This window comes from Blochmannia endosymbiont of Camponotus sp. C-046 (genome assembly GCF_023585865.1).
GTDB lineage: Bacteria > Pseudomonadota > Gammaproteobacteria > Enterobacterales > Enterobacteriaceae > Blochmanniella.
In genome coordinates this window covers 461,372-576,714 of record NZ_CP097752.1, presented here as the reverse complement: position 1 = coordinate 576,714, position 115,343 = coordinate 461,372, and the positions used below count along the sequence as shown (strand labels likewise).

Here is a 115,343-nt window from a genome sequence, read left to right as displayed (position 1 = left end):
AAAAATTATTAAATAATTGATCATGATGCAGATAAATTGGTGTATATGGTAATTTTATTCCATTATTTTGATAATATTCTATAATCAACATATGCATTTGATGACATAAAGGCATTCTTAGTTTTATATCTGATATATGTATTCGTATTTCGAACATAGGTAATCCTTGTTGTAAATCTACTAAATATACTTCTGGAGGTGGGGTATTTAAGGAAAAAGAAGAATTTTTTGCTATTTGTAATAAAAATTTAACTATTTCTTTCATATCTGTTTGTAAGGGAGCAGGTATACGTAATACTACTCGTGTTAAAGTGTCCGATAAAGACCAATTAATAAATTGTTTTGTGATAAATTCTTTATTTGGAATAATGATTTCTTTATGATTCCAATCAGTAATAATAGTTGCACGAGTGTTAATTCGAGTAATATTACCAGTAAGTTTGTTAATAGTTACAGTGTCGCCGATACGAATTGGTTTTTCAACAAGTATCATTAAACCAGAGATAAGATTAGCAAATATTTCTTGTAATCCAAAGCCTAATCCAACACCTAATGCTGCTATTAACCATTGTATCTTAGTCCATTCTATGCCTATTAAAGAACATCCTATTATTCCACCAAGAAACATCAATATATATTTAGTTAATGTGGTAATAGTATATCCTGTGCCTGGAGTGAGATCTAAATGTTGTAACACAATAAGCTCTAAAAATGCTGGTAAATTTTTCACTGTTTTTGTAGTGATAACAATTACTAAAACAGCAATAAGAAATGAATTTAATGTTATAGGTTGAATATTGTCTACTCCTTTTATAGTAGATGTGACGTCCCATAATGTAATATTTTCTAAAAAAGAAAATGCAGAACGCAATTCAGACCACAATACAGTCATCAATAATAGAGCAATTATAGTAATAATAGATCGTATTAGTTGTAATGATTGCGTGCTGATAGTGTCTAAATCTAAAATTTTTCTATTTTTTTCATCTTTAGATGTTAATTTGTTAATTTGTAGTAGTTGAGAAAAATTAGATTCATTATGTGTTCTTAGAGTTAATTGTAAAGTTCGTTTTTGTTTGGCGCGTTCGTAAGCAATATGACGTTGTTGGATCAACGTCCATCTACGAATGACATGGTATATGATTAATGATATAATCCAAATGAATAATGATTCTTCTAATCGTCCTAATAATTCCTGAGCAACAAATAAATAACCTAATATGCAAGAAACTGCTGCTATTAATGGTGCGCATATTATTATATTCCATAAACAATGATTTATGATATTGTCAGAAGAATCATATTTGTTTAAATATAAAGGCAATCCAGAGCGTTTTAATTTATTAGTAATAAAAGTTAAATAAACGCATAATAAAATAAAACATAAACGACCTAAAGTACTGGAAAATTCTCTGTTGTTATAATTATTAAATATAGTTATCATCATTATTAAAAAAACAATTGTTCCAACAGCCCAGGTATAATGATGTGAAAATACGTGTTGAACTCTTTTTTTAGACCAACCAAAATGAGCAATAAATAATCCCTTTGAAGATGCGAAATAAACACTTACTATAGATATCCATAATATGAAAGTTGTAGCATTAATTCCATCCTGAATTGCAACAGAAATAGGATATAACCAATTATGACTAAAACTATATCCTATGACTGCCCATAATGTCGGAACTGGTAAAGCAATTAACATTGAGTACCATATATTATAAAAAGTGAGCAAGAAATGATCTTGATTTACTTTTCCTATTTTTTTGCTAGATTGTTCTAAAAATGTTTGATAATGATGATGTACGGCGAAATACAATCCAATTGATATTGGCATACACAATATTATCAGTATTATTAATGGTTTTCGAGCAGTGAAGATTCTATTTAACGAAGATATTATTTGCTCATTAAATTCATCTGAAGTTAACAGTTTGCGCAAATCTTGATAAATGTTTAAAGGATAAGATATAGGAATTGGGTAAAAATCAGCGGTCCAGAATAAATAGCGATGCATAGCTTTTTGTATATCTTGTAGTGCTGCTTGAAGTTGTTGATATGCAGCTTTTAATTTTGTCAATTCCAAGATTTGTGTATCGAAACTATTTAACAATGAAGTGATAAGGTTGCATTGTATGGTGTATTGTGTTTCCAGAATATGTTTTTGAGGTATTGTTAGAGGTGTACCGTCATCTTGTTTGATTTGAGATGATAATGGTATTATTTTATTCAATTGATTTTCATATTGTAGACGTTTAATTCTTAGTTGCGCCACATTACGATCTAGTTGTCGAGATTTAGGTATCTCTGGAAATTTAGAGACCTGAGAGCGTAGTGTTTCTTTAATAACTGGAGATGTATCTAACCATTGTGTTTGTTCAATTAAGTTTTTGACAGTTTGGTGTGCTTGTAATATACATGCTGCAATTTCTTGATTTTTTGATTTAATGCTGTTTATGTGGTGTGTTTGTTGATTCAGGATAATTGAAAGATCATGATTGATTTGTGATTGTTTTTCGATAGATTTTGGTAATGTATTACAATTTTCTGGTAATATTTTTTTTGTATATTTAATGGGCTGTTTTTTTTCTTCTTGATATAAATAATTTAACTGATGTTTTGGTGTGTGTGTTTCATGGTTTATGTAATTGTATTTTTTTTTAAGTAATTCTATACGTAATTGGGATAATTCTTTGTGATTGTTGAGGTTTAATTTATTGAGCTCAAGTTCGTGTGTTTGTAATTGTTTAGCTGCTTGTTCTGATTGTAACGTAGTAAATTTAGCTTGTTTTACTAGAATATTTAGATTTGTTGTATATAATATTTTTTGTTGTTCTAAATTATTTAATATATTTTTAGTTGCGACTTCTTGTTGTGGTAATAATATTAATGAATTATTAATAGAATGTATAGAATTACATTCTTGTTTTAGTTGTTTTGATAGATTTGTTAATTGATTATTGATTCGAAATAATTTTTGTTTGAGATCATGTTCATAAAAATTTTCATCGAAATTAACGATGAGGTTGGGTGTATTATTGCATTCTTCATTTAATTGAAGAATGATATATGACAAGTCGTTTATGATTTTTTGGTATTCTTGAATTTTAATATTGGAATTATTTCGTTCAAAAATAAAACGCAATGTAGATTGTAGATTATTTATAATGGTTTGCTGATGAGCATTTATTATATGCTCTTTTTTTTGTACATATTGTAAGTATTTTTTTATTTCTTGTTTATTTGAAAAATTATAAGAAAAGGTTATTAATGGGAATAACCACGTTACTATATATGTCAATAAAAAGAAATATTTAAAAAATATAGTTTTCTTTTGAATAATGACCATATACATAATATTGCTGCATGAATCTGATAAAATATATAATATGAATTATGTATAATTGTTTTTTTGATTATATCCTTGTGCTAACGGCATTCCAATACGAGCAATATCATGTGGTCGTAGTAGATTATTAAAAATAACTTTTTTATTTCCAAACAAATTAATAACAGTAGATCCTAATTTGAATAAACCCATTTCATGTCCTTTTTTTATTATTATTGCATCATCAGTATTGTTTGTATGATTTGGTGGGTAACGCCAATGTCTCACAACGCCTTCGCGTGGCGGAGTAACTGTGCCTAACCATGTAGTTTCAATGCTTCCTACTATTATAGCGCCAATTAAAATTTGAGCCATGTAACCAAAATCTGTTTCGAATAAACAGATTACCCTTTCATTGCGAGAGAATATATTGGGTATATTTTTAGTAATTTTTGGATGTACTGAAAATAAATCACCGGGTATATACAGTACTTCACGAAGTGTGCCTGTACAAGGCATATAGATGCGATGGCAGTTTTGTGGAGGTATATAAATAATAATGAAACTTCCATCACTGAAATAGTCAATGATATTATCATGACCTGCTAGTAGTCCATCCAAATGATAAGAGGAGCCTTTTACTTGAAAAATATTTTTTTGGCTTATTTTTCCTATTTCAGTGATGATTCCATCAGCTGGGATGATTAATGTAGATGGATTGGTATCGATAGGCCGAGCATTTTTATGTAATTTTCGAGTAAAAAATGCATTAAATGTTGCATAATCGGTTAAATTGGGTTTGTCAGATTCTTTCATGTCTATTTTATAAATACGAATAAACAGAAGAATAGCGTAATGTGTTATCCATCCACCTTTCCATGAGGCTACAAGTCCTACCAAGTAAGTAATCCAGTACTTTGGCAGTAAATATTGCAGTAAAATTTGTATTTTTTTTGGCATAATATGTGTACCTAATTTGGATTATTCATTCTTAATTGAGAGATAGCGATTAGATGTACATTTCGCTGTTGGTTTGCGTTGGAAATACACATTCTCTTAAATATTACTATAACATATAATATATTATTAATCGCGCAAAAGTATGTAAAAGTTGTTTTAGTTTCATTGAAGAAATAAAGCTAATTCTATTATCGATAAAAATTCATTGAAGTAATAGTGATTACTAAATATATAGTCTTTTGATTTTTAGGATATATACAGTGATATATTTTATAAATGTAGTGATTTGCAATTTTTATAGATCATAAACTTTTTTGAATTTACAATAAGAAGTAATTATTAATTCTTGTAAGCATTACTAACATTTATAGTGAAAAATTGTTTGAGGGGATTTATTAGTAATTAATATTATTATTTCTGAAATATTGTAGAAAAATGAAATTTATAAGTAACAGATCTGTAATTTTATTTCAATAATACCATGATTTATTGTTTTTAATATTTGATGTATGCTTATACAGTATGTTAGTATCAGGTTTGTCATTTGAAATTATAAACTGATATTTGATGAATTTGTGTATAAACAATATTTGATGAGTTTGATAAATATTTAATATATTATGAGAATTGTGTGATGAATAATATGAATAGAAAATTCGATACTGTGGTAATGTCACTTATTGTAGTAAACGCTTAATATATAAGCATAAGTGGAATGATATGCGTGATAATAATTTGATATGGCTTGATCTGGAGATGACTGGATTGGATCCAGATCGAGATCGTATTTTGGAACTAGCCACTCTAGTTACTGATAGTAAATTGAATATTTTATCGGAAGGTCCGGTTGCAGTAATACATCAATCTGAATCTCAGTTGTTATCAATGGATGATTGGAACACGCGTGTACATAGCGCTACTGGATTAATAGAGAAGGTAAGATGTAGTACATTGGATGAGATTAGCGCATCTAATTTGACAATAAAGTTTTTGAGAAATTGGGTCAATTTTAAAAAATCACCGATATGCGGAAATAGTATAGCGCAAGATCGTCTATTTTTATTTCGATATATGCCGGAATTAGAATCGTATTTTAATCATCGTTATTTAGATGTGAGTACAATTAAAGAATTAATGATTCGATGGAGACCAGATTTGATATCTGGATTACAATTACAGCACACCCATTGCGCATTAGATGATATTCGTGAATCTGTTGCAGAATTGATGTATTATCGTAAGCATTTTATACGATTAAAAGGTGCGTAATAAAGTTGATAATGAATATAGTTTTATTTAAGAGTAGTAGGAATGAATGCTATTAACTTAATAAAATAATTAGTTGGTATGTATAAGTTAAGTGTATGGTTGTTGTTTGTATACGATCTAAATACATTGAATAATAATTATAATTTTTACTTCAAATAAAAGCGGGAATAGCTCAGTTTGGGAGAGCGCAACCTTGCCAAGGTTGAGGTCGCGAGTTCAAGTCTCGTTTCCCGCTCCATTTTAGTATTTACTTTATATCATTGATTGAATCATTATATATTAATTCCAAACTGCATTTGAAATAAGTGTATTATTTTTAATATATCTTAGAATCTTAAATTATGCATAAAACCATTGAATTATTTTTAGCTGACGGATAAATTAAACATATGTATTTATTAATATGGTAGTGAGCTCTATAAGTAGTAGAAGTTTAAATATAATAAAATATTTTCAGTTTTCTTTCATAAGTGTATGTAATATACAATTGCTTTTTCAATATATTGATTCGATGCTTATTACTCGTACTCTGTATATCAATATGTTTATATTGATATACAGAGTACATCATGCAAATCAATTTTTGAATATGTATATAGATTATAATTTTTTAATTTTAACTTGAAATTTTATTTAGTGTAGAGAAATGTAATGAGTGTTGGTATATTTTTTATATTTTTATATAAGTTTTATATATATTTAAATGTATCTAAATGTATCTACAAAATTGACTGCATAAGAAGTGATCATGCGAGGGATTGCTTATATTATTTTGTTTATAACAATATTGTGGCGTATAAGATATTAAATTTGTATTAATGATGAAAAAATATGTATTAGTATTATCTGATGAATTACAAACCTTGTCATTAGGTGCTACTTTAGCTTCTGTTTGCGTTCAAGGTTGTTTAATTTATTTAAATGGCTATATAGGGTCAGGAAAATCTGTTTTTTGTAAGGGATTTTTGCATGCATTAGGACATATTGGGCATATTAATAGTCCTACCTATACTTTAGTTGAATCTTATATGTTGACACATTGGCGTGTGTATCATTTTGATTTTTATAGGTTAATTTCTTCGGAAGAATTGGAGTGTATGGGAATTAGAGATTATTTTGATGATCATACTATATGTTTAGTAGAGTGGCCAAAACAAGGAATGGGAATTTTACCAAAAGAAGATATTTCGATAACAATAAATTATCATGATCGAAAAAATTTTAGGCAAGTCATTATAGAATCTTCTAGTAATGTGGGTCACAAAATGTGCGATGATTTGTTAGCATGTTGGAAACTAGATATATGAAGTTGAAATACGAAATAATTTTCGTAATGACAATATTTTCAAAATATTTATGTGTTGAATCAGTTATAGCATCAACCCTTAACTCAATCTCTGTTACCAATAATGTTGATCAAGCTACAGTAACATTAGAGAGCGCTGTTGTTCCCGTATATATGATATTTTCTTTGCATAACCCGGAAAGAATTGTAATAGATCTTTTAAAAACATCTAAAGTTCAAAAAAATATATTTCCAATAAATTTTAATGGCATTAATTTAGTTAAACGTGTTCGAACAAATACATCTCTTAGTTACCAAAGTATACGTATAGTATTAGATCTCACTTCTCCTTCAATTATAGGAACAATAACGCAACAACAAATCAAAGAAAATTATCGTATTATGTTAACAATTTTAAAAAAAACAGCATTTACTGTCCCTGATATAAGTACTCGAAAAACACCCCCTATTATAAATCGTAAAATTTATGTTAATTCAGGTCAATCGATAAATAATCAAAAGAAAATAATAGATACGCAATTTATAAAAAATCAAAATCACACCAATACATTTGCTCCTGTTGTTGTAGCTATTGATGCTGGACATGGAGGACAGGACCCAGGAGCTACAGGTCGCTGTGGAATATATGAAAAAAATATTACTATTAATATAGCTAAGAAACTAAAAAAATTATTGGATTTAGATCCTAATTTTAAAGCCGTTATGATTCGCGATGGAGACTATTTTCTATCGGTCATGGAACGCTCTAATTTGGCTCGGAAAAGAGAAGCCAATGTATTGGTGTCTATTCATGCAGATTCTGCCTTAAACACTAAAGTTAGAGGAGCGTCTGTTTGGGTTTTGTCTAATCGTCGAGCTAAAAGTGAAATGATACATTGGTTACAACGTAGTGAAAAACATTCAGAATTATTGGGAGGGTTGGGAGATATATTAACCAGTTATCATAATGATCCGTATTTTAATCATTTAGTTTTAGATTTACAATTTGGTTACGCCCAAAGAGCAGGGTATGATATTGCAGCACATGTGTTACATCAATTAAAAAATATTACTCCTTTGCATAAGGATATACCTGAGTACTCTAGTTTTGGGATATTACGATCCCCTGATATTCCATCGATTTTAGTAGAGACTGGATTTATTAGTAATGTAAAAGAAGAATGTCTTCTGGCTAGCAGTGGATATCAAGACAAAATAGCTAATGCTTTGCATAAAGGTTTACGTTCTTATTTCATAATGCCACAGCAAAAATTATTAGATCATTCATAAGCTCAAAAATATATATTTACTATAAATTAATAAATAAAAAAGCAACAATTATTATATTAAATAAGTTATTATAAATTTGGTCTGTTTTTCAGCAATAATTATTGATATTTATTGCATATACTTATACATATAAGAGTTAGTATGTGTCCCTAAATAATTGAATTTTTTTGATAAATTATAGAAATAATTTCAGGTAATTAACATTTTTGACTATATATGCATCAAAGGAGAATTTTATTAAACATAAACCGTTAGTCATATTTTTAATGGGTCCTACAGCTTCTGGGAAAACAAGTTTATCTATTGCTTTAAAAAAAAGAAAAGAAAAAATAGATATCATCAGTGTTGATTCAGCTTTGATATATCGCGATATGAATATCGGTACAGCTAAGCCTGTTGCTGAAGAATTAAAAATAGCCCCCCATAAATTGATAGATATCCGTGATCCAGTTGAATGCTATTCAGCAGGAGATTTTTGTCATGATGCAGATAATGAAATACAAAACATCATACGATCTGAATACACACCCTTTTTGGTTGGTGGAACGATGTTGTATTTTAAAACTCTGTTAGAGGGGTTGTTTTTTTTACCATCAAGTAATCAAAAAATTCGTGATGATCTGGAATATGAAGCGCAGAGAACAGGATGGATAAATATACACGATTTATTAAAACATATTGATCCGATTTCAGCTGCAAAAATTCATTTAAATGATCACAAGAGAATAATTCGAGCATTAGAAATCTTCTTTATTTCTGGTAAAACGTGGACAGAATTAAAATTGATGACCAATCAACGATTGAAATATCGATTTTACCAATTTGCCATTGTTCCATCAAGTCGTGATATATTATATAAACGAATTGAAGAACGGTTTCATAGAATGTTAGAGATCGGATTTGAAAATGAGGTTATCAGATTGTTTGATCGATCTGATTTGCATACAAAAGAAGTCAAGCCGTCCATTTCTTGTGTAGGTTATCGTCAAATGTGGGAATATTTATCTGGTGAAATTAATTATAGTCAGATGGTAGTCAAAGGAATTTGTGCTACTCGGCAACTTGCGAAACGACAATTAACCTGGCTACGTAGATGGCCGAATTTATGTTGGTTAAATAGTGATAATTTATCTGAAGCAACTGATAATATATCGAAGATATTAATCAAAAATTCATCTGACATATAAAAATTTTAAAAAATTAAAATTTGGAATTATTTTTTGATTTATTTAGACCGTTTAAAATAATATAAAATTAATTTTAAGGATATTGAAAATGCATAAAGTTCAATTATTACAAGATCCATTTTTAAACGTGTTGCGACGGGAACGCGTTCCGGTTTTTATTTATTTGGTAAACGGCATTAAATTGCAAGGAGAAATCGAGTCGTTTGATAAATTTGTGATTTTGTTAAGAAATACAGTGAATCAAATGATTTATAAGCATGCTATATCTACTATTGTTCCTTCCCGTTTTGTTTCATACTATGCTAGTCATGCTATCAATCAAACTGCATTCTGATCGTGTATTTAAGAGGCTGTGTGATCTTTTTTTAAGTATAATTATATATTAATATGTGGTATTACCAAATATTATTAAATATAGTATAATAAATATATTGATAACTTTCATTGTATACGATTGAATATATATAATTTATTTGTGGAGTAGATTTTATTGTATGATTTAGGTTATTTGAATAATCAATCTATTTTAGTTAATATTACTTTTTTTGATAAAAAAAAACAAAATAAAAGTTTCAATTTACAGGAATGTTTGTCTTTGGCATCCACAGCAGGCATGGAGATATTGGAAATTCTTACGAGTAATGGAAAAACTTGTAATGCTAAATATTTTATTGGAATCGGAAAAGTATTAGAGCTTGAACGCATGATTCAAAATAATTCTGTATCTATTGTGTTGTTTAATTGTATTTTATCTCCTCATCAAGAACGAAATCTTATGTGTCTATTAAAATGTAAGATAATTGACAGAAATCAACTCATTCTTAATATCTTTGCGCAACGCGCACGTACGTACGAAGGTAAGTTGCAAGTAAGATTAGCTCAACTGAAGCATTTGAACTCTCGTTTAGTGCATGAATGGAGTCATCTTGAGCGTCAAAAAGGAGGTATTGGTTTACGAGGAGGGTCAGGAGAAATGCAATTAGAAAGTGATCGTCGTTTATTGCGTAAGGAAATGACCCAGATTTTATTGCGTTTAAAAAAAATAGAAAATCAACGAGAACAGGGCAGACGACATCGTGTTAGAATTGGGGTACCTACTGTTTCTTTAGTAGGATATACAAATGCTGGAAAATCTACTTTATTTAACGTAATGACTGCATCACATGCATATACGTCATCAAAACTTTTTGCTACTCTTGATCCTACAAGTAGACGTATTGTATATAAGGGAATACATGACATTATATTAACAGATACGGTGGGTTTTATTCAGAATTTACCAAATGATTTAGTATCTTCTTTTAAAGCAACCTTACAAGAAACGGTAGAAGCAACGCTATTATTACATGTTGTAGATGTTTCTGACGAAAAGTTTGAACAAAATATTAACACGGTACATTGTATGTTGAGTAATTTGAACGTTCATAATATTCCAATGCTGTTAGTGATGAACAAGATAGATCGATTAAAAGAAATAGTGCCACATATTGACCGCGATAATCATGGTTATCCAAGTCAAGTTTGGATATCAGCTCAAAATAATTTAGGTATTTCTTTGGTGCTACAAGCTGTTAATGAGTTACTATCAAACAATATGATTTCTTATGAATTGAGAATACCTATGAATAATGATTTATGCGAGAAGTTGTATAGACTACAAGTTGTTAAACAATATTGGGTTGAAGATGATAATTATGTTAGGTTAAAAATATATTTATCTGCTGTAAATTGGGGTCGTTTGTTAAAAAATAATAAATTATTGATAAATTATATTGTTTAATATTTTTAAAACAATAGAAATAGTTAGATCACTCATATAGTGTGTGAGGAAAAATATGGTTTGTAATCATCTTAATAACTATAGGTATATTTATGATCCATGGATACATCATTCTAGAAATGATGTAGATCATGCTTTTCTTGAAGATAATAATAAATCTGAATTTAATATATTAGATACAGATAAGTATTTAGATAAAATAACCGATAAATTAAATATATTTAGCAATCACAATAAAGATTCAGAAAAATTTCCTAGAAATAAAAATTTTTTTATCATATTAATATTGATTATTGTTGCTTTTGTGTGGATTATGAGCGGTTTATATACGATTAAAGAAGCGGAACGTGGAGTAGTTTTAAGATTTGGAAAATATCATCATTTAGTACAACCAGGGCTAAATTGGAAACCTACTTTTTTTGATATTGTAATTCCAGTAAATGTAGAATCAGTACGTGAACTAGCAGCCTCTGGTATGATGTTAACTTCAGATGAAAATGTAGTTCGAGTAGAGATGAATGTACAGTATCGTGTAACTAATCCAAAAAACTATTTATTTAACGTTATTGATGCTGATGATAGCTTGCGTCAAGCCACTGATAGCGCTTTGCGTGGAGTTATTGGAAAATATAATATGGATCGTATTTTAACAGAAGGACGCACGGTAGTACGTAGTGATACGCGAAGAGTTTTAGAGCAAACAATACGTCCTTATAACATGGGTATTACTTTATTAGACGTAAACTTTCAAACAGCACGTCCTCCAGAAGAGGTAAAAGCAGCATTTGATGATGCTATTGCCGCTCGAGAAAATGAACAGCAATACATTCGTGAAGCTGAAGCTTATGCCAATGAAGTGCAGCCACGTGCTAATGGACACGCGCAACGTATTTTAGAAGAAGGTCGTGCATATAAAGCACGCACTATCTTGGAAGCACAAGGAGAAGTACAAAGATTTTCTAAAATTTTACCGGAGTATAGAGCAGCTCCTGAAATTACTCGTGAGCGATTATATATTAATTCCATGGAACGTGTGTTAAGCAATACTAGAAAAATATTTGTAAATTCAAAAAATACACAGAACGTATTATTACTACCTTCAGGTCAAGTAGATAAAATTAAAAATAATAATAAAATCGCGTATTCTGATAGTATTGATAACACTGATGATGCGCTTAATTTAAATCAAATATGCGCCACTAGTGATACTGACATGAATGATTCACAGTTAATATCAAAAAGTACTCAGCTGTCTCATCATACGAGTTCTATACCTAAAGAAAAAGTATTAGATCAAAGACAGGCTAATATACAACGTATTGATATTGCACGTAAAGGGAGAGAGTCGTAGATGATACGAAATTTTTTTTCATTTGTTATGTGTATAATAATAATATTATTTTTTTCTTTGTTTACAATAGAAGAGGGGCATAAAGGTATTATATTGCGTTTTGGTAAAGTATTACGTGATACAAATAATAATCCATTGATCTACAATCCTGGATTGCATATAAAAATTCCATTTATTGAGACAATTAAAATTTTAGATTCACGTATTCAAACCATGGATAACCAAGCAGATCGGTTTGTTACTATGGAAAAAAAGGATTTGATTATTGATTCTTATATAAAATGGCGTATTAGTGATTTGAGTCGATATTATTTAGCAACAGGAGGGGGTGATATTTCTCAAGCGGAAGTGTTAATAAAACGAAAATTTTCCGATCGTTTACGTTCAGAATTAGGGAGATTAAATGTTCAAGGCATTGTGACAGATTCTCGCAATAAATTAATGACAGATGTACGTGCGTCGTTAAATAATGGTACTTCAGGAGAAGAAGAGCCAGAGTTTCATTTTAATAATATTAAAAAATCTAATTTCTATTTGAAAAATTATGATATTTCAAAACAAGAACAATATCGTGTTTCTGATTTGGTTCATCCAAACAGTATGGCTGCATTGGGTATTGAGATTGTGGATGTACGAATTAAGCAAATAAATTTACCGACAGAGGTATCTGATGCAATTTATCAGCGTATGCGCGCAGAACGTGATGCTGTTGCTAGGCGGCATAGATCACAGGGACGAGAAGAAGCGGAAAAATTACGTGCTACAGCAGATTATGAAGTAACACGTACTTTAGCTGAGGCTAAACGTCAGTCGTTAATTATTCGGGGTGAAGCTGATGCAGAAACTGCTAAACTATATGCTACTACTTTCAATGAAGATCCTTCATTTTATGCGTTAGTACGCACTTTACGTGCGTATGAAAATAGTTTTAAGAAAAATAACAATGATCTTATGGTATTAAGCGCGGAAACTGATTTTTTACGTTTTATGAAATCACCAAAAAGTACTACTGGGCTTAATAATTAATTATATAATTCAAGATATTTGTAGATTCTTGGATAATCATTATTTATGCTGTTCGATTAAATAGATTATATATGACCTGATGGAATAGAAAGCATCATGTACCCACAATGTATTATTAATAAAATAGTTATTTGAATTAATAGGTGACTTTAAGAAATGGCTAGAAGCATTGTTGTAATAGGAGCTCAATGGGGTGATGAAGGTAAAGGCAAAATAGTTGATTGGTTAGCTTCACGAGCTCAATATGTAGTGCGTTATCAAGGAGGAGATAACGCTGGTCATACTATTGTGGTAGACCGTAAAAAAATAACTTTGCATTTAATTCCTTCTGGAATTTTACATAATCATGTTACTACCATTATTACTAATGGAGTTGTATTATCGCCAGTTTCTTTAATAAAAGAAATAAAAATCTTATTAAAATCAGGTCTTTCAACATGTAAACGCATATTTGTTTCTGCGTCTTGCCCTATGTTGCTGCCTTATCATGTAGCAATGGATTTGGCTAGAGAAAATGATCGCATCTCTAAAACCATTGGCACGACAGGGTGTGGTATTGGGCCAGCACACGAAGATAAAGTTGCGCGACGCGCTTTACGAATAAGCGATTTATATAACATAAAGAGTTTTAAAAAAAAATTGAAAAATGTGATAGATTATTATAATTTTCAATTAGTTAATTATTATAAAACACATCCTATTAATTATCAGATTGTTTTAGATGAAGTTATGTCAGTATCTGACATGTTGATAGATATGGTTGTTGATGTAACCGAGTTATTAGATGATGCTGCAAAACGAGGTGATTCAGTTATATTTGAAGGAGCTCAGGGTAGTTTATTAGATGTAGATCATGGAACATATCCTTATGTTACTTCTGCTCATACTATCTCTGGAAGTGTAAGCGTTGGTGCAGGAGTTGGGCTTAGTTATATTGATTATGTTTTAGGTATTGTAAAAGCGTATTCTACTCGTGTTGGATTTGGTCCTTTTCCTACGGAATTGTCAAATGATATAGGTAATTGGTTATGTATGAATGGGAATGAATTTGGTTCTACTACTGGACGCCGTCGTCGTACTGGTTGGTTTGATGCGGTATCAGTACGGTATTCCGTAAAAATTAATTCTTTTTCTTCGTGTTGTTTAACAAAACTGGATGTTTTGGATGGCTTAAAAGAGCTAAAAATTTGTATTGCATATCGCAATAAAAATGGACAAATAATACATAAATGTCCATCTTCTTTGGAAGAATGGGAAGCTTTAGAACCTATATATGAAACATTACCCGGGTGGATGACAAGCACTGTAGGCATCACGGTGTTCCATCATCTTCCTAAAGAGTCACAATTATATGTAAAACGCATAGAAAAACTTATCGGAGTTCCTATAAGTATTATTTCTACTGGTTTAGACCGTTCTGCAATAATAATATTGCGTAATCCGTTTGATTCTTAATGCAATATGAGGGAATTGATATCTTATTTTGAATAAAAGACTATTTATTTGGTCAATAAATATTAAATTTATTTTTATTTATATTAAATATACGGTTACGATAAATAAAATATCTCAACATATTATATATCACTATATTTAGAATTAATAAATTCATGATAATGGTATATATCTAAATACATTGTATACCATGTCATTAGTAATAACATGGTATACAATGTATTTTACAAAGTTTATTTCGAATATTATGTGGAACTAATTATTTTCATAAGTGAAATGAGCGAATTAGTATATGGTATACATTCTGTAAAATCGGTTTTAGACAATTATTCCCAGCGAATTTTGTCTGTGTGTATTATGCATAAATCTAAAGATTTGCGTTTGAAATTGTTAATTGATCAAATAAAACAATGTAAAATTAGTATTCAAGAATGTAGTCGCCGACAGTTAGATATTCAAGCGCGAGGTGCGTTGCATCAAGGTATCATTGCCAAAATAGTTACAAATTGTTGTATGCAAGAAAATGATTTGCCGAATTTTTTAATGAAATGTAAAACCACACCATTATTAGTGGTATTAGATGGAGTGACTGATCCACATAATTTGGGTGCATGTTTAAGATCCGCAGATGCAGCCGGGGCGCATATAGTTATTGCACCACGTAATCGTTCAGCGCGTTTAAATGGAACAGTTAGAAAAGTGGCTAGTGGATCTGTAGATAATGTACCTTTTATGCAAGTAACTAATTTAATTAGGACGTTACGATTACTTCAAAAATATAATATTTGGATTATTGGCACTGTAATAAAATCTCAACATCTAATTTTTAACAGTAAATTAATTAGGCCATTAGCTTTTGTAATGGGTTCCGAGGGCGATGGTATTCGTTACCTAACCCAAAAAAATTGCGATGAACTAATTACTATTCCAATGTTAGGGGTTGCAACATCTCTTAATGTTTCAGTAGCTACAGGAATATGTTTATTTGAAGCATTGAGACAACGTAATCAATATAAATAATGCTTCTTGTCATTATGTGGGTATAGTTTCTTCAAGAAAATAAAGTTTTAAAATTTATATAAACGATCGTTTAAGAATAAAATACGCAAGAAATATAAACATTTATATTTTTTTTTAAGAATGTTATTCTTTCAATAAAAGTGGAAAAATTATAATGAAGGGAAAATAATATATGCGTTATTATGAAATAGTTTTTATGATACATCCTGATTTTAAAGAAGAAATATCTAATATAATTGGTCACTACACCACCATTATTACTAATGGTCAAGGAAAAATTCATCGCATAGAAAATTGGGGACGTCGCCAATTAGCGTACCCAGTTAAAAAGTTGCATAAAGCTTATTATGTGTTATTAAACATAGAAGTATCTCAAGATATTGTTAAAGAATTAAATGATGATTGTCATTTTAACAAAAAAATCATACGTAGTATGATAATACGAACTAAATATGCGGTCGTTGAACCATCTCCTATGATGAAAAAAAGAGAAGAAAATCAAGAGTATTACATAAATAGTACATAGTACAATAAAATATATTATGCACATCAAGTACGAAGGAAGTTATTAGTTTTATTTAAATAAATATTTATTAGTATTGTGTTAGTTTTAATGAAATGTTTGTGGATTTTAACAATGAAAATGATAATTGAAAATCTAGAAATATTTCGATTACTTTTTATTTTAAAAAAGTAATAATTTTTAATTATAAAATAAGTTCATTAAATTTGTACGAATTTTATGATAGAGTATGGAGTTAATTAATTATGGCACGTTTTATACGTCATCGAAAATTTTGTAGGTTTACGGCAGAAAAATGTATTTATGTTGATTATAAAGATCTTATTACAATACAGCATTCTATTATAGACAGTGGAAAAATCATTCCAAGCAGAATTACTGGAACGCGAGCAAGATATCAACGACAGCTAGCACGTGCCATTAAAAGAGCACGTTATCTTTCTTTACTACCGTATACTGATCATCATCAGTAATTGTAGTTTCTTGAGAATTAGTATAATGTTTATATATTATAAACGGAAATAACAATGAAGATTATTTTATTAAGTAATATCGATAAACTTGGAAGTATAGGATCAGAAGTTATCGTACGTTCAGGTTATGCTCGTAATTTTTTAATACCCAAATCTAAAGCAATACCATCTACAAAAAAAAATATTGAAATATTTAAAGCACAACAACTTGAGTTACAATCTAAAACTATAGCAGCGCAAACTCAAGCTGAATTTTGCGCAGAAACTATCAACAAATTAGGTAGTATTACTATTAAAGCTAAATCAGGTGTTGAAGGGAAATTATTTGGTTCTATCGGTTCTCGTGATATAGCTACTGCGATCACAGCCGCTTCTGGTTTTAATATTTCTAAATCTCAGATTAGATTACCTAACCATGATGTATTAAAAACTATTGGTACATATAATATAAATATTCATATTTATAACGATATTTTTGCCAAAATAAACGTTATTATTCTTGGTTAAATAATGAAAATTAAATAATCCATAAATAATACAATAATTTTCATTATTATTATTTAAGTCGTATAAGAAAATTCTATAAACCCTTTTCAATTATTGCAAAATAGAAATGTAAGTAAGGGATACATCTTTTTTAAGAAAATATAAACATGAAGATGTATATCTTTTATTTCAACTAATAATCATTATTATATGATTACTTAAAGTTAAGTGTTGATTTTTATAAATACATGATTAATATGTTGTGTTTTGAGCTTATCTTATGCTCGCTCAAAAAGTTAATAAGGATATATGTTATGGTTTTTTATCATAAAATGGTGGAAAAAGTAAGTTATATTGCTCGTACAGCTGGAATAGAAATTATGAGGATTTATAACGGAGGTTTAAAATTAAATGCGTGCAAGAAGTTAGATACATCTCCTATCACTAATGCTGATTTATTTTCTCATAAGGTTATTGTGTATTATTTGAAAAATTTGACGCCTAAAATTCCAATTTTATCTGAAGAAGATATTACTAGATGGAGAGAATGTAGAGATAAAAATTGTTTTTGGTTAATAGATCCTTTAGATGGAACTCAAGAGTTTTTATTACGCAATGGTGAGTTCACTGTTAATATTGCTTTCATTGAGTATGGTCAACCTATTATGGGAGTAGTATATGTTCCAGTGTACAATGTATTATATGCTGCAGACAATGGACAAGTATGGAAGATTAATGATCGAGGAGAATATATAAACATTACAGTACGTATGGTTCGTGATCCAATTATAGTGATGAGTCGTCGTAGTAGTGATTTTTCTTGCGATCGATATAAATTATATAATTATTTAAAAAAATTGAAAAACTATAAAATTGTTAACATTGGATCTTCATTTAAATTTTGTTTAATAGCAGAAGGTAGCGCTCAATTTTATCCAAGATTTTCTTGTACTAAAATTTGGGATACAGCTGCTGGACATGTAATAGCTAGAACCGCTGGCGCTGCAGTTAATGATTGGAACGGCAAGCCTTTGCACTATAAAAATATTGATCGGTCTTTTTTAAATCCTGGTTTTCAAGTTTCATCGTATTAATTGGTTTGTTGATTGTATGTATATTAATTAAATAATTAATATCAATAACTATTGTCGGCATTTAAATTTTTCAATTTATAGTATTATTTTGTCAGCATTGTCAGTAAGATACTAGTAATATACATAAAAAAGACACAATCATATTATGATTGAGTTCATACATTAATATATATATATATATATAATATAACATTGAAGTTATTTCAATAAAAACTTCAATATAGTTAATGATTCGATATATTTTTCGGGATTTTAAAAAATATATGATAATAAGGTTGTATTTAATAATATATTTTTTTATACCACTAATATGTAATAGCAGTATCAGTTTAAGAGTAGAAGGATTAGATAGTGAATTAGATTATAATGTGCGTCAGAAATTATTGAGTATACATACTAATGTAAAATATGTAGATTTAGATTTAAAAAAAAAATAGATAATGCAATTAGAACTGGACTGCGCCCATTAGGCTATTATGCGCCCACATTGATTTTTTCCCCACTTAAGTCTTTGAATGAAAATTCTGGTTTATTAGTTATTAAAGTTGAGCCTGGGATTCCAGTTATAGTAACTGAAGTAAATGTCGTTATACAAGGAGATGGTGCACAGGATGTTGATTATCAAAAAATAATAAAAGATAGCAAATCTTTTATTGGAAAAAGATTAAGTCACAAAGATTATGAACAGTTTAAAAATAAACTGTATAATTTAGCTTTATTCAAAGGATATTTTGATGCTAAGTTCCAAAATAGTCAACTTATTGTTATACCTTCTCGTTATCAAAGTGTTTGGAATATAGATTTTTATAGTGGTCAGCGTTATGTTTTTGAAAGAATTAAATTCCATGGTAATCAAATTAAGGAGGATTATTTAAAAAACATATCTAATATACGCTTGGGAGAACATTACAGTGCTGCATCCGTTATGGAATTAAATCGTCGATTTTCTTACACTAATTGGTTTGAATCAGTATCAATTTCTTCAGATTATATGCATCTTCAACAAAAAAAAAAAATAATATTAGATATTTTTCTTGATCCTTGTGCAAAAAATAATTTTGCAATCGGGTCTGGTTATACTATTGACGTGGGTCCTAGAACTAAAATTATTTGGAAAAAACCATGGATTAATGCATATGGGCATAGTTTAGAAACTAATTTTAGTTTATCTACTCCAGAACAAGTTCTTGATTTAAGTTACAAAATTCCATTATTTTCCAATCCATTAGAACAATATTATTTATTACAAGGAGGTTTGATACACGAAGATACAGATAACATTCAATCCAGTGCTGTGACTGTAAATATGGCTCGTTATTGGAATTGTTCTCACAAATGGCAACGTTCAATTAATGTGCATTGGCACTTTAATTATTGTTCTAATCGTTATATCACTAAAAATATAATATTCATTTATCCAGGGATAAGCATATCCCGTGTTCGGAAGAGAGGTGAAATAATCCCATATTGGGGAGATAGCCAGCGTTACTCAATAAATATATCTAATAATTGTTGGAAATCAGATATTAATTTTGTTGCTGTGCAAGTTCAAAATATTTGGGTGCGGACATTTTTAAAAAAACATCGTATTTTGGCTCGTGGCAATTTAAGTTGGATAGATACCAACAATTTTTCATCTATTGGTTTAATGTTTCGATTTTTTTCTAACATAGACAATGGTATTCGTGGATATAAATATAAATCTTTATATCCTTATGATAATACTAAATGTTTTAAGAGTGTCGTTGCTAAGCTCATTACTACTACGTTTGAATATCAGTATAATGTGATTAATAAGTGGTGGGGAGCTATGTTTATAGATGCAGGGGAGATTACTAATAATATCAAATGGGATAATCTTAGATCTGGTATAGGTATCGGGGCGCGTTGGCAATTACCAATAGGTCCTGTAAAATTGGATGTCGCAACCCCATTAATGCATAAAGGTAAGATAAATCGTCAGTTTTTATATTTATATGTCGGTTTGGGGCCGGATTTATGATTTGTATAAAAAAAATCTGTGTTATTTTTTTAGCATGGATGTCAATAGTATGTGGGGTTTTTGTGTTTTTATTAGGTACTAATATAGGAACATATTTGACTCTTACAGGAATTACATATTGTATTCCTGGTCTAAAATTTGATTCTGTTTCTGGTGGCTGGGGTAAATTTAATGTTACTCATGTAGTATATGAAAACTCGATAGGTATAATCAAAGTTGATGCATGTGATGTTATTTTAAATCTAAAATATATATGGAATAAACAAATATACATTAATCATCTTTTTTTGGAAGATGTTTGCATAAAAATAAAAAAAAATGACACAACAAATAAATTATATAAAAAATATGAAAGTATAAAACTAGACAATATTCTTTCTATCCCGTTTCCCATAATACTGAAGAATATAGTATTGAATAATACTCGTGTTCATTTAAATAATATTACATTGGAGCTAATAAAATTAGATACTGGTGGACTAATATTTCAAAAGAATTTGTTGACAGTTTTACCTATCAATATTAAAGGAGCAGTTCTAAATATTTCTAATGTCAAGACATTCAACATAACAACCAATGCGATAGATATATACAAGTATAGCAATCAATGGAATATAAGGTATTTATTAAAATCATTGTCTAGTAAATTATTAATGAAATTACCTTCTTTTAATCTTCCTGTCAATATAATTGTGAAGGATATAACAGGAGAGAACTTTTACATTTTTAATAATCATAATTCCTATATTATTAATAATTTTTGTTTACAAACATATTTATGTAACCAAACTATAAATATAAAATTGAACATTGAATTGCCGCATGGATATATTAATGCAATAGGTAACATAATATTCAAAGATCATTACCCAATAAATATAACTGTCAATTATATGAGGTATGATTCTAAGATCAGTAATCAGTCTATGAATATGGCAAAAAAAGGGGTGAGCAAAATAAAATTAGTTATAGCAGGAGAATTATACAATGAAATATGTTTTTATTGCGATTTTTTAGGTTTTGTTTCTACAGCTCATGTTTTATTAAAAACTAAAATAATGCAATGTGGTACACCTATCAATGTATCTGTAGTAGGTAGGAAAATACCACTTTCTTTTTTAGGATTGAATGATTATTTAATAGAAGAGATTGATGTATCTGTAAGTGGTGAAATAAGAAATTATTGTATTCAAATAATATCGCAATTAAGTAATTCTAAATTTTCATCATTAGTGAATATGGTTGTGAATGCTCAAGGAGATGTTAATAGTTGTTCTATTTCTAAACTAAGAATAACTATATCAGAAGAATATCTGGATATACAAGGAGTCGTTAATTGGGACGATACGATTAGTTGGAATAGTGTATGTGTATTAAACAAAATAAATATTTCTCAAAAGTGGTTAAAATATCCTGTCAATTTGTCAGGTAATATCAGTATGCAAGGACATGTATGTCCTAATGCTTGGGATATAATGATATCTGATTTAAATATTAGTGGGAGCATGGAAAATAATAGTATTTCATGCGTAGGTGTATTATACAATAATTCAATTGGTGTATGGAAAATACCCACATTATTGATTAAATGGGGCCCTAACGTGTTAGAAATACAAGAAGACTTAAAAAAAGATTCTACTTTTAACATTGTGTTTTCAGCTCCAGATTGCAACGTGATTGTACCTGGTCTAAATGGCAGTGTATTTGGAAAATTTAAATTATATAGTCCTGTTAAATACTCCCCTAGATTATTGTTGAGCATTGATGCGTGTTCTTTGTATTGGAGCGATAAGAACCTTAATGTTGACAAAATAATGGTACATGGTGATATTTGTTGTGATACTGTCACACAAAGCAAAATTTTTTTTCAAGCAGATCAGATAAAATGTGGAATTTTATCGTTACATCAATTAATTATGCAAGGACAAGGTAATGTTAAAGAACATTATTTGAATTTAATTGCTCACGGAGACATGTTATCTGGTCAAGTAAAACTTTGTGGAAATTTAGATCTTTTTCATAAAATTTGGCGTAGTAAAATTAATAAAACAAGCATTGTTACTCCAACAGGAACATGGAAACTAATGCAAGACATGGTTCTTACTTATCAACATTTGACTCGAAAAGTTATCTTGAATTCGCATGACTGGGAAATTATTAATTGCACAATGCCTATTTCCAGTATTTTAAAAACGAAGATATTGAATAAGATGAATGATATATTTAAAGATTTTAATGCAGTTTCTTTAAAAATTTTATTACCAGAATTAATAAACGTGGACACCGTTCGTATATGTTGTACGTGTTGTGATTGGATATTAGGAACACCATTGCCTAATGGTATCATTTCATTGTCAGTAAAGAAATGTAACTTTAAGTGTACTATTGAAGACCCGTCAAATTTTCCGATTACAATAAACAACATAACCACGAAAATCGTGTTAACACAAACTACTTTGTATTGCAAGTGGTTCATGAATATTGGACACGATGATCAAAATCATGGGTCATTTAAAATAACTAAATCAGATACTACATCTAAAGTAGTAGGTAATATATATATGGAAAATACTTCGTTACTACCTTTCTGTAATTCATTGATTTCATTAAAAGAACCTATTAATGGTTTATTAAACTTAAATATTTATTTTTACGGATATCAAAATCACCTAAAAATTTATGGTACAGCTCAATTACACAATTTTAATATCAATAAACCTGATACACCATTTTTTGTAAAAAATAGTCAACTATTTATAAAATTTTTTGGAGATCATGCTCTATTAAATGGAATAATAGATACAGATTACGGATGTAGGTTGCATGTCAATGGGAACATTACTAATTTTGATTCTATTAGTAATATACGAGCATTTTTTAAAATACGAGGTCACCAAATTAATTTTTGTATTTCTTCAGAAATAAGAATGAAAATATCTCCTGATATTACTTGTATAATTACTTCAGAAAAAATTCATATAGCAGGAAATATCGAGATTCCTTGGGCGCATATTGCAGTAAAGGAATATTCAAAAAATATAATAAATATTTCTTCAGAAGAAATTTTGCTAGATGATAATTTCCAACCTATTTTAAATAATGATAAAAATTTATTTATTTCTTTTTCTTCTAATATTAATGTGTGTCTTGGTAACGATGTTAATTTTAACGGATTGGGTCTTCGTGCGAAATTAAGGGGTAATTTAGAAATTGAATATAATAATAATCACTTAGCATTAACAGGCCATATTGATATACCTTCTGGTTTCTTTCAAGCATATGGACAAAATTTAATGATACAAAAAGGACAGTTACTATTTTCTGGGGCGATAAATCAACCATATATTGATATTGAAGCGATTTGTGATCCTTCTAGTATTAAAGAAGGGAGTATAGTTGGTACACGGATCACCGGGACTTTTAGTCAACCAAAAATAGAAATTTTATCTAATTCGTTATCTCTTTCTTCGAAAGAGATAACATCTTATTTATTGGGCGACAGTAAAAATGCAATTATTTTTAATACGGATACGAATATAGTAACATCGTTATTAATTGGTGCAAGTGTCAGGAATAGTGAAAAGTTTATTAACAAAATAGGAAAGGTATTTGGTGTTCAAGGTTTAACATTAAATACTCAAGATATTGGTACTGCACCGTTGGTTGCGTTAAGTGGATATATTGCTCCTGGTTTTCAAATTAACTATGGAATTGGTATTTTTGATTTATTGACAACGATAACGGCGCGTTATCATCTATGTTCGCAACTGTATTTAGAAGTTACGTCTGGTAGTAATCAACAAGCGATCGACTTATTATATAAATTTGATTTTTAGTTTTTTATACTTTATATTTACATGCAACCAATATTTTATAAAATGTGCGAGATCCAATATAAAGTGTAATAGAATTACATATTTTTTTTAAAACGTTCAAAAGAGTTTAAAATTTCCGTTTTAGCAGTGTTAATATCGCTCCAACCTTTTATTTTTACCCACTTTTCAGAATCTAGTTCTTTGTAATTTTTGAAAAAATGACTGATTTGATTGCGTAATAACATTGAAAAATCACTTATATTTTTAACTAATGAATATCGTTTTGATATTTTATCATGAGGAACTGCAATGATTTTAGAATCTTCTCCAGATTCATCTATCATGTTAAGCATACCTATAGGACGGCAATGTATTACACAACCTGATCGTAAAGGATATGGAGTAGGTACTAATACATCTATTGGATCTCCGTCTAGCGATAAAGTTTTATTGATATAACCATAATTACAAGGATAAAACATAGGCGTTAGTAAGAAACGATCAACAAATATTATTCCTGTTTTTTTGTTAATTTCATATTTAATTGGATCAGAATTCGCTGGAATTTCAATAATTACATATATGTCTTCTGGAATATTCTTTCCTGCTGGTACTTGATTGAAATACATTTATATTTCCTATCTGTGTAAATAATAAGGTTAAAAGTAAATCATATGTCATATATATTGTATAATCAATATGTTTATTGACATGAAATTATTATATTTTATTATTAATAACAATAAAAATATTTACATGTTTTGTAAAAAATAAGTATTTATATATGTATAAACGTCGTGATTTATGCTTTTTATATTTTATGTAGAATTTGGGTATTGTATATATTTATGATTTTACAGATAAAAATCTAATATATTCTTTGGATTATATAAGCTGCTAAACTTGCTAATGCTTGTCGATAAGGGGAAGGAGGTAAAATATCAAGACAAGAAATAGCTTTATTAACCTCTGTTTCAGCGCATTGTCGAGTGTATTCTAATGATCCATGTTGATGCATTGTATCTAAAATTATATTTAATAAGTGACGTGTGTTACCTTGTTTAACAGCTTGAACTATAACTGATGCTTGTTTTGAGGTGCTATGATGAATAGCATGTAGAAGAGGAAGAGTCAGTTTTCCTTCATTTAAATCATTTCCGATATTTTTTCCAAATACTGTTTCTGATCCAGAATAATCTAATAAATCATCAACTAGTTGAAAAGCAATGCCCATATATCGTCCATAATTACGTAATGCTTCTTCTTGACAAGCATTAGCATCTGCTAAAATAGCAGATGACTGAGAAGCCACTTCAAATAAACGAGCAGTTTTACTATAAATAATTTTCATGTAACTATCGATGGTAATAGTTGGGTCATTGCAATGTGTTAATTGTAATATTTCACCTTCTGCAATTATATTAACAGCATTTGCCATCAAAGATAGTATCTTCAGAGATTCTAGTTCAATCATCATTTGAAAGGCTCGTGTATATATAAAATCCCCTACTAATACACTAGCAGCATTACCGAAAATTATATTAGTAGTTGTTCTGCCGCGCCTCATGTGTGATTTATCTACTACGTCATCATGCAGCAAAGTAGCAGTATGAATAAACTCTATTAATGTAGCAATAGTAATATGCTGTGTTTTTTTATAATGTAATGCCCTTGCAGTCAGCAAGGTGATCATAGGTCTAATTCGTTTTCCTCCGCTATTCATAATATATTGAACAAGTTTGTTAATTAAAGTAATTTCAGATGCTAATCGTGTGTGAATTTCTGAATTCACATCTTCCATATCTTGTTCAGTTAGCTTGGAAATTTGATCAATATTCATTAATATTATTATAACTATAAAATGTTGATGTATCTATATGTTACTTATGTATGCAAGTCGATTTGTATTAAGTTAAACTATATTTGTGAGTGTGCAGTAAATTTTATTATTGTGTTGAGAAACATTTTTTTTTAATGTATAAGAATACGTATGGGAATAATATCAGATTATAAACAAGAGATGGATTATTATTTATGTATGCAGTCTTCCAAACTGGCGGCAAACAGTATCGTGTTGTTGAAGGCCAATTAATTCATATAGAACAGATTGGTATTGACATTGGTAATCAAGTTGAATTTAATCAAATATTGCTTATTGAATGTGATGATTACCTGCAAATAGGGAGTCCTTTTGTAAAAAATGGACAAATTATAGCAGAAATTGTAGCTCACAGTCTTAATCAGAAGATAAAGATTATTAAATTTAGACGTCGTAAACATTTTCGTAAATTTCAAGGACATCGTCAATGTTTCACAACAATAAAAATAATAAGCATAAGCAATTGCAATCCAAATCATTAAGAAATAGGGAATAAAAATGGCACATAAAAAAGCTGGAGGTTCTACTCGTAATGGTCGAGATTCACGTAGTAAACGTTTAGGAGTTAAATGTTTTGGAGGTGAATCTGTATCGTCAGGTACTATTATTGTGCGCCAACGTGGTAATAGGTTTCATCCAGGAAAGTATGTAGGTTGCGGGAGAGATTATACTCTTTTTGCTTTAAAATCTGGGAAAGTTTTATTCGAGCAAAAAGGAGCATTGCGTCGAAAATTTATTAGTATCGTTCCTACATTATTAAAAACGTAATGTAGTTAATGTTACTTAACAATTAAATTCTTATTTTTAAAAATATAGGTAAGATCCTGATGAGACGGCACTGATATAATTACAGTAATGATCATACTAGTATCGTAAACATGAAGTATGTGCTGTTTAATGGGACATCAAATCATTTGAAAACATTTCATGTGTTTATACAGATTTACAGAGTAAAATAATTATACATTTTGATAGCGGTAAAAGTAAAAAATACTGAAAACGTTATTTTAATAACATTAATGGGTTCTATTATTGTGAATTTACATCACTTATTAAGTGATAAAATTTTTGTATACCACAAATATAGACGATATGTTAGGGATATATTGTATGAAGTTTGTCGATATGACAAATATTACGGTTATTGCTGGTAATGGAGGAAATGGGTGTATTAGTTTCCAAAAATCAGGAAGAAGAGCTTCGTTTTTGAAGAAACCTAATGGTAGTAATGGAGGAAGTGGCGGAGATGTTTGGTTATTAGCAGATCCTAATATTAATACTTTAAATTATTTTCATTATAATCGTGTTTTTAGAGCTGGACATGGACAAAGTGGCCGTAGTCGTGGTTGTACTGGTAAAAGAGGTAAAGATTTTATTGTAAAAGTCCCGTGGGGGACTAGAGTGAGTTGTAAAAAAACAAACAAATTGTTGGGATACATGGGTATTCACCAAAAACAGTTAATGGTGGCTAAAGGAGGGCTCCGTGGCGTGGGAAATGGACATATTAAATCTTCTGTGGTGAGTCATAAGAAAATTTGTAATACATATGGGTCAACAGGAGAATCCCAACATTTGCTATTAGAACTGCTTCTAATAGCAAATGTTGGGATGTTTGGATTACCCAATTCTGGAAAATCTAGTTTTATTCGTATAATATCATCAGCTAAACCAAAAGTGGCAAATTATCCATTTACTACATTAATACCTTATTTAGGTGTGGTACAAATTAATAACTACAATAGATTTGTTATTGCGGATATTCCTGGTATTATTAAAGGTGCTTCTCATGGATTAGGATTAGGAATGCGGTTTTTGAAGCATCTAGAACACTGTCAAATGTTATTACATTTTGTTGATATTGCACCTTCGGATGATTCCGATCCATTAGAAAATATTATTACTATTAAGAATGAGTTAAGCAATTACAATAAAAGTTTAATTAATAAACCTTGTTGGTTGATATTTAATAAAATAGATTTGTTGGAACGGTACGTGGCGGAAAGAAGGATTCATCATATTATTAGTTCCTTAAAATGGAAAGAGCGCTACTACTCCATATCTTCTATGTATAATACAAATGTATTATCGTTATGCAATAATATTATGAGGTTTATTGTCCATCATACTCAAAGTCAAGAATCAACTCTTATACGTACAGAAGACGATGAGTAGGAACTAAGATTAATTAATTTTATTTTAAAACAAAATACATAATGTACCACCTAAGTTTAAAAAAAATTTTAATATCATGCATGGTATCGTAATTTGTGATGTTTTATAGAACATATACCACCTCGAAAATAGTAGATGTATATTAAGAGAGATGTTGTTAATTAAATTTCAAAGAAATTAAGTACATAACAATTTTTATTTTTTAAAGATACAAATATATAATGTTTAAAATTGATCATGATTTTCTGTGTAACTTGGTTGTTTAAACATATGCAATATGGATAAAGGTGCAACATGAAGCGTATACCAATGACTTTACGTGGATCTGAAAAGTTGAGAGAAGAACTGGATTATTTAAAAAATGTTCGTCGCCCAGAAATTATACAAAATATTTCTCAAGCGCGGGAGCATGGAGACTTAAAAGAAAATGCTGAGTATCATGCTGCTAGAGAACAACAAGGATTTTGTGAGGGTCGTATTCAAGAAATAGAGTCTAAACTTGCTTCTGCGCATATCATAGATGTTGCTAAACTCTCTACTGGCGACAGAGTAGTTTTTGGAGCGACAGTTGGTGTTGAAAATTTAGAGACAACATATAGACAAACGTATAGTATTGTGGGGGATGATGAAGCGAATCTGAAAGAACGTATGATTTCTATCCATTCTCCCATTGCTAGAGGGTTAATTGGACATAAAGAAGGAGATATTGTTCGAATTAATACTCCACAAGGGCAAGTAAGATATAAAATATTTCAAGTTAAATATTGTTAAACATATTTTTTGTTTTAGTGTAATTAAATAAAATTTTATAAAATGATGATTTTGCAACCAAAAAATAAAATTTTATTTGCATCGTTATATTAATTAATATTTTAGAATAAATATGTGATGCCATTAATGTTATTAATAATGAATTTGTATTTGTATTTTCGTTTGTTTTAAATTTTTATTGTTTAAAATTGAATATGTTTTATGTATATATGCTATTTTTTGTATTGGAAAATATATAAAAATTGAATGCATACAAAAATTTATTTATTCATGTGTGATTTTTATTTTTTGTTTAAGTAGGATTGAAAGAAACATAAGTTATCGCCATTTCATCAATATTGTTTGTTGATTCAGAAAGTATTTGAGAAGTCGCCTGATATGGTAAATAGTAAACGTTGTATGCGTTCTTCAGGATGGTTAAAAAAACATTTCAAAGATCAGTATACGAAAGAAGCACAAAGACAAAAATTGAGATCACGGGCTTGGTTTAAGCTTGATGCAATAAATCGCATGGACGCATTGTTTGATGTTGGTATGACGGTAATAGATTTGGGATCAGCGCCTGGTGGTTGGGCGCTTTATGTAAAAAATAAAATAGGAAAGACGGGACGTATTGTAGCATGCGACAGATTGTCTATGCGTAATATTTCTGGAGTGGATTTTTTGAAAGGAGATTGTTCTGATCCTAATGTTTTCAAAATATTATGCACATGGGTAGGACAGAAAAAGGTTAATGTGGTTTTGTCTGATATGTCTCCTAATACCACTGGTATATCAACAATCGATGTAAGTCGGTCCATATATCTTGGGTATTTGGCATTAAATATATGTCGTAACACTTTAATGTATAAAGGAACTTTTTTAGTGAAAGTTTTTCAGGGAAAAGATTTAGATAAATACTTGTGTGATGTGCGTTCCTTATTTAACATAGTAAGGATTCGTAAACCAGATTCCTCTAGATCTCATTCTCGTGAGGTTTATATTGTAGCGAAAGAACGTAAGTAAACATAATTTATATGTAGATATATTAAAATTATTTAATTTTTGTTGTAATGCGAGGTTAATCTTTTGAGTGACATGGCGAAAAATCTGGGTATCTGGTTAGTCATTGCAGTAGTCTTGATGTCTTTATTCCAGAATTTTGGGCCTAGCGACTCCAGTAGTCGCAAATTAGATTATTCCACTTTTATGCATGATTTAAACCAAGATCAAGTGCAAGAAGCCCGCATTAATGGTCGTGAAATTGTAGTCATTAAAAAAGATAGTAATCGTTATACCACTTATATTCCAGTAAATGATCCGAAATTACTTGACATTCTTTTAACTAAAAAAGTTAAAGTTGTTGGCGAGCCTCCAGAGGAACCTAGTTTAATTACATCTATTTTTATATCCTGGTTTCCGATGCTATTATTAATTGGGGTTTGGGTTTTCTTTATGCGGCAAATGCAAGGAGGCGGAAAGGGAGCTATGTCTTTTGGTAAAAGTAAAGCACGTATGTTAACTGAAGATCAAATAAAAACTACTTTTGCAGATGTGGCGGGATGTGATGAAGCCAAAGAAGAAGTAAAGGAATTGGTAGATTATTTGCGTGAGCCTGAAAGATTTCAAAAACTAGGAGGAAAAATTCCAAAAGGAGTATTAATGGTAGGACCGCCTGGCACTGGGAAAACATTATTAGCTAAAGCTATTGCGGGAGAGGCAAAAGTTCCATTTTTTACTATTTCGGGTTCTGATTTTGTAGAGATGTTTGTTGGTGTTGGAGCGTCTCGCGTTCGGGATATGTTTGAACAAGCTAAGAAAGCTGCTCCATGTATTATTTTTATCGATGAAATTGATGCAGTAGGTCGTCAAAGGGGAGCGGGATTAGGAGGGGGGCATGATGAACGTGAACAAACTTTAAATCAGATGTTAGTAGAAATGGATGGATTTGAAGGAAAAGAAGGTATCATTGTCATAGCTGCTACTAATCGTCCAGATGTGTTGGATCCAGCTTTATTGAGACCAGGACGATTCGATCGTCAAGTAGTCGTAGGATTACCAGATATTAGGGGACGAGAGCAAATATTAAAAGTACACATCATTCATGTACCGTTATCGTCAGATGTAGATATATTAGTAATTGCTCGAGGTACACCAGGATTCTCAGGAGCGGATTTAGCTAATCTTGTGAATGAAGCGGCATTATTTGCTGCTCGTGATAATAAACATATGGTATCGATGGTGGAGTTTGAAAAAGCTAAAGATAAAATTGTGATGGGAGCGGAGCGTCGTTCCATGGTGATGACAGAAGCTCAAAAAGAATCTACAGCTTATCATGAAGCTGGTCATGCTATAATTGGTAGATTAGTTCCGGAACATGATCCAGTTCATAAAGTCACTATAATTCCTAGGGGCCGCGCTTTAGGCGTAACGTTTTTTTTACCAGAAGGCGATGCAATTAGTACAAGTCGACAGAAATTAGAAAGTCAAATTTCTACATTGTACGGGGGTAGACTTGCCGAAGAAATAATTTATGGTCCTCATAGAGTATCTACTGGCGCTTCTAATGACATTAAAGTAGCTACTTCTATCGCTCGGAATATGGTAACTCAATGGGGTTTCTCTGAAAAACTTGGTCCGTTATTATATGCGGAAGAAGAAGGAGAAATATTTCTTGGGCGTTCAGTGGCTAAAGCAAAGCATATGTCTGATGAAACTGCTCGTATTATTGATCAGGAAATTAAATTTCTGATTGAAAGAAATTATATACGTGCTCGTAAACTCTTAACAGAAAATGTGGATATTCTACATTCTATGAAAGATGCTTTAATAAAATACGAGACAATTAATGCATCTCAGATAAATGACTTGATGGATCGAAAATCAATTAAGCCTCCATCTGGATGGGAAAACAATGTATCTGATATTAGCGATAGCCAGAACACTTGTGTTTCTTCCATAAAAGATCCAAAATCAGTAGACAGCGAATCCTACAATGATAATCCTGATGCAGCATCACAATAATATGTGATAATTTCGTATAAAAATACAACATTAATTATCAGTTGTAAATAGTTTTATGTTTTTATATAAATCAAACAACCTAAATTCATTGTAGATAATGCTTGAAGATGTCCTGTAAATCTATGACTTCGATTACAAATAAACGTATTTTAGATTTTTCTAAAATTCAAATTATGGGGATTTTAAATGTTTCCCCTGATTCCTTCTTCGACGGAGGTGACTATTGTGTCCTTCCTAAAGCAATTGATCGTGTGTTTAATATGATTACTGATGGCGCCACCTGCATTGATGTTGGCGGAGAATCGACACGTCCTGGATCCGATGTTGTCAGTGATGAAGAAGAAGCAGATCGTGTTATACCTGTAGTACGTGCTATAGCAGAGCGTTTTGATACTTATATTTCAATAAATACATCATCAGCATTGATAATACGCGAGAGCGCGGCTATCGGTGCACATCTGATTAATGACGTACGTTCTCTTACTGCTGAAGGAGCGATGCAAGCTGCGTTATATTGTAAACTTCCAGTGTGTTTAGTGCATATGCAAGGAGAGCCTAAAACTATGCAAAATTCTCCCATATACTCTAACGTTACACGTGTAGTAAACGAGTATTTCGTTCAACAAATCACTCGTTTTGAATCGGAGGGTATCAGTAGAAATAAATTATTGCTTGATCCTGGTTTTGGTTTTGGAAAAAGTTTATTACATAATTATCAACTATTAGCTAATTTAAAATATTTTCACCATTTTGGTTTACCTTTGTTAGTAGGTATATCACGTAAATCGATGCTTAGTCTTAGTTCTAATTCATATCATCCTAAACAAAGATTAATAGGTAGCATTGCTTGCGCAGTGATTGCAGCTATACAAGGTGTACAAATTATTCGCGTGCATGATGTTAAGGAAACAGCAGAAGCATTAAAAGTGGTTCAAATGATGTTGCAAGAACAAAACAAGGACAAAAATTAATATGAATCGCCGCAAATATTTTGGTACTGATGGGATTAGAGGTAGAGTGGGGAGCATACCGATTACTCCAGATTTCATTCTGAAGCTTGGGTGGGCAGCAGGAAAAGTATTAAGCAGATGTAGTGGTGGTAAGTCTAATTATATTATTATTGGAAAAGATACTCGTATTTCTGGGTATATGTTAGAATCGGCATTAGAATCAGGATTGGCTGCTGCTGGTTTATCAGCGGCATTGACTGGCCCTATGCCTACTCCAGCTATTGCATATTTAACTCGTGCTTTTAGAGCTGAAGCTGGTATTGTAATTTCTGCTTCGCATAATCCTTTTTATGATAATGGTATTAAATTTTTTTCTATTAAGGGTACTAAATTAGATGATGAAGTAGAGCAATCTATAGAAATGGAATTAGATAAATGTTTAACGTGTGTTGATCCAAAAGATTTAGGAAAAGCTAGTCGCATTGTTGATGCAGCTGGTCGTTATATAGAATTTTGTAAAGGAACATTCCCTACTCATCTTAGTTTAAGAAAATTAAAAATAATTGTAGATTGTGCTAATGGAGCTACTTACCATATTGCTCCTAGTGTATTTCGTGAGTTAGGTGCTAATGTGGTTACTATTGCATGTCGTCCAAACGGAGTAAATATTAATAGAGAATGTGGCACTACAGATATTCGGCAATTACGCTCTCATGTTTTATCAAAAAAAGCAGATTTGGGCATTGCTTATGATGGAGATGGAGACAGGGTTATTATGGTTGATCATTTTGGAAATAAAGTAGACGGAGATCAAATGCTGTACATTATAGCTCGGGAAAAATTACATTGCAAGCAATTAACAGGTGGTATAGTGGGAACCCTTATGAGTAATATGGGGCTTGTATTGGCGTTAAAACAGTTAAATATTCCTTTTATACGTTCTAATGTTGGTGATCGCTGTGTACTTGCAATGTTAAAAAAAAAGGGTTGGAATATTGGCGGTGAAAATTCTGGACATATTGTACTTTTAGATAAAACTACCACGGGAGATGGTATTATTGTTGCTCTTCAAATATTATCTGCAATGGTAAATAATTGTGTCAGTTTACACGAGTTATGCAACGATGTGTCTTTATTGCCTCAAATTTTAGTTAATGTACATTGTTCTGGCATTAAAAGTCCTTTAGAATCTGATGTGGTTAAAAAAGAAACTAAAGCAGTGGAACAGGAATTATCTGAACATGGACGTGTGTTATTACGTCAGTCTGGTACCGAACCATATATTCGTATTATGGTGGAAGGAAAATGTTACAGTAAAATATTATATTTAGCCAATAGGATTGCTTCTGTAATCAGATCGGAAATAAAATTAATACAACAGTAATTTACTTCAAATATTATATATATTGCTTAATTATAATATGAGGGATATTATACGCTTTATTGTATATCAAAAGAAATATTGGACTACTATTAGTAGTCGTCGGTGGTACTATTTTTTAAATAATAAAATGTTTATATAAGGTGACATAATATTATGTATCAATCTTTTTTGGTCATATTTTTAATTATAGCAATTGCTTTAATCACATTGATTATGTTGCAGCAAAATAGAAGTAATGATTCAGGAGGAATGTTTAGTAGTCGTTCGTTAGGAAATATGTTAGGGTCAGGGGGTATTAACGATGGTATCACGTGTTTAATAGTAATTTTAGCTATATTATTTTTTTTACTTAGTTTATTGTTAGGAAATATGAATAGTAAACAGAATCAAAGATATATTCAAAACAATATACAAAATAATCAAATGAAAGACCGATAAGATTTTTGATTTTTAAAAAAATATTTAATAACAAATAAATTTAAATATATTTTGTATAATAAGAAACATAAAGATATATGTGATTAGTAATTCATATATAAATTTTAAGTATACTATGTAATAATGTACTTATTAAATAGTTATTAATAACCGAGGTGGTGGAATTGGTAGACACGCTGCTTTGAGGTGGTAGTTCTCTTATTTGAGATTACGGGTTCAAGTCCCGTCCTCGGTATTATTTCGGTGATATAAATGATTTGCTTTTTGGGAGTTATATAGTATACAATTCCTAATTGTCTTAATACAGGCGCGGGGTGGAGCAGTATGGTAGCTCGTCGGGCTCATAACCCGAAGGTCGTTGGTTCAAATCCGACCCCCGCAACCGCATCATTAATCAGATTAATTTATCTATATATAAATAAATTGCGAAAGAAATAATACAATAATGTTATATATGATAAAATGGACCCTGTGTTTTGATTTAAGAATAATAAAAAATAAATTGATATTAATTGTCATAAATAATATCAATTTATTAAGTTAGTTATAGTGAACATTAATATTTAGAGAATCTGGATTGATTTATTTTTATGTTGATGACATACTGATCAAATCAAGTATGATCGCTGGTGTTTTTTATGAACATTTCTTAAGATTTGTTAATTTCATAATATCAAATAGAATTCTGTTATATGTTACAAGGTTGGAGCGATATGAATGGGATAACTTAATTAATTTATGTTAATTAAGTCGTAGTTTTGTGATTGAAATTAATAAGTTATAACAATATCGTAACTTTCAATGAAAGGTAGGTGGGGGATTATTTTTTTTGGATGTACTTTATGTAATAAAGTACACATATTTATTTAAGAAAATAGTAGAATTTTGAGAAACTGGGATGAATAAAGAGATCTTGGCTGTTATAGAATCAGTTTCTAATGAAAAAGCTGTACCTCAAGAAAAAATTTTTGAAGCATTAGAAACAGCATTAGTTGCCGCTACAAAAAAAAAATATGAACAGGATATTGAAGTCCGTGTTGTAATTGATCGTAAATCAGGTCAGATTAATACATTTAGGAGATGGGTTGTGGTAGAACAAGTAACTCAACCTACCAAAGAAATTACATTAGATGCAGCTCGATTTGAGAACCCAGAAGTTCAAATTTGTGATTATATTGAAGATATAATTGAATCTATTAGTTTCGATCGTATTACAACTCAAACTGCAAAACAAGTGATTGTTCAAAAGGTACGTGAAGCTGAGCGTGCAATTATTATAGAACAGTTTTTAACTCGTCAGGGTGATATTGTTACAGGTATAGTAAAGAAAATTAATAGAGATAGCATAAATGTAGATTTAGGAAATAATGCCGAAGGAATTATTAATAGAGAAGAAATGCTACCTCGTGAAAATTTTAGATTGGGGGATAGAGTTCGTGGTATTCTTTATTTAGTGCGACCAGATTTTAAGGGTCCTCAATTACTGATAAGTCGTACTAGGACTGAAATGTTAATTGAATTGTTTCGTATTGAAGTACCTGAAATTGGAGAAGAATTAATCACAATTAAAGCCGCAGCTCGAGATCCTGGTTCACGGTCAAAAATTGCTGTTAAAACAAATGATAAGCGCATTGATCCAGTAGGAGCATGCGTAGGTATGAGAGGAGCACGTGTTCAAGCCGTATCTAGTGAGTTAGGAGGGGAACGTGTAGATGTAATATTATGGGATGACAATCCTGTTCAATTTGTTATTAACGCCATGTCTCCTGCTGATGTTGCATCTATTGTGATAGATGAAGATAAACATACAATGGATATTTCAGTAGAAGAATCTAATTTACCTCAAGCTATTGGAAGGAACGGACAAAATATTCGTTTAGTATCTCAATTAAGTGGTTGGGAACTTAATATTATGACTATAGATGAGTTGGAAAAAAAGCGTCAAGTTGAAATATGTGCTGTTACCAATGTTTTTGTTCATACTTTGAATATCAATGAGCAATTTGCTAAAATTTTGATCGATTCAGGGTTTTCTTCTCTTGAAGAATTGGCTTATGTACCTATGACAGAATTATTATCAATAAAAGAATTTGATAGAAAAACAGTAGAAATCATTAGGGATCGTGCCAAAAATGCTTTAAAGAATTTTTCTGCGACTCATAATGAAAAAGATATGAAAGAAAATAATCATGCTGCTGTTATTAATCCTGTGACAGGGTTATTGAGACTGCCTAATATTGAATACAAATTAGCATTAACATTGGTTGAACGTGGTATTTCTACATTAGAAAAGTTAGCTGAACAAGATATTTCGGATCTTTCCGGTATTGAGGGATTAACTATAGAAAAAATTGGAGAATTAATTATGGAAGCTCGCAATATTTGTTGGTTTAATGATGATAACAAGTATTAATATTATTGTAGTAATAATAATTAAAGAAAGCCATAATAGATACTACCATATCAGTGTTTTCTGTAGACATTAAAATTCCAGAAAATCAATTAATAAAATGGTTTTCATATATTAGTATTTTTAAAACAAAATGGGTGTTCTAACTCAAAAGAAAAAGAAATTTTATTGAAGCATATGAATGATAATAAAAGCGATGTGTCTAACAAATTGATACTACAACGAAAAACACGTAGTATTTTAAGTGTTTCTAGCGTTGGTGGTAAAAATAAACAAGTACAAATAGAGATACGAAAGAAACTAACATATGTACAATCTACTTTACAAGAGACAGAATGTATTGATGCAAAAGACAAAATGGTTTTGGATGTTAATCGTGAAGTATCTTGTTTAACTGTAAAGAATAAATTGGTAAACAAAAAAATAAGTAATACTCTTAGTTCATTGTCATTAACACAAACTTCTAAAAAAAATCATCGTTGTTCTGAATCAACAGCACACAAAGAAAAAGTTATAGGAAAAGTGTCTCGTAAAGTCATTAAAGAAAGGTCTTTACAATTATCAGATGAAACGCAGTCTTCTAAAAACAAAACCAAAAATTGTTGGGATATTGAATTAAATGCCAATGTAATTCGTTCTAACTTAGAAGGTAGTCATAATAATAGTAAATTATATTGTATGCCTGAAATGGTGGAAAAAAACAATAATGAAAAATTAGAAAATGAAAGAAGAAATCGTTCTCGAGTACGTACGCGATATCGGAGTGGGGGGAAGTTAATTAAGCAACATAAAAGGAGTAATAATTATCGTTTATATAAAGCAACATCCGATGCGTTAGGTATAGAAGAAGAATTATATATCCCCAATCGTGTCAGTAAAAGTAAAAGAAAGCAAAGCGCATTAGTACAAGTGTTCAATAAACCTGTTCAAACGATTACTCGTAATATTATTATTGGGAAAACTATAAGCGTAGCTGAATTGGCTAATAAGATGTCCATAAAAAGCTCACATGTTATTAGAGTGATGATGCAATTGGGTATTGTAGCAACTATCAATCAAATTATTGATCAAGATACTGCTCAACTGGTGGCGGAAGAAATGGGTCATAATGTTGTTCTACGTCGTGAAAACGAACTAGAAGAGTTGATCATGAATGATCGTGGTATTGATGATGTGACAGATTGTGGCACTACGATTGAAAATAGAGCACCAATAGTTACTATTATGGGGCATGTTGATCATGGAAAAACATCCCTTCTTGATAGAATTCGTTCTACTAAAATAGCGTCTTCTGAAGTAGGAGGTATTACTCAAAGTATAGGTGCATATCATGTTAAAACTGATAACGGTATGATTACTTTTCTTGATACTCCAGGACATGCAGCATTTACTGCTATGCGTGCTCGTGGAGTTCAGATGACGGATATTGTTGTGTTAGTAATAGCTGCTGATGATGGAGTGATGCCTCAAACTATTGAAGCAATACAGCATATTAAAGCTGCAAATATTCCTGTAGTAGTAGCAATAAATAAGATTGATAAATCAGAAGCCAACCCTGAACGGATAAAAAATGATCTTAATGGTCATGGTCTTATTCCAGAAGAATGGGGTGGTGATACACAGTTTATATATGTTTCTGCTGCTTCAGGAGATGGAATAGATAATTTATTAGATGCTATTTTATTGCAATCAGACATGTTGGAATTAAAAGTTTCACATCGCGGTATGGCAAGAGCCATAGTTATTGAATCTCTTTTGGATAAAGGACGTGGTCCAGTAGTCTCTGTTCTGGTTCGTGAAGGTACACTAAAATGTGGCGATATAATTTTGTGTGGAACAAAATATGGACGTGTTCGTGCTATGCGTAACGAATGTGGTCATGAGATTACTTCGGCTGGGCCATCAGTTCCGGTTGAATTACTGGGTTTGTCAGGATCACCTGCTTCTGGAGAGAATGTAATTGTTGTTCGTGACGAAAAAAAAGCTCGAGAGGTAGCTTTGTATCGTCAAGGAAAGTATCGTGAAATAAAATTAGCTCGTCAAAAAGAACTTAATATAGACAATATATTTGATAATCTCAAGAATACTAGTACGGCTTCTGAATTAAATTTAATCGTCAAATCTGACACGCGAGGTTCTTCTGAAGCTATTCGTGAATCTGTAGAAAATTTATCAACTAGTGATGTAACAGTAAAAATTTTGTATTCATCTATTGGTGGTATTACTGAAACTGATGTCGCATTAGCAGCAGCTTCTAATGCAGTTGTTTTAGGATTTAATGTTAGAGCAGATCCTGCTGCTCGGCGTATAATTGAATTAGATCGGTTAGATGTGCGTTATTATTCAGTAATTTATGATTTGATAAATGAAGTAAAAAAAGCGGTGAATGGTATGCTAATGCCACAATATAAAGATGAAATTATTGGTTTAGCAAAAGTACAAAATGTATTTTGTTCTCCAAAATATGGAAACGTTGCTGGTTGTATAGTTATTGAAGGCATGATAAAACGTCATAAAAAAATTAGAGTTATACGAGATAATATAGTAGTGTATGAAGGTGAATTGGAGTCGCTGCGTCGTTTTAAAGATGATGTTAATGAAGTACGTAGTGGAATAGAATGTGGTATTGGTTTAAAAAATTATAAGAATATTCATTCTGGAGATATGATTGAAGTATTTGATATGATAAAACTGTCTCATGTATAATCCGATGGTTAGTGTGTTTATTATTAAAGTATTCAATTGGGATGTTGTTTTATTTACACATAGATAATATATATGTTTATTTTATGAAGGTTAAGGGATACGAGAAATGTACTTTCAACACAACTATCGTGCTCAACGTATTGCCCAAGAAATACATAAAAAGATTTCTATTATTTTGCAGAATAGGATCGATGATATTAGAGTAGGTATACCTACTATTTCAGGAGTACAGGTATCTAAAGATTTAAAAAATGCTAACATTTTTGTGACTTTTATTGATAAAGAAGGTCTAGAAGAAATAGATACCGCTGTTATGGTATTACAACGCGCTTCACGATTTATTCGTTTTTTATTAGCCAATACTATGTGTTTGCGTGTAGTGCCTGTGCTGTTGTTTAGGTATGATCCTTCAATTTATGAAGGATCAAAAGTATATAGTTTAATTCCTGATACAGAAAAGTTATGATATTTAAAAAATTAAATCAATGCAACTAAGATTGATGGTGAAGCGATATAAAAATGCAGAAAGTCGAGATATCAATGGCATTTTATTATTAGATAAACCTAAAGGAATATCTTCTAGAGTATTCTTAAATAAAATTAAAAAATTATTTAATGCTAGTAAAATAGGACATACTGGAACTTTAGATCCGTTAGCAACAGGTATGCTACCTATTTGCTTTGGGAAAGCGACTAAGTTTGCTAAATACTTGTTACATTCTGATAAACGATATAAAGTCATCATTCAGTTGGGAGTAAATACTGATACTTTTGACTCAGATGGGACAGTTGTTAGCGTGATGCCTGTGAAGTTCAATAATAATACATTAGAGCAATGTTTGGCGTCGTTTAGAGGAATAAACAATCAGGTTCCTCCTATGTTTTCAGCATTAAAATATCGTGGATTGCCTTTGTACAAATATGCTAGAAAAGGAATATGTATTCCCAGAAAACCCAGGTTGATTCATATATACAGTTTGAATCTTATTAGAAGAACAGCAAATATTATTGAATTAGATGTCCATTGTTCTAAGGGGACTTATATTCGTAGTATGGTGCATGATATTGGAGAATATTTGGGTTGTGGGGCACATGTTATAGAATTGCGTCGTTTATCAGTAGGAGAGTATGTTACTTCTTCCATGATAAGTCTGAAAATTTTGGAAGCTATTTTTTATAATGATTCTTTGGATGATTTACAAGTGTTGTACAAATTAGATGCATTCTTAATACCAATGAGTGTGATTACACTTAAGTTTTCTAATATATCTAATGAAAAATGTTAATATTATCTATATATGTATGTTATTTGTGCATTAAAAAGAATATAAAAAGGGCGCATTTGATGTGGATAAAATTAATCACGTGAACGTAAAGTGTTATTATGTGTTGATCTTCTGTATTTGTAAGATTTGTAAAGTTCTATGACACCTTTCTAAATAGATGCAGATAATGTGCCACAACATATATTTTATATTGTTATCTAATTTATTTTTATTTAAATAGAGAAATAAAACAAAGAATTGAACATTAATTTCAATTTTATTTAATTTAAGTTTCAAATATAATTTATCTTTCAAATTAAACATAGTTCTCAAATAGAAAGGTGTTTTTTATGTCCTGGAGTGCTGAAAAAAAGATATCAATAATTTCTAAATTTGGTAGAGATATTAAAGATACTGGTTCTACTGAAGTTCAAGTTGCCCTATTAACTGAACGTATTGATCATTTGAAACATCATTTTTTAAAACATAAAAAAGATCATCACAGTCGCCGTGGATTACTTCAAATGGTCTCTCATCGGCGAAGATTGTTGAGATATTTAAAGGAAAATAACATGTTGCGTTATACTAATTTAATAAAGAATTTAGGATTACGTCATTAACTAACACAATCAGTTGGTGAAGAATACAAATGTTTTTATGATGTTGTGTTATTTATTAAGGAGTCTTTGAGAATAAGTTTAAAAATTAAATTTTGTTAATTATATACTTAATATATCGGTGTTCTTATGATCATTCAAACATATTAAAAAATTATATTTTAAATTATAAAAAGGTATTATTTTGTTAGATCCGATTATTCATACATTTAAATATGGACAGCATACTGTAATTTTAGATATTGGAAAAATAGCTCGTCAAACAAATGCGGCAGTTATGGCGAGTATGGGCGATACTACAGTACTGGTTACAGTAGTTAGTTCTAATCAAACAAGATCAACAGAACAGGATTTTTTTCCTCTTGTTGTAAATTATCAAGAACGTGCTTATGCTGTTGGAAAATTTCCAGGAGGTTTTTTTCGGAGGGAAGGTCGACCAAGCGAAAATGAAACGTTAACATCGCGCTTGATTGATCGTCCTATTCGGCCGTTATTTCCTAAGGGATTTGTTAATGATGTACAAGTAGTTGCTACAGTAGTGTCAGTAGATCCACAGATAAATCCAGATATTGTAGCAATGATAGGAGTATCTGCCGCATTAAGTTTATCTGATATTCCATTTTTGGGGCCCATTGGAGCAGCTAGAGTTGGTTATGTTAAAAATACATATGTATTAAATCCAACAACGACAGAGTTATCTAATAGTAAATTAGATTTAGTAATTTCAGGGACTGCATCTAATATCTTGATGGTGGAATCAGAATCGTGTTTAATCAGTGAAAAAGAAATTTTAGATGCTATTATATTTGGACATGAACAACAACAAACAGTGATTCATAATATTAACAAATTGGTTAAAAAAGTTGGAAAAACTAAATGTTCTTGGAATGAAAAAGAAGTTAATATATCGTTAAAAACATATTTATCTGAATTATATGAGTCTCGTGTACAAGATGTATATCTCTTTGTTGATAAAAAGGAGCGTCATGCTCAAATTGATAATATTAAGAAAGATATAGTAAAAACTGTTCTTAATAGCCACCAGAATATTGTTGTAGATGAAAATGAAATAATGTATCTTCTAAATTCTTTAGAAGATCAATTTATTCGTTCTCGTATTTTAACGAAAAAATTACGTGTTGACGGGCGTTTACAAGACACAATTCGGACAATAAATATAAAAACAGGCATATTACCACGTACTCATGGATCAGCATTATTTACTAGAGGTGATACCCAAGCTTTGGTTGCTGTTACGCTTGGTACAGAGCGTGATGCACAAAATATTGATGGATTAACTGGTGCTCGTGTTGATAGGTTTTTATTGCACTATAATTTTCCAGCATATTGTGTGGGTGAAATAGGTGTTATAGGAGCCCCAAAAAGAAGGGAAATAGGACATGGACGTTTAGCAAAACGTGGTATGTTAGCAGTGATGCCTAATGCTAATGAGTTTCCATATACAATACGTGTAGTGTCAGAAATTACTGAATCTAATGGATCGTCCTCCATGGCATCAATTTGTGGCACATCTTTAGCGTTGATGGATGCCGGAGTGCCAATTAAAGCAGCAGTTGCTGGTGTTGCTATGGGTTTGATCAAGGAAGGAAATGATTTTGTGGTATTATCTGATATTATTAGTGATGAAGATCATATCGGAGATATGGATTTTAAAATATCTGGTAGTCGTCAAGGTATAACAGCGTTGCAAATGGACATTAAAACAGATGGTATTACTTACGATATAATAAATATTGCGTTAAAAAAAGCAAAAAATGCTCGACTGAAAATATTAGATATTATGGAACAGATTATTAAGTTTCCTAAACAGGAAATTTCTAAATTTGCTCCAAGAATATATAGCATTAAAGTTAATCCAGATAAAATCAAAGATGTTATAGGAAAAGGGGGGTCAGTTATTCGTTCATTGACTGAAGAAACTAATACTATTATTGATATTGAAGATGATGGTATCATAAAAATAGTTGCCTTAGATCATGATAAAGCGAAACAAGCTATTCGTAAAATTCACGATATCACTGCAAACGTTGAAATAGGATCTATTTATACTGGAAAAGTTAGTCATATTGTTGAATTTGGAGCATTTGTTACTATCTTTTCTGGAAAAGAAGGATTGGTCCATATTTCCCAGATTTCTGAAAGAAGAATAAACAAAGTAACTGATTACTTGAGATTAGGACAGGAAGTATTAGTAAAAGTATTAGAAATAGATCGTCAGGGACGTATTCGTTTGAGTATGAAAGGAATAAATCAAGTAAACACATAAGTATATTTACTATGATTAGTATTATATACATTTATGTATGATTTTTAAAAAAATATGTGAAGTGCTCATGTAACGGTATAAAAATGTATTAGTATGTATAATCTAAAAAATAAATCGAATCAATTCGTTTGATACTTGATAGAATAAGTCATAATTACAGGATAAATACAAATACTAAAGAAACCAATCAATTTCATTAGTGAAACGCTAATTATATAACTTGAGTATAAAGTTATACATACATGGTTCTATTTAATAACACTGCGAGAATTAATATTTTTCTTCTTTATAAAATGGAATTTATATTCGTATTCGTGAAGTTACAATCAATATTGTTAATTTTATTTTAATCTTAGTTATTGCAGCACATGATATATATAACGAAAGTGTTGTTATTGAAATAATTTTAATCTGTCTACATGTGAACTTTTGTGTTCAGAAATACTATTTTTAAAAAAAGATTTTGATGTTGATTTTTACAGTTAATTGTTTATCAAGATGAGGTAGTTACAGATGTCGAAAACTGCAGATTCTTTTGTGGAGTTAGGATTAAATCGTTATATAGTTAATCTTTTGAATGATATTGGATATGAAAAACCTTTACCTATTCAAATTCAATGCATTCCATATTTATTAGCTGGACGTGATGTGTTAGGCATGGCGCATACAGGTAGCGGTAAAACTGCGGCATTTGTTTTACCACTATTACATAATATTGATATTGATAATTCTTATTCTCAAGGTTTAATTGTAACGCCTACTCGAGAGTTAGCGATCCAAATTGGTAGAGTGTGCTCTAACTTTTCTAGATATATGAAAAAAATAAATGTTGTTACTTTATATGGAGGTCAAAGCTATGGTATTCAATTGAATGCTTTGAATAAAAGACCTCATATTATAGTAAGTACTCCCGGTAGACTAATAGATCATTTAAATCGTGGTACTGCTAATTTGTCTCAATTAAAAACTTTAGTGATAGATGAAGCTGATGAAATGTTACGTATGGGATTTATTGAAGATATAGAACGTATCGTTAAAAATATTCCAGTTAAGCGTCAAACAGCATTATTTTCTGCTACTTTACCTATGGGTATTCGTCGTATAAGTTATCGATTTATGAAGAATCCAAAAGAAATATATATTCATTCTAATACTAGCATGTGTGCTGATATTCAACAAAGTTATTGGCTAGTGCATGGAGGAATAGCTAAACATGACGCTTTAATGCGTTTTTTAGAAACAGAAGATTTTGATGCAGCTATTGTTTTTGTTCGCACTAAACATGCAACGTTAGAAATTTTCGAAATATTAGAGAGATTTGGTTATAATAGTGCGGCTTTAAATGGAGACATGAATCAAATAGTACGACATCAGACATTAGATCGATTGAGAAATGGAAAGTTAGATATTCTCATAGCTACTGATGTTGCTGCACGTGGATTAGATGTGCATCGTATTAGTTTAGTAATAAATTATGATATACCAATTAGTTCTGATGCCTATATACATCGTATAGGTAGAACTGGCAGAGCAGGACGCGTTGGAAAATCTTTATTATTTGTAGAGCATAAAGAGTATCGTTTGTTACGTCATATTGAACGTAAAATAAACTTAAAAATTCCAGAGGTTAAGTATCCTACATCTAAAACTTTACTTGCTTGTCGGTTATCGAAATTTACGAATAAAGTAGAATATCAATTAAGTGTGGATAATGATGATTTGAGTATATATCGATCTCTATTGCCTCAAATAAAACCTAAACAAGATTTGACAACAGAAAATTTAGCGGCTATCTTATTGAAGATAGCACAAGGGAATCGTCCATTGGTGTTGCCTCCAGATCCGGTTATTAAAAATAAATCAGTTTTAAAGATGCGTATGAATAATAACCGTCAAAGTTGTTTTCATGCGGATAATAGAGTTATTAAAACTAGGCCACAATCTAAGATTTCTAACAATATGAGAGTGTATCACATATCAGTAGGGCGTAATGATGGAGTTAAAATACGTCATATTATTAGAGTACTTTCTAATAAAATTGATAATATTCGTTATCACGAAATAGGTAATATTAAATTGTTTTCTTTTCATGCTCTTATTGAGTTAGACAAAGCGCTATCTAGCAGCAAAATATTAATGCAGTTATCTCATGTACGAATTTTAAATAAACCAATAAATATGAAATTTTTAGGTAGTATATCTGTATGTAATGATGTTCATTAATAATGAACGTTTCATTGGAAATACATATTTGATGAATTAGATAAAAAATAATATCATGTTAAATTAATTATTTAATAATGCATATGTTAAATGTAATAAACATATTGAATGTGTATGGCTATACTTACTAATGACAGAAATAAACGACATATGTTCGTTTTTCAGGAATTAGGTATTATATTTTGGAAATTACGATATCCTATAGTTTCAGACAACATAAATCCAATTAAGTTATGGCCATGTCTTCGTTTATTATTGATATCATCAGATTTTCCGACATCATTAAATGATCCTTTTGTTAAAGATGTTATACGTGCTATGCAGATTAATCCTAAAGAAGTGTATGCGTTGACTATTGACCAGATTAAAATTTTAATTATCCCATCAGAATTTTCTTGCTATTGTTGGTGGATTGGCACTGAAGTACCAAATAATTTGAATAGCATATGTTTAACTAGTCCATCATTATCAATATTAAAATATGATATTCAAGCAAAGCGTGATTTATGGCGACAAATTAGTGATATTAGACTGCGTACTTAAATTATTTATTAATGCTTTGTTAGTAAAAAAATAAAAAGATAATAAAATATAACAATATTATTTTTGTTTCTAATTTTTTTAAAAATTAATAAGTAATATATTTTATATATCGAAATAAAATCACCCTACAAAATATCTATCATTCGATGTCATATCAATAAATATTTTTTATGTAAATAACATTTAATTTTTTTATTCTATTAAATCTATCAATTTTTGCATTAACAATAATTATTAATTTGATAGAGTGTTTATAATACAAGCTCAAATTTATATGTGTGTTGTTACTAAAAATCGTCTAAAATTATTTCTCCAGTAAAAATTAATATTGAAAAAAAATGTGATGTAATAAACCAATCAACGATGTTGAACCGCAAAATAATAAAATTATATTTATTTTTAATTACTCTACTTAGACCTACTAGTTTTTAATTTTTGATTGTATCAATATCTACATTTTTATATCAAAGAACGTAAGAATATTTTCGTATATGAATAATGTATTTCATTGAGCATGAATAATGTTATTTTTTTTCTGTTTTCATTACGATAGACTGATGTATTTCCTATCAAATATAAGAAATGTTTTTAGGTATATAGACACATTAAATATTACTGAAAATCGTTTTATTATGAATAGATGATCTTATTTTAATATATTTATTTTATAAAAAATATTTGAGTACGTGAAGTGAAATATACATTTTCTATTTCTTACAAACAAGATATCACTACATTAGTAATATTTTATCATATACTTAAATGATAATTGATTTTTAAAAAATTTTTAATTGTAGATAGTACTATATTTATTAATATAATGATATAATTAGATATAATGTGTGTTAGTTTTAATTTTTAACTATCTATTATAATTATCTACCCAATGAAATATAGTAGTACATGTAGATAAACATTAGCGATCTTTGCTGTCTATTTTTATTAATGCAGATTCAGGGATATTAGAGTCGTATTTAGGAGACAAAACATGCGAGTATTGAAATTTGGTGGAACTTCACTTTCTAATGCAAATCAGTTTATCCATGTTGCCAACATTCTTGAAAAAAACGCTCAAGAAGAAAAAATAGCAGCAGTATTATCGGCTCCTGCAATGATTACTAATAATCTAATATCAGTCATTAATCACACATTGAATGGTAGTTCTGTATTAGAACATATTCACAATATAGAAACTATTTTTAATACTTTACTGAAAGATATAGCTCATATTCAATCCGGATTTAATTATATAACTTTAAATCTTATACTAGAACAAGAATTTATTCATTTAAAAAATTTGTTACATGGAATTTCATTGTTAAAATTTTGTCCAGATAATGTAAATGCTAATATTATTTGCTTGGGAGAAAAGTTGTCCATTATTTTAATGGAAGAGCTTTTAAATGCTAGAAACCTTCAGATAACTGTTATTAATCCAGTAGATAATCTCGTAGCCCAAGGAAAAGAGTATCTTGCTTCTATGGTAAATATTGAAGAATCTGCACGGCGTATTAAAAATATACCTATTTCTCATTTAGATATTATGTTAATGGCTGGATTTACTGCAGGAAATGATCAGGGTGAATTGGTTGCTTTAGGGCGGAATGGTTCTGATTATTCAGCTGCAATTTTAGCGGCTTGTTTAGGGGCTAGTCGTTGTGAAATTTGGACAGATGTAGATGGTATTTATACGTGTGATCCGCATCAAGTACCTAATGCGAAATTATTAAATTCATTATCTTATCAAGAGGCTATGGAGCTTTCTTACTTTGGAGCTAAAATTTTACATCCTCGTACTATTTTACCGATTGCTCAATTTCATATACCTTGTTTAATAAAAAATGTTTTCAAACCTAATGCTCCTGGAACATTAATTGGCCCAATTAATAATGATACAACTAATATAGTGAAAGGAATTACATATTTAAATGATATGGTAATGTTAAATATTTCTGGACCAGGAATGAAAGGAATGATTGGTATGGCTGCTCGTGTATTTTCTGCAATGTCTAAGGCCATATGTTCAGTAGTATTAATTACTCAATCATCTTCTGAATATAGTATAAGCTTTTGCGTACCTTATCAAGAGTTATCAAAAGCTTGCGCTGCATTAAATGAAGAGTTTAATTTAGAATTAAAAAATGGACTTTTGGAACCAATAGATATCATACAAGATCTTGCAATTATTTCGGTTGTAGGTGATGGTATGCGTACTCAACTTGGTTTGTCCAATAAATTATTTGGAGCGTTAGCTCGTGCTAATATTAACATCATCGCAATTGCTCAAGGATCTTCAGAGCGTTCTATTTCGGTGGTGGTAAAAAACAATATTGCTGCTATGGGTATTAGAGTAGCTCATCAAATGTTATTTAGCACTGATCGACTAATAGAAGTATTTATTATTGGATCCGGAGGTGTTGGTACAGCTTTAATAGAACAAATTCGACGTCAAAGACATTGGTTAAAAAACAAACATATTGACTTAAGAGTATGTGGTATTATTAATTCTCGAATGATGTGTATAGACATAAATGGGATTGATTTAAATCGTTGGGAATCATCTCTAAATAAAAATTGTGAATCTTGCAATTTAAAAAAATTAATAGAAATTATAAAAGAAAATCATTTGTTAAATCCAGTTGTCGTTGATTGTACTAGTAGTATCGATGTAGTTAATTGTTATGTGGATTTTTTATTAAATGGTTGTCATGTGATTACACCAAATAAACAAGCTAACACCGGATCTATGGAACAATATAGAATGCTTAGGGATATTGTGATAAAATCACGCAAGAAATTTCTATACGATACTAATGTAGGAGCTGGATTACCAGTTATAGAAAATCTACAAAATTTATTAAATGCTGGAGATAAATTAATAAGTTTTTCAGGTATTTTATCTGGATCTTTATCGTTTATTTTTGGAAAATTAGATGAAGGTTTATCGTTATCTGCTGCAACTTTATTGGCTCAGAAGAAAGGTTATACTGAACCGGATCCCAGAGATGATCTCTCTGGTATAGACGTAGCTCGAAAATTATTAATTTTAGCACGAGAAGTCGGATATGAATTAGAATTAAATGATATTCAAGTGGATCCAGTAATACCTCATAATTTCATTAGCAAAAATGATACAGATAATTTTTTAAAAAAATTATCTCTACTAGATAATGTTATTTTTGATAAATATCAAAGGGCATATAAGTTAGGACATGTATTACGCTACGTGGGTAATATACAGGAAGGACGGTGCTGTGTGAAAATTGAATCTATAAATAATAATCACCCATTATTTAGAGTAAAAGATGGAGAAAATGCTCTTGCATTTTTTACACGATACTACCAACCAATACCATTGGTATTACGTGGTTATGGAGCAGGTAATAATGTTACAGCAGCAGGAGTATTTGCAGATTTGTTACGTACTTTATCATAATAAAAATAAGGATGTATCTGGGTATGACTAGAGTTTACGCACCAGCGTCTATTGGTAATATTGGAGTGGGGTTTGATACATTAGGAATGGCAATTTCTCCCATAAATGGTAGCTTACTCGGAGATTGTATTAGCATTGAAAATGCTAATACATTTAGCTTACAAAATACAGGATGTTTTCATCATCAATTACCGGCACAATTAGAAGAAAATATTGTATTCCAATGTTGGAAAAAGTTTTGTGAAATTTTAGGACAAACATATTGTTTAAATATCACACTAGAAAAAAATGTTCCTGTTTCTTCTGGTTTAGGTTCTAGTGCTTGTTCCATAGTAGCTGTATTAGTAGCAATGAATTATCATTGCGGATGTCCACTTAATACAGATCAACTGCTCGCGCTAATGGGAGAAATGGAAGGTAAAGTTTCTGGTTCAATGCATTTTGATAATGTATCGCCTTGTTTTTTAGGGAGTATGCGTTTGATTTTGAAAAATTGTAATGCTGTCAGCCAGAAAATTCCTATTTTTGATGATTGGTTATGGATTATAGCGTATCCAGGTATTAAAATATCTACAGCAACATCTCGATCAGTACTACCAAACAAATATGATCGTGAAGATTGTATCAATCATAGTCAATATTTATCCGGTTTCATACATGCTTGTCATACTAATCAAGAAGATTTAGCAATTAAATGTATGAAGGACATTATTGCAGAACCTTATCGTTCGCAATTATTTCCGATGGAATTATCTTATATGCGTCATAATGTTATGAAAAAAGGTGCTATATCTTGTGGTATTTCAGGGTCTGGTCCCACAGTTTTTGCATTATGCAATAATCATGATGTAATAGAAGATATTTCTGATTGGCTATCACGTTTTTATTTACAAAATAATTCAGGTTTTGTTCAAATTTGTTTTGTAGATAAGCTTGGAGCACGTATTATGGTGAATAATGAATGAAACTATATAATATTAAGCAACATAATGAACAAGTCACGTTTACTCAAGCTCTCTTGAAAGGATTAGGAAAAAAGCAGGGATTATTTTTTCCAAAAAATCTTCCAAAATTCTCTATATTTGAAATCAATTCTCTTTTAGAGATGAGTTTTATAGAACGTAGCACACATATTTTGTCTGCGTATATTGGTTCTGAATTATCAAAAAATAGTATATTAACTTGTGTTAGAAATGCTTTTAATTTTCCAGTACCACTAGTACATATAAATGATAATATTTCGGTTTTAGAGCTTTTTCATGGACCAACTTTAGCTTTTAAAGATTTTGGTAGTAGATTCATGGCGCAAATGTTAAATAATATTAATCATCGATTTGATAAACCGATGGTTATTCTTACCGCCACTTCTGGAGATACAGGTGCTGCAGTGGCTCATGCTTTTTTTAATTTAAGCAATATACATGTTATAATTCTTTATCCTAGAGGCAAGATTAGTAGATTACAAGAAAAATTATTTTGCACTTTAGGAGGTAATGTTTCTACAATATCAGTAAATGGAGATTTTGATTCATGTCAAAATTTAGTTAAGCAAGCTTTTGATGATAGTGTATTACAACAGGCATTAGATTTAAATTCTGCTAATTCTATTAACATTGGTCGATTGTTAGCTCAAATTTGTTATTATTTTGAAGGAGTATCACAATTACCGTATCAAGTGCGTAATAAATTGGTGATTGCGGTTCCTAGTGGTAATTTTGGAAATTTAACCGCAGGATTATTAGCTCAGTCTTGTGGATTACCAGTAAAAAAGTTCATTGCTGCTACTAATATTAATGACACTGTGCCTAGATTTTTACAATATGGTTATTGGGAACCTCGTCCTACTGTTTCAACGTTTTCTAATGCTATGGATGTAAGTTCTCCAAACAATTGGTCTAGAATAGAGGAATTGTTTCTTCGAGAAAATAAATCTATTAGAGAATTAGAATACGGTTGTGTTAGCGATTTTATCACTGAAAAAACAGTCCAAGAAATTGCAGATTTAGGATATCTTTCTGAACCGCATACTGCTGTAGCATATCGATTGCTACGTGATAAATTGCATTCTGATGAATTTGGTATATGTCTTGGCACTGCACATCCTGTTAAATTTAAAGAATTAGTGGAGCACTTTTTGAAAAAAAAGATACAAGTAATATTACCAGTTATACTAAAAGAACGTATGAAATTGCCTGTATTATCTCATGAAATATCTAAATGTTTTTCTTCGTTACGTAATCTAATTTTAAGAATAATGTCTTAAAATATTATACAAATACTACAAACATAGATGTTTTATATTAAATTCTAATATTTGTTACATTTGTGTATTTATTGATGTGTCTAATGGTATTTTAATAATCATGTATGATACATAATAAGGTGGTGTTTGTGAAGGGTAATGATGAAAAATTATATATTATATAAATAACAAGTTTTTTCTGTTATTTATATGGATATTGTATGATTTTATTTGTGATCTTAAAAAAACAATTGATTATATTAAATTCATATAACGTTTTTTTGAAAAGTTTTGAAAACAAACTTGTTTCAAGGTTGAAAAGTGCAGTTTTGACCGCATATCAGGTGCATGGTATGATTAAATCGATTTTTCAGTGGAGATGTGTAGATGGGAAAAATTATTGGCATAGATTTGGGAACTACCAATTCTTGTGTTGCAATTATTGAAGGTAATAAACCTCGTGTATTAGAAAATAGTGAAGGTGATCGTACAACTCCTTCTATTATTGCTTATACACAAGATGGAGAGATTTTGGTTGGTCAACCAGCCAAGCGGCAGTCTGTTACTAATCCTAAAAATACTTTGTTTGCTATTAAACGATTGATTGGTCGTCGGTTTCAAGACAGAGAAGTGCAGCGGGATGTGAATATCATGCCGTATAAAATAATTTCTGCTAATAACGGAGATGCTTGGTTAGATGTTAAAGGTCAAAAGATGGCGCCTCCTCAGGTTTCCGCTGAAATTTTAAAAAAAATGAAGAAAACCGCAGAAGATTATCTTGGAGAACAAATTTCTGAAGCAGTTATTACTGTCCCAGCTTATTTTAATGACGCTCAACGTCAAGCTACTAAAGATTCTGGACGTATTGCTGGTTTAGAGGTTAAAAGAATTATAAATGAACCGACTGCTGCAGCATTAGCTTATGGCCTAGATAAAGAAACTAAGGGGAATCGTACAATTGCAGTATATGATTTAGGAGGCGGAACTTTTGATATTTCTATTATTGAAATTGATGATGTTGACGGAGAAAAAACTTTTGAAGTACTGTCTACTAATGGAGATACTCATTTAGGAGGGGAAGATTTTGATAGTCTTTTGATAAATTATTTAGCAAATGAATTCAAAAAAGATCAACATATTAATTTATATAATGATCCGTTAGCAATGCAACGATTAAAAGAAGCAGCAGAAAAAGCAAAAATAGAATTATCTGCTTCACATCAAACTGATGTGAATTTACCGTATATTACAGCAGATAATACTGGGCCGAAACATATGAATATTAGAGTAACTCGTGCTAAATTAGAATCTCTAGTGGAAGATTTAGTTAATCGTACTATGGATCCACTGAAAGTAGCATTAAAAGATGCTAATTTATCTGTTTCCAATATACATGATGTTATTTTAGTAGGCGGTCAGACTCGTATGCCTCTTGTTCAAAAAAAAGTATCTGAATTTTTCCAAAAAGAGCCGCGAAGAGATGTCAATCCTGATGAAGCAGTTGCTATAGGAGCAGCTGTGCAAGGAGGGGTTTTATCGGGGGATGTAAAAGATGTATTGTTATTAGATGTGACTCCATTATCATTAGGAATTGAGACGATGGGAGGGGTTATGACATCATTAATTGCTAAAAATACTACTATTCCTACTAAACATAGTCAAATTTTTTCTACAGCTGAAGATAATCAATCCGCTGTCACTATTCATGTCTTACAAGGAGAAAGAAAAAGAGCAAGCGATAATAAATCATTAGGACAATTTAATTTAGATGGAATAGCAGCGGCAATGCGTGGTATACCTCAGATTGAAGTAACTTTTGATATTGATGCAGATGGTATTTTACATGTATCTGCTAAAGATAAAAATAGTGGACGTGAACAAAAAATTACTATTAAAGCTTCTTCTGGTTTAAATGAAGAAGAAATTAATAAAATGGTGCAAGAAGCAGAGGCTAATGCTGAATCAGATCGTAAATTTGAAGAATTAGTACAAATTCGTAATCAAGCTGATCATTTGTTACATAGTACTAGAAAACAATTAACGGAAGTTGGTGATAATTTATCGTTAGATGATAGATCTTCTATAGAAGACGCATTAAAAGAATTGGAGTTAGTTATCAAGAATGAAGATAAAAGTGAAATTGAATCTAAAATTCAGTCTTTAATTAAAGTTTCTGGAAAATTATTAGAAGCTAGTCAAAAGAACCAAGAGCAATCTAAATCTCAGGCTACTAACAGTACTTCTGATCCAAATGGAGAAGTAGTAGATGCAGAATTTGAAGAAGTAAAGAACAAAAAATAATATTCTTAAAAAAAATAAATGTAGAGTAGGAGAAAATTAATTATTAAAATTATCAATTAAAAAATATTGAATCTATAAGTGTATTGCTAAATTAATAAGTATATAAAGGGATATAAAGAAAACCATGGCTAAATCAGACTATTATGAGATTTTAGGCATTTCCAAAAATGCGGATGAGCGTGAAATCAAAAAGTCCTATAAACGCCTAGCAATGAAGTTTCATCCAGATCGTAATCCAGGAAATACTACAGCTGAGACGAAGTTTAAAGAAATTAAAGAAGCATATGAAATATTAAGTAATTCAGAAAAACGTGCAGCTTATGATCAGTATGGTCATGCAGCGTTTGAATCAGGCAATATGGGGTCATCAACAAATTCGGGAGGAGCAGATTTTAGCGATATTTTTGGTGATGTATTTGGAGATATATTTGGAGGAAATAGAAGAAATCGTGCAGGTAGAGGATCGGACTTACGTTATAATATAGAGTTGAGTTTAGAGGATGCAGTACGTGGAATTGTTAAAGAAATATGCATACCAACTTTATCAGCATGTGAGAAATGTCGTGGAAGTGGTGCGAGATCAAATTCAGATATCATTACTTGTATGACATGTCATGGTCAAGGGCAAGTTCAAATACGCCAAGGTTTTTTTTCTGTACAGCAATCATGCCCCACATGCCATGGGCACGGGAAAATTATTAAAGAAATTTGCAACAGATGTCGTGGAAATGGACGAGTAGAACGATCTAAGACTCTTTCTGTTAAAATTCCAGCAGGTGTAAACACAGGAGATCGAATACGTTTATCAGGAGAAGGTGAATCTGGAAAAAATGGTGCACCTGCAGGAGATCTATACGTCCAAGTTCAAATTAGAAAACATCCAATTTTCGACCGAGAAGAAAAAAATCTTTATTGTGAAGTACCAATTAGTTTTTCTATGGCAGCTTTGGGAGGAGAAATTGAAGTGCCAACCTTAGATGGCAGGGTAAAATTAAAAATTCCTCCTGAAACACAAACTGGAAAATTATTTCGTATGAGAGGAAAAGGAGTAAAATCAGTTCGAAGTGGTGGTAACGGGGATTTATTATGTAGAGTGGTAGTAGAAACTCCGGTGAAACTAAATGATATACAAAAACAACTGCTTCAAGATTTGTCAAATAGTTTCGGAGGACCTCATGGGAATAGAAACAGTCCTAGATCTAAAAGTTTTTTTGATGGCGTAAAAAAATTCTTCGATGATCTTACTCGTTGATTGAGTGACAACGATATTTCTAAAATATATGATTTAAATTTTGTTGTTATGATATGATCTCCTCTTTTACTTTATTTTTTCAATTAACAACCCATAGATTTAATACGTGCATATACTCTAGATTTACACCTAGCGGCTTTATTTTTATGAACTAATCCTTTGCAAGCCTGACGATCTATTATTTTCTGCATAGCAATAAATGCAGTCATTGCGGTTGTTTTATCTTGAGATGCAATTGCTATATATACCTTTTTTACAAAAGTACGCAACATAGATTTTCTGCTTATATTATACTTTCGTTGATTCCTTGATTTTATAAGAGATTTTTGAGCTGATTTAGTATTAGCCAATCTACAATACCCCCAAATATTAAAATTTTAATTGCACTTATGTATTATGTTATATTTTTAAATTGTATATTTCAATTGTTATTTATTATTTTAAATGCGATTATCTATACGTTAGATAATATCTTTTTTTATAAATCTATTTTTAAATTGTATTATTTTTAAATTAAATAAAATAAGGTCAGTATTTTAAAAATATATAAATAAATATAGATATTTTTTTAAAAATTTATTTGAATTTAACATGGAATTTGTTAGAGGATTACATAATATAAAACCCCATCATAAAGGTTGTATACTTACTATTGGTAATTTTGATGGATTTCATCGTGGGCATCAGGCATTGCTCGAAAAGTTACAAAAAAAAAGAAACACTTTGAAATTACCTGTTGTGGTCATGATCTTTGAACCACAACCTAACGAGTATCTCTCTAATATAATAGCAATGCGATTAACTAGATTAAGAGATAAAGTTAATTATTTATGTGTAGCAGGAGTAGATGTCATTTTGTGTATTACTTTTAATAAAAAATTTGCTGCTATTGAAGCATATAATTTTATTAAAAATATATTAATATCTAAATTAGACGTACGGTTTATTTATATCGGGGATGATTTTAGATTCGGTGCTTTTAGAAAAGGGGATTTTATTTTATTGCAAAAAATGGGTAAAAATGAAGGTTTTGAAGTAATACGTGTCGCCACTTATCTTGATGAAAACAATCAAAGAATAAGTAGTACTGCGATACGTGTCGCTTTAGTGGAAAATAGAATGTTGGATGCTGAATTATTACTGGGACATTCTTATTGTATTTCTGGTCGTGTAGTTCGCGGAAATGAATTAGGCCGTAGAATTGGGTTTCCTACGGCTAACATATCATTACAAGGTAAACGATTACCCGTACATGGTGTATATGCAGTAGAGGTATATGGTATTTCTAACGTACCATTACCGGGTATAGCTAATGTGGGAATTTGTCCGACAATTACTGGAAAAAATCAACAAAAATTAGAAGTACACTTATTAAATATATCTACAAATCTATATACTTATCATGTTAAAGTGGTTTTTTTGTCTAAAATACGCGATGAACAATATTTCAGTTCCGTGAAAACATTACAGCATCAAATTAAAAACGATATAATAAAAGTACGTAGTTACTTTAATAAAATTAATAATATAAATAAAGTTTATAAAACGGAATAATTTATAAATGATTAACTATAAAAATACTTTGAATTTACCACATACATTATTTCCAATGCGTGCTAATTTACCTGTATGTGAGCCTATTGTCTTAAAACGTTGGTATAAAGATAATTTATACGAAGCAATTCGTCTTAAAAAAATCAAAAAAAAATTATTTGTATTACATGATGGCCCACCTTATGTGAACGGTAGGATTCATTTAGGTCATGCAGTAAATAAAGTACTTAAAGATATTATTCTAAAATATAAAAACTTAATGGGGTATAATGCTCCCTATATACCCGGTTGGGATTGTCATGGATTACCTATCGAACTGCAAGTAGAACAGTTAATAGGGCAACCAAGAATTAGTGTTGATCCAAATGAATTTCGAAGTATCTGTCGTAATTATGTTTTAGATCAAATAGAAATACAAAAAAAAGATTTCGTAAGGTTAGGTGTCTTAGGAGATTGGTCACGACCTTATTTGACAATGGATTTTAAGACAGAAGCAAATATTATTCGTACTTTAAGTAAGGTTATATCTAAAGGTTACTTTTATAAAGGAACAAAACCTGTACATTGGTGTTTTCAATGTTGCTCTGTACTAGCCGAATCGGAAGTGGAATATAATAACCATTTTTCTCCTGCTGTTGATGTTGCTTTTGCTGCAGTCAATAGTATGCATATTTCTAAAATATTCAATGTTGAATTATGTCAACATAATGTTGAATTAGTGATTTGGACTACTACTCCTTGGACGTTACCTTCCAATCAAGCTATTTCGGTGCATCCAAATCACAATTACCAATTGATTGTAATGAATAATCATAAATATATAATTGTTGCAGCTAATTTAGTGGATGTTGTAATGCAACGCATACAATGTTTTTCTTGGGAGATTTTAGGAGAAACATCAGGTAATTCTTTAGAATCGTTAAAATTTCATCATCCGTTCATGCCGTTTGATATCCCTGTTGTTTTAAGTAATCATGTCACATTAGATTCTGGAACAGGAGTAGTACACATAGCTCCAAATCATGGTGTTGATGATTATATTGTGGCTCAAAAATATAATCTTAAAGTTATTAATATAATAAATGATACAGGTCGTTATGTATCTAATGTACACCCTATGTTAGATGGAGTACAAGTATTTCAAGCAAATGACATAATAATAAATTTATTAAGTCAATCAGGTTCTTTGTTACATGTGAATTACAATTATAAACATAGTTATCCATATTGTTGGCGGCATGCAATTCCTGTCATTTTTAAAGCTACTACGCAGTGGTTTTTAAGTATGGATAAATATAATTTAAGAAATAAATTATTGGAAACAATACATAAAGTACGTTGGATTCCAAATAAGGGAGAATCTAGCATTGAAACAATGATTGTTAATAGACCGGATTGGTGCCTTTCAAGGCAACGCGTTTGGGGTGTACCCATACCTCTTTTCATTCACAAAACAACCGATATCTTACATCCTCGTACGATTGAGTTAATGGAAGTAATCGCTCAACATGTAGAACAACGTGGAATACAGGCGTGGTGGGATTTAAAAACTGAAGATCTCATAGGAAATGAAGAAATAGATCAATATGAAAAAGTGTTAGATATACTTGATGTATGGTTTGATTCTGGTTCTACTCATTATTCGGTAATACCAGAGAGATTAGAATACCATAATAAGTCACCAGATTTATATTTAGAGGGTTCAGATCAATACAGAGGTTGGTTTATGTCATCATTGATTATATCAACTGCAATGACAGGTAAAGCACCATATAAAGAAGTATTGACTCATGGATTTACTGTAGATGCTCAGGGACGTAAGATGTCTAAATCTCTTGGTAATGTCATTAGCCCTCAGGAAATAATAAAAGATTTCGGAGCAGATATATTACGATTGTGGATAGCCTCTTCTGATTATTCTAAAGAAATGACAATTTCAAATTCTATTTTGAAACATACGACCGATGTGTATCGGCGTATTCGGAATACTGCCCGATTTTGTTTAGCTAATATTGGTGATTTTAATCCAGAACAAGATTGTGTACATCCAGAAAATATGATTGAATTAGATTGTTGGGTAGTAGATCGAGCATTATCTGTACAGTTAGAAGTAATATCGCATTATAACAAATATAATTTTCATAATGTAATACAACGAATTATGCAGTTTTGTTCAATAGAAATGGGTTCGTTTTATTTGTATGTTATTAAAGATCGACAATATACTATGAAAAAAAATAGTAAAGAACGTCGTAGCTGCCAAACTGCATTGTATCATATTATTGAATCTATGGTGCGTTGGATTGCTCTAATTTTATCTTTTACTGCTGATGAAATTTGGAGATATATTCCAGGAAATAGATAAAAATATGTATTTACTGAAGAATGGTACAATGGTTTATTTAGTATAAGTTCAAAACAAATTATGAATAGTGATAATTGGAATACTTTTTTAAATGTCAGAAGTGAAGTAAGTAAAATAGTTGAACAAATGCGTCTTACTGGTATTATCGGGGGATCTTTAGATGCCAGTGTAATTTTATATGCCACTCCAAAACTGGCAAATATATTGCGTATTTTAGGTCATGAGCTTTCTTTTGGATTAATAACGTCATCAGCTGTAGTTTTAGATTATTGCAATGAATTTAATGTAACTCAATGTGAACGAAAAGGAATACCTGGGTTGAAAATCCTTTTAGAAAAAGCTAAAGGTAGAAAGTGTCAGCGTTGCTGGCATTATAGATTAGATATCATTGATCAATATAAAAATTATTCAAATATTTGCTCTCGTTGTATTACTAACATAGTTGGCTCAGGAGAAAAGCGTAGGTTTTTTTAATGCAATGCATAAAAAATATAATTATAAGAATTTAAAATGGTTATGGTTATCTTTGTTGTTAATGTTTTTAGACATAGGAACAAAATATTGGGTAAAGACTCATTTGTATTGGGGAGGTGTTATCAGTATTGCCCGGCATTAATTGTTATTATATTTGTAATACAGGATTAGCTTTTGGATTATTTGCCGATTCTCATTTATATTATCATGGGATATTTGTTTGGATAACAATATTAGTGATCGTAGCGTTTATTGTGGCCTTGTATAAATTGATTGATCGTTCTAGGTGTTATAGGATATCTTACTCTATGATTATTGGAGGAGCTTTAGGAAATTTATTTGATCGAATACTATACGGAGCAGTAGTTGATTTTATTGATCTGCACATTAAAAGTTGGCATTGGCCAACTTTTAATGTTGCAGATATAGCAATTTGTGTAGGAATTACCATCTTAACAGGAAGATTCTATTATGATTTTTTAAAAAATAACTTAAATTAACATCATGATATGTACAAGGGATTGTTTTAAACATAACATATGTTGTTATTTTTTTAATATAATTATACAAATTGTTTAAAATTAATTGTCGTTTTATATGAGTATTAAATATTCTTACGAATATGAAGAGGTATAAATAATTAAAGTTGTATTAGCTAACCCGCGTGGGTTCTGCGCAGGGGTCAATCGAGCAATCAATATTGTAGATAAATCTATACAAACATATGGCACGCCAATTTATGTGCGACATGAGTTAGTGCATAACAGTTACGTAGTCGCTCAATTATCTAATAAAGGTGTTATTTTTGTTGAGCAACTAGATGAGGTGCCGAATGGATCGGTTTTAGTTTTTTCTGCTCATGGAGTATCAAAAAGGATACGAGAACAGGCAAAAATTAAAAATTTAATAGTAATTGATGCTACTTGTCCATTGGTAACTAAAGTACATAAAGAAGTTGCTCTAGCGAATCGTAATAATATGGAAGTAATATTAATAGGTCATTCTGGTCATCCAGAAGTAGAGGGACCTATGGGGCAATATGTTCCTATAAATTCTGAACAAAAAATATATTTGGTTGAATCTCAATCAGATGCCTGGTCAGTGCAAGTTAATCATCCAAATCATTTATTTTTCGTAACACAAACAACTTTGTCGATAGATGATGCCGCAGAAATTATAGCAATTTTGAATAGAAGATTTCCTAATATTCTAGGTCCTAGAAAAAATGATATTTGTTACGCTACATTTAATAGACAAAATGCTCTTAAAAATTTAGCTCTGGCGGTAGAGATGATATTTGTTGTGGGATCAATGGCATCATCTAATTCTGTAAGATTAATGGAGCTAGCACGTCGTATTGGAAAGAGTGCATATTTAATTGGTCATGCTAATGATATTCAAAGAAATTGGTTATATGGAATAAATAACATTGGTATTACTGCTGGGGCATCAGCTCCAGATATTTTAGTACTCCAAGTTATTGAAAAATTACGTCTGTTAAGTCCAGATCATGTTGTTGTTGAAAAAATGGTTGGCCAGGAAAAGAACATATTTTTTGATACACCTAAAATTTAGTATATTCATAATAATAGTGTATTTTTTAATTTTATCATGACAGTAAAATTAAGTATTGAACGTAAAAAATGATTATAACAAATTACAAATAACGTGAAATGTTGTTTAATTATGTTTTATTACATAGAATAATAATTACTAAAATTTATTAATAATTTTTATATTTTATTCTACTGTGCGCAATATATAAGAACCAATCAGAGTCATAAATTTTCTGTATCTAATAAATAAACATCATTAATAAGGTAATAGATTATGAGCGGTACATTTCTTCGTATTGCCGTGACAGGAGTAACTGGTCGAATGGGCAAAGAAATAGTAAAATGTATTGTTAAAGGAGAAAAACAATTTAGTCAAGAGATTGTTTTAGGAGCTGCCATAGCACGTTTAAATACTAATATTTGTGGAATGGATGTTGGAACATTAATAAACGCTGATACTTTAGGTGTGACAATTACTGATAATTTAGAATCAATTAAAGATAATTTTGATGTTTTAATTGATTTCACTGCCCCTGATGTATCTGTAGAATACTTAAAATTTTGCGTTAATAACAATAAAAATATAGTTATTGGAACTACTGGATTTAATAAGATACATAAGAATCTTATTTTAAATGCATCCCATAAAATAGGAATTGTTTTTTCCTCTAATTTTAGTATAGGTGTAGCGTTAATATTTAAACTGTTACATAGGATTACTCAAATCATAGGTAGTACTTCAGATATCAATATTATTGAAACTCATCATAATAAGAAACGTGACATACCATCTGGTACTGCTTTAACAATGCAGAACATTATTGTAAATACATTGCGATCCGTTCGTTCTAATAAAATTATGGATTCTAATCTTGATTCTACAACGTATGCACCAACATCCTCTTGCGATAATATACTAATTCATTCGATACGCGCCGGAAATGTCGTTGGAGAACATACTGTTTTATTTGCAGGACTAGGAGAACGTTTAGAAATCACACATAAAGCATCGGATCGTTTAATATTTGCTCATGGAGCATTACGCGCTGCTCTTTAGATAGGGCATGATAAAATCGGATTATTTGATATAAGCGATTTTTTAGAAATGAACACGTCATTATGATGAATAGATGAAAGTAAATAATATGTATTCATATATCATATATGAATACATATTTGATGCTACTAAAAATTTTTAAAATTTATAATAAATAAAACGTTGTAGATTTTATTTACACATGTTTTATTTTAATCTAGTATAATAGTAATATTAATTAAATATTTAACTATTAATTTCCTTTAATCAATAAAATATAAATTATACATTTAATGATTCAATTTACTTATTAAGATAGAGTTATCGTAATGAAATCAGCGTTGTTGGTACTAGAAGATGGTAATCGATTTTATGGTTAAATAATAGGATCAGAAGGAGAAACGATAGGGGAAATAGTGTTCTTCAACACACATCAATCAATAACTGGCTATCAATAAACAATTACTGATCCTTCTTATATATGCATACTAAATAGTAAGATTGACTTGTCCTCATATTGGGAATATTGGGACTAATAAATTTGATAATAAATCTTCTGTATCCAAGTAAGCGGGCTAATCATTCATGACCTAGCAATAATTGTTAGTAATTTTCATTATACATTAACTCTTTTAAATTGTTTAATACAATAAAATATTGTTGGAATTGCTAGAGAAGTAGATACTCGTCAATTGACTCATTTAATACGAAAAAAGGGCATATAACACGGCTATATTGTTACTCGTGATGAATATATTTGGCGCTATATTTATTAATTTAGCATTGCGTAGACTCATGATTTTCCTAGTTTATTAAATAGATTTGATCTTGATTGTTTTCATAAAGTAAGTATTTCTTAATGATATATTTGGAATCAGGGCACTTGGAATATTAAATATGGAGTTTATTATGTTATTACTATAATAAACGGAAGTTTTGCTACAGCTGTGTCATTAATTATTGATACTACAGAACATGTGGTATCAATTCAGGGTATGTATGTATGTATGTATGCCAAAATAATACATTAAAGCTGTCATTGATTCATTAATATTAATTACACAATTATACTCTGTGTATTTTAGTAATTATAGATTTTATTAAAAGTATTATTAATTTTAAATATAAACTTGAATGTTGTGCTTAATGATTATTAGTTTAATTGCTGCGTTGACTACCAATCATATAATTGGAAGAAAAAATATTATTCCTTGGTATTTACCTATGGATATTAAGTGGTTTAAGTATCATACTTCATATAAGCCAATTATTATGGGGCGTAAAACATTTGATTCTATAGGAAAAAGACCGTTATTAAATAGACTAAATATTGTTTTAAGTCGTAATCTATTAAATAATTATAATGGTGTTTTTGTAGCTGACAATATAAATTCAGCTTTATTATTAATACAAAATACACCTGAAGTCATGGTGATTGGAGGAAGTGAAATATATAATATTTTTTTACCTTACGCACAACGCTTGTATTTAACATATATTCATAATATCGTTGAAATTGATGGCGATGCTTGGTTTCCTGATTATGATATAAGAGAATGGAGATCTGTTTTTAATAAATTTTATGAAATTAGAGAAAACTGTTGTTATCTACAATTTTCTATTTTAGAACGTTACAAGTGACGACTAGACTATTATGGTTAATAATTAAGATATTCAGTTATATTAATTAATTCAGCTAATATTTGTAGATCAATCAATAAATTGTCTTTCAAGAGTAATGAAATCATATGATGCGAATTTATTAAAAATGGTAAGAATATGTAAAAATAATCTCTAAAGTTTGATTATTTTTTAAGTTAATCAGGTAGAGTACAAGGTATGCTTACAATTTTTTTATCTTCCCATCGCAATAAAGTCAGAGCCCCTCCCCAACAACAACCAGAATCTAATCCATAAATACCAGATGGAATTTTTGTGCCTTCTAAAGATGCCCAATGCCCAAAAATTATACTATATGTGGGATCAATTAATTTGTTTTTTAAAGAAAACCACGGATATATATATGCTGGGGCATCTTTAGGGATACCTTTATATTTCAAATCTAACTTTCCATTTAAATCAACATAACGCATGCGTGTGAATACATTAATGTTTTCTTGTATTTGTTTTAATTTATTATCATTAATGTGATACGTATCGGATATATTGTTATGTATATCTTTTTTAAAAAGTAAAAAATAATGGTCACTAACTAAAATTTTTTCTATTTCTTTAGCATATTTTTTAGCATCGTTAACGTTCCAACTAGGACTAATACCTGCATGGGTCATTAATATTTTATTGTTTTCATCTATAAATAACATAGGTTGATGACGTAACCAATTAATCAAATCTTCTATGTCTGAAGCATTGAATATAGCATCAAACTGATCTGTGCGTTTTTTATTACAGTCTATTATTCCAAAATATGTTTTTAATAGATGTAATTCATGATTCCCTAATACTAGATACGCACTGTCTTTCAATTCATAGGCTAAACGTAATACCTCTAATGAATTTGGTCCTCTGGCGATTAAATCTCCGGTAAAATGTAGGGTATCAACTTTAGGATTAAAGCATACATGGTTTAGTATTGTTTGTAAGTGTTTGTAACACCCGTGAACATCTCCAATAAAATAAGTAGACATTTGGCTATTATATATTTTTATAATAAAAATTGATCAAATACATATATATCATAATATTTTTAATATTTTGTATAAGTATAAAGTTTCTGTTTTAAAAAGCACCACTCATACAACAAAACATATATCTTATAAAATATGAAAATATGCTTTATTTAATACATAACTGCTCATTACAATAAAGATTGATTCATTTTAAACATTTTTGTATTTATTAATTAAGTTTTATATCATTATGACATTGACTTATGATTATTTACATAAATAAGTCATAAATCAATCATATACAATAACCTAATAAAGATGGAATGTATAGCCATTTTTCAGTTAAAATACAATTACAAAATAGTTGTATGTAGTACAATAATACATTATGTAAGTAAGTTTATTTTCTATTTATATTTAACATATTTGCTAGTATGCAGTATTGATCAATAGTGATATTTTCTGCTCGCAACTCTGGATTTATTCCTGTCTGTATAATTTCTTTTGTGTTAAAACATGTAGATAGACTATTTCGAAGAGTTTTTCGTCTTTGTCTAAAAGCTAATTTTGTCAGAAAAGATAGTTTTTCTATATTAACGATTGGATACGGAGTGTCTATGTGGGGGAGTAGACTTACAACCATAGATTCTACTTTTGGGATAGGAAAGAAAGAAGTTGATGGTATCGTTAACAATGGAATAACTTTGCAATGATATTGTGTTATTATACTTAATCTTCCATATTCTTTTCTATCGGGATTTGCGTAAAGGCGCATAGCTACTTCTTTCTGAAACATAAAATGCATATCATAGATTACATTAATATATTGAAATAAATATATAATTAATTCTGTGGCTATATTATAGGGTAAATTTCCTATTAATCGTAGTTTTTGTCCAACTTGATGTGATAAATCAAAAAAATTTGTTGTCATTATATCTTGATAAAGAATATTGATTTTTTTATCAAATATTTGAATTAGGCGATTGACCAAGTTTAAATCACGTTCTATCAATATTAAGGAATTGAGATCTGCAGTATTTAAAATTTGTTGAGTTAATGCACCTAAACCAGGTCCTATTTCTAGTATTTTTTGATGTTTTTTAGGATTAATAGTTTTAACAATGGTGTCAATAATATTTTGATCTGTAAGAAATACTTGACTCCATTTCTTCTTGATAAGATGATCTTTATAGTATTTTTTTTGCATAAAGATTATTTATCATTTCAATCGCAACTGTAATAGCCATAATCATACTATCGGGTAATGCTTGTCCTGTTCCAGATAGTTCAAGAGCAGTACCGTGATCTACAGAGGTTCTAATGAAAGGTAATCCTAACGTAACATTCACTGATTGACCAAATCCAGAATATTTTAAAACAGGTAAACCTTGGTCATGATACATAGTTAGTATTACATCTGCATGTTGCATATACTTTTTTTGGAATATTGTGTCAGCTGATAAAGGTCCTATTAGTTCGTAATTAATGTTTTTTTTTAAAATATTTAAAGCAGGTATAATAATTTTAATCTCTTCTTGTCCTATATAGCCGGATTCTCCAGAGTGTGGATTCAAGCCACATACATAAATTTTAGGGTATGCAATTCCAAAATATTTTTTTAATCCTTGAGCAAGAACGGGAATAGTATCGCAAAGAGATTGTTGAGTAATCATTTTTGGAACAGATAGTATAGGTATATGAGTAGTGGCTAAAGCAACACGTAATGTGCTATTGATTAACATCATTACAGTGGTTTTGCATTTGTTTATGTGAGATAAAAATTCAGTGTGCCCACTGAATGTTATATTTCCTTTATTAAGGATAGCTTTATGTACAGGGCCTGTCACTAATGCTGAAAATTCCCCATTTAAACATCCTTGCGATGCTCGTGTTAAAGTATCAATAACATAATTATTATTATTAACATTCAATTGGCCAGGTGTAACTTGTTGTGGCAGTAACATTTTTAATATAGATAATTCTCCGGACACACAAGGAGACGCTAATTTTTTAGAATGATAAGAACGGAGTCTTAAAGGTACATTGATTTGCTTCGCTCTATCTAATAACAAATTAGGATCTGCGCACACGACTAACTCTACAGGCCATTTTTTTTGCGCGCTCATAATGATTATGTCAGGACCGATCCCAGCTGGTTCCCCTGTAGTAATCACAATGCGTCGAAATCGTTTATTTTTTTTTTTCATTTTAGTTGATGATTTTAATATACGATTCGGATCGTAATTCTTGAATCCAATTTTTCATAATTTCATGAAATTTTTTATTTAATAAATATAAATAAGCACGTTCATATATTATTTCATTATAATCCAGTACAGATATATCTATTAATTGAATTAAACACCATCCGAAAGAAGTGTATACTGGTATGCTAATTTCATTTCTTTTTAAAGAACTTAAAACTTTTCGAGTTGATGGTTCTAAATCATCTAAATCTTTGTATACTATATTTTCTGTATAGTGATTACAATATATATCTTTTGATTTTTCTTTAACAATCATTCCAAATGTAATATTACTTTTCTCCATTCGTTCTTTGGTTTGTAACAATTCTTCCACTATATTTATATTTTTACACGAATTTTTAATACCAAATATTTTTGCTGTAACTTTAGTAACAGGTAGTATAATTTGTTTATGACGTATATCTTTTATTTCTATGATATGTATTCCATCATAAGATACAATTGGACCGACAACATCACCTTTTTTGGTAGTGTGTAAATGTTTTTCAAAAATGATTGGTATGTCTTTCCATGAAATCCATTCTGTTTCGTGCACTTTAATTATTTGAATAATATTTTTATTGGAATATGTTCGCATCAATTCTTTGATATTTTTGTTAAATTCTTTTTTTTCAATTAATAATCGTGCAAAATCTTCTATTTTGTCTATTTGGTATTGAGTGGGTTGTATTGGTAATGAAAATATAATGTGCTTCAATTTAAATTGTTTGTTAAAATCAATAATATTTGATGTTTTGGCAATTTCATTTATTTCATTTGTTAATACATGAGCACGATCATGCATAACATGATCACATATCATTGTTTTAATCATATTTTGGTATTGTTGGAAATAAAATTTTTCATAACTTAATCCAATATTATATAAATATGAATGAAACTGATCGAATGTCATATCATATAAATTTAAAATGCAATTAATCATTTGGTTAAGTTGATTATAATTAATCTTAATAATTTCTTGTTGATCAAAAATCTGTAAGACGAGGTTATCTATGATTAATTGATCTAATATTTGTTGATAATATGAAATATCTTGTAATATATTGTTGTGGGTATCAGAGATGTTATTTTGAATTGTATACACATTGTTTCTGACATCACTATCTAAAATAATATTATGATTTACTAATGCTACGATTTTATCGATTGTTTTTAATGCTCCAAGAACAATATTTGTTTTGAACGTAAACATTAGAACTAATATTTGCCAAAATTTCATACGATTAAACAATATTATAAGTATGAACCTGATTTAACGTCGTCATACAATGAATAAGGTTAAAATGTGTGTTGATATGGAAAAACCCCTATGTTTAACATCTTATATGGATTTGTTTTAAAATTTGACGTAGAGTTATATATTCTGATATCAAATCGTATTTTGTTATCATATATACTGCGGTTTAATTCTTTACTCCAATCAATCATTTTTCGCTCACAAGATATATTCACTCCCCAACATGGTGTATAATACTGTATTCCTATTGTTTGATCAATGAGTTGATTAGTTTTTATGTTATGGTAATGTGCCCAACTTACTTTCCAATTATCAATTAAAGGATAACAAGCAAGTATTCCTAATTGAGCAATTGTGTTGTGATATATTGATTCTTTAATGTTTGGTAGTATTTTTTCAAGATATTGTTCGTTGGTATGTCTGTAATGTGTTTGTAAAACTTGATTGTCTTTACCTAGGTATTCTAATATTATAGTCCCAAATGATAATGCACGATGTTGCATATCATATTGCATTTCAGTGTTTACATTCCAATAATCGTTAATATTCCAATGACTTATTCCTGAAAATAACATGATATTAGGAGTTTTTTGTGTACATTTAGATATTTTTATATGTTTGAAATTCAGTTGTCTCAAATCAAAAATTTGACCTATAGACGCGTAAAATAGTTCGTTTTTGTTCTTACAACATCGTATAGCTATATTTCCCGTAATTTGATTGACAGATAAAATACGATCCAATCCACTATATGTAGTGTCACGAAATAAATTATTATGATTTATATGAATCATATCAGTATCGTAGATACCGATATTTTCTTGAAAACGATATGGTACATATAAATATTGTAATTTTGGTTCTAAGAAATGTTTATATTTTTTTGAAATATGTGTTTTTTCTTTGAAAATCATCTTTCCGTTAATTTTAAATTGTGGGATGATGCGGTTAACTATATTGTTTAAATGATGATCTGGGTTTTGTATTCTGTTGTAATGATTTACATTTTTTTGTCGATAATGTGTTATTCTTAATTTGGCTTCGCTGTTAAAATAACTATAATGATTATTTATTGAGAAATCTAAAGTTGGTTCTGTATGTATTCTGATTGTTTTTGGGTAATGATAATTTGAAGGTATAAATTGCGTTAATTGACTGAATAATTTTAAATTAAATGGTTGATTATTGATGCAATCAATATATGAGTTCAATTCTAATTGCAATGCTTTGTTATAATTGGAATGATTTTTAATCATCGTGGTATTAGTATTTGTGATACCAAAATAAGCTAGATTAGCGCTCCAATTTTTATCACTATAATTGCATAGTATTTTTTGGTTGATGTGATTATTATTAGAATGTGTATATGTTGGTATATTAAAGTTTTCAATGTAATTATCGGAGCCTGTAGCCGAGGTATAATTAGAATGAAAATGCCATTTTTTGTTCATAATGCCGTTATGTTTCCAATATAGTTGCCAATATTTGTTATGGTAATTATTGGAAAAATTTTTATTATATATTTTATTATTTCCTATAAGATCTAAAATTAATAATCCAGTTCCTGGCTTAACTGAATAGTATATTTCTGTTGCTAATTTTGTTCCTAAGTGAGATGTATAACATGGGGAAATACTTCCCGAACAATGTTTTGAAAAAAAAATAGGACAAGGTATTTTTAAGATCAATCCATTTTTATTGCTATATTTAATGTTTGGTATGTAGTGTCCTAAGATATTGTTTTGATGCAAAGATAATGATAAATAGGGGCTGTAAAATATTGGTATTTTTTTTATTTTAAGACAAGCATTCCATATATCCATATTGTGTGTTTTATGATCATAAAGAATTTTTGATCCTGTTATGTTCCAATAATTTTTATTTGAAATACAAGAAGTACACTTTCCTTTCTTAACAATAGTATAGCGGCCTTCCCCCCTCTGCATTATAGAATTTGCTGTTCCATGAATAGGAGGCTTTAAGACATGATATGTGCCTTCATGAATATCTATATTTTTATTATAAAAATTAATCCAAGCACGAATTCCAGTTAATATAACATAGCTGTTTTTATACTCAATATGACCATATGCATATAATTTTGTATTGTACAATAATTCGTTTTTTTCTTGAAGTAATATTATTAGTTTGTCGGACATGAAGATGTTATGATCTTGTTTTATTCTAACATGTCCAGAAAACTTAATTTTATTAGGATAATAAATATTTAATTCGTCGGATAATACACAGATAGTTTGATCAATAGAAGAAAGACTGTTGATCATAGGAATTTGTGCGCAATTAGATGCATAAGCCAAAAAACAAAATTGAGTATAAAATATTAAAAAAATTAAATTAATAATAATGTTCTTAAAAAAAAATTAATAATCATTGATTAAACTATTTTAATTGCGTGTTGTGCAACAAAAATACGAGCTCTTTATGATTGGATAAACAAATATATTATATAGTATATTTATTGTTGAATATTATCTTGTTAATTAAATATCATAATTTTTTAAATATCTTATTAACAAATTGAATAAGTAGTGTGCTGTATATGAAAACTCAAAATTTAAAAAATATAAACATATACTGTAATTTTGAGGGTTCATGTATCCTATCTGTGCAGGTATCGATGTCATGTACATACGAACAAGCATTCTAATATATGTCTTTTAGAATAACATTAAAATATAATTATTTTTATAAATTTTTTATTTATTTGCATATATTGAATTTTTGAGTGTTAAATATTAGTGTCCAAATAATAGACATTATTTGTTAGGGGTATTTATATGAATTATTCTATATCCTGTTCGTTTGTTGTGCATGATATAAAGATATGGATATTTCGATTTATGTTATTTTATTACATATATTCCTGATAATTTTGATACAAATTCTTTGGTTGTTCTAATATGTACTATTGTTAAATTTTTACACATATACAGATGTACGGTCAATATATTTATTTTTTTTCATTATTAAAATTTATTTTAAATACGATGGCTGGTTACTCTCATATTTTTTAATTGCAGCATCATATTGTAGTGTTAAACTAATATTGTCTGTTTTGTTAAGTATACAATGTTTATGAAACTTATTTATTTCAAAATAGTACTTTTTATCGTATGTATAAATAATTTGTTCGTATAAATTTACAGTAAAGGATATACCTTTTTTTTGTGTTGCAATTTCTTTAAACAAATCATTTATTTTTAACTCTGACAAAGTTATAAGTAGTAAACGATTATTAAAACTATTTTTATGGAAAATATCCGCAAAACTTGGAGCTATGATCACTTTGAATCCATAATCTATAAGCGCCCATACTGCGTGTTCACGAGATGATCCACATCCAAAATTTCTTTGGGTTAGCAAAATGCTAGCGTGTTTGTAATGTGGGGCATTTAATATAAAATTTGGATTTAATATTTTCGGTGTATTTTCGATAAAACGCCAATTGAAAAACAAATATAATCCAAAATCAGATCGAGTAATGGTTTTTAAAAATTGTTTTGGGATTATGTTGTCAGTGTCAATATCAGAAATATCCAGTGGTAGAACTATACCAGTGTGCTGCGTAAATTGAATCATATGTATCATATGTCCTATATGTATATAATATATATATATATATTATTTTAATTTTCGGATATCTATAAAGCGCCCAGCAATGGCAGCGCCCGCTGCCATTGCTGGGCTTACTAAATGAGTACGGCTCCCACGACCTTGACGACCTTCAAAATTTCGATTGCTAGTAGAAGCGCAACGCTCACCTACTTCCAGTTTATCATTGTTCATAGCTAGGCACATAGAACAACCAGGTAAACGCCACTCGAATCCTGCTTGTATAAAAATCTTATCTAACCCTTCTTTTTCTGCTTGATTTTTTACTAATTTAGACCCCGGTACTACAATGGCTTGTGTATTTTTAGAAATATGATGACCCTTAATTGTTTGTGCTGCTATACGTAAATCTTCAATGCGTGAGTTGGTACATGACCCTATGAATACTTTATCAACAGAAATATCTGTTAAATAAGTATTAGGTTGAAGTTGCATATAAATTAAGGCGCGTTCAGCAGAGTTGCGTTCTATAAGATCTTTAAAAGATTCCAAAGATGGAATAGGTTGATCAATAGAGATGACCTGACTAGGATTAGTTCCCCAGGTTACTTGTGGATTAATATTAGATACATCAAAATCAAATCTTTTATCGAAGTGAGCATCGTGGTCAGAATATAAAGTTTTCCAATATAATAGCGCTTGTTCCCAATTTTTTCCGGTTGGAGAAAATTTACGGTTTTTTAAATAATCATAAGTAATGTTATCTGGAGCTATTAAAGCGGAAGTTGCTCCCATCTCAATAGCCATATTACACAGGGTCATACGTTCTTCCATGCTAAAGGAAGTAATAATAGACCCACAAAACTCTACTACATGACCAGATCCTCCTCCATGTCCAATTTTTCCAATAACTGCTAAAATTATATCTTTAGCTGTAATTTGGGGAGCAATAATGCCAAAAAGGTTAATTTGCATTGATTTATATCGAATTTGTTTTAAAGTTTGCGTTGCTAACACATGTTCTATTTCTGATGTTCCAATTCCAAAAGCCAAAGCACCGAAAGCTCCATGAGTAGCGGTATGAGAGTCTCCGCATACAATAGTCATACCGGGTAACGTGATCCCTTGCTCTGGAGCTAAAACATGAACTATTCCTTGATAAGGATGATTTAAATCAAATAACGTAATTCCAAAATCTTTACAATTTTTTGTTAATCTATTTAATTGTGCTTTGGCCATATCTCCAGAATCATTAATGTTTTTTGTTGTAGTGGGCACGTTATGATCCATAGTGGCAAATGTTTTATTTGGTTGCCTAACTCTACGTTTTTTTAAACGTAGTGCTTCAAAAGCTTGGGGTGATGTAACTTCATGCAATAAATGTCTATCAATGTATAATATTGGAATATCATCTTTATTTTCATAAACTATATGTGCATCGTATAACTTTTGGTATAAGGATTTTCCCATATTATTTTTCTCTTTTGTTTTTAATTAAATCAGCTATAACGTCACCCATTTCATTGGTTCCTATGCTTTTTTCATATTTTTTTGCTATATCAATTGTTCGATATCCTAATATTAACGCTTGATCAACCGCTTTTTCAATTTCAGTTGCAATATAACTTAAATTTAAACTATATCTAAATAACAATGCAACAGAGAGGATATGTGCGATAGGATTAGCAATATTTTTTCCTGCAATATCCGGAGCTGATCCTCCGGCAGGTTCATACAAACCAAAGTTGTGCTCATTGATGCTAGCAGAAGGTAACATACCAATGGATCCACTTATCATAGCACATTCATCAGATAAAATATCTCCAAATAAATTTGGACACAGAATAATATCAAATTTAGAAGGATTGTTTATCAATTGCATGCTGGCATTATCAATATATAAGTGTTCTAATTCAACATCTGGATAATTTTGAGAGATTTGTGATACTACTTCTCTCCATAACATAGAAGTATGTAGTACGTTAGCTTTGTCTACAGAAGACACACGTTTGCGTCTTTTTTGAGCTAATTTAAAAGCAATCTTGCTAATACGTTCTATTTCAAAACGATGATAAACCGTAGTATCAAAAGCATATTCATGTAAACCTGTACCTCCACGTCCTTTTGGTTTGCCAAAGTAAATACCTCCGGTTAACTCACGTACAAATATAACATCAATTCCATTTGTAATTCTATTCGTATTTAAAGGAGATAATTCTTTTAATGCATCAGAAAGATATATAGGTCTTAAATTAGCGAATAAATTAAAGTGTTTGCGTAAAGTTAATAAACCCCCTTGTTCTGGTTGTTCTGATCCTTTTAAGTGCGTCCATTGTGGCCCTCCCACCGCTCCAAACAATATAGCATCCGATTGTTCACAATATTTTAAAGTATTACTTGGAAGAGGTGTACCTTCGCTATTAATTGCATCTCCTCCTATTTTATGTTCTGTAGTAACAATATTGATTTGAAATTGTTTTTTTATTACATCTAAAATTTTATAAACTTGTCTTGTAGTTTCCGGTCCAATTCCATCTCCTGGTAATATTGCAATATAATAATTATTATTGTTCATAAGTATTTAGGTTTTCCAAATTACTGATTATTATTATTATTGTTTTTTATATATTTTCGTTGGATTATCACTTGTTTCGATCGCCAAATATTATTTAAAACATGAATCATGGCTTTCACTGAAGATTCTATTACATCTGTATCTAATCCAACTCCATGAAAATTGCGTCCTTTATATGATACAACAATATCTACTTGCCCTAACGCGTTACGACCATGTCCTTTTGCATTCAGTTGGTATCTCTCTAAATTTATAGTAGACAACTTAGCGATGCGAGTTAATGCTTTATAAATTGCATCTACTGGTCCATTACCATTCGTTGAATAAGAACATATGTTGTTTCCACAATATAATTTTACTGAAGCGTGAGCAATTCCAGAAGAGCTAGAATGTACATGAAAACATTTTAATCTGAAGAATTCCGATTGTTCTTGTTGATTATTAATAAATGCTAATGCCTCGAGATCGTAATCAAATACTTGTCCCTTTTTATCTGCTAATTCTAGAAAAACATCATATAATTTATCCATGTCGTAATCACTGTCTTGATAACCCATTGTTTTCATATGATATTTTACTGCTGCTCTTCCAGATCGAGATGTAAGGTTTAATTTAAAATCCTTTAGACCAATAGTTTCGGGAGTCATAATTTCATAGTTTTCCCTATTTTTTAGTATACCATCTTGATGAATACCTGCAGAATGAGAAAAAGCATTTGACCCAACTATTGCTTTATTAGCTGGAATAGGCATATTACATAATTGACTTACTACTTGACTAGTTCTATAAATTTCTTGATAATGAATATTAGTGCATACATTCAGTAAATCTTCTCGTACTTTGATGGCCATAATTACTTCCTCTAGAGCAGTATTTCCTGCTCGTTCACCAATACCATTTATGGTACCTTCAATTTGACGAGCTCCTGCTTGTATAGCTGAAATAGAATTGCCAACTGCCATCCCTAAATCATTGTGACAGTGAACAGAAATAATAGCTTTATCAATGACAGGGACACGATTATATAAAGAAGTGATAATTTGTCCAAACTGGTATGGAGTGGTATAGCCTACTGTATCGGGAATATTAATTGTACTAGCTCCGGATTGAATAGCAATTTCAACAATACGACATAAATTATCTATATTGGTACGTCCAGCGTCTTCGCAAGAAAACTCTATATTATCAGTGTATTTTCTTGCATACTGTATCGCATGAATGGTCATTTCTGTAATCTGATCAAAGTTTTTTTTCAGTTTAGATTGAATATGTACAGAGGAGGTGGGTAGGAATATATGAATGCGAAAATTTTTTGCAACTCTTAATGCCTCTGCTGCAATATCAATATCGTTATCGACACATCTGGCTAGGGCGCATACTAAACTATTTTTTATGTGTTTGGCTATCGTATGAACCGATTCAAAATCTCCTGGAGAAGATACTGGAAATCCAACTTCCATAATATCTACTCCCAATCGTTCTAAAGCAAAAGCAATTTGCAATTTTTCTTTTACGTTTAAACTCGCTTGTAGAGCTTGTTCGCCGTCTCGTAAAGTTGTATCAAAAATAATGACTTTTTGACTCATGATTATTTATCTCTCATGAATGTTTGAGATAGATATATAATATCTGAATTAATAATACACTGATTACGAACTAATAACATCAGATTTAAATAATAATTTATTACATTAAATTTATTTTAAATCTATTAAATATGGTTTGTCAACTACTAATACTATTGGCAGGGAAATGTTAATACAACAGTACTATAATATTTTTCAAGATTGTTTTTTATGTTATTATTATCGATAATAGTGTTTTTTGAATTTTTAGATCAAAAATGTGCAATTTTATGTTTTGAGCATAAGATATAAAATCTATTCTCATTGCAGTTTCTATAAACACTTAATACTGGGAAATATAAAATGTTATGTATCTGACAATTTTTATTGTTAGGTATTTCAGATTGTATTAAACACGCATATTGTTATCTATATTTTTTGGTTATTATATACATGTTCCATATTAACTACACTCATAAAAGTGTATTGCTACATGAAGCGATACAGTTATTGAATATTAATTCAACAGGAATATATATTGACGGAACGTTTGGTTCAGGAGGTCATGCTAAATTAATTTTGTCTCAATTAAATAAACAAGGTCGTTTGTTAGCAATAGATAAAGATTTATTAGCTATAAAAATTGGAAAGTGTATTGCTGAACAAGATGACAGATTTACTATAATACACAGTTCGTTTTCTAAAACGATTGAATATGTTAAAAATGTAGGACTAATTGGATTAGTGGATGGCATTTTACTGGATTTAGGGATAAGTACGTATCAAATAAATGATTGCAGCAGAGGATTTTCATTTATGCAAGATGGTTTACTGGATATGCGGATGGATATTAGCAATGGAATATCTGCGGCTGAATGGCTATCGAAGGCATCTCAAGAAAATATTGCTTGGGTTTTAAAAACTTTTGGAGAAGAAAGATTTTCAAAAAATATTGCTAAAGTTATAGTATCTAAAAGACAACATACACCTATTATACGTTCAATTGTTTTATCTAAATTAATTTGTGATGCTGTTCCTTTACGCAATATGCGTAAACATCCTGCAACTAAGAGTTTTCTCGCAATTAGAATGTATATTAATAATGAATTAGAAGAAATAAAACAAATATTAAAAGATGCATTGGTTATATTAGCTCCGAGAGGTAGATTGGTAGTAATTAGTTTTAATTCTCTAGAAGACCGGTTAGTAAAATATTTCGTTCGTGAACATAGTTGTGTTTGGTCTCTTCCTCCCAAGATCCCGTTAACAAACAATCAAATATTTAATCAATATAAAAGTAAGTGTCAATTAAAAAATATAGGAAAATTAACACCTTCAAAGCAAGAAATTAAAAGAAATATACGTGCTCGTAGTGCAATATTACGTTGCGCTGAAAAATTAGTGATGTGAATATGATGGAAAAGAAACAATATACTCTTGTTAATATTATTTATGATGATTTATATTTATATGGTAAGTGGCAATTACTTTTATTGTTGTTAGTATTAATATCAGCAATGTTGGTTGTTTTAGTAACTTATCAAACTAGATCTATGATTATAGATCGCGAGAATCTTGTATTAGAAAAAAATAATTTAGATGCTGAATGGAGAAGTTTAATTCTTGAAGAAAAAATATTATCTCACCATAATCGTATTGAACGCATCGCTATAGATAAATTACAAATGCGTTATGCAGAACTAACTCAAGATAATACATTGTATTGATTTATAAAAATTTGTTATGCAATAAATAAAAATATTAGTTACATAGGCTATAGTTCATCACGTGATGAACATCATTTATGTTATATGAAGTTTAAATCTTATAATTTTCAAACAATTTTAAATAGCAAACGTTTTAATGTATTATATAGCTGTATTTTTTTTGTATTAATTGTTTTGCTATTAAGATTAACTTTTTTACAAATTATCTATTCTGATCAGTTGATTAATGAAGGTAACATGCGTTCATTACGTGTACAAAGTACACTTTCTCCTCGTGGTAGTATTACCGATAGAATGGGTAAACTATTAGCAATTAGTATACCGGCTGATTCGGTTTGGATTGATCCTAAAGAAATTAATAAGAACGGCGGTATTGCTGCTGATATCCGTCGCTGGACGGAATTATCCGAAATATTATCTATATCATTAAATAAGCTATCATCTCTCATTAATAATCATACCACAGATCATTTTTTGTATTTAGCGCGACAAATTGACCCTACTATTTCCAAATACATCAGTCAACTTAAATTACCGGGAGTACATTTGCAATCAGGATCAAAAAGATATTACCCCTCTGGATGTACAACTGCTCATTTAATAGGAGTAACAGATGTAGATAATCAAGGAATTGAAGGTATAGAGAAAAGTTTTGATGCCTGGTTGACTGGGCAACCCAAAACAAGAGCAATGCGAAAAGATAGATTTGGGAGAACAATTGAAGAAATTATTTTAAATCATGGTCAAGCTTCTCAAAATGTCATTCTCAGCATTGACGAACGCCTTCAACATGTGGCATATCGGGAATTGAACAATGCTATACACATAAATAAAGCAGAATCCGGTAGTATAGTGTTGATAGATATTAATACTGGAGAAATTCTAGCTATGACGAATAGTCCATCATATAATCCAAATGATTTTTTATCTATTGTTAATAAATCTGCTATGCGTAACCGTGCTATTACTGATGCGTTTGAACCAGGTTCAACAGTAAAACCTATTGTGATTATGGCTGCATTACAACATAATCTAATTACAAAAGACACGATTATTAATACATCACCTTATATAATAAATGGGCATCGAATTAAAGATGTGTTATATCGTAGAAAATTAACTATTAGAGAGATACTACAAAAGTCTAGTAATGTTGGCGTTTCTAAATTAGCATTGGCTATGCCTGCAACAGTTTTGGTTAACACATATTCAAATTTTGGAATGGGTAAATCAACAAATATAGGCTTAGTGGGAGAAAGTAACGGAATATACCCATATAATAAATGTTGGTCAGACATAGAACGCGCCACCTTTTCTTATGGATATGGATTAATGATTACTCCGTTACAACTAGCTAAAGTGTATGCTACTATTGGTGGAATGGGAATATCTCGACCACTTTCCATTATACGGATTAATTCTTCTTCGGTACTAGGTAAGCAAGTTTTTCCCACATCTTTAGTACGAACTGTGTTGGACATGATGGAAAATGTGTCATTACCGAGTGGTGGTTGTCACGCTGCAATTAAAGGATATAGGGTTGCCGTAAAAACTGGTACTATCAAGGTAGTTGGATCACATGGGAAATATATTAATAAATATATTGCATGTACCGCTGGGGTGGCTCCTGCAAGTAATCCTAGATTTGCTTTGGCAGTAGTAATAAATGATCCTAAAAATGGTCATTATTACGGAAATATGGTATCTGCTCCAGTTTTTAGCGCAGTAATGGGTAATGCATTAAAAATAATGAATGTAAGACCAGATTTTTTACAATAATTTCATAATAAATCGATCGGGTCTTGTAAATACAATTATATGTGTGATTTACGAAATTTATACAAATTATTTGCGCCATATGTTTTTGACAATCCTACTAATCCCACATTAACAGGAATAGAATTGGATAGTCGTAACATTGTATTAGGAAATTTATTTGTAGCAATTAAAGGTTCTAAGACCGATGGAAGATCATATATTAACTATGCGATCAAAAAGGGAGCTGCGGCAGTTTTATTAGAATCTTGGAATGATACAGCAATATTTAATAAATATAGTTATCATTTAAATAAAATACCTGTAGTTTATGTTGATCGTTTACCGCGGTATTTATCTGATATAGCAGGTAGCTTGTATAATCATCCATCACGTTTTTTGGATTTAATCGGTGTTACTGGTACTAATGGAAAAACTACTATAACACATTTATTAGCTCGTTGGGTCCAATTGTTGGGGGAAAAAAGCGCTGTGATGGGCACAATAGGTAACGGGGCGTTAGATAATATGTGTATGTCTCATAACACAACATGCTCTGCTATTGATGCTCAAAAAATATTAGCTCAGTTTGTTAAAAACAAGGTTACATTTGTTGCTATGGAAGTATCATCACATGGATTAGATCAATATCGTGTGGATGCTTTGTATTTCAAAGTAGCTATATTTACTAATTTAAGCCATGATCACTTAGATTATCATAATAACATTATGCAATATTCTATATCTAAATGGAGGCTATTTAATGAATTATATGTAGAAAAATATGTAATCAATGCCGATGATCCCATTGGTTATCGATGGTTATATAATTGTCCTCAAGCAATTGCAGTAACAGCAACGAGTAATTTGCCATATTTTTGGAAAGGTAAATGGATACGTGGGGTTAAGGTAAATTATCATATTCATGGCACAGATATAATGTTTGATTCAAGTTGGGGCAACGGAGTAATTCGTAGTCAATTGATAGGGGAATTTAACGTTAGCAATGTATTATTAGCTTTAGGTACGTTGTTAGTATTAGGGTATCCTTTGTCATTATTGGTACATACATCATCACAACTACTACCGGTAGTTGGTAGAATGGAAGTATTTCGTTCTCATGGATATCCTACGGTTATAGTAGATTATGCGCATACTCCGGATGCATTAAAAAAAGCGCTAATTTCAATTAGACGATTTTGTTATGGTCAACTATGGTGTGTTTTTGGGTGCGGAGGTAACAGAGATTCAAGTAAACGTGCTTTAATGGGTTATATTGCGAATCAGTATGCTGATTGTATAATTATTACTAATGATAATCCGCGTATGGAAGAACCGCAATCGATTATAAATGATATTACTTGTGGCATACCATCATATCCAAAAAAAATCATCAAAATTATTAAAAATCGTTACTGTGCGATACAAACTGCTATTTTGAAAGCTTCTTTAGAAGACATAATTTTGATCGCTGGAAAAGGTCATGAAAAATACCAAATCATCGAAAATAATGTCATATATCACTCTGATCAATACATAGTAAAAAATTTTTTAAAGAGCAATACATCATGATTCCATTTAGTTTACATGAAATAGCGCCAGTTTTACATGCTAAATATATTGGTATGGATTTAATGATTCATGAGATCACTATTAATTCGAATATTATTTACAAAAAATGTATGTTCATAGCGTTAATAGGTAAACGTTTTGACGGTCATGATTTTACAAATCAAGCAATTGCTGCTGGTGCTCAAGCATTGTTAGTAAATCATCATGTATTATTAGATGTTCCGCAATTAATAGTTCCTGATACTCGTTGCGCTTTAATAACGTTGGCGCGTTGGGTGCGCCAACAAACATCAGCAAAAGTTATTGCTATAACTGGATCGAGTGGAAAAACATCAGTAAAAGAAATGACTGCGTCTATATTAAAAGGGTGTGGAAATATAATAGCAACACAAGGTAACTTAAATAACACAGTTGGGGTTCCAATTACTTTATTACGTTTAACAAAAAAAAATAATTTTGCGATTATCGAATTAGGATCCAGTTCTCCTGGAGAAATTGCTCAATTAAGTAAGATAGTTTCCGCTAATATAGCTTTAGTAAACAATGTTTATCCTGCACATTTATCAGGTTTCAAATCATTATCTGAAATAGGCAAAGAAAAAGGGAAAATTTTTGCTACATTAGATTCAAACGGAACAGGTATTATAAACGCTGACAGTCATGCTTTGTCCGTATGGCGTAAATCGTTGAAGGGGAAATTTATATGGTTTTTTTCTGTATGTACTAACGTAGGTATAGATTTTTTTGCAAGCAATATTGTTGTTAAAAAAAATGGAACACGATTTATGTTGCATACCCCATATGGAACTTCTCCGGTAGTTTTATCAATGTTAGGAATACATAATGTGGCTAATGCTTTAGCTGCTAGCGCTAGTGCATTTTCTGTAGGAGCAGGTTTATCAGAGGTAGTGTATGGATTAGAAAATATAAAAATGTTACCTGGAAGGTTATTTCCAATTATTTTAGGTCAAGGTAAATTATTATTAGATGATACTTATAATTCAAATGTTGGTTCTATGATATCTGCTATTCACGTGCTAACTACCATGCCAGGATATCGTATATTGGTAGTTAGTGACATGTTAGAATTAGGAAAATATAAATCAATTAAGTATCATTGCTATATTGGAAAATTAATCGCAACGACAAATATTAATAAAATTCTTACCATAGGCAGCGTCAGCTATTTTATATCTAAAATATGTGGAAAAGGAAAACATTTTCAAAATAAAAATAAATTAATTATTTATATCAAGCAAATGTTATCTAATCATCAATCAATTAGTGTGTTAATAAAAGGATCACGTGCTTTTAAAATGGAGCAAATAATAGATGCTATTCGGAATGGATCAAAATGTTATTTTGGCTGACAGAAAATGTATTAGTACTGTATTCATCCAAATTTAATATTTTTTATCATTTAACTTTCAGAGCTATTATTAGTTTTATATTAGCATTGTTTATTTCTTTAGGGATAGGTTACTATACAATTACACGGTGTCATAATTTGCGTTTTTTTCAAATAGTACGTTGTGATGGGCCACAATCACATACTCAAAAAAAAAGTACACCTACTATGGGTGGAATCGCGATGCTTCTATCTATTGCCATATCAGTAATGATGTGCGCTGATTTATCAAATATATATATATGGTATGTAGCATTTATACTAATAACATATGGAATATTGGGTTTAATTGATGACCTTTTAAAAATTAAAAAGAAAAGTTCTTCAGGTTTGAGTGCATTACATAAATATTTTTGGCAATCATTGGTCGCTTTAACTTTAGTCATAATTATCTTTGTGTCAGATCGTAGTCCTACATCTACACAATTGATAGTGCCATTTTTTAAAAATTTTATGCCAGAATTAGGTATTTGGTATATTTTTCTAGCATATTTTGTTGTTGTTGGAACAAGTAATTCCGTAAATCTATCTGATGGTTTAGATGGGTTGGCGATTATGCCTATAATATCCATTGCCGCTGGATTAGCTGTAGCTGCATGGATGAGCAACGATCTTCACTTTGCTAGTTATCTAAATCTTCCTTATATCTACTTTTCTGGAGAATTAGTAATCATATGTTCTGCTATCATTGGAGCTGGGCTTGGTTTTTTATGGTTTAACACTTATCCTGCTCAAATATTTATGGGTGATATAGGTTCCTTATCACTTGGGGGTGCGCTCGGAGTGATTGCAGTGTTGTTGCGTCAAGAATGTTTATTATTAATTATGGGCGGTATGTTTGTAATAGAAACTTTATCTGTGATCCTACAAATAAGTTATTTTAAATTATTTGGAAAACGAATATTTAAAATGGCACCCATTCATCATCATTTTGAACTAAAGGGTTACCCAGAACCTCGGATTATAGTTCGATTTTGGATAATATCTTTAGTGTTGGTTTTTTTTGGATTAATCACTTTGAAGATGCGTCAATAAAAATATGCGTAATTACCGAGGATCACAAGTTGTAATTATTGGTTTAGGGATAACGGGTTTATCTTGTGTCAATTTTTTTTTAGATCGTGGTGTGATACCGAAAGTAATAGATACCCGTATATGTCCTCCGGGGATAAAAAAATTACCACATGCTGTACAGTATCACTTAGGAGCATTTAATGATATGTGGTTGTTGAGTGCTACATTGATTGTAATTAGTCCTGGAGTACGATTAGATCATCCAATTTTAATTGAAGCTTTAAAATTAGGAATAGAAATTATTGGTGATATTGAATTATTTGCTCGTGAAGTAACTGCACCGATAATAGCTATTACTGGATCTAATGGAAAAAGCACAGTAACTCAATTGGTTGCTACAATGGTTAGAAGTATTGGATGGCGTGTTGGTGTAGCAGGGAATATAGGTGTGCCTGTGCTTTCTTTACTTAATAAATCATATCAATTATATATATTAGAGCTTTCGAGTTTTCAACTAGATACAACCTATAGTTTACATACGATAGCAGCTGTAATTTTAAATGTTAGCGAAGATCATATGGATCATTATCCTGGTGGATTAAAACAATATTGGTTGTCTAAGCAAAGAATTTATAAAAATACTAAAATTTGTGTGATGAATGCTTTAGATCCTTTAACAGCGCCTGTATATAATGATTACGATTATTGTGTAAGTTTTAGTGAAAACGAAGATTCTGTAGATTATTATCTGAAATATTATAAAGGACATATTTGGATAGTTGCATACAATAAATATGTACTGAATTGTTCTGAAATGAGAATGAATAATCGTGTTAATTATATAAATGCATTATCTGCTTTGGCATTATCGGATATTATCAATATTCCTCGCTCTATTTCTTTAAAAGTGTTGCGCCAGTTTTCTGGTTTAATGCATCGTTGTCAATTAATTTATAAAAATCATGGAGTGAGTTGGATTAATGACTCTAAATCTACTAATGTCAGTGCCACTAAAGAAGCGATCAACAATTTAATGTTATCTGGTACGTTACATTTACTATTAGGAGGTGATGGTAAATTAGCTGATTTTTCTTCTTTGAAACATTTGATTAAACAACATAAAATTAATCTTTATTGTTTTGGAAAAGATGGATCATTATTGACGGAATTAGGATTTAGTGATGTTATTTTTACAAATACAATGATTCAAGCAATGCGTATTGTTAGTCGTCGTGTAAAACCGAAGGATATAGTTTTGTTATCTCCGGCTTGTTCTAGTTTGGATCAATTTAAATCATTCGAAATGCGTGGACTTATATTTACTCATTTTGCTCGAGAATTTAGATAATGAGGTTCTTTAAAACAAAAATTATTAATCAACCATTAAAGTTGGATAAAAAAAAATCATTAAATATTAATGTATTATATGACCGTATATTTTTTTGGTTATTATTAGGATTAATTAGTATTGGTTTTGTTATTATTAGTTCAGGATCAATTCCCACTGGTCTGAGATTAGCGAATGATCCGTGTTATTTTATAAAACGTGTAATTATTTATTACAGTGTAACATTTTTATTATCGGTTCTTGTTTTAAGAACACCCATAATATTTTGGAAGAAATATAGCGTTATTATGTTGATATGCAGTTATATAATGTTGACAGCCGCATTAATTTTAAATAATTCTACTAATGGAGCATCACGTTGGATAATGTGGGGTTCATTGTGTATTCAGCCTGCGGAACTATCAAAATTATCCTTTATTTGCTATCTTTCTAACTATTTAGAACGTAAATCAAAAGAAGTACGCGCCAAATTTTGGAGCATATTGAAACCTATAATAATAATGATTATATTAGCTGTACTATTATTAGCACAACCTGATTTTGGTAGTATTATTATTCTTTTTATTACTACTTTGGCTATATTGTTTCTTTTTGGCGCTAAATTATGCCAGTTAATATGGGTTTTTATACTTAATATATTCTTAATTGTACCATTAATTGTGATTAAACCTTATCGCATACAACGTATATTTACTTTTTGGGACCCATGGAGAGATCCATTTGGAAATGGTTATCAATTAACTCAATCATTGATAGCTTTTGGTCGTGGAAAATGTTTTGGAGAGGGACTAGGAAATTCTGTTCTGAAATTAGAATATTTACCTGAAGCTCATACTGATTTTATTTTTTCCATTCTTTCGGAAGAATTAGGATATTTTGGAGCAATTTTAGTACTGTTTATGTTATTTGTAATTGTGTTTCGTGGAATGATTATTGGTTATTGCGCCTTAAATATTAATCACAGATTTTCCGGAATTTTAGCTTGTTCTATTAGCATTTGGTTTGGATTGCAAATTTTTATTAATATAGGCACTGTCAGTGGAATATTGCCCACAAAAGGATTAACATTACCATTTATTAGTTATGGAGGATCTAGCTTTCTGATTACAGTCATGGCAAGCATGCAGTTGTTAAGAATAGATTTCGAGACACGTTTATCTAAAAATCAAGCTTTTTTGAAGCGCATTAAAAAATGAATCAAAAAAAGAAAATTATGATCGTAGCAGGTGGCAGCGGAGGGCATGTATTTCCGGGATTGTCAGTGGCCCATTATCTAATTAATAATGGATATCAAGTTGTTTGGCTGGGCACTTCAGATCGTATTGAAGCTAAATTAGTGCCTCAATATGGTATTGATATTAAATTTATTTATATTAAAAAGTGGTGTGGAGAAAAATTGCACATTAAGTGTACTATGCTGTTTTTTATTTTTTTAGCAATATATCAAGCACGAAAAATTATAAAATATTGGCAACCTGATATAGTATTAGGAATGGGTGGATATGTTTCTGGGCCCGGTGGATTAGCAGCATGGACGTGTGGGATACCATTGATAATACACGAACAAAATAGAGTTATTGGGTTAACCAATCGGTATTTGTCAATTTTTTCTAAAAAAGTGTTGCAAGGATTTCCTGGTACTTTTCCTAATGCTAAAATAGTAGGTAATCCAATACGACATACGATATTAGCTGTTCCAAATCCATCTAAGCGATGGAAAGGTCGTGTTGGTCCTATTCGTGTTTTAGTGATTGGAGGCAGCCAAGGCGCACACATATTAAATAAAATTATTCCAAATATGGCTGAAAAATTATCTAATAAATTAATCATATGGCACCAAGTTGGAGAACAAGATTTTAAAAAAGTAACACGGGCTTATCGAAAAATAAAACAAAGCTATCATAGAATTGTAAAATTTATTGATGATATAGCTCAAGCATATGCGTGGGCAGATATATTGATATCTCGCTCTGGAGCATTAACAGTAAGTGAGGTATCTGTTGTAGGATTGCCAGCAATATTTGTGCCTTTTATACATCATAAAGATCGTCAGCAATATTGGAATGCGGTACCATTAGTACAGGTGGGGGCGGCAAAAATTATTGAACAACAAAATTTTACAAGTGATACTGTAAGTACAATGTTATCATCTTGGGATCGAAAAACATTATGTAGTATGGCGCAACGCGCTAGAAGTATAGGCATACCTAATGCAACTCAACAAGTTTCTCAGACAATAATTGAATACCTAAAAAAATAAATATATGAATTACATTCCATTTTGATAAATAGAAAAACATTAAAAGTATATTGAATAGATATGTCGAATATACTATGTTTCGGACCGAACAATGCCATGCCAATGATGAATCGCATTAAACAAATACATTTCGTTGGTATAGGTGGTGTGGGTATGGGTGGAATTGCAGAAATATTAGTACACGAAGGTTACTGTATCACCGGATCTGATATTATGCACAATAGTATAACACGTCGCTTATTTAGATTAGGAGTAACAATCTATATTGGTCATAAATATAGTAATATAAATAATGCTAACGTTGTGGTTATATCTGGTGCTATTTATCCAAATAATCCTGAAATTTTAGCTGCTCAACAAGCTCGTATTCCCATTATTCAACGGGCGGAAATGTTATCCGAATTAATGAGATTTAAGTATGGAATAGCTATTTCTGGAACGCATGGAAAGACCACTACTACAACAATGATAGCTAGTATTTACATTGCAGCAGGATTAGATCCGACGTTTATAAACGGAGGTATAATAAAATCGGAAAATGCACATGCTCGAATTGGATATGGTCGTTATTTAATCGTAGAAGCAGATGAAAGTGATAATTCATTTTTGCATTTGCATCCCATGGTGGAGGTGATTACCAATATTGATACTGATCATATACATCAGTATCAAGGAAATTTTAAATATCTTAAACAAGCATTTATTAATTTTTTACATAATCTACCATTCTATGGATATGCTATAGTATGTATTGATGATCCAGTAATTTGTGAGATTCTACCTAAAATTAACAGAAAAACAATCACTTATGGTTTTAATAAAAATGCTGATTTGCATATTTTTAATTACCATCAAAATATAGAAAAAAGTAGTTTTACTATATTACGTTCAAATCAAACAAAATTACAAGTTACTTTAAATTCTCCTGGTTATCATAATGCACTGAATGCTACAGCTGCTATTGCAGTAGCAACTGAAGAAGGGATTAGTGATAGAATTATTCTTAAAACTATGTTGGATTTTCAAGGAACACATCGACGTTTTGAAAATTTAGGTCATTATTCTTTAAATAAGATCAATGGTCAAACAGGAAAAATTCTGTTAATAGATGATTATGGACATCATCCGGCTGAGTTACATGCTACTATTGCAACGATTCGAACTGGATGGCCTGATAGACGATTGATTATGGTATTTCAGCCTCATCGATATACACGTATAAAAGAACTATATCATGAGTTTGTTGGTATACTTTCTAATGTGGATATTCTTTTAATATTAAATGTTTATTCTGCTGGAGAACCACCTATTTTAGGAGTGAATAGTCAATCTTTGTGTCGTGCGATTCGAGCATATGGTAAGGTTAATCCAATATTTATACCGAATACGCAAACATTATCAAGCGCATTAGTTCAATTCTTAAGAAATAACGATTTGCTCTTAATTCAAGGAGCTGGTACAGTAGGAGAGGTTGTGCGTAGATTAATCGTTAAAAATGATTAACATTAATCAATATGTGATAATAGATGATTCCTAATTGTATGAAATAATAAAATGTGAGAATAAATAGCACAATAGTAATTTTTTTATGAGAAAAATAATATATAAGAGTGGATTTATTAATACACCTCAATCAGGGTTGAACGTACATAAATTGAGTGATAATTAAATATGGTTCAAAACAGAAATATAGATATCAGCATCAATTATTAAGTTGGATACTAATCCCTATCGCTATAATTAGTATTGCTTGGAGTGCTTATAAAGTAAGAACATGGATTTATAATTCTTGTTGTGGCCCTGTATCTTACATTATTTTCACCGGAAAACGACATTATATTACTGATATTGATATTAATCAACTCATAGTAAAGCTAAGAGTATTAAATGCATTTATAACACAAGATGTTAATGTTATTCAAAAACAAATTGAAAGTTTGTCATGGATTCAGCAAGTTAGCGTCAGGAAACAATGGCCAGATACATTAAAAATTCATATAGTAGAATATATTCCTTTAGCATACTGGAACAATTTTCAAACAATTAGTACAACAGGAATTATATTTAGAGTACCTAAAGAATATCGAGATAATGACAAAACAACAATGCCATCTTTGTATGGGCCAGAAGGCAGTGAAAAAAATGTATTAGCTAATTATTATGTGTTCAATGAAATATTAAAATCTGTTAAATTTCAAGTAAAATCAGTACACATGGATACACGCTATTCATGGCAATTGATTTTACAAGATGATATTCATCTAAAATTAGGTAGAAATAATATGATCGAACGATTATATTATTTCATTAAAATTTATCCTATTCTTATTCAGAAAATTAATGACGATAAAAAGTATATTGATTATATAGATTTACGTTATCGTTCAGGATTTGCTGTAAGATGGGGATCGATCACCCCTGTACTTTGTAATAAATAGAAGAAAAAATAAATAAAGGCAATCACAAAATATGATCAAGGCTTCAGATAAAAAATTACTAGTAGGATTAGAAATTGGCACAGCTAAAGTTGCTACGATGATAGGTGAAATTTTGCCTGATGGAATAGTCAATATTATTGGATTAGGACATTGTCCGTCACGTGGTATGGACAAAGGAGGAGTGAACAATTTAGAATCAGTAATAAAATGCGTACAATATTCTATCAATCAATCAGAACTGATGGCAGGTTGTCAAATTTCGTCTGTTTATCTTTCTTTATCTGGAAAACATATTAGTTGTAAAAATGAAATAGGTATGGTACCTATTTCAGAAGAAGAAGTAACACAATCGGATGTGGATAATGTAGTGCACATAGCTAAATCAGTTAGAGTGCGTGATGAACATCGAATATTACATGTAATTCCACAAGATTACGCTATTGATTATCAAGAAGGCATTAAAAATCCAGTTGGGTTATCTGGAGTTAGAATGCAAGCTAAAGTCCATTTAATTACTTGTCATAATGATATGGCTAAAAATATCGTCAAAGCAGTAGAACGATGTGGATTACAGGTAGATCAATTGATATTTTCTGGATTAGCTTCAAGCCATGCTGTATTAACAGAAGATGAACGTGAGTTAGGTGTCTGTGTTGTAGATCTGGGTGGTGGCACCATGGACATAGCAATATATACTGCTGGAGCTTTACGCCATACTAAAGTCATCCCATATGCTGGAAATGTAGTTACTAGTGATATTGCCTATGCTTTCGGCACTCCATTATCGGACGCAGAAATACTTAAAGTTCGTTACGGCTGTGCTTTAGAATCCTTAATCAGCAAAGGAGAAAATATCGAAGTTCCAAGTGTCGGGGGCAGACCACCTCGTATTTTGCAACGTCATATGTTGGCAGAAATCATTGAACCTCGATACATTGAATTAATGATGTTGGTTAATAAAGAAATATTACAGTTACAATCACAACTGCGTCAACTTAATATTAAACATCATCTTGCAGCAGGAATTGTATTAACCGGAGGAGCATCTCTTATAGATGGATTGTCCGCTTGCGCTCAAAAAGTATTTCATACACAAGTTCGTATTGCATCTTCTATAAATACAAACGGAATAACAGATGATATAAAAAGACCTCAGTATTCTACTGTTATTGGATTATTACATTATGGAAAAGAATCTCATTTAAATAATGAGATAGACATAGAAAAAAGAATAACAATTAAAAGTTGGATAAGAAAAGTAAATAATTGGCTAAAAAAAGAATTTTAGTTTTTATGAGTATGAAATATATTGAATCCGTTAAAATTATTTTTAAAAATAACTGAAGTAATCTGGAGAAAACTATGTTTGAACCAATGGAATTAACTAGTGATGCAGTAATTAAAGTTGTTGGTATTGGCGGAGGCGGTAGTAATGCAGTCGATCATATGTTACGTGAACGTATTGAAGGTGTAGATTTTTTTGCTGTTAATACTGATGCCCAAGCTTTAAGAAAAATGACAGTAGGTCAAACTATCCAAATTGGTAGTTCTATCACTAAAGGACTAGGAGCAGGTGCCAATCCTGAAATTGGTCGTAATTCTGCAGAAGAAGATCGTGATGTATTGAAGGCTACTATAGAAGGTGCAGATATGGTATTTATTGCTGCAGGTATGGGTGGGGGTACTGGAACAGGTGCTGCCCCGATAATAGCGCAAGTGGCTAAAGACTTAGGTATTTTGACTGTAGCTGTAGTTACAAAACCTTTTAATTTTGAAGGAAAAAAACGTATGACATTTGCTGAACAAGGAATTTCTGAATTATCTAAATATGTAGATTCATTAATAACAATTCCAAATGATAAATTATTAAAAGTTTTAGGGCGTGGTGTATCATTACTAGATGCTTTTAGCGCTGCTAATGACGTATTAAAAGGCGCTGTTCAAGGTATTGCAGAATTAATTACTCGACCGGGTCTAATGAATGTAGATTTTGCAGATGTGCGTACAGTAATGTCGGAAATGGGATATGCTATGATGGGGGCTGGAGTAGGATGCGGCGATGATAGAGCGGAAGAAGCATCAGAGCTAGCTATTGCTAGCCCTTTGTTAGAAGATATTGATTTATCTGGAGCTCGCGGTGTTTTGGTAAATATCACTTCTGGTTTAGATCTACGATTAGATGAATTTGAAACTGTGGGTAATACTATACGTTCTTTTGCTTCTGACAACGCTACAGTAGTAATCGGAACTGCTCTAGATCCAGACATAAATAATGAACTACGTGTTACTGTAGTAGCAACAGGAATTGGTGTCGATAAACGTTCAGATATTATGTTATCCAACACTAAAGAAGAAAAAAAAGTAATAAAAGATAATCATTATAATAATCATGCTTCCCAAAGAGTGTCTACATTTTTTAAAGAATTAAGACATACGTCATCTAATACGGTGGATCATCGAAGTACAACGCTTGATAAAGATGGGGATTATTTAGATATCCCTGCTTTTCTAAGAAAACAAGCAGACTAAACTAAAAATAGTAGTATACATAGATATTTTATATAAAATGCAATCAATATACATATAGCAATCACTAATAAGGCAAATAATACAATAATTGCATGAGACGATATAATGATAAAACAACGAACATTGAAACGTGTTGTGCAAACTACTGGTGTAGGATTACACACTGGCAAGAAAGTTACATTAACTTTACACCCTACTTCAGCAAATACTGGGATCATTTATCGTCGTACTGACTTACATCCTCCTGTAGATTTGCAAGTTAATGTTAAATCAGTAGGAAACACTGTGTTATGTACATGCTTGATTAATGAATATGGTGTTCAGATTTTTACTGTTGAACATTTAAGTGCTGCTCAAGCAGGATTGGGTATTGATAATATTATTATAGAACTTAATGCTCCTGAAGTTCCAATAATGGATGGTAGCGCCAGTCCTTTTGTATGTTTATTAGATGCTGGTATAGAAGAACTTAATAGTGCAAAAAAATTTCTGCGGTTAAAACAAACAGTACGTGTGGAAGATGGAGAAAAATGGGCTGAGTTAAGACCATTTGATGGTTTTACAATCGATTTTACTATTGATTTTAATCATCCAGCTATTAATGTGAATAGACAACATTGTTTTTTTAATTTCTCTTCATCATCTTTTGTTGATAATATTAGTCGAGCACGTACTTTTGGTTTTACACGTGATATAAAAAATTTACAATCGCGTGGATTTGCTTTGGGAGGAAGTATTGATTCTGCTATAGTAATCGATGATTATCGTGTGCTTAATGAAGATGGTTTACGTTTTGATGATGAATTTGTTCGGCATAAAATGTTGGATGCTATTGGAGATTTGTTCATGTGTGGACATAATCTTATTGGTTCTTTTATTGTTTTTAAATCTGGACATACTCTAAATAATAAGTTATTAAAAACTGTTTTGTCATGCCAAGAAGCATGGGAATTTGCTACGTTTTCTAATGCATCTGATTTACCTTTAGTATTTTAAAATCCAAATTATATATTTAGATCAATGTATAAAAAGACAACAATAATCATTCTAAATTTAGTATATAAATTTAACCGAATTCATATGTAGATATCGATCTATCACAATCGAAATTCTTTTTTTTGGAGATTATACATACAACTATATGTTAATTTATATGTTTTCTATAGTTTTTGAATCTAAAATATTAAAATTACTTAGATGTATATACAATGAATATTGTAGTCAAGAATTTAGATTATACCATATTTTTAATCTTATTAAGTTTATTAATCATTGTGAATATATCCGTATTATTGCGATAATAATAAGTATTATATGCATGTAACGCTTATTATAAAATCAGAAAATTAATATTTTTGGTATTGTAATTTTCCCTCATTTGTATTTATAGAATTTGGAATTATTGTATTAAGATATTCTCTGAATATGTCAAGCGTATCTTTATACTTTTATATGAAGCATAATAATTTTATAATTAGTTAGTAATTACTTTTAAAATTTTTAAATTTATATAATATATTTTAGTCTTATAGTAGATATTTTAGTTAATAATTAATAATTGTATCGTATTTGTAATATGCTTACAGAAAGATATACATATGGATTATTACATAAATAATGACTATATTTAATCATGTATTTTATTCCAATCTATTAATGTCTATTTTGATAAATTGTAAATTAGTATTATTTTAGAATTTTTATTATAAATTTTATTATAGTCGCTGTATTATGAACGGAAATATGTAAAATTGTTGCATGTTTTCAATAATGTGCTTCTCATTGTAATGAGATATAAATCGTCATGATAACACCATTAAAATTATTTACTAAAATTTTTAGAAATAGAAATGATCGCGTGTTACTTCGTATGAAAAAATTGGTAGATGTGATAAATCATCTAGAGAAAGATATAGCAAAATTAAGTGATAGTCAACTTGCTTATAAAACTAATGAATTTCGTATATCTATTGAATCGGGCGTAAATCTTGAAAATCTATTACCGCAAGCATTTGCTGTAGTGCGCGAAGCTGTTAAAAGAATATTTAATATACGTCTTTTTGATGTTCAATTATTAGGAGGAATAGTTCTTAACGGTCGGTGTATTGCGGAAATGAAAACTGGAGAAGGAAAAACTTTAACTGCTACTTTACCTGCTTATTTAAATGCATTGAGCGGTCAAGGGGTACATATCGTTACAGTTAATAATTATTTAGCACATAGAGACGCAGTAAATAATAAAGCATTATTTGAATTTTTAGGGTTAACTGTTGGAATTAATTTGCCGGGGTTATCAGGATCAATGAAACGTGCTGCGTATGCAGCAGATATTACCTACGGAACAAACAATGAATATGGTTTTGATTATTTACGTGATAATATGGTGTTTTCCCCAGAAGAACGAGTACAACGGGGGTTACATTATGCATTAATAGATGAAGTAGATTCTATTTTGATTGATGAAGCTCGTACCCCATTAGTTATTTCTGGGCCATCAGATGATACTTCTTTATTATATTTAAAAATCAACGAATTAGTTTTTAGTATCATTCAAAAAAATAAAAAAGACATAGATAATTTAAAACAAGAAGAATATTTCACAGTTGATGAAAAATCTAAACAAGTTATTCTGACTGAGAATGGATTAGTATTAATAGAACAATTATTAATTCAATCTGGAATCATGAATCAAGGTGAATCGTTGTATTCATCGGATAATATCATATTAATGCATCATGTTAACGCAGCATTTCGTGCTCACATTTTATTTGCGTGTGAGGTGGATTATCTTGTTAAAAATGATGAAATACTTATCATTGACGAACATACAGGACGAGTTATGCCTGGTCGTCGATGGTCAGATGGACTGCATCAAGCAATAGAAGCTAAGGAACATGTAACGATTCAAAATGAAAATCAAACATTGGCTTCAATCACATTTCAAAATTATTTCCGTTTATATGAAAAATTATCTGGCATGACAGGCACTGCTAATACTGAAGCATTTGAATTTCAATCTATTTATAAATTAGACACTATAGTTATACCGACTAATCGTCCTATGATTCGTAATGATTTTCCAGATGTAATTTATATGACGGAACATGAAAAAATTGAAGCTATCGTTAATGATATTAAAGATTGTGTTAATCGGAACCAACCAGTACTAGTGGGAACCATATCAATTGATAAATCTGAAATTATTTCGCATGCTTTAAATCAAATTGGAGTTATTCATAAAGTTTTAAATGCTAAGTTTCACGCTGCAGAAGCAGATATTATAGCGCAAGCAGGATATCCTGGTGCGGTAACTATTGCTACAAATATGGCTGGACGCGGAACTGACATTATATTAGGGGGTAATTGGAGAGCAGAGATTGATGCGTTGCGCAAATCAGATGCATGTAAAATTTTACAAATTAAATCTGATTGGGAAAAACGTCATCACGCAGTATTAAAATCTGGAGGATTACATGTCATTGGGACAGAACGACATGAATCTCGTCGTATTGACAATCAATTGCGTGGACGATCTGGACGACAAGGAGATATAGGTTCGTCTAGATTTTATTTATCAATGGAGGATTCATTAATACGTATTTTTGCTTCTAATAAATTAATAAAAATGATGAAAAAACTAGGAATGAAATCAGGAGAATCAATTGAACATCCATGGATTACTAAAGCTATCGCTCATGCTCAAAAAAAAGTAGAAAGTCGTAATTTTGATATTAGAAAACAATTACTGGAATACGATGATGTAGCTAATGATCAGCGTCGTGTTATTTATGAACAACGTGATAAATTATTAAATATATCAGATATCAGTGATGTTATTAGAAATATTCGTTGCGATGTTGTTGATAAATTGTTTAGTATTTATTTTCCTCTAGAAATTATAGAAAATAAACAGGATCTAATAAAATTAGAAGAATGTTTGAAAAACGATTTTTGTTTAAAGTTACCTCTTATAAAATGGATAGAAGTAGAGCCTAAATTATATGAAGAAAAAGAAATATTGCGTAGACGTATACTAGAAAATATGACTCAACAGTATGAGCATACTAAGAAAATAATTGGAATAGATATTATGTGTTCTTTTGAAAAAGGCATTATGCTAAGAACATTTGATGTGCTATGGAAAGAACATTTGGCGTCAATGGATTATTTACGTCAAGGAATTCATTTAAGAGGGTACGCTCAAAAAGATCCGAAGCAGGAATACAAAAGAGAATCATTCTCTATGTTTACTAAAATGTTAGATCATTTAAAATATGAAGTGATAAGCGAATTGAGTAAGTTAGTAATAGAATTACTCAACAAAAAAGAATCTGTTGTAAATTCAACTAATAAATATAATAATTTTCAATTTATGAATACGAAAATAGTAAATAATCAATTAGAATCAGTAGATCATTTTTTAAATCAACACGTATTAATTCAGAATAAAATAGTAGGCCGCAATGATTCTTGTCCCTGTGGATCCAATAAGAAATTTAAAGAATGTCATGGTAAAATCACAAATAAACGTCATTAATATACATCAAATATTTTAATTTAATATTATTTTTAGTCATTTATACCGTATATTATATAATAAAGTTTACAGCATTTTTTTAAACTATCTAGTTTAACTGGCTAACTATAAGTTACTAGATGTTTTCAAAAACATAAATATATATAATATGTACTGTAGTTGTAGTATATGCATGATTTTAACGGTTATAAATATGAGCACTGTTTTGAAAGTTATAAAATGACAAAATTTTTTGTATATTGTTGGTTGTGATATAAATAAAGTACAATTTTTTATTTTATTTACTAAAATAGTGTTTTTTAGTAATTATTTTTGCTGCTTGAAGATAATATTGATGCAAATCATTGATATATCGTGTCATTCCATCAATATTTTTGTTATTTTTAATAACATTATCAGCATAACATAATCTATTTTGGCGAGATATTTGAGATGCTAAAATGTTTTTAGCATATTGTTTATTTATTTTATCCCTATTAATAATCCGATTTAATTGAACATCAACATCTACGTCTATCGTTAGTATGTGATCGGCATATTTTTGTAAATTATTTTCTATTAACAATGGAACAACCCATAAAATATAAGATGATCGATTAGATAATATATTTATTGTTTTTTGTATTTCTTGTCTGATAATTGGGTGTAACAATTTTTCAATCCATTCTTTGTCTTTAGGATTAAAGAAAATTATTTTTTTTAACATGGATCTATTCAATGAACCATTAGACAGCAGAATGTGAGGCCCAAAATATTTAGTTATCATATGTAAAGCAATGCTTCCAGGTTGAGTGACTTTTTTAGAAATCACATCAGCATCTACTACGGATACTTTTCTTGATAAATTAGAGAATTTTTGAGCAACAACACTTTTTCCAGAACAAATACCACCAGTAAGTGCAACAATATAAGACATAATTTTATGTGTATCATTAAATAATAAAAATGTTTTGTGAAATGTTTTTATAAAAATTAGAAAATTAATATTAAAAATGTTTTACAAACTATGTATAGTGTCTAAATAATATGGTTGTTGTTTTTAACATTTTAAAATATCAATTAAAACTAATGTGATAATTTATCATATAAATAAAAATATTTTTATCACTAGTAACTGATTTTTTAATCAAAACATTTATGACAATGTAAAAGTTATGCATAAATTTTTACGTATTTGTATACATGTATATAATTGCTATATATAAATAATTATACAAACTAATCAGAGTTGATTATAAGATCGTATATAATATAATGATCATTTTCAAAATATAATTATAATTCATCATTTATTTAATAACATTTATAAAATTATATGAGAAATAATTATTGTGAATAAAATATTGATATGAATTGCTTTTAATATTATATAAACAGGAGCAAATATATGTCAAAAAAATCACCAAGCAATCGTAGACATTCTTCTTTGAATGTATTAATAATTGCTGGAGTTACGCCATATCAACAAAAACCTAATGAAGAATATATGAGTTCTCATCAACTTTTACATTTTAAACGTATCCTTAAAACATGGAAAAATCAACTGAAAAAAGATTTAGGATATTCTGAATTATGCGCACAAGATCAGATATCAATTAATTTTCCAGATCCAGTAGATAGAGCGGTACAAGAAGAAGAATTTAATATTAAATTACGTAATCGAGATAGAGAGCATAAACTTATTGAAAAAATTGAAAAAACCTTAAAAAAAATAGATACAAATGAATTTGGATTTTGTGCTTCATGTGATGTAGAAATCGGTATCCGAAGATTAGAGGCTCGCCCAACAGCTGATTTATGTATTGATTGTAAAACTTTAGAAGAAATTAAAGAAAAACAAATGACTGGATAGATTTTTAGTGAAATTAAATGCATATATGTGTTATATGGAGTACGTAAAGATTAGTTGTGAATACTGTATATGATGTAGTAATATTAATTATAGTTGTCAATTTAAATTTTATTTTTTAATATATTTATGCATCATAAAAACTATTTATTCAAAACTTATGTAATTTTATAATTTCTATATTATTTAAATGTTTCATAAAAATAAAAGAACGACAATTTATAAAATAAAATTGATTGGAGATACATAATAGAATGGAACGGGTTTGGGTGGGAATTGGTAGTAATCTATTAAATCCAAAACAACAGGCAGATCGCGCCATATGGTCTCTTTCTAATCTTCCAATGACTAGGCTGATAACTTTTTCCTCCTATTATCGTAGTTTACCATTAGGAAATAAAAATCAGCCTGATTTTCTAAATGCAATAATAATATTGGATACTAATCTATCTCCAACAGCATTGTTAAGTCACATTCAATATATAGAACAACAACAAGGACGTATACGATCACATAATTCTCCTGTATGGCAACCACGCACTTTAGATTTAGATATTTTATTGTTTGGAAAATATATTACATATGGTTCTGAATTAACAATACCGCATCATGGAATGCTTCACCGAGAATTTATATTGTATCCATTGATGCAATTAGATAATAGTTTAGTTTTTCCCAACGGAAGAATTATAACAGATATCGTTAAAACTGTACCTACACATGGTTTAGATTTGTGGAAGGAATAATAAAATTTTAAAATACACATTAACTATACATATACAACATAAGCTTGTTTGATGTTGTTTTGTTTCAAAAAATAAATCGAATAGTCTATATATTCAATTAGGGTCGAATGAAATTGATAGTATCAATATATATTTGTTATTTATTGAATATGGGTAAAGATTTTGATATATCTGTTAAAAGATCAACTAAGTAATAAATTTTTATTAATTGTTTTTTATTACTGTAATTTACAGATTACATTAAAATATGCTGTTGCTGTTAATAAAAATTTAAGAATCATTTTAATTTTCAGAAAATTTATATATCTTTAGTATATTTTATTGTTATTGATCAAAGTAATTTGGTAAAAATTTTTACTAAATACTTAACACATTACGAAAAAATATTTGATGTTTGGTTATTATAGATTACAGATCATGCATTTTCTCAATTCTTAACATATCTAGGATTCGTTGTGTTATTGATGCATGTGAATAACTGTTTACATGAGTTATGTAATAATTACAAAAATATATTGATATAAGTAATTAGTAAAATAAATCATGCATTAAAATATGTATTCTAATGTCATGAATTGATAATCTAAAAACTGATACATTATATTAATTATCTATTTTTATAGACATGAACCTCATTCTGACACCTTATCAGTTGCGATGGATTATGTAACAACAACCAAGTATCATCTTTAATCTAATTGATTTATTTAAAATTTTCAAAAATCATATGGAATTTATTATATTAGTCTTTTTATATTAGGAAAATCAGTAACTGATCCATTATAAATAGATGCCGCTAATGATATTGATTCATATAAGGTTGGGTGAGCATGAATAGTTAAAGTAATATCTTCTACATCACATCCCATTTCAATAGCTAAAGTGATTTCTCCTAATATTTCACTAGCATGTGTTCCTAAAATTGAGCCTCCAATAATTCTGTTCGTTTTTTTATTGAAGATTAATTTGGTTACGCCTTCTTTACAATCTTCAGTAATTGCTCGACTTGAAGCCATCCAAGGGAAAACCGCAACTTCATAATCTATATTTTTTTCTTTAGCATCTTTTTCAGTATACCCAACCCATGCTATTTCTGGATCAGTATATACAATGGATGGGATTGTTATTGGATCAAAACAACGTGGTTTACCAGAAATAACTTCTGCAGCTACATGACCTTCATGAACACTTTTATGGGCTAGCATTGGGTACCCGACAATATCTCCAATAGCAAAAATGTGTTGTATATTAGTACGCATCTGACGATCTACAGAAATAAAACCATCTTTATCTACATTTACTCCCACACGTTCGATATTCAACATGTTACCATTTGGAGAGCGCCCAATTGCTACTAATAATGCATCATAACGTTGAGTATTTTTGAATAAAGTTTGTTGATTTTCCATAGTAACATAAATACCATCTTTCTTCGCTTCTACTATGTTAATTTTAGTGTTTAAAACTAAATTAATATTTTTACTAATTATTTTAGTAAAAATATTAGTAATATCTTCATCTAAAATTGGCATAACTTGATTACACATTTCTACTATATCAACTTCTGATCCAAAAGCATGATATATTGTTGCCATTTCTAATCCTATAGCTCCTGAGCCTATAATTAGAAGACGTTCAGGTATTGATTGTAAAGATAAAGCATCAGTTGAATTCCAAATACGTTGATCATTGGGAATGCATGGTAATGTCATAGCACGTGATCCCGCTGCTATAATAGCGTAATCAAATGCTATTTTTACAGTCATTTTATTATTTTCAACTTGAATAGTATGACTATCAAGAAATTTTCCAATCCCGTCAATTACTTTAACGTTCCGATTTTTTGCCATAGAACTCAAGCTATTAGACAATTGATCAATGATTTTATTCTTCCAAGAGCGTGTCTTATCAAGATCAATATGTGTTTCTCCTTCAAAAATACCATATTTATTTAATTTCTTTTTTATTTCAATGAGTTTAGCAATATATAACAATGTTTTAGAAGGGATACAACCAACATTCAGGCACACCCCACCTAAATTAGGATAACGTTCTACTATTGTAGTATCCATTCCTAAATCAGCGCAACGAAAAGCTGCAGAATAACCTCCTGGTCCTGCTCCTAAAATAAGAATTTGAGTTTTTATATTCATAATATATTGCCCTCAGATTTTGATCAAAAACTTTTGAGTATAATATTTAATTTGGTTAAATATGTATTTCTATAGTACAGAATTTAATATGTAATACGATGATATCATATTATAATCAATTTAAATGAGATTATCTTTCACTATACAAAACAGAAGATCAATTTAAAAAATGAAATTTTCAATTTCAAATTTATCCTTGTGTGATTAGTCAATTCACATAGACAATAATCGTGTATCAGAAATTATTCTATTAACAAGTGTCATAAATCGAGCACCATCAGCTCCATCAATAACACGATGATCATATGATAATGATAAAGGCAACATTAAACGTGGAGTAAAATCTTTTCCAGTCCACACTGGTTTTATAAAGGATTTAGACATTCCCAAAATAGCTACTTCTGGAACATTAATAATCGGAGTAAAAGCTGTACCTCCTATACCCCCCAAATTAGATATAGTAAAACTTCCTCCTTGCATATCAGTGGGAGTTAATTGATTTCCAGCACGAGCTTTCTTTGAGAGTTCTGACAATTCTTGTGATAATAAAATAATACCTTTCGTATTTACATCCTGGAGAACGGGCACTAATAAACCTTTAGGGGTATCAACTGCTATGCCGATATTAATATATTTTTTTAAAATTAGTGTTTGCCCGTCTTGAGATAAAGAACTATTGAATCGTGGTAACTCTTCTAATGCTTTTGCAACTGCTTTCATAACAAAAACTAAAAGCGTAATTTTACAATTTATTTGTTTCTTTTCAATATCAATATTTTGTTGTTTTCTAAAACTCTCTAAATCGGTAATATCAACTTCATCAAATTGTGTTACATGAGGAAGCATAATCCAATTTCTTTGTAAATTTAATCCGGAAGTTTGTTGTATTTTGCTTAATAGAACGGCTGTAGTATCACCAAATTTACTAAAATCTATCTTTGGCCAAGATAATATGGGTAATAATTGATTATATTGAATAGATGACATACGATTTGTGTAGTACATTGAAATATCGTTTATGTAATTTTGAATATCTTCTTTTAATATACGTCCCTTACGACCACTACCTTTTATTTTTGATAAATCTATTCCAAATGTACGAGCCATATGACGCACTAATGGCGTAGCATGAGCATATATCGCAGCATTATGATGAACATCGTTAGATGTCGTTCTATTTATTTTATCATCACTTGATATAGTACAGGAAGGAACAATATTTTTTTGATCGTTAATAGTAGGTATGTCATCAGTATGGTTTTGAGAATCAAGTAGTAAAATCAAAGATCCTGTGTGTACTTTATCTCCAACATGGACATAAATTTTAGTAACAATACCAGCAGAAGAAGATGGTATTTCCATAGATGATTTATCACCTTCAATCACAATAAGTGGCTGATTAGTATTAATATTATCTCCGATTTTTACCATTACTTCTGTAACTTCTAATTCATCCTCACCAATATTTGGTATATGAATTTTCATTGTCATCGTGTTACCTCTTATATTAGGCGCGGATTAATTTTGTTAGGGTCGATGTTAAATATTCTGATAGCGTTTAAAACAATATCGGCACTAATATGGCCTTTTTTTACCAATTGGGCTAATGCAGCAGTAACCACATAACCTGTATTTACTTCAAAATGATGTCGTAAATTTTTTCGACTATCGGAACGACCAAATCCATCTGTACCTAATACAAAAAAATGATGTCCTGGAATAAAACATCTGATTTGTTCTGCAAATAATTTCATATAATCAGTAGCAGCTACAGTGGGAAAATCATTTAATACAGTAGTAATGTATGGTATTTTGGGTATATCCATAGGATGTAACATATTCCATCGTTCGCAGTCTTGTCCATTCCGTGCTAATTCAGTAAAAGAAGTAACACTATATACATCAGAACTTACATTATATTCTTGAGACAAAATTTGAGCTGCTTCACGAACAAAACGTAAAATAGCGCCAGATCCCATTAATTGAATTTTTCCATTTTTTCCAGATAAAGATTCTAACTTATAAATTCCTTTTCGAATACCTTCTTCAACGCCTATTGGCATAGCTGGCATATGATATTTTTCATTTAATGTAGTGATATAATAATATATATTTTCTGGATTACTTCCATACATACGTATAAGACCATCTTGTATGATAACAGCGATTTCATATGCATATGCTGGATCATAAGAAATACAATTAGGAATTGTTAACGACTGAATGTGACTATGACCATCGGCATGTTGTAATCCTTCCCCATTTAAAGTAGTTCGACCAGATGTCCCTCCGATCAAGAATCCTCGAGCTTGTTGATCAGCAGCAGACCAAAAAAAGTCTCCGATTCTTTGAAAACCAAACATTGAATAATATATATAAAATGGTATCATAGGGAGATTGTTAGTACTGTATGAGGTAGCAGCTGCTAACCACGATGCTGCAGCGCCTAATTCGCTAATTCCTTCTTGTAAAATTTGACCTTGTTTATCTTCACGATAATATGCAAGTAAATCATGATCTTGAGGAGTATATTGTTGTCCCATGGAGTTATAAATACCAATTTGACGAAATAGTCCTTCCATCCCAAAGGTTCGGCCTTCATCTGCAATGATAGGTACTAGTCTGTCTTTAATTGGTGTGTATTTTAGTAATATATTAAGAACACGTATAAATGCAAGAGTAGTAGAAATATCTTTATTTTGTTGTATCAATAAAGGAGAAAAATATTCTAATGTTGGTAGTTCTAGAGAATCAGTAGAATGCTGCAATCTATTTGGAACATATCCAAATAATGTTTTACGTCGATTATGTAAGTATACGTATTCTTGGGAATCTTCCTTAAGCGTTAAATAAGGTAAAGATGCAATTTGGTCATCTTTGATAAGATTCAAATTAAATCTATCTCTAAAATAACGTATTCCGTTGATGTTAATTTTTTTTATTTGATGCGCAACGTTCATTCCTTCTGCGCTGGAACCCATACCATAACCTTTAACGGTATGTGCTAATATTACAACAGGTTTTCCAGATCCATTTTTAGCTTTTTCTAAAGCAGCAAATATTTTTTTAGGATCATGCCCACCACGATCTAACGCCCAAATTTCAGAGTCACTCATATTATCTACCAACGCGCTGGTTTCTGGATATTTACCAAAGAAGTGTTCACGTACATAAGCACCATCTTTAGATTTAAGCGTTTGATAATCTCCATCAACAGTTTCATTCATAAGTTGAATTAACTTGCCACTAGTATCTTTATGTAGCAGTGCATCCCATTTACTTCCCCAAATAACTTTAATCACTTCCCAACCTGATCCTTTAAATATATTTTCTAAATCATTAATGATTTTTCCATTTCCTGTTACTGGACCATCTAATCGTTGTAAATTACAATTAATAATAAAAATTAAATTATCCAATTTTTCTCTAGCAGCAATGTTAAGTGCTCCTTTAGATTCAGGTTCGTCCATTTCTCCATCCCCCAAAAAAGCGTATACTGTTTGCAACGTGGTATCCTTTAAATTTCTGTTGTTCAAATATTTCAAAAATTTTGCTTGATAAATTGCACTAATTGAAGTAAGACCCATGGAAACTGTAGGAAATTGCCAAAACTCTGGCATTAATTTTGGATGAGGATAGGAAGGAAGTCCTAAATTTTTTACTTCTTGACGAAAATTATTTATTTGATCTTCACATAATCGTCCTTCAAGAAAAGCACGAGCATATATACCAGGCGAAATATGACCTTGAAAATATATTAAGTCACCACCATCATGCTCGTTACGTGCACGAAAAAAATGATTAAAACATACTTCATATAACGTAGCAGAAGATTGGAATGAGGCAATATGACCTCCTAAATCCAAGTTTTTTTTTGATGCATTTAATACCATCATAACGGCATTCCAACGTATAACAGCACATATATGCTCTTCTATTTCTAAATTTCCGGGATATTTTGGTTCATCTTTGACTGGAATAGTATTGATATAATCATTTTTTATTTCATTATTAAAAATAATAACACCATTATTACGGGCTTCATGTATGATTTGATTTATCAAAAATTGAGCTCGATCGACACCTTCCTTTTGAATAACTGAAGAAATAGACTGTAACCAATCTTGTGTTTCTACTGGATCTACATCATCAGATACACGTTCTAACATTGTAGCATTTCCTTAGTGTATTTAAATTTAAATTCATGTTTATGTTGATTTCGTAAATGTCGTAATGAAATATTTATTCAAATTTGCATTTATAATAAATTAAATAATTTTAAAACTATATTGGTGTCATTATTTGTAAAAATAAAAATATTTATTACAGAAAAACAACATTCAGCAATTTATGAATATATGATTGATTCTATGACATTTTACGCTCTTCTCTCTAAGAGAAATTAATAATGAAATGAAGAATTCAAATATAATATTCCAAAAATATTATTTATAACTTTTTACCAATATCTTTATAAAATATCATTTATTTAAATAATTGTAATAAAATGCATAAGAGATTTATCTTTATAATCAATCATTCACTTTTGTGTATTCAATTATACAATTGAAATTAATAATTTTGTTTTTGTCGACAATTCATATATTTCATCATGAACAATGAATTATATTTCAGATGTTTACAATAATATATGTAAAAATATAGCTAATTTTTGTTTCATTGTGTTTTTATCGTAGTATAATTTAATATACAGTATCAACATTTTAATTATATATTCAAATATAACTAATAAAAATAACATTTCCTAACGATAAATGAGATAGTATTAAGATTTGTTATGTGTATGTTATGAACTAATTTTCAAGTAGTATTACAGTAATAATGGATACAATAGTAATTGTATTGGATTACATCTATTATTCAATGAAATAGAATACATCATATTTAATAATATACTGCATGAAAATTTATAGTTGTATATATGATGGATTTTTTTATTTATAATTAAAATACCAATATCAGCGCAAGTACATTTAAGAATTTATATAGTAAAATCTAGTTGTAGATTAGGTTGTATCTGATTGCAAGATGTCAAACATATTCTACATCTATATATCTATATCTATAGATAGATGTAGATATATATGAATTAAAATTATTTCTGATATTAATGAAAATAATATGTATATATATTGTAACACCACGGTATTTTTCACTTCAATAAGAAAAAGTATATGATTATAGCATCTGTATTAATTTGATGCAATATAGCACAATAAATGTATCATTTACTTATGAAGTAATAATTATGAAAATTCAAATTTTAAATATTAAAACTGATCATTAAAACGTCAATTTTTAGAAATTTTATGCATGATTAATTTGTTTTAGTTATATTTTTATTCATTTTTTTAATATAATGGATATTGAGATTTTTTGAAAATACACATAATAAGCCTATACTGTTAGATAATATTAATAATGTTTATACATTTAAAAAATATATTTATTTAAATAAATGAAATATTAAAAATACTCAAAATTCTCAATGTTTATTGCGATAAATAAACTATGTACGTTTGATTGCACATCAAATATTATAGATATTTCGGTATATATAGAATATTCATTACAAATTTTCTCTACAAAGAACAGATGTATATTAAAATAAAAATTCTTTGATATTTTTACTTGCAATGTTTCTAGGTGTAAGAATATCTATAGATTATATTTATGTTAAAAATTATAGAAATTATTTAAATTGATATCTAACTTAAATAAGTGATACAGTTCAATACTATATTTGGAATGGATTTAATAAAAATTAATAGTATTGTATAAATAAACATATTTATGTTTATAGCAACACGAGTATGAATATTATTGTGCATTCGTAGGTTATGATCGTGATGATTCCGATTATTTAAAATCGGATATCAATTTAAAAAAATGCCCATATTAATCGTGTCTGATGGTGTTGTTTCGTTTTGTTCATTTAATAATTAATTACCAATTAATATAATTTGTTTATAAGGATACGCAATGTATCTATGTACTTATTTTTTTAATGAATTACTGAACATCAGGTATAATATTTCATCTAAAAATATAGATTACTTATTTAAAATAGATATTAATTATTGTGGATTTATGTGAGTTACCATGTGCACTGCAATCACATATAATACACAGGAGAATAAATTATAACCGATTGTTAATCTCTAACTGAATAGAGTAACGCGTATTAATAATATAATTTTTATGAATCCATTATCATATAAGTATCATTCTGACATTGTACAACGCACTTTATATTTTTTATACGCTGTAATGTGCAGTTTTTTATTTATTATAATTTTAATTGTAGCGTATGGAATACTTTTAGATAAGAAGGTTCGAAACCGCATTAATGGAAAAGTTTGGAGACTACCTACTGTTATGTATAGTCGTACAATTAATGTTGAACCTAATATGTCGTATAATAAACATGATATAATTCATTTATTAAAATCGTTACAATATCGTCAAGTCTCCAAAATTGCCCATTCAGGAGAGTTTACTGTACACAATAATGACATTGAATTATTTCGTAGATCTTTTCATTTCCCAAGTGGAGAAGAAGGAGCAATGCATGTGTCCTTTTTTTTTGATCAAGAAAAATTACTCCGTATTTATAATCAAGATACAAAAAATAATTTTGGTTTATTTCGATTGGATCCAAAGATCATATCTATTTTATATGCTCCTAATAAGCAACAAAGATTATTCATTCCAAGATCAGGGTTTCCGGATCTCTTAATAGAGATGTTGTTAGCTGTTGAAGATCGTTATTTTTATCAGCATGATGGTATTCAAATATCCTCTATTGGGCGAGCTTTTTTAGCAAATATTTTTTCTGGTCGCACTGTACAAGGTGGTAGTACTTTAACACAACAATTAGTAAAAAATTTATTTTTAAGTAATACACGATCATTTTGGCGTAAATTTAATGAAGCCTATATGGCTTTAATTTTGGATCATCGATATAGTAAAGACCGTATTCTTGAATTATACTTGAATGAAATATATTTTGGACAAAACGGAAATGATCAGATTCGTGGGTTTCCTTTAGCTAGTTTTTATTATTTTGGTAGACCGGTAAATGAATTAAGTGTAGATCAACAAGCAATGTTGGTGGGGATGATAAAAGGTGCGTCTTTGTATAATCCCTGGAAAAATCCACAAATAACACTGGAACGTAGAAATTTAATACTCAAATTGTTAGAACATAGAAATTTTATTGATAAAAAAATGTGTGCTATTCTTAGCACACGACCTTTGGGAATACAGCCGAAAGATGAGGCTGTGATTCTACAACCCGCTTTTACACAAATGGTGAATGAAGAAATACAAAATATCAATCAAATTAATGATTTTTCTGGAATAAAAATATTCACTACGTTAGATCCTAACTCTCAAAAAGCGGCAGAACAAGCAATGGAATTAGGCATTAATAAACTAAGACATTATTATAATATAGAAGATTTAGAAGGAGCCATAGTTGTAGTAGATCGATTTAGTGGGAAAGTACGAGCTATGGTAGGAGGCTCTAATCCTCATTTTTATGGATTTAATCGCGCTATGTATGCCCGTCGTTCTATAGGTTCATTAGCAAAACCAGCAATTTATTTAGCAGCTTTGAGTAATCCTAATAAATACCACCTCAACACATGGATTGCTGATGAGCCTATTAATTTACAACAACCAAATGGAGTAATTTGGTCTCCCAAAAATTATGATCGAAAATTTCGGGGAAAAGTTACACTTATTGATGCTTTTATTAAATCCCTTAATATACCTACTGTTAATTTAGGAATGACAATGGGATTAGATGCTATTTCCGATATTTTACAAAAGTTGGGCATTTCTCCTAATTTTATTTCTTCTTTTCCATCAATCCTTTTAGGATCCATTAGTTTGACACCTATAGAAGTCGCTCAAAAGTTTCAAACTATTGCTAGTGGTGGTCAGTATTCTGCCTTATCATCTGTTCGTTATATTATGAATGAAGAAAATACAGTATTATATCAACATTTTTACAAAACAGAGCGTGTTATTTTCCCTCAAGCAGCTTATTTAATGTTATATGCAATGCAACAAGTGGTAACAAGAGGAACTTCTTATATTTTATCTTTAAAATTTCCTTGTTCTCAGTTAGCTGCAAAAACTGGCACTACCAATGATCTTCGTGATAGTTGGTTTGTTGGAATTGATGATACAGAAGTAACTGTGATTTGGCTAGGACGTGATAATAACGGAAGAACTAAGTTAACAGGCACTAATGGTGCATTAACTTTATACAATTTATATTTAGATCATAAACACCCTACTCCTTTACATTTAGAACCGCCTAGTGGTATTAAGAATATACCTGTAGATGATTGTGGTAATTTTGTATTACACGATAGCAAAAACGCTGGTTATCAAGTTTTGCCAGCATGGGTAAATGATTGGCAATTATTATTGCAATCACTTAAAGAATCCAAAATAATATCATATAATCCACCACCGATAGATGCTGTAGGAAAATAAAGCATTAACGATACAAATGAATAGATAGATAATTGTTATTATAAATAATTGTTAATTCTTGGTAAAATAGAAATATGATTTCTACAAACAATATCCAACGATACTTTAATCTTGTTCATTCTATTTTTATGTCATTAATTAACAATATAATATTTGATATTTTCTAATTAAATAAAATTTATTTACACATATATGTTTATAACTTATAGATAATATTATTGCATATGCATATGTATATGTTACTAAATCTTTGTTTAGGGAATTAATTTTAATATAATTGAATATGATCACATTATAAATGGATCAATTAATTATTGCAAAACATAATATAACATTATATATGATATAAAAGGTTGATAATTATGAATAATGACGCAAACATTCCTATACAATTGACTGATTTTGCAGCTAAAAAAGTAAAGTTTTTCATTGAAAATGAAATAATTAATAGTAATTCACGTTTAAAATTACGTATATATATCATAGGAGGAGGTTGTAGCGGGTTTCAATATGGTTTTGTTTTAGATGATAAAGTTTCTAATGATGATTATATTATAGAAAATAATGGTGCTTCTTTGGTAATAGATCCTATGAGTCTACAATATTTATTTGGAGGTACTATAGATTATTATGAAGGATTGGAAGGATCCCGATTTGTTGTAATCAATCCAAATGCTAAGAATACTTGTAGCTGCGGTTCTTCTTTCAGCGTATAAATATTTTGATGTATAACATAATAAATCATCAAATATATTATGTTTACTGTGATTATGTTCATTAAATATTAGTATATTAATTTGCATTATATATACATCGTGTTTTATATAGTATAAAATTCAAGTATTAAAATTATTAACTGTGATTACTCATTATATAGTGGGTATGGTGTGTATTTAAAAGATAAAATTAAAATAAAATTTTTGTAATAAATGTGAAGGCTATATTGATTATTTTTAATAACTAAGTTATACCTTAACTAGGCATTTTATTTGTGATAATTCATTTTATTAATTATTTAAGTTTGAATAACATCCAGAAATAATCAGAATTGTATTATAAAATAAGGATAAACATGTAATTATTACTTATATAACTGATAATCCGCCATGGTCATAGAGAGAACTTTTAAACAATGAAAAAATAAATGTATAATTTGGGTTAATATGTGAGAGTTAATTATATTTTTGTAACTGGTGGAGTGGTATCATCTTTAGGTAAGGGCATTACCACAGCGTCTTTGGCTGCAGTTTTAGAGGCTCGAGGGCTCAACGTAACTATAATTAAATTAGATCCATATATTAATATGGATTCTGGTACAATTAGTCCCGTGCAACATGGAGAAGTGTTTATTACTGAGGATGGATCGGAAACTGATTTAGACTTAGGACATTATGAACGTTTCATCCATACTAAAATGAGGCATCATAATAACTTTACTGCCGGTAAAGTTTATGCTTCTGTTTTACAGAAAGAGCGTCGTGGCGATTATTTAGGAGCCACGATACAAATTATTCCTCACGTCACTGACACTATAAAGAAATGGCTTATAGCAGGTGGTTCTGGTTATGATGTATTATTAGTAGAAATAGGCGGAACAGTAGGTGATATCGAATCATTACCCTTTTTAGAAGCTATCAGACAAATGGTAATGGAAGTAAATAGAGAACAAATTTTATATATACATCTGACATTAGTGCCTTTTATTACAGTATCTGGAGAACTAAAAACTAAACCAACACAACATTCAGTAAAAGAATTGCTTTCCATTGGAATTCAACCTGATATTTTAATTTGTAGATCTGATCGAATTATATGTAATAGTGAACGAAAAAAAATTTCTTTGTTTTGTAATGTACCTCAACAGGCAATCATTTCTCTGAAAGATGTAGATTCAATTTATAAAATACCCGCTTTACTTAAAGATCAAGGATTAGATGATTACATTTGTAAACACTTTGATTTAAATTGTCCCGAGGCAAATTTATCAGATTGGGAGGAAGTAATTTATTATCAAGAACATCCGATAGGAGAAGTGACTATTGGTATGGTGGGTAAATATATTGAATTAGTAGATGCTTACAAATCAGTGACAGAAGCATTAAAACATGCTGGAATAAAAAATCGTTTTGTTGTTAATATTCGTCTTATTAACTCCCAGGATGTGGAAAAATTAGGCATCGAAAAAACTCTGAAAGATTTAGATGCCATTTTGGTGCCTGGAGGATTTGGTTATCGCGGAGTGGAAGGAAAAATTTTATCTGCACAATATGCTCGAGAAAACAATATACCGTATTTTGGAATTTGTTTGGGGATGCAAGTAGCATTGATCGAGTTTGCTCGTCACGTTGCTGGAATGCCTGAGGCAAATTCTACAGAATTTGTAACTGATTGTAAATATCCAGTAATAGCTTTAATTACTGAGTGTAAAGATGAGAATGGTATGTTTATAACACACAATAAAAACACTAATTTAGGTGGCACTATGCGTTTAGGTAATCAAGTGTGTTATTTAATGAAAGGGAGTTTAACGCATCAAATGTATGGTCAAAGTACTATACTAGAACGCCATCGACACCGTTATGAAGTAAACAATATGTTGTTAAAAAACATAACACATGCTGGATTAAGTTGTGTTGGTTTTTCCGAAAAGAACAATTTAGTAGAAGTCATCGAATATTCAAATCATCCATGGTTCATAGGTAGTCAGTTCCATCCTGAATTTAATTCTACACCCCGTAGAAGTCATCCTTTGTTCATAGGTTTCATAAAAGCTGCGATAGAATATCAACATCGTTATAATAAATTAATTTAATACACATACATCTACATTTATGATACCATTTTTTTGGTGTATATAAAAATAAAATTAATTTATAAAGGAAATAAAAATGCCTAAAATTTTGAATATTATTGGACGTGAAATTATTGATTCACGTGGTAATCCAACGGTGGAATCTGAAGTATATATTAAAGGTGGTTCTAGATTAGCATCTGTTCCATCTGGAGCATCTATTGGTTCTCAGGAAGCTTTAGAGTTGAGAGACAATAATAAAAGTCGTTTTTTTGGAAAAGGAGTAACAAAAGCGGTTAGTGCTGTAAATGGACCCATTCATAAGGCATTAATAGGTATTGATGTAACGCAACAACGTGTTATTGATGGCATTATGATTGATTTGGATGGAACCAATAATAAATCAAAATTTGGAGCTAATGCTATCTTAAGTGTTTCTTTAGCAGTTGCAAAAGCAGCGTCGGCATTTAAAAATATTCCATTATATCAGCATATTTCCGATTTATACAATACATCCTCAAATACATTTATTATACCGATCCCTATGATGAATATTATTAATGGTGGTAAACATGCTGATAACAATTTAGATATTCAGGAGTTTATGATCATTCCGGTGGGAGCAAAAACCATCAAAAAAGCAATTCAGATGGGGTCTGAAATATCACATAATTTAAGAATAATATTAAATAAAAAAGGAATATCCCCACAACTAGGAGACGAAGGTGGATATGCTCCTAACATTAATTCTCACTCTACCGCATTAGAATTAATAAAAGAATCCATAGAACAGTCCGGTTATATTTTGGAAGAAGACATTGTCTTAGCAATAGATTGTGCCGCATCTGAATTGTTTGATGTATCCAATAATAAGTATCACATAAAAAGTGAAAAAAAATTTTTTACCTCTGAAGAATTTACTTATTATTTATCATCATTAGCGCAAAAATACTCGATAGTTTCTATTGAAGACGGACAAAGCGAGCACGATTGGGATGGATTTGCTTATCAAACTAAAGTTCTTGGTGATAAAATTCAACTAATAGGAGATGATTTGTTTGTAACTAACGTAAATTTGTTACAAATAGGTATTGATCGCAACATTGCAAATTCTATTTTAATTAAATGTAATCAGATAGGGTCATTAACTGAGACACTAGAAACTATTAAAATGGCTAAAAATGCAGGATACGGTACAATTATTTCACATCGTTCTGGAGAAACTGAAGATACAAGTATTGCTGACCTAGCAGTAGGTACCTCTTCAGGTCAAATAAAAACTGGACCCGTGCGTTGTTCTGAACGGGTAGCTAAATACAATCAACTAATTCGTATAGAAGAAATTTTAGGAAAAAGGGGAGTATTTTATAACTTCAAAAATAAACTTATTCATAATTAATGCGTAATTTATAATATTTAAAAATGTGCATAAAATTAGACAAACGAATATTTTATAGAAAAATTAAGAAATAAAACGGTCTGCGTGTTTTATATAAAAACTAATAAAATGTTAGTTAAAAGTAATCATTTTTTCATTTTTTGATATAAAAATATGTATAGTAATTATTATTGTAAATTAAATAAATAATAAATATTTATGGTTAATAAATAAATACGGTT

Annotated in this window: 82 protein-coding genes, 3 tRNA genes and 3 pseudogenes (1 of these 88 cut by a window edge); 70 read left to right on the top strand and 18 right to left on the bottom strand. The window is 30.0% G+C overall.

The genetic code is table 11. The features are described 5' to 3' along the window. Positions 1–3,352 carry the 5' portion of a miniconductance mechanosensitive channel MscM gene (gene mscM, locus M9409_RS02425; protein WP_474198195.1) on the bottom strand. The gene continues 29 nt to the left of window position 1, outside the view, so only the first 3,352 of its 3,381 coding nucleotides appear in the window; the start codon lies at positions 3,350–3,352; its stop codon lies beyond the left edge, outside the window. 45 nt (positions 3,353–3,397) lie between these two features. Continuing rightward, positions 3,398–4,291, bottom strand: coding sequence for an archaetidylserine decarboxylase (asd, locus tag M9409_RS02420; protein WP_250226782.1), 894 nt, complete (start codon positions 4,289–4,291; stop codon positions 3,398–3,400). A gap of 720 nt (positions 4,292–5,011) precedes the next feature. Between asd and orn the strand changes: the two genes are divergently transcribed. From orn to tamB, 18 genes are all read left to right on the top strand, one after another. Beyond that, on the top strand, positions 5,012–5,560 hold the full coding sequence (gene orn / locus M9409_RS02415) for an oligoribonuclease (protein ID WP_250226781.1): 549 nt from the start codon (positions 5,012–5,014) through the stop codon (positions 5,558–5,560). A gap of 161 nt (positions 5,561–5,721) precedes the next feature. Continuing rightward, positions 5,722–5,798: transfer RNA gene (locus tag M9409_RS02410), tRNA-Gly, on the top strand. A gap of 583 nt (positions 5,799–6,381) precedes the next feature. Beyond that, a complete protein-coding gene (gene tsaE, locus M9409_RS02405) occupies positions 6,382–6,867 on the top strand; it encodes a tRNA (adenosine(37)-N6)-threonylcarbamoyltransferase complex ATPase subunit type 1 TsaE (RefSeq protein WP_250227206.1) in 486 nt (161 codons plus the stop codon). Continuing rightward, entirely contained in the window at positions 6,864–8,135 is a 1,272-nt protein-coding gene (locus M9409_RS02400) for an N-acetylmuramoyl-L-alanine amidase (protein ID WP_250226780.1), read from the top strand. The genes tsaE and M9409_RS02400 overlap by 4 nt, the downstream gene beginning before the upstream one ends. Before the next feature lie 266 nt (positions 8,136–8,401). Beyond that, positions 8,402–9,322 carry a tRNA (adenosine(37)-N6)-dimethylallyltransferase MiaA gene (gene miaA / locus M9409_RS02395; protein ID WP_250227205.1) on the top strand — a complete coding sequence of 307 codons (921 nt, stop codon included), beginning with the start codon at positions 8,402–8,404 and terminating at the stop codon, positions 9,320–9,322. Positions 9,323–9,410: 88 nt separating this feature from the next. Beyond that, positions 9,411–9,656 (top strand): RNA chaperone Hfq, encoded by a 246-nt coding sequence (gene hfq / locus M9409_RS02390; protein WP_250226779.1) that lies wholly within the window; start codon positions 9,411–9,413, stop codon positions 9,654–9,656. Positions 9,657–9,812: 156 nt separating this feature from the next. Continuing rightward, positions 9,813–11,102: a ribosome rescue GTPase HflX gene (gene hflX, locus M9409_RS02385; RefSeq protein WP_250226778.1), complete on the top strand. Its 1,290-nt coding sequence runs from the start codon at positions 9,813–9,815 to the stop codon at positions 11,100–11,102. 55 nt (positions 11,103–11,157) lie between these two features. Beyond that, entirely contained in the window at positions 11,158–12,453 is a 1,296-nt protein-coding gene (gene hflK / locus M9409_RS02380) for an FtsH protease activity modulator HflK (protein WP_250226777.1), read from the top strand. Then, positions 12,454–13,479 carry a protease modulator HflC gene (gene hflC, locus M9409_RS02375; protein WP_250226776.1) on the top strand — a complete coding sequence of 342 codons (1,026 nt, stop codon included), beginning with the start codon at positions 12,454–12,456 and terminating at the stop codon, positions 13,477–13,479. 156 nt (positions 13,480–13,635) lie between these two features. Further along, entirely contained in the window at positions 13,636–14,934 is a 1,299-nt protein-coding gene (locus M9409_RS02370; protein ID WP_250226775.1) for an adenylosuccinate synthase, read from the top strand. Between the two features lie 276 nt (positions 14,935–15,210). Next, complete coding sequence (gene rlmB / locus M9409_RS02365; protein ID WP_250226774.1) at positions 15,211–15,954, top strand: 23S rRNA (guanosine(2251)-2'-O)-methyltransferase RlmB; 744 nt, start codon at positions 15,211–15,213, stop codon at positions 15,952–15,954. Between the two features lie 172 nt (positions 15,955–16,126). Beyond that, on the top strand, positions 16,127–16,480 hold the full coding sequence (gene rpsF, locus M9409_RS02360) for a 30S ribosomal protein S6 (RefSeq protein ID WP_250226773.1): 354 nt from the start codon (positions 16,127–16,129) through the stop codon (positions 16,478–16,480). Between the two features lie 242 nt (positions 16,481–16,722). Then, a complete protein-coding gene (gene rpsR, locus M9409_RS02355) occupies positions 16,723–16,950 on the top strand; it encodes a 30S ribosomal protein S18 (protein WP_250226772.1) in 228 nt (75 codons plus the stop codon). Positions 16,951–17,004: 54 nt separating this feature from the next. Continuing rightward, positions 17,005–17,457 (top strand): 50S ribosomal protein L9, encoded by a 453-nt coding sequence (gene rplI, locus M9409_RS02350; protein WP_250226771.1) that lies wholly within the window; start codon positions 17,005–17,007, stop codon positions 17,455–17,457. Between the two features lie 311 nt (positions 17,458–17,768). Then, on the top strand, positions 17,769–18,530 hold the full coding sequence (gene cysQ, locus M9409_RS02345; protein WP_250227204.1) for a 3'(2'),5'-bisphosphate nucleotidase CysQ: 762 nt from the start codon (positions 17,769–17,771) through the stop codon (positions 18,528–18,530). A gap of 263 nt (positions 18,531–18,793) precedes the next feature. Next, positions 18,794–18,967, top strand: coding sequence for a hypothetical protein (locus tag M9409_RS02340; protein ID WP_250226770.1), 174 nt, complete (start codon positions 18,794–18,796; stop codon positions 18,965–18,967). A 74-nt stretch (positions 18,968–19,041) separates the two neighbouring features. Next, positions 19,042–20,532, top strand: a complete 1,491-nt coding sequence (locus M9409_RS02335) for an autotransporter assembly complex protein TamA (protein ID WP_250226769.1) — start codon at positions 19,042–19,044, stop codon at positions 20,530–20,532. After that, positions 20,529–24,368 (top strand): autotransporter assembly complex protein TamB, encoded by a 3,840-nt coding sequence (gene tamB, locus M9409_RS02330; RefSeq protein ID WP_250226768.1) that lies wholly within the window; start codon positions 20,529–20,531, stop codon positions 24,366–24,368. Before M9409_RS02335 ends, tamB begins: the two co-directional genes overlap by 4 nt. A gap of 74 nt (positions 24,369–24,442) precedes the next feature. Here tamB and ppa read toward each other — a convergent pair whose 3' ends face one another. Both ppa and ispB read right to left on the bottom strand, forming a co-directional pair. Next, positions 24,443–24,976, bottom strand: a complete 534-nt coding sequence (gene ppa, locus M9409_RS02325; protein WP_250226767.1) for an inorganic diphosphatase — start codon at positions 24,974–24,976, stop codon at positions 24,443–24,445. A 239-nt stretch (positions 24,977–25,215) separates the two neighbouring features. Next, the gene (ispB, locus tag M9409_RS02320) at positions 25,216–26,187 is read right to left on the bottom strand and encodes an octaprenyl diphosphate synthase (protein WP_250226766.1); all 972 of its coding nucleotides are present in this window, start codon (positions 26,185–26,187) and stop codon (positions 25,216–25,218) included. Between the two features lie 194 nt (positions 26,188–26,381). Here ispB and rplU point away from each other — a divergent pair, with 194 nt between their 5' ends. The 24 genes and pseudogenes from rplU (at position 26,382) to dnaJ (ending at position 56,226) form a co-directional block, all read left to right on the top strand. Beyond that, on the top strand, positions 26,382–26,708 hold the full coding sequence (gene rplU, locus M9409_RS02315; protein WP_250226765.1) for a 50S ribosomal protein L21: 327 nt from the start codon (positions 26,382–26,384) through the stop codon (positions 26,706–26,708). Positions 26,709–26,724: 16 nt separating this feature from the next. Beyond that, positions 26,725–26,994, top strand: a complete 270-nt coding sequence (gene rpmA, locus M9409_RS02310; RefSeq protein ID WP_250226764.1) for a 50S ribosomal protein L27 — start codon at positions 26,725–26,727, stop codon at positions 26,992–26,994. Between the two features lie 342 nt (positions 26,995–27,336). Further along, the gene (obgE, locus tag M9409_RS02305) at positions 27,337–28,398 is read left to right on the top strand and encodes a GTPase ObgE (RefSeq protein ID WP_250226763.1); all 1,062 of its coding nucleotides are present in this window, start codon (positions 27,337–27,339) and stop codon (positions 28,396–28,398) included. A 294-nt stretch (positions 28,399–28,692) separates the two neighbouring features. Continuing rightward, entirely contained in the window at positions 28,693–29,169 is a 477-nt protein-coding gene (greA, locus tag M9409_RS02300) for a transcription elongation factor GreA (protein ID WP_250226762.1), read from the top strand. 378 nt (positions 29,170–29,547) lie between these two features. Then, positions 29,548–30,174, top strand: a complete 627-nt coding sequence (gene rlmE, locus M9409_RS02295; protein ID WP_250226761.1) for a 23S rRNA (uridine(2552)-2'-O)-methyltransferase RlmE — start codon at positions 29,548–29,550, stop codon at positions 30,172–30,174. Between the two features lie 63 nt (positions 30,175–30,237). After that, positions 30,238–32,172, top strand: a complete 1,935-nt coding sequence (gene ftsH, locus M9409_RS02290; RefSeq protein WP_250226760.1) for an ATP-dependent zinc metalloprotease FtsH — start codon at positions 30,238–30,240, stop codon at positions 32,170–32,172. 122 nt (positions 32,173–32,294) lie between these two features. Next, positions 32,295–33,143 carry a dihydropteroate synthase gene (gene folP / locus M9409_RS02285; RefSeq protein ID WP_250226759.1) on the top strand — a complete coding sequence of 283 codons (849 nt, stop codon included), beginning with the start codon at positions 32,295–32,297 and terminating at the stop codon, positions 33,141–33,143. A gap of 1 nt (position 33,144) precedes the next feature. Then, positions 33,145–34,506 carry a phosphoglucosamine mutase gene (gene glmM, locus M9409_RS02280; protein WP_250226758.1) on the top strand — a complete coding sequence of 454 codons (1,362 nt, stop codon included), beginning with the start codon at positions 33,145–33,147 and terminating at the stop codon, positions 34,504–34,506. Between the two features lie 153 nt (positions 34,507–34,659). Beyond that, a complete protein-coding gene (secG, locus tag M9409_RS02275) occupies positions 34,660–34,944 on the top strand; it encodes a preprotein translocase subunit SecG (protein ID WP_250226757.1) in 285 nt (94 codons plus the stop codon). 149 nt (positions 34,945–35,093) lie between these two features. Then, positions 35,094–35,179, top strand: a tRNA-Leu gene (locus tag M9409_RS02270). Between the two features lie 73 nt (positions 35,180–35,252). Continuing rightward, positions 35,253–35,326, top strand: a tRNA-Met gene (locus M9409_RS02265). A 516-nt stretch (positions 35,327–35,842) separates the two neighbouring features. Next, positions 35,843–37,357, top strand: coding sequence for a transcription termination factor NusA (nusA, locus tag M9409_RS02260; RefSeq protein WP_250226756.1), 1,515 nt, complete (start codon positions 35,843–35,845; stop codon positions 37,355–37,357). Positions 37,358–37,449: 92 nt separating this feature from the next. Further along, positions 37,450–40,060: pseudogene (infB, locus tag M9409_RS02255) on the top strand (translation initiation factor IF-2). A 106-nt stretch (positions 40,061–40,166) separates the two neighbouring features. Then, entirely contained in the window at positions 40,167–40,526 is a 360-nt protein-coding gene (gene rbfA / locus M9409_RS02250; protein ID WP_250226755.1) for a 30S ribosome-binding factor RbfA, read from the top strand. A gap of 37 nt (positions 40,527–40,563) precedes the next feature. Further along, on the top strand, positions 40,564–41,346 hold the full coding sequence (truB, locus tag M9409_RS02245) for a tRNA pseudouridine(55) synthase TruB (protein WP_250227203.1): 783 nt from the start codon (positions 40,564–40,566) through the stop codon (positions 41,344–41,346). Positions 41,347–41,675: 329 nt separating this feature from the next. Beyond that, positions 41,676–41,945 (top strand): 30S ribosomal protein S15, encoded by a 270-nt coding sequence (gene rpsO / locus M9409_RS02240; RefSeq protein ID WP_250226754.1) that lies wholly within the window; start codon positions 41,676–41,678, stop codon positions 41,943–41,945. Between the two features lie 181 nt (positions 41,946–42,126). Next, entirely contained in the window at positions 42,127–44,229 is a 2,103-nt protein-coding gene (gene pnp, locus M9409_RS02235; RefSeq protein WP_250226753.1) for a polyribonucleotide nucleotidyltransferase, read from the top strand. 513 nt (positions 44,230–44,742) lie between these two features. Beyond that, on the top strand, positions 44,743–46,452 hold the full coding sequence (locus tag M9409_RS02230) for a DEAD/DEAH box helicase (protein ID WP_250226752.1): 1,710 nt from the start codon (positions 44,743–44,745) through the stop codon (positions 46,450–46,452). Positions 46,453–46,566: 114 nt separating this feature from the next. Further along, complete coding sequence (locus tag M9409_RS02225; protein ID WP_250226751.1) at positions 46,567–46,995, top strand: DNA polymerase III subunit psi; 429 nt, start codon at positions 46,567–46,569, stop codon at positions 46,993–46,995. A 988-nt stretch (positions 46,996–47,983) separates the two neighbouring features. Beyond that, the gene (thrA, locus tag M9409_RS02220) at positions 47,984–50,431 is read left to right on the top strand and encodes a bifunctional aspartate kinase/homoserine dehydrogenase I (protein WP_250226750.1); all 2,448 of its coding nucleotides are present in this window, start codon (positions 47,984–47,986) and stop codon (positions 50,429–50,431) included. 23 nt (positions 50,432–50,454) lie between these two features. After that, positions 50,455–51,396 (top strand): homoserine kinase, encoded by a 942-nt coding sequence (thrB, locus tag M9409_RS02215; RefSeq protein WP_250226749.1) that lies wholly within the window; start codon positions 50,455–50,457, stop codon positions 51,394–51,396. Further along, positions 51,393–52,694 carry a threonine synthase gene (gene thrC, locus M9409_RS02210; RefSeq protein ID WP_250226748.1) on the top strand — a complete coding sequence of 434 codons (1,302 nt, stop codon included), beginning with the start codon at positions 51,393–51,395 and terminating at the stop codon, positions 52,692–52,694. The genes thrB and thrC overlap by 4 nt, the downstream gene beginning before the upstream one ends. A 366-nt stretch (positions 52,695–53,060) precedes the next feature. Beyond that, complete coding sequence (gene dnaK, locus M9409_RS02205; protein WP_250226747.1) at positions 53,061–54,974, top strand: molecular chaperone DnaK; 1,914 nt, start codon at positions 53,061–53,063, stop codon at positions 54,972–54,974. Positions 54,975–55,098: 124 nt separating this feature from the next. Continuing rightward, on the top strand, positions 55,099–56,226 hold the full coding sequence (gene dnaJ / locus M9409_RS02200) for a molecular chaperone DnaJ (RefSeq protein WP_250226746.1): 1,128 nt from the start codon (positions 55,099–55,101) through the stop codon (positions 56,224–56,226). A gap of 83 nt (positions 56,227–56,309) precedes the next feature. Here the strand turns inward: dnaJ and rpsT are convergent, their stop codons facing one another. Continuing rightward, the gene (rpsT, locus tag M9409_RS02195; RefSeq protein ID WP_250226745.1) at positions 56,310–56,576 is read right to left on the bottom strand and encodes a 30S ribosomal protein S20; all 267 of its coding nucleotides are present in this window, start codon (positions 56,574–56,576) and stop codon (positions 56,310–56,312) included. Positions 56,577–56,817: 241 nt separating this feature from the next. Between rpsT and ribF the strand changes: the two genes are divergently transcribed. From ribF to M9409_RS02165, 6 genes and pseudogenes are all read left to right on the top strand, one after another. Further along, positions 56,818–57,780, top strand: a complete 963-nt coding sequence (ribF, locus tag M9409_RS02190; protein WP_250226744.1) for a bifunctional riboflavin kinase/FAD synthetase — start codon at positions 56,818–56,820, stop codon at positions 57,778–57,780. Positions 57,781–57,787: 7 nt separating this feature from the next. Next, positions 57,788–60,619: pseudogene (gene ileS, locus M9409_RS02185) on the top strand (isoleucine--tRNA ligase). Positions 60,620–60,735: 116 nt separating this feature from the next. Then, positions 60,736–61,119, top strand: coding sequence for a signal peptidase II (lspA, locus tag M9409_RS02180; protein ID WP_250226743.1), 384 nt, complete (start codon positions 60,736–60,738; stop codon positions 61,117–61,119). 193 nt (positions 61,120–61,312) lie between these two features. After that, positions 61,313–62,194 carry a 4-hydroxy-3-methylbut-2-enyl diphosphate reductase gene (ispH, locus tag M9409_RS02175; protein ID WP_250227202.1) on the top strand — a complete coding sequence of 294 codons (882 nt, stop codon included), beginning with the start codon at positions 61,313–61,315 and terminating at the stop codon, positions 62,192–62,194. Positions 62,195–62,449: 255 nt separating this feature from the next. Next, positions 62,450–63,232, top strand: a complete 783-nt coding sequence (dapB, locus tag M9409_RS02170; protein WP_250226742.1) for a 4-hydroxy-tetrahydrodipicolinate reductase — start codon at positions 62,450–62,452, stop codon at positions 63,230–63,232. Positions 63,233–64,357: 1,125 nt separating this feature from the next. After that, positions 64,358–64,852, top strand: a complete 495-nt coding sequence (locus M9409_RS02165; protein WP_250226741.1) for a dihydrofolate reductase — start codon at positions 64,358–64,360, stop codon at positions 64,850–64,852. 176 nt (positions 64,853–65,028) lie between these two features. Here M9409_RS02165 and M9409_RS02160 read toward each other — a convergent pair whose 3' ends face one another. The 9 genes from M9409_RS02160 to leuA all read right to left on the bottom strand — a co-directional run bounded on the left by M9409_RS02160 (position 65,029) and on the right by leuA (position 77,085). Continuing rightward, complete coding sequence (locus tag M9409_RS02160; protein ID WP_250226740.1) at positions 65,029–65,859, bottom strand: symmetrical bis(5'-nucleosyl)-tetraphosphatase; 831 nt, start codon at positions 65,857–65,859, stop codon at positions 65,029–65,031. A 382-nt stretch (positions 65,860–66,241) separates the two neighbouring features. Further along, positions 66,242–67,051, bottom strand: coding sequence for a 16S rRNA (adenine(1518)-N(6)/adenine(1519)-N(6))-dimethyltransferase RsmA (rsmA, locus tag M9409_RS02155; RefSeq protein ID WP_250226739.1), 810 nt, complete (start codon positions 67,049–67,051; stop codon positions 66,242–66,244). Continuing rightward, positions 67,032–68,051: a 4-hydroxythreonine-4-phosphate dehydrogenase PdxA gene (gene pdxA, locus M9409_RS02150; protein ID WP_250226738.1), complete on the bottom strand. Its 1,020-nt coding sequence runs from the start codon at positions 68,049–68,051 to the stop codon at positions 67,032–67,034. Before pdxA ends, rsmA begins: the two co-directional genes overlap by 20 nt. A 1-nt stretch (position 68,052) precedes the next feature. Beyond that, positions 68,053–69,333 carry a peptidylprolyl isomerase gene (locus M9409_RS02145; protein ID WP_250226737.1) on the bottom strand — a complete coding sequence of 427 codons (1,281 nt, stop codon included), beginning with the start codon at positions 69,331–69,333 and terminating at the stop codon, positions 68,053–68,055. 59 nt (positions 69,334–69,392) lie between these two features. Then, complete coding sequence (gene lptD, locus M9409_RS02140; RefSeq protein ID WP_250226736.1) at positions 69,393–71,636, bottom strand: LPS assembly protein LptD; 2,244 nt, start codon at positions 71,634–71,636, stop codon at positions 69,393–69,395. Between the two features lie 709 nt (positions 71,637–72,345). Then, positions 72,346–72,951, bottom strand: a complete 606-nt coding sequence (gene leuD / locus M9409_RS02135) for a 3-isopropylmalate dehydratase small subunit (RefSeq protein WP_250226735.1) — start codon at positions 72,949–72,951, stop codon at positions 72,346–72,348. Positions 72,952–72,993: 42 nt separating this feature from the next. Then, the gene (leuC, locus tag M9409_RS02130; protein WP_250226734.1) at positions 72,994–74,394 is read right to left on the bottom strand and encodes a 3-isopropylmalate dehydratase large subunit; all 1,401 of its coding nucleotides are present in this window, start codon (positions 74,392–74,394) and stop codon (positions 72,994–72,996) included. Position 74,395: 1 nt separating this feature from the next. After that, the gene (gene leuB, locus M9409_RS02125) at positions 74,396–75,499 is read right to left on the bottom strand and encodes a 3-isopropylmalate dehydrogenase (RefSeq protein ID WP_250226733.1); all 1,104 of its coding nucleotides are present in this window, start codon (positions 75,497–75,499) and stop codon (positions 74,396–74,398) included. A gap of 20 nt (positions 75,500–75,519) precedes the next feature. After that, on the bottom strand, positions 75,520–77,085 hold the full coding sequence (gene leuA / locus M9409_RS02120; RefSeq protein ID WP_250226732.1) for a 2-isopropylmalate synthase: 1,566 nt from the start codon (positions 77,083–77,085) through the stop codon (positions 75,520–75,522). A gap of 432 nt (positions 77,086–77,517) precedes the next feature. Between leuA and rsmH the strand changes: the two genes are divergently transcribed. From rsmH to M9409_RS03335, 16 genes and pseudogenes are all read left to right on the top strand, one after another. Then, positions 77,518–78,474 carry a 16S rRNA (cytosine(1402)-N(4))-methyltransferase RsmH gene (gene rsmH, locus M9409_RS02115; protein ID WP_250226731.1) on the top strand — a complete coding sequence of 319 codons (957 nt, stop codon included), beginning with the start codon at positions 77,518–77,520 and terminating at the stop codon, positions 78,472–78,474. Positions 78,475–78,476: 2 nt separating this feature from the next. Further along, positions 78,477–78,791 (top strand): cell division protein FtsL, encoded by a 315-nt coding sequence (gene ftsL, locus M9409_RS02110; RefSeq protein ID WP_250226730.1) that lies wholly within the window; start codon positions 78,477–78,479, stop codon positions 78,789–78,791. Positions 78,792–78,875: 84 nt separating this feature from the next. Beyond that, complete coding sequence (ftsI, locus tag M9409_RS02105) at positions 78,876–80,570, top strand: peptidoglycan glycosyltransferase FtsI (RefSeq protein WP_250226729.1); 1,695 nt, start codon at positions 78,876–78,878, stop codon at positions 80,568–80,570. A 39-nt stretch (positions 80,571–80,609) separates the two neighbouring features. Further along, entirely contained in the window at positions 80,610–82,118 is a 1,509-nt protein-coding gene (gene murE, locus M9409_RS02100) for a UDP-N-acetylmuramoyl-L-alanyl-D-glutamate--2,6-diaminopimelate ligase (protein ID WP_250226728.1), read from the top strand. Further along, positions 82,115–83,488, top strand: a complete 1,374-nt coding sequence (gene murF, locus M9409_RS02095; protein ID WP_250226727.1) for a UDP-N-acetylmuramoyl-tripeptide--D-alanyl-D-alanine ligase — start codon at positions 82,115–82,117, stop codon at positions 83,486–83,488. Before murE ends, murF begins: the two co-directional genes overlap by 4 nt. Then, positions 83,473–84,561 carry a phospho-N-acetylmuramoyl-pentapeptide-transferase gene (gene mraY, locus M9409_RS02090; protein WP_250226726.1) on the top strand — a complete coding sequence of 363 codons (1,089 nt, stop codon included), beginning with the start codon at positions 83,473–83,475 and terminating at the stop codon, positions 84,559–84,561. The genes murF and mraY overlap by 16 nt, the downstream gene beginning before the upstream one ends. Before the next feature lie 4 nt (positions 84,562–84,565). After that, positions 84,566–85,888 carry a UDP-N-acetylmuramoyl-L-alanine--D-glutamate ligase gene (gene murD / locus M9409_RS02085; protein WP_250226725.1) on the top strand — a complete coding sequence of 441 codons (1,323 nt, stop codon included), beginning with the start codon at positions 84,566–84,568 and terminating at the stop codon, positions 85,886–85,888. Continuing rightward, positions 85,888–87,084 carry a cell division protein FtsW gene (gene ftsW, locus M9409_RS02080; RefSeq protein ID WP_250226724.1) on the top strand — a complete coding sequence of 399 codons (1,197 nt, stop codon included), beginning with the start codon at positions 85,888–85,890 and terminating at the stop codon, positions 87,082–87,084. Before murD ends, ftsW begins: the two co-directional genes overlap by 1 nt. Next, a complete protein-coding gene (murG, locus tag M9409_RS02075; protein ID WP_250226723.1) occupies positions 87,081–88,148 on the top strand; it encodes an undecaprenyldiphospho-muramoylpentapeptide beta-N-acetylglucosaminyltransferase in 1,068 nt (355 codons plus the stop codon). The genes ftsW and murG overlap by 4 nt, the downstream gene beginning before the upstream one ends. A gap of 60 nt (positions 88,149–88,208) precedes the next feature. Next, positions 88,209–89,651, top strand: coding sequence for a UDP-N-acetylmuramate--L-alanine ligase (gene murC, locus M9409_RS02070; protein WP_250226722.1), 1,443 nt, complete (start codon positions 88,209–88,211; stop codon positions 89,649–89,651). Between the two features lie 155 nt (positions 89,652–89,806). Then, entirely contained in the window at positions 89,807–90,586 is a 780-nt protein-coding gene (locus M9409_RS02065) for a cell division protein FtsQ/DivIB (protein WP_250226721.1), read from the top strand. Positions 90,587–90,617: 31 nt separating this feature from the next. Then, positions 90,618–91,874, top strand: a complete 1,257-nt coding sequence (gene ftsA, locus M9409_RS02060; RefSeq protein ID WP_250226720.1) for a cell division protein FtsA — start codon at positions 90,618–90,620, stop codon at positions 91,872–91,874. 74 nt (positions 91,875–91,948) lie between these two features. After that, positions 91,949–93,115: a cell division protein FtsZ gene (ftsZ, locus tag M9409_RS02055; protein ID WP_250226719.1), complete on the top strand. Its 1,167-nt coding sequence runs from the start codon at positions 91,949–91,951 to the stop codon at positions 93,113–93,115. A 105-nt stretch (positions 93,116–93,220) separates the two neighbouring features. Beyond that, positions 93,221–94,111: a UDP-3-O-acyl-N-acetylglucosamine deacetylase gene (lpxC, locus tag M9409_RS02050; RefSeq protein ID WP_250226718.1), complete on the top strand. Its 891-nt coding sequence runs from the start codon at positions 93,221–93,223 to the stop codon at positions 94,109–94,111. Positions 94,112–94,919: 808 nt separating this feature from the next. Next, positions 94,920–97,418 (top strand): annotated as a pseudogene (secA, locus tag M9409_RS02045) (preprotein translocase subunit SecA); the annotation flags it as partial. A 69-nt stretch (positions 97,419–97,487) separates the two neighbouring features. Further along, positions 97,488–97,652: an SEC-C metal-binding domain-containing protein gene (locus M9409_RS03335; protein WP_420022263.1), complete on the top strand. Its 165-nt coding sequence runs from the start codon at positions 97,488–97,490 to the stop codon at positions 97,650–97,652. Between the two features lie 277 nt (positions 97,653–97,929). Here M9409_RS03335 and coaE read toward each other — a convergent pair whose 3' ends face one another. Then, positions 97,930–98,568, bottom strand: a complete 639-nt coding sequence (gene coaE, locus M9409_RS02040; protein ID WP_250226716.1) for a dephospho-CoA kinase — start codon at positions 98,566–98,568, stop codon at positions 97,930–97,932. A gap of 471 nt (positions 98,569–99,039) precedes the next feature. Between coaE and dksA the strand changes: the two genes are divergently transcribed. Together dksA and folK are read left to right on the top strand one after the other, a co-directional pair. Beyond that, a complete protein-coding gene (gene dksA, locus M9409_RS02035) occupies positions 99,040–99,504 on the top strand; it encodes an RNA polymerase-binding protein DksA (RefSeq protein ID WP_250226715.1) in 465 nt (154 codons plus the stop codon). 251 nt (positions 99,505–99,755) lie between these two features. Beyond that, on the top strand, positions 99,756–100,247 hold the full coding sequence (folK, locus tag M9409_RS02030; protein ID WP_250226714.1) for a 2-amino-4-hydroxy-6-hydroxymethyldihydropteridine diphosphokinase: 492 nt from the start codon (positions 99,756–99,758) through the stop codon (positions 100,245–100,247). Positions 100,248–100,984: 737 nt separating this feature from the next. Here the strand turns inward: folK and lpdA are convergent. The 3 genes from lpdA to aceE all read right to left on the bottom strand — a co-directional run bounded on the left by lpdA (position 100,985) and on the right by aceE (position 106,569). Next, the gene (lpdA, locus tag M9409_RS02025; protein WP_250226713.1) at positions 100,985–102,400 is read right to left on the bottom strand and encodes a dihydrolipoyl dehydrogenase; all 1,416 of its coding nucleotides are present in this window, start codon (positions 102,398–102,400) and stop codon (positions 100,985–100,987) included. A gap of 213 nt (positions 102,401–102,613) precedes the next feature. Next, positions 102,614–103,891, bottom strand: coding sequence for a dihydrolipoyllysine-residue acetyltransferase (gene aceF, locus M9409_RS02020; protein ID WP_420022199.1), 1,278 nt, complete (start codon positions 103,889–103,891; stop codon positions 102,614–102,616). 11 nt (positions 103,892–103,902) lie between these two features. Next, positions 103,903–106,569 carry a pyruvate dehydrogenase (acetyl-transferring), homodimeric type gene (aceE, locus tag M9409_RS02015; protein ID WP_250226711.1) on the bottom strand — a complete coding sequence of 889 codons (2,667 nt, stop codon included), beginning with the start codon at positions 106,567–106,569 and terminating at the stop codon, positions 103,903–103,905. A 2,122-nt stretch (positions 106,570–108,691) separates the two neighbouring features. Between aceE and mrcB the strand changes: the two genes are divergently transcribed. From mrcB to eno, 4 genes are all read left to right on the top strand, one after another. Further along, positions 108,692–110,932 (top strand): bifunctional glycosyl transferase/transpeptidase, encoded by a 2,241-nt coding sequence (gene mrcB, locus M9409_RS02010; protein ID WP_250227201.1) that lies wholly within the window; start codon positions 108,692–108,694, stop codon positions 110,930–110,932. Positions 110,933–111,294: 362 nt separating this feature from the next. Next, positions 111,295–111,648: an iron-sulfur cluster insertion protein ErpA gene (erpA, locus tag M9409_RS02005; RefSeq protein WP_250226710.1), complete on the top strand. Its 354-nt coding sequence runs from the start codon at positions 111,295–111,297 to the stop codon at positions 111,646–111,648. 449 nt (positions 111,649–112,097) lie between these two features. After that, positions 112,098–113,744, top strand: coding sequence for a CTP synthase (locus tag M9409_RS02000; protein WP_250226709.1), 1,647 nt, complete (start codon positions 112,098–112,100; stop codon positions 113,742–113,744). A 76-nt stretch (positions 113,745–113,820) separates the two neighbouring features. Further along, positions 113,821–115,122, top strand: coding sequence for a phosphopyruvate hydratase (gene eno / locus M9409_RS01995; RefSeq protein ID WP_250226708.1), 1,302 nt, complete (start codon positions 113,821–113,823; stop codon positions 115,120–115,122). Positions 115,123–115,343: the final 221 nt, after the last annotated feature.

Bases quoted from the DNA above. Each gene is read 5' to 3' on its own strand.
- asd (WP_250226782.1), bottom strand. From the start codon at position 4,291: ATGCCAAAAAAAATACAAATTTTACTGCAATATTTACTGCCAAAGTAC.
- orn (WP_250226781.1), top strand. From the start codon at position 5,012: ATGCGTGATAATAATTTGATATGGCTTGATCTGGAGATGACTGGATTG.
- tsaE (WP_250227206.1), top strand. From the start codon at position 6,382: ATGAAAAAATATGTATTAGTATTATCTGATGAATTACAAACCTTGTCA.
- M9409_RS02400 (WP_250226780.1), top strand. From the start codon at position 6,864: ATGAAGTTGAAATACGAAATAATTTTCGTAATGACAATATTTTCAAAA.
- miaA (WP_250227205.1), top strand. From the start codon at position 8,402: ATGGGTCCTACAGCTTCTGGGAAAACAAGTTTATCTATTGCTTTAAAA.
- hfq (WP_250226779.1), top strand. From the start codon at position 9,411: ATGCATAAAGTTCAATTATTACAAGATCCATTTTTAAACGTGTTGCGA.
- hflK (WP_250226777.1), top strand. From the start codon at position 11,158: ATGGTTTGTAATCATCTTAATAACTATAGGTATATTTATGATCCATGG.
- hflC (WP_250226776.1), top strand. From the start codon at position 12,454: ATGATACGAAATTTTTTTTCATTTGTTATGTGTATAATAATAATATTA.
- M9409_RS02370 (WP_250226775.1), top strand. From the start codon at position 13,636: ATGGCTAGAAGCATTGTTGTAATAGGAGCTCAATGGGGTGATGAAGGT.
- rlmB (WP_250226774.1), top strand. From the start codon at position 15,211: ATGAGCGAATTAGTATATGGTATACATTCTGTAAAATCGGTTTTAGAC.
- rpsF (WP_250226773.1), top strand. From the start codon at position 16,127: ATGCGTTATTATGAAATAGTTTTTATGATACATCCTGATTTTAAAGAA.
- rpsR (WP_250226772.1), top strand. From the start codon at position 16,723: ATGGCACGTTTTATACGTCATCGAAAATTTTGTAGGTTTACGGCAGAA.
- rplI (WP_250226771.1), top strand. From the start codon at position 17,005: ATGAAGATTATTTTATTAAGTAATATCGATAAACTTGGAAGTATAGGA.
- cysQ (WP_250227204.1), top strand. From the start codon at position 17,769: ATGGTGGAAAAAGTAAGTTATATTGCTCGTACAGCTGGAATAGAAATT.
- M9409_RS02340 (WP_250226770.1), top strand. From the start codon at position 18,794: ATGATAATAAGGTTGTATTTAATAATATATTTTTTTATACCACTAATA.
- tamB (WP_250226768.1), top strand. From the start codon at position 20,529: ATGATTTGTATAAAAAAAATCTGTGTTATTTTTTTAGCATGGATGTCA.
- ppa (WP_250226767.1), bottom strand. From the start codon at position 24,976: ATGTATTTCAATCAAGTACCAGCAGGAAAGAATATTCCAGAAGACATA.
- ispB (WP_250226766.1), bottom strand. From the start codon at position 26,187: ATGAATATTGATCAAATTTCCAAGCTAACTGAACAAGATATGGAAGAT.
- rplU (WP_250226765.1), top strand. From the start codon at position 26,382: ATGTATGCAGTCTTCCAAACTGGCGGCAAACAGTATCGTGTTGTTGAA.
- rpmA (WP_250226764.1), top strand. From the start codon at position 26,725: ATGGCACATAAAAAAGCTGGAGGTTCTACTCGTAATGGTCGAGATTCA.
- obgE (WP_250226763.1), top strand. From the start codon at position 27,337: ATGAAGTTTGTCGATATGACAAATATTACGGTTATTGCTGGTAATGGA.
- greA (WP_250226762.1), top strand. From the start codon at position 28,693: ATGAAGCGTATACCAATGACTTTACGTGGATCTGAAAAGTTGAGAGAA.
- rlmE (WP_250226761.1), top strand. From the start codon at position 29,548: ATGGTAAATAGTAAACGTTGTATGCGTTCTTCAGGATGGTTAAAAAAA.
- folP (WP_250226759.1), top strand. From the start codon at position 32,295: ATGACTTCGATTACAAATAAACGTATTTTAGATTTTTCTAAAATTCAA.
- glmM (WP_250226758.1), top strand. From the start codon at position 33,145: ATGAATCGCCGCAAATATTTTGGTACTGATGGGATTAGAGGTAGAGTG.
- secG (WP_250226757.1), top strand. From the start codon at position 34,660: ATGTATCAATCTTTTTTGGTCATATTTTTAATTATAGCAATTGCTTTA.
- nusA (WP_250226756.1), top strand. From the start codon at position 35,843: ATGAATAAAGAGATCTTGGCTGTTATAGAATCAGTTTCTAATGAAAAA.
- rbfA (WP_250226755.1), top strand. From the start codon at position 40,167: ATGTACTTTCAACACAACTATCGTGCTCAACGTATTGCCCAAGAAATA.
- rpsO (WP_250226754.1), top strand. From the start codon at position 41,676: ATGTCCTGGAGTGCTGAAAAAAAGATATCAATAATTTCTAAATTTGGT.
- M9409_RS02230 (WP_250226752.1), top strand. From the start codon at position 44,743: ATGTCGAAAACTGCAGATTCTTTTGTGGAGTTAGGATTAAATCGTTAT.
- M9409_RS02225 (WP_250226751.1), top strand. From the start codon at position 46,567: ATGGCTATACTTACTAATGACAGAAATAAACGACATATGTTCGTTTTT.
- thrA (WP_250226750.1), top strand. From the start codon at position 47,984: ATGCGAGTATTGAAATTTGGTGGAACTTCACTTTCTAATGCAAATCAG.
- thrB (WP_250226749.1), top strand. From the start codon at position 50,455: ATGACTAGAGTTTACGCACCAGCGTCTATTGGTAATATTGGAGTGGGG.
- thrC (WP_250226748.1), top strand. From the start codon at position 51,393: ATGAAACTATATAATATTAAGCAACATAATGAACAAGTCACGTTTACT.
- dnaK (WP_250226747.1), top strand. From the start codon at position 53,061: ATGGGAAAAATTATTGGCATAGATTTGGGAACTACCAATTCTTGTGTT.
- dnaJ (WP_250226746.1), top strand. From the start codon at position 55,099: ATGGCTAAATCAGACTATTATGAGATTTTAGGCATTTCCAAAAATGCG.
- ribF (WP_250226744.1), top strand. From the start codon at position 56,818: ATGGAATTTGTTAGAGGATTACATAATATAAAACCCCATCATAAAGGT.
- dapB (WP_250226742.1), top strand. From the start codon at position 62,450: ATGAGCGGTACATTTCTTCGTATTGCCGTGACAGGAGTAACTGGTCGA.
- M9409_RS02165 (WP_250226741.1), top strand. From the start codon at position 64,358: ATGATTATTAGTTTAATTGCTGCGTTGACTACCAATCATATAATTGGA.
- M9409_RS02160 (WP_250226740.1), bottom strand. From the start codon at position 65,859: ATGTCTACTTATTTTATTGGAGATGTTCACGGGTGTTACAAACACTTA.
- rsmA (WP_250226739.1), bottom strand. From the start codon at position 67,051: ATGCAAAAAAAATACTATAAAGATCATCTTATCAAGAAGAAATGGAGT.
- pdxA (WP_250226738.1), bottom strand. From the start codon at position 68,051: ATGAAAAAAAAAAATAAACGATTTCGACGCATTGTGATTACTACAGGG.
- M9409_RS02145 (WP_250226737.1), bottom strand. From the start codon at position 69,333: ATGAAATTTTGGCAAATATTAGTTCTAATGTTTACGTTCAAAACAAAT.
- lptD (WP_250226736.1), bottom strand. From the start codon at position 71,636: ATGATCAACAGTCTTTCTTCTATTGATCAAACTATCTGTGTATTATCC.
- leuD (WP_250226735.1), bottom strand. From the start codon at position 72,951: ATGATTCAATTTACGCAGCACACTGGTATAGTTCTACCACTGGATATT.
- leuC (WP_250226734.1), bottom strand. From the start codon at position 74,394: ATGGGAAAATCCTTATACCAAAAGTTATACGATGCACATATAGTTTAT.
- leuB (WP_250226733.1), bottom strand. From the start codon at position 75,499: ATGAACAATAATAATTATTATATTGCAATATTACCAGGAGATGGAATT.
- leuA (WP_250226732.1), bottom strand. From the start codon at position 77,085: ATGAGTCAAAAAGTCATTATTTTTGATACAACTTTACGAGACGGCGAA.
- rsmH (WP_250226731.1), top strand. From the start codon at position 77,518: ATGTTCCATATTAACTACACTCATAAAAGTGTATTGCTACATGAAGCG.
- ftsL (WP_250226730.1), top strand. From the start codon at position 78,477: ATGATGGAAAAGAAACAATATACTCTTGTTAATATTATTTATGATGAT.
- ftsI (WP_250226729.1), top strand. From the start codon at position 78,876: ATGAAGTTTAAATCTTATAATTTTCAAACAATTTTAAATAGCAAACGT.
- murE (WP_250226728.1), top strand. From the start codon at position 80,610: ATGTGTGATTTACGAAATTTATACAAATTATTTGCGCCATATGTTTTT.
- murF (WP_250226727.1), top strand. From the start codon at position 82,115: ATGATTCCATTTAGTTTACATGAAATAGCGCCAGTTTTACATGCTAAA.
- mraY (WP_250226726.1), top strand. From the start codon at position 83,473: ATGTTATTTTGGCTGACAGAAAATGTATTAGTACTGTATTCATCCAAA.
- murD (WP_250226725.1), top strand. From the start codon at position 84,566: ATGCGTAATTACCGAGGATCACAAGTTGTAATTATTGGTTTAGGGATA.
- ftsW (WP_250226724.1), top strand. From the start codon at position 85,888: ATGAGGTTCTTTAAAACAAAAATTATTAATCAACCATTAAAGTTGGAT.
- murG (WP_250226723.1), top strand. From the start codon at position 87,081: ATGAATCAAAAAAAGAAAATTATGATCGTAGCAGGTGGCAGCGGAGGG.
- murC (WP_250226722.1), top strand. From the start codon at position 88,209: ATGTCGAATATACTATGTTTCGGACCGAACAATGCCATGCCAATGATG.
- ftsA (WP_250226720.1), top strand. From the start codon at position 90,618: ATGATCAAGGCTTCAGATAAAAAATTACTAGTAGGATTAGAAATTGGC.
- ftsZ (WP_250226719.1), top strand. From the start codon at position 91,949: ATGTTTGAACCAATGGAATTAACTAGTGATGCAGTAATTAAAGTTGTT.
- lpxC (WP_250226718.1), top strand. From the start codon at position 93,221: ATGATAAAACAACGAACATTGAAACGTGTTGTGCAAACTACTGGTGTA.
- M9409_RS03335 (WP_420022263.1), top strand. From the start codon at position 97,488: ATGAATACGAAAATAGTAAATAATCAATTAGAATCAGTAGATCATTTT.
- coaE (WP_250226716.1), bottom strand. From the start codon at position 98,568: ATGTCTTATATTGTTGCACTTACTGGTGGTATTTGTTCTGGAAAAAGT.
- dksA (WP_250226715.1), top strand. From the start codon at position 99,040: ATGTCAAAAAAATCACCAAGCAATCGTAGACATTCTTCTTTGAATGTA.
- folK (WP_250226714.1), top strand. From the start codon at position 99,756: ATGGAACGGGTTTGGGTGGGAATTGGTAGTAATCTATTAAATCCAAAA.
- lpdA (WP_250226713.1), bottom strand. From the start codon at position 102,400: ATGAATATAAAAACTCAAATTCTTATTTTAGGAGCAGGACCAGGAGGT.
- aceF (WP_420022199.1), bottom strand. From the start codon at position 103,891: ATGACAATGAAAATTCATATACCAAATATTGGTGAGGATGAATTAGAA.
- aceE (WP_250226711.1), bottom strand. From the start codon at position 106,569: ATGTTAGAACGTGTATCTGATGATGTAGATCCAGTAGAAACACAAGAT.
- mrcB (WP_250227201.1), top strand. From the start codon at position 108,692: ATGTGCAGTTTTTTATTTATTATAATTTTAATTGTAGCGTATGGAATA.
- erpA (WP_250226710.1), top strand. From the start codon at position 111,295: ATGAATAATGACGCAAACATTCCTATACAATTGACTGATTTTGCAGCT.
- eno (WP_250226708.1), top strand. From the start codon at position 113,821: ATGCCTAAAATTTTGAATATTATTGGACGTGAAATTATTGATTCACGT.